This window comes from Flavobacterium aquatile LMG 4008 = ATCC 11947 (genome assembly GCF_000757385.1).
Classification (GTDB): Bacteria; Bacteroidota; Bacteroidia; order Flavobacteriales; family Flavobacteriaceae; genus Flavobacterium; species Flavobacterium aquatile.
Genome location: NZ_JRHH01000005.1, coordinates 403,700 through 519,042 on the forward strand (window position 1 = coordinate 403,700; position 115,343 = coordinate 519,042).

The window sequence follows — 115,343 nt, forward strand, 5'->3', positions numbered from 1 at the left end:
ATGAAACCCTTGACAATCAAATAATTCAAGATGTTGAATTAGGAAATCAAAATCTTATTGCTCTAAATGCAACTGCCGACGGATTACAATTCACTGCAGACAAACGTAAAGATACACGTCATTTTTCAAATGTTTTATTCAACATTATGCGTGGTGGAATTTTTGACAATAACTATACGATTGAGAAAAATGATTTTGTAAATTACATAGCTAAAGCAAACAAGACTTTATTTAAAGAAGAAAGTAAATTTCTAAATGATTTACCAGAAACTTTTGATTATTCTCACCTTCAACAATTAATTTCAAATAGTGAAAATGCCGATTTAAGTCGTCTTTGTACCGAATATCTTCCGCTTAAATTTAGTAGAAGACACGGTGATCCAAGTCGTCCATGGAACAAATTTTCGATTAATACTAGAAGCGAAATAGATGGTTCTAAAATATTAGATTACGAAGGAAATTGGCGTGATATTTTTCAAAATTGGGAATCTTTAGCCAACGCTTATCCTGAGTTTATCGACGGAATGATTCACAAGTTTTTGAATGCCTCAACTTTTGATGGATACAATCCTTATCGCGTTACTAAAGATGGTTTTGATTGGGAAACCATTGAACCAGATAATCCTTGGTCTTACATCGGTTATTGGGGTGACCATCAAATTATCTATTTATTAAAGTTTTTAGAATTTATAGAGAATTACCAACCAGGAAAACTAAACGCATATTTTGATAAAGAGTGTTTTGTTTATGCTGCGGTTCCTTACACAATAAAATCTTATCAAGATATTCTTAAAAACCCAAAAGATACTATAGAATTCAATCACGAATGGGATGCCAAAATTAATAAACGACGCAAGGAAAATGGTGCTGATGGTGCTTTATTAAGAGATAATAATGATGAAATTTATCATGTAAATCTAATCGAGAAATTATTAGCAACAGTTTTGGCAAAAATGTCCAATTTTATTCCAGAAGCAGGTATTTGGATGAATACCCAACGACCAGAATGGAATGACGCTAATAATGCCTTGGTAGGTAACGGTGTTTCAATGGTTACTCTTTATTATTTGAGAAGATTTTTAAAGTTTTTCCAACAATTATTAGATAATTCTAATCAAGAAACCATTAAGATTTCTAATGAAATGGTAGAGTTTTATCATGCCATAAGACAAATTTTATTAGATAATCAACATTTGTTATCAGGTTCAATCTCTGATGAAGAAAGACAAAAGATACTTAATGCTTTAGGTCAAGTCGCTTCCGAATATCGTTTTCAAATTTATAACAGCGGTTTTTGGGGTAAAAAGAGAACGCATTCAATGCAAGGATTGAAGAATTTTGCACAAGTTAGTATTGATTTTATCGAACATTCTATAAAAGCCAACCAAAGAGAAGATAAGTTGTATCACGCTTATAATTTAATGTCTATTGAAAATAAGGGTGTTTCTATTTCCTATTTACCAGAAATGCTTGAAGGTCAAGTAGCTATTTTAAGTTCAGGATTTTTATCAGGTAAACAATCTTTAGAAGTATTAGATGCTTTAAGAAAAAGTGCCTTGTACAGAAAAGATCAAAACAGCTATATTTTATATCCAAATAAAGAACTTCCTAAGTTTTTAGAAAAGAATACGATTCCTAAAGAGAAAATTGAAAAGTCAGTTTTGTTGAATAAACTTTTAGCAAATAACAACTTCCAACTAGTCAATAAAGACATTAAAGGAAACTATCATTTTAATGGTAATTTTCATAATGCTAACGATTTAAAGAATGCTTTAGATCAATTGGCTTCTAATAATGATTATAAAGAATTAGTTTTAAAAGATTCAGATGCTGTACTTCAAATATTTGAAGACGTATTCAATCACAAAGCTTTTACAGGTCGTTCAGGAACTTTTTATGGCTATGAAGGTTTAGGTTCCATTTATTGGCATATGGTTTCCAAGTTGTATTTAGCAGTAATGGAAGTTATCAATAAAGCTATCGAAAATAAAGAAGATGAAGCTGTAATTGATGCTTTAGTAAATCATTTTGATGAAGTTGGAGCCGGAATAGGAATTCATAAATCACCAGAAGTTTATGGTGCATTTCCAACTGATCCTTATTCTCATACTCCTTTTGGTAAAGGCGCACAACAACCAGGAATGACAGGTCAAGTAAAAGAAGATATCCTAACTAGAATTGGAGAATTAGGCGTTAAAATGAAGGACGGAAAATTACAATTCCAACCAAGCTTCCTCAAAAAAGATGAGTTTTTATCAAAAGATACCGAAGTAACTTTTGTGATGCTTGACGGTTCAAAAAAAGTAATGAATCTTGAAAAAGACTCTTTAGCATTTACAACATGTCAAGTACCAGTTATTTATAAAATTAATACAACAAGTAAAATTGTTTTACACTATAAAAATGAGTCAACTAAAACTTTTGAAACATTAGAGTTAAGCGAAGAAGAAAGCAAGAAAATATTTGATAGAACCGATGAAATTTCATGGGTAGAAGTGTATTTAAATGCATCTATTTTAAGATAATGAAAAATCTGATTTACATCATATTACTAATGTTTATATCATGTAAACCAACTAATACAAGAAATTTAGTTTCAAAAGAAATGACGGCAGAAAAATTATTAGGAAATACAAATTATCAAGCGATTTGTTACGGTGGATACAGAGCAAATTCTAGAGAAATTCAACCAACAATATCAGAAATAAAAGAAGATTTAAGAATTCTTTCTGCATTGAATATTAAAGTATTACGAACTTATAATGTGCATTATGAAGAAGTAGTAAATTTATTAAAAGCCATAACAGAACTAAAAAAAGAAGATGAAAATTTTGAAATGTATTTAATGCTAGGTGCTTGGATTGATTGTAAAAATGCATGGACAAATTTGCAACCAATTCATAATGAAGAAAGTAAAAGAAATGCAATTGAGATTGAAGAAGCGGTAAGATTAACAAACAAATATCCTGAAATAATCAAAATTATAGCCGTTGGAAATGAAGCGATGGTGAAATGGGCAACTAGTTATTATGTCACGCCAAACATCATTTTGAAATGGGTAAACCATTTACAGAATTTAAAGAAAGAGAATAAATTACCTAAACAGGTTTGGATAACAAGTTCCGATAATTTTGCTTCTTGGGGCGGACATACTGCCGATTATCATGTGGAAGATTTGAATCAATTGATTAAAGCAGTAGATTATATTTCGATGCATACTTATCCAATGCACGACACACATTATCACCCAATTTTTTGGGGAATAAAAGAGAATGAATTGCAATTCCCTGAAAAAGAGAAAGTAGATGCTGCAATGTTGAGAGCCAGAAATTATGCCATTAATCAATACGAAAGTGTTGTAAGTTATATGAAGTCAATTGGCGTAAATAAACCAGTTCATATTGGTGAAACTGGTTGGGCAACAAAGTCAAATGAACATTATGGAAATGATGGTTCAAAGGCAACAGATGAATACAAATCAGCTTTGTATTATGATTTAATGAGAGAATGGAGCAACAAAAATAATATTTCGTGTTTCTATTTTGAAGCTTTTGATGAAAATTGGAAAGATGCTGCCAATCCGTTAGGTTCAGAAAATCATTTTGGATTAATTAATTTGCAATCACAAGCCAAATATGTGCTTTGGAAAAATGTAGATAGTGGAACTTTTAAGGGTTTAACTAGAGATGGAAAACCAATAACAAAAACCTATAACGGCGATGAAAAAGCTTTATGGTTGGATGTAAAAACGCCAAATTCTATTTTAAAGAATTAAAATAAATGGTAAATAACAAGGGTAAAATAGTAGAGAGTAAATTTTTGACAATAGCTTGTATTATGGCATTCTCATTGCATAGTTGTAAAGTTGCTGATAAATTAAACGTTCAAGTTTATGAAACTTCCGAACGTGGAAATTCATTGACAAAAATTACCCAATTTTCAAACGAAGGAACTCCAATTGTTGTTTCCATTAATCCTGATGAAAAATTTCAAACTATTACTGGTTTCGGAGGTTCTTTCACCGAATCTTCGGCTTATTTACTCAATCGATTGAGTAAAGAAAATCGTAAGAAAATTTTAGATGCTTACTTCAGTGAGTCAGGCGCCAATTATTCGCTTACCAGAACTCACATAGCTTCTTGCGATTTTTCGTTAAGCAATTACACCTATGCCAAGGTAGAAAATGACATGACTTTGGAACATTTTACCATAGAAGACGATAAATCCGATTTAATTCCGATGATATTAGAAGCAAAAGCAATTTCTAAAGAAGGTTTTAAAATCATTTCTTCACCTTGGTCATGTCCGCCATGGATGAAAGACAATAAAAAATACGTAGGTGGAAAATTACTACCAGAATTCAATGATGCATTCGCTTTGTATTTTTCAAAATATCTAAACGCTTACAAAAAAGAAGGCATTGATATTTGGGGTGTTACCGTGATAAACGAACCACACGGAAATGGAAACAATTGGGAAAGCACTCTTTTTTCGCCAAAAGAAATGACCGATTTTGTAATGAATCACATGGGACCAAAATTAGAAAAAGACGGTTGGGGAAATGTGAAGATTTTTGGATATGACCAAAACCGTGCAGGTATCAAAGAATGGGCAAACGAAATGTATAAAGATGAAAACACATCTAAATATTTTGACGGAATGGCAATTCATTGGTATGAAAGTACCTATGAAGTTTTTCCAGAAGATTTACAATACGCACACCAAAAAGCACCCAACAAATATTTAATTGAAACAGAAGGTTGTGTAGATTCTGAAATTCCGCATTGGCAAGATGACGCTTGGTATTGGAAAAAAGAAGCCACCGATTGGGGTTGGGATTGGGCAAGTGAAAAAGAAAAATATTTGCATCCAAAATACGCTCCAGTAAACCGTTATGCAAATGATATAATAGGATGTTTAAACAATAGAGTAGATGGATGGATTGATTGGAACATGGTTCTTGACAGACAAGGCGGACCAAATTGGTTCAAAAATTGGTGCGTAGCTCCAGTTATTGTAGATGATAAAAATGATGAAGTTTATCTTACACCTTTATATTATGTGATGGCTCATTTCAGTAAGTTCATGCGACCTGGTGCTGTTAAAATTGGTTGTGAGATAAATTCTAAAGAATTGGTTTCAACTGCTGTCCAAAATCAAGATGGCTCTATCGCAATTGCAATTTTTAATCCAACAGAATCTAAACAAACAATTGATATCAAATTAAATAATAAAAATACTTTAATCTCAATTGATTCAAAAGCATTACAAACTATAATAATCAAACCAAACTAAGCAAATAATTTAATAACAATACCTAAATTATGTCAAATACTAATTCAACATCTTCAGGAAAAGTTCCATTCGGGCAAAAAATAGCTTTCGGATTAGGAATGTTGGCAAACCAAATGTTCCCTGCTGCTTTAGGAATTTTTACAGTTGTATTAGTTGAACAATTGGGCTTTAGCGGATTGTTGTTAGGTTTAACGTATTTTATTCCAAAATTTTATGATGCTTTATTTGATTTGATAATGGGTTATGTGAGTGATAATACAAAATCAAAATGGGGAAGAAGAAGACAATATGTATTAGCTGGAGCAATAATTCTAGGAATTTCATTTGCATTAATGTGGCAATTGTATGCTGAAAACGGTGTAACATACAATTTTTGGTACTTTTTAGTGATTTCATTGGTTTTTTATTCAGGTTTGACCATATTCAGTATTCCTTATGTTGCAATGGGTTACGAAATGAGTGATGATTTTCACGAACGAACCAATATTATGGCTACTTCGCAACTTATAGGTCAGTTGGCTTGGGTTGTTGCACCATGGTTTTGGGTTATAATGGCAGATAAATCATTGTTTCCATCAGGTGATGTGGCTGTAAGAACCTTAGCTGTATATGTTGCAATAGGTTGCGCCATTTTAGCAGCAATTCCTGCATTTTTTATTCCAAGTAAATCTACACTCAACGAAGATTACAGCCCGATTGATTTAAAAGGAATCCTCGGAAGTTTTGGCGAAATCAAAGAAGGATTGAAAGCTTCAATCGAAATTAAACCATTCAGAAAAATTTGTATTGCTACTTTTTTAATTTTTAATGCTTTTCAAACTACAGCAGCATTTTCGTATTTTATCATCAAGTATTATTTGTTTAAAGGAAATGAAGACGGTTTCGGATTATGGCCTACTTTATTTGGAAGTGTAGGTGCAATTATCACAACGGTTGCGGTGATTCCTATTGTAGCAAGAATGTCAAAAACAATGGGAAAAAAGAAAGCGTTTTTGGTATCTCAAGGCATTTCTGTAATCGGTTACATTTTGCTTTATGTTTTATTTGTTCCAGGAAAACCGTATCTTTTTTTGTTTGCATTGCCATTTTTCTCCTTCGGAATTGGAAGTTTGTTTACCTTAATGATGTCAATGACTTCGGATGTTATCGATATTGATGAACTCAACACAGGCAAAAGAAGAGAAGGAAGTTTAGGCGCTATTTATTGGTGGATGGTAAAATTTGGAACAGCTGTTGCAGGATTGTTAAGTGGATTAATTCTTTCATTAGTTGCATTTCAGTCCAATGCTGCTACACAAACCGATGAAACCATGTTTTGGCTTCGAATATTCTTTGTAGGAGTTCCAATTATTGGTACTTTAAGTGCAATTTGGGTAATGAGAAATTATGATATTGACGAAGCCAAAGCCAGAGAAGTGAGAGATCTTTTAGATAAACGAAAAGGGAAAACAAAAAATCAATCATCCGCTTATCTTTCTGGAAAATTGGTATCATTATTAAAAAATGGTTCTATAAATACTACTATTGATAGCGAATTGAATACTAAAAGCGAGACTGAATTAAAAACTATTTATTCTGAAATACTAAATAATGGATTACACGGATTATGTTTCAGTCCTTATGTAGAAAACCAAAAAGCTGGCGATATTCTTTCTGCAGATCAAATTAGAAGAAGATTAGATATTATTACACCTCATACGAGTTGGATTAGGTCTTTCTCATGTACCGAAGGTAACGAGTTAATACCAGAAATTGCTCATCAAAAAGGACTTAAAACAGTAGTAGGAGCATGGATTAGCAATGATAAAGTTAGAAACGAAAAAGAAATTGAAACGCTTATAAAGTTAGCAAAATCAGGTTTAGTTGATATTGCCGCAGTAGGAAACGAAGTATTACACCGTAACGAAATCTCTGAACAAGAACTTATTACATATATTAAACGAGTGAAAGAGGCATTGCCAAATATTCAAGTAGGATATGTTGATACTTATTATCAATTTTTAGAAAGACCAAATTTAGTTTCGAGTTGCGATTTACTACTAGTTAATTTCTATCCATTTTGGGAAGGTGCAAATATTGATTATACAACATCCTATTTGCAAAACATGATGGAAGTAACTAGAAATGTAGCTCAAGGAAAGAAAATTATAATTTCTGAAACTGGTTGGCCAAGTAAAGGAGAAACGGTTGAAGAAGCAATTCCATCAGAAATTAATGCTATGAAATATTTTGTTTCTTCTCAAACATGGGCAAAAAATAATACTATTGAGCTATTCCATTTTTCTTCTTTTGACGAATCTTGGAAAGCCTTGCAAGAAGGAACTGTAGGAACAGCATGGGGAATTTGGGATAAAAATGAGAAGCTTAAATTTTAAAAATTACGAATCATGTCATTTAGAGAAGGTCACTATTTTTCATTAGAAGATAATTATAATAACAGCAAGAATAATACGAACAAAAGCGATTATCAAAGTTTTGATTTTTCTGAAATTTCAGCAAAGAAATTAGCAGAACTTTGGAGAGAAACTTTGGATAATGGTATGCATGGAATTTGCTTCAGTTTATACGAAGACGGACAAAAACCCGGTGATATTATTACTGCTGAACAAGTTAATCGACGTATTCAAATTCTTAAGCCATATGCTAAATGGGTTCGTTCTTTTTCATGTATTGAAGGTAACGAACATATTCCAAGAATTGCTCATGAAAACGGAATGCAAACACTAGTCGGAGCTTGGCTTGGAGACGATTTAGAACTAAACGAAAATGAAATAGAGAGTTTAATCACATTAGCTAAAGAAGGGTGTGTAGATATAGCAGCAGTTGGAAACGAAGTAATGTACCGAGGTGATTTAACCGAAGATCAATTGTTGGAATATATTAAACGAGTTAAAGAAGCTTTGCCAAATATTCCAGTAGGTTATGTTGATGCTTATTATGAATTTTCACACCGACCAAGAATTACTGAGATTTGTGATGTGATTTTGACAAATTGTTATCCTTATTGGGAAGGCTGTCCAATTGAATATTCGTTACCTCACATGCAAAGTATGTTTGGCTCTGCTAAAGATGCTGGAAAAGGAAAACGAGTTATAATTACAGAAACAGGTTGGCCAAGCGAAGGCGGATCACTAAAAGGTGCCATCGCAACCAACGAGAATGCCATGAGATACTTTATTGAAACTCAAAATTGGTGTAAAAACAATGACATTGAAACATTTTATTTTTCTTCTTTTGACGAATCATGGAAAGTTGGGCCAGAAGGTGCTGTAGGAGCTTATTGGGGTTTATGGGATAAAAATGAAATATTAAAATTCTAAAAGAAATTAGATTTATATAATTTAAAAGAGTTGAAACGAGTTTAGCTTTTTAAATTCAAAGAATAATAAAAAAAATGCTCGCTATGAAATCGAAGATTCACGAATACCTGAAAAGCAATAATCAACACTTGATTAAAAAAAATACTTTTTTAAAAATTTGCTTAACACTTTTGTTATCCTGTCAATTTGGATTTTCTCAAGTTGATGTCGTTTACAGTAACTTAGTTTGGTCGGATGAATTTGAAACTAATGGTGCTGTAAATGCTTCTAAATGGCATCATCAAACACAATTACCTTCTGGTGGAAGTTGGTTTAATGGAGAAGTGCAACATTACACAAATCAGCTTACAAATTCATCGGTTAATGCAGGGTTTCTAAATATTGTTGCCAAAAAAGAGCCTTACACCGATCAAGGAATTACAAAGCAATATACTTCGGCTAGATTAAATTCTAAATTTGCTTTTCTTTATGGTCGCGTAGATATTCGAGCTAAAGTTCCCACAGATCAAGGAACATGGCCAGCTTTATGGTTATTGGGTAAAAACGTAAATGAAGATGGCGGATATTTCGATACAACTTATGGTACAACTGATTGGCCAGCCTGCGGAGAAATTGATATTATGGAACACGGAATCACTCCATCACAACCTACAAACTATGTGCAAAGCGCACTTCACACACCTTCATCATTCGGAAATACTACAAATATTGGTGGAACAATTGCCAACAATTTAGGAACCGATTATCACGTGTATTCTATGAACTGGTCGCCTTATCAAATAACTTTTCTGCTTGATGGTGTAGCTTATTATACTTACAATCCTGCTGTAAAAACTCCAAGTAATTGGCCTTTTACTTCAGAACAATATTTGTTGTTAAACATCGCAATGGGCGGAATTGCTGGAACAATACCTGCAAGTTTTACACAAACAGCAATGGATGTTGATTACGTTAGAGTTTATCAAAATACTTTGGTAGATACTCAAGCGCCAACCAATTTCACAGCAACAATTGGAACGGTTACAAGTTCTACGATTGAGTTACTATTAAACGCAAACGACAATTCAGGAAATGTAGCTTACAACATTGTCTATAGTGGTGGAACAATTTCGGTTGCTAATCCTGCAGGAGTTCAGAAATCGGTTGTTGTACCTAATTTGACGTCTAATACTAATTATAGTTTCACCGTTTCTGCAAGTGATTTGGCAGGAAATAATTTCGTTTCCAATCCACTAGTTGTAAGTGCTACTACAACAGGAGTTATTGGATGTTCAGGAACAAGTTCGGCCGCACAAACAGGCTCATTTTCTACAGGATACAACTACACTTTTGAAACTTTAGGAACGGATGTAAAAATCACTTTTGAAATGTTAGACACAGACAAAGTTGGAGTAGTAGCCTTTCTTTGGAAACAAAGTCCATTTTCTGAATCTCAAATGACCAATGTTTCCGGAAATACTTTTACTCAAACAATTACTGGCCAAACAATTGGTTCTACTATAAGCTACGCAGTCAAATTTGCTTATGCTGGAGGATTATCGGTTACTAATTATTACACTTATGTGGTTGGAAATAATTGTGCTTTAAATGTCATATCAAATAATGAATTAGAAAATCTTACTTTCATAAATCCTGTTGAAAATTATTTAAATATCAATTCTCAATCTACTATCGATAAAGTTGAAATTTTCGACTTACTTGGCAAGTTGGTGCTATCAACTTCAATTAACACTAATAACGTCGATGTTCGTAACTTAAATAAAGGTTTTTATTTACTAGCCGTTTATTCTGGAGATAAAAAAAGCGTAAAGAAAATTATAGTAAAATAGATTTTATAAAATTCCATTTTTATTATTTCTTCATCATTAACAAATAAAAACGACAGAAATAGCACAAAATTGAGCTCTTTTCTGTCGTTTTTATTCTACTTTTTAGTTTTTATTGCATTTAATATGTTAAAATTTCACGCATTATTTGTTTTTTAAGAAAAGTTTATGTTACATTTGGCTATAAATTAATTCAAATTTAACAGTCGCCTATCGCAAAAAATTACTTTTAGAAAAAACATTACGATTTTTTAACCCAAAACTAAAAGGTAATTTTATGGCTACTATTCAAATCCCAGATGCATTATTGGTAAAGAATTATATAGCCGGCGACGAGAACGCTTTGGCCGTATTAATTAAAAGACATCAGTCTAAAATTTATGGATTTATATATTCCAAAATGCCAGACCGTGATGTTGCTGACGACGTTTTTCAAGATACTTTTATCAAAGTAATTAAAACCTTAAAATCAAACTCATACAACGAAGAAGGTAAATTTTTACCATGGGTAATGCGTATTGCGCACAACCTAATCGTAGATCATTATAGAAAAAATAAAAAAATGCCAATGCTTCGTGAAACCGAAGAATTTTCAATATTTTCTATTCTAACCGATACCTCGTTAAATGCCGAATCTAGAATTATTACTGATGTAATAGAAAAAGATTTGCAAAAAATTGTTCAAGAACTTCCGCCAGATCAAAGAGACGTTTTAATGATGCGCATTTATCAAGACCTAAGTTTTAATGAAATTGCAGATTTAACAGGTGTTAGCATCAATACTGCCTTAGGTAGAATGCGTTACGCTTTAATGAACTTAAGAAAAGTGATAGATAAAAATCAAATTATTTTAACCAATTAAACAATATTTAAAAAAGTTTTGCGTTTAAGAATTATAACCAAATTAATTCTATGGCAAAACTTTACTCTAAAAGAACTTTAGCAACTACAAAAATGTTACCAAAACGCGAAACAATTAATTTCATACTTAATTTTTCTAAAGCTTTAAAAGTCGTTAAAGCAAGTAACATGAACTTCGAAATCATTGCTAATTAAGGAATATCCCGATAAGTTATCGGGATATTTTTTTTTCAAATTCCTTCAAAATATCTTTTCTACCAATAGTTTTGGTAATAATATCTTTTTCCAAATCCCAACCTCGCGCTGGCGAATATTCTCTTCCATACCAAATAATCTGTAAGTGCAAATCGTTCCAAATATCCTTCGGAAAAATCTTTTTCGCATCCTTTTCGGTTTCCACAACATTCTTACCCGAAGTTAAATTCCATCGATACATCAATCTGTGAATATGCGTGTCAACAGGAAATGCCGGAACACCAAATGCCTGACTCATAACAACACTAGCCGTTTTATGACCAACAGCAGGAAGCGATTCCAAAGCCTCAAAACTCTGCGGAACTTCACCATTATACTTATCAATCAAAATATGTGACAAGCCATGAATTCCCTTAGATTTCATCGGAGAAAGCCCGCACGGACGAATAATTTCTTTAATTTCTTCCACACTCATTTTAATCATATCATATGGATTATCAGCCTTCGCAAATAACAACGGCGTAATCTGATTCACGCGCACATCGGTACATTGAGCCGACAACAAAACCGCAATCAACAAAGTATAAGGATCTTTATGGTCCAACGGAATCGGTATGGTTGGATACAATTCTTTTAACGTATTTATAACAAACGTTACACGCTCTTTCTGGGTCATTTTTGTAATTTTATAGATGTAAATTTATAACAATTATCATTATGTGCCTAATCCAGCTTTCCGTTGCAAGTTTTATTTCACAAAGCTGTTTTTGTAAAGAATAAAAAGAGCTTCCGTTGGTCGCTTTTTTATCCTAACAAAAACTAGCTTTCTTCAATAAAAGCTTTCCACTACAATCTGGGGCAAAACACAAACTACAAACAACAATAACTATGACTACACTAAAAAAAGGTGACAAAGCACCTAATTTCGCAGCCAACGATCAAGACGGAAATACCCATTCACTAACAGATTACAAAGGAAAAAAACTAGTAGTTTTCTTTTATCCAAAAGCAAATACGCCAGGTTGCACATCAGAAGCTTGCGATTTAAGAGATAATTTCGAACGATTTCAAGCTAACAATTACGCACTTCTTGGCGTAAGCGCAGACAACGCCAAGGCGCAAGGAAATTTCAAAAATAAATACGATTTTCCATTTCCATTACTAGCCGACGAAGACAAAGCGGTAATAGATGCCTTCGGAGTTTGGGGTCCAAAAAAATTCATGGGACGCGAATACGACGGAATTCACAGAACCACATTTGTAATCGACGAAAACGGAATTATCGAAGACGTAATTTCTGATGTAAAAACCAAAGCACACGCCAGTCAAATTTTAAAGTAAACCAGTTTTTCATTTTACTATAAAAAGTAATTTTATAAAATAATTGGCTATTTCAAAAGTTCAATTTTAATGGTAATCCATATTATTATATTAAATTTGCACTTTAAAAATATAAATTCAAGAAAATGGAAAACGGAATATACGCTAAATTTAACACTACAAAAGGTGCTATTTTAGTAAAATTAACACACGATTTAACACCAGGAACTGTTGGAAACTTCGTAGCATTAGCCGAAGGAAATCTAGAAAACAAAGCACGTCCGCAAGGAAAACCATATTACGACGGATTAAAATTTCATAGAGTAATTCCAGATTTCATGATTCAAGGTGGTTGCCCACAAGGAATTGGAACTGGTGGTCCAGGTTACAGCTTTGACGACGAATTTCATCCATCATTAAAGCACGATAAACCTGGAGTTTTATCAATGGCAAACTCTGGTCCTGCTTCTAACGGTTCACAATTTTTTATCACGCACGTTCCAACAAATTGGTTAGATAACAAACATACTGTTTTTGGAAATGTAGTTGAAGGTCAAGAAATTGTTGATGCTGTTGCGCAAGGTGATGTTCTAGAAACTCTAGAAATTGTAAGAGTAGGAGAAGAGGCAGAAAAATGGAATGCTGTTGAGGCTTTCAGAACATTTGAAGGAAATCGTCAAAAAAAAATCGAAGACGCTAAAAAAGCAGCCGAAGCTAAAATGGAAGAATTAGCAGCTGGTTTTGATAAAACAGAAAGCGGTTTACGTTATAAAATGATTCAAAAAGGATCAGGAAAACAAGCAGAAAACGGTAAAACGGTTTCTGTTCACTACGAAGGTTCATTAGAAACTGGTAAAGTATTTGATTCATCTTATCCAAGAAAAAAACCAATCGAATTTAGACTTGGTCAAGGTCAAGTTATTGAAGGTTGGGACGAAGGTATTGCACTTTTACAAGTTGGAGACAAAGCTCGTTTTGTTATTCCATCTTATTTAGGTTACGGACCATCTGGCGCTGGCGGAGTGATTCCACCAAATGCAACTTTAATTTTCGACGTAGAATTAATGGACGTGAAATAATATTAAATTTTAGATATTAGATTTAAATATCCCAAAAGCAAGAGTTTTTGGGATATTTTTTTATATTTACTTCACTAATCAAGAAAATATGAAAGTAAAAGTAACATTGATTGCGGTTTTAGGAATAGTTTTATACTCATGTTCACCCAAAATTGTACCGCAAGAACAACCAGAAAAAGTTGTTGCTATTGAAGAAGTTGCCGTTGAAGTTATAAAAGAAGAACCACCACAAGAAGTAGCGTCTTATTTAATGCTTTCTCCAGAATTAGCTGAAGGAAAAGATTTATATGAAAACAATTGTGCTAAATGTCATGAACTTTATAATCCAAAAAAATTTACGGCAGAACAATGGACACCCATTTTAATCGACATGCAGAAAAACACCGATTTAACTGATGAGCAAAGAATGAAAGTGTACAATTATGTAACTATGAAATAATAATTATCCGTCTTACGGCAGATTTTTATTGGAATAATTTTTGACTTCGTATCTTTGAAAAATACTCGTCATTATGAAATTTTGTATTCTATTCTTTTTTTCTTTTTTATCTATTCACGCACAAGATTTAAGTCAGGCGCAACATTGTGGTTATGACTTTACTTCGTATCTCGTTTTGAATGTTCATGAAGAAGGAGCAACTACTAATATTAAAAATCTCAAACTTACTTTAGTAGATTTGGATGGAAAGGAATTAGTAAACACTAACAATAAATACAGTTGGAGTGACGATAAAAAGCCACTAACTTTTTTATTTAATTATAGAATTGACGAAGATGCAACTACAACTAATAATATAGAAATTAAGAAAGAACGTTGGTTTTTTCCTTATGCTAAAGACAATTATTATTTATCAGTAATCAATTCATTTCCAGCAGATCAAGTGAAAGTAAAAATTGAAGACATCGATGGTAAAGAAAACGGAGGTTTATTTGAAACGCAAATCGTCGATTTAGGATATTTTGATTTGTTTGTTTTGTGCTCCAATCAGGCTCGAGATTATGCCGTCCAATTTGGTAGAAAAGCCAATAAACCTCTTGAAGTTATTTTAAAAAAGAAATAGCAAAATCATAATTTGATTTAAATTACAAAATTGCTATCTCCAATATTTTTGAAATTTATAATGTAAATCCGTCAGGTAAAATTGCACCTTTTTTCACTACAATAATTCCGTCTTTAATAGTATATAAATTGGTATTTGTGTCTTCAAGATGACTGCCGCCATTTAGTCGAACATCGTTTCCAATTCTACAATTTTTATCTACAATGGTGTGATTTATAAAACATCTGTCGCCAATTCCGATATTGATAATTCCATTCTCGGAATTGTGTCTAATTTCCTCTAGATTTTGATAATAATCGTTACCCATTAAATACGAATTTGTAACGGTCGAACCATAACCAACACGGCTTCTAATTCCGATTACAGAATGTTCGATTTGTGCGCCGTTTATGATGCAACCTTCTGCAACAACCGATTTGTCAATTGTTGTTGCACCAGTAATTTTTGATGGAGGCAAAACCCTTGCACGTGTATAAATTTTACTAGAATTATCAAATAAATTGAACTTCGGAATATCATCTGTTAATCCTAGATTGGCTTCGAAAAACGAGTCTATGTTTCCGATATCCGTCCAATAACCTTCGTATTGATAACTCAAAATCTTCTGTTTTCCAATGGCTTGCGGAATAATTTCTTTCCCAAAATCTTTAGTGTCAGGATTAGACATTAACTCAATTAAAAGCTCACGATTGAAAATATAAATACCCATCGAAGCGAGATAATGTTTTCCTTCGGCTTTAGATTCGTCACTTACTTCCGATGTCCATTCGGGTAATAAACTAGCATTTGGTTTTTCTATAAATGAAGTAATTAAATTCTCAGAATCGGTTTTTAAAATTCCAAATTCAGAGGCTTCTTTAGCAGTAACTGGTAATGTAGCAATAGAAATTGTTGCACCACTTTTTTCGTGAGCATCAATCATTTTATTGAAATTCATATGATACAATTGATCGCCCGAAAGTATTAAAGCATAGTCAAATTCGTGATTTAAAAAATGGTTCATACATTGACGTACAGCATCGGCAGTTCCTTGAAACCAAGTTGGATTATCTGGTGTTTGTTCGGCTGCAAGAATATCAACAAAAGCAGTACTAAAATGACTAAAGTGATAGGTATTTTTAATGTGTTGGTTTAGCGAAGCCGAATTGAATTGGGTTAAAACAAACATCCTTTTGATATCAGAATTAATACAATTGGAGATTGGAATATCAACCAAACGGTATTTTCCTGCAATTGGAACTGCTGGTTTAGAACGACTTTCGGTTAATGGGTATAATCTAGAACCTTGTCCGCCACCTAAAATTATGGCTAATGCACTTTTTTTCATCTGAATCAATTTTAAATTGGATTGTGGTTTTTATTGATTTATGCTTTTTCTTTTTCAAATTTTGAAATTACATTTTCATAATATTTGTAGGTTGTTTTTGCAATAGATTCCCAACTAAAAATGTCTAAAACTCTTTCTCTTCCAGCTTTTCCCATTTGAGTTGCCAAGTTTTCATCGTCTAATAAAAGATTGATTTTTTTGGCAAAATTCTTCTGAAATTCTTCCGGATTTTTAGGATTAAAATCGGTTCTGGAAATGCTTTCCAATTCAATTAAATATCCTGTTTTGCCTTCAATAATGATTTCTGGAATTCCTCCAACGGCACTTCCTACAACAGGAGTTTCACAAGACATGGCTTCAAGATTTATAATTCCAAATGGTTCATAAAGCGATGGACATGCAAAAACGCGTGCATGACTGTAAAGTACTTTGATTTTTTCTCGAGGAAGCATTTCCGAAATTAGAATAATTCCGTCTCGTTGCGATTGTAATTCTTGAATTAACTTTTCAGTTTCTTTCGCAATTTCTTCGGTATCTGGCGCACCAGCACAAAGAACCACTTGACAATTTTTATTAAAATATTTTGCTGCCGATATTAATTGGGAAATTCCTTTTTGACGCGTAATTCTGCCTACAAAAAGCACGAAAGGAATATCTAGATTGATGCCATATTCTAGCAATAAATCGGTATCAAAAGTTGGTTTGTAAAATTCTGGATCGATACCATTATGAATTACAGTTACTTTTTCGGGAGCAACTCCATAAGCTTCAATAACATCGGATTTCATTTGTTGGCTAACGGCAATAATTCCATCGGCTGTATTGTAGGCATGATTTTCTATCCATCTTGAAAGAAAATAACCATTTCCTAGTTGTTCTACTTTCCAAGGACGATGTGTTTCTAAGCTGTGTGTTGTTAAAATAAGTGGCACTTGAAGTAATTCTCTAGAAAAAATTCCGGCCAAATGTGTGTACCAAGTATGGCAATGAATCACATCGGCATCAAGGGTGTTTTGAGACATTTCCACATTTCTACTCAGATTATGAAACATCTTAATGTGCTGATTTTTATCGTCTTTCATCTTGTTGAGTGAAGATTGAATTCCGATAACATTCATAGAATTAGTATTTTCTAATTGATTTCCGAAACATCGCACTTCAACTTGACCTAGTTTGGCCAATTCCTGACTTAAAAAATCGATATGAACACCAGCGCCACCGTAAATATTTGGAGGAAACTCATTGGAAAAAAGTGCTATTTTCATAAAATACAGTCTATAATTTTATATAAAACTTAAAAGTAGGAAATAAATTTAACAATTTAATTTTTTTGAACTAAAATATCTGAGTGTTAAGTACTAGGTAAAAAAAATACATCATAAATTTAAATAAATAATTTATGATGTATTGTATGAAAATTTTATTTTTTCGTAAAGTTTACGAATTCAAAAACTCAATAAGGTCTTTATTTAATCGATCTCTTTCGGTGTAAAAAAGTCCGTGAGGTGCTTCTTCGTAAACAATAAATTTATTATTCGGAATTAATTCACTGGCTTTTTCTGAAGAAATTTCTATCGGTACAATATCATCTTCATCGCCATGAATAATCAATGTTGGAACATTTATCAATTTCATTTCATCACGAAAATCGGTTGTAGAAAATGACTTCGCACATTCTAATGTAGCATGTGGCGATGCAGCAGAACAAAGCATTCTGTAGTATTCTAATAATGGCGTGCTCAATGGTTTATTGATTAAACTTACTCCAAAAAAGCTTTTCCCAAAATTATCAATAAAGTCAATTCTGTCATTTTTAATAGTATTTGTTCTTTCTTCGTTATCATCAGGATTTCTTCCTTCTGGATTGTCTGTTGTACGTAATAAAAAAGGAGTTATTGATGCAATTAAAACGGCTTTAATTACATTTTTCCCACCATGACGACTAAAGTAGCGAACCACTTCACCGCCACCCATAGAAAATCCAACAAGAGTAACATCTGTTAGTTCTAATTGGTCAATTATCTCTTTTAAATCATCAGTTAAAGAGTCATAGGAGTAACCATTCCAAGGTTGAGAAGATTTTCCAAAACCTCTTCTATCATAGGTAATTACTCTAAAGTTATTTTCTACTAAAGTTTCTACTTGATATTCCCACATTTCGTTAGAAAGCGGCCAACCATGAATTAATATCACTGGTTTTCCCGATCCATAATCTTTAACATACAACTTTGTATTAGGAGCAGTTTGAATATATTTATCTGAAGATCGCTCTTGAATTTGTTTATAATCGCTCATTTCTTTATGTTTTTTATTATTCTTTGTGTAGTATAAAATTACTATCTAGTCCTAATAAAAAAGTTACATAAAAACTTTTAATACTTACAAATTTCATAGCTTTGGCTATAAATAATACAATTTATTTTATATTTATGGAACTTACTTGGAGTGAATTTGAAAAAGTAGAAATGCGAATAGGAACTATCTTAGAAGCAAATGATTTTCCCGAAGCTAGAATCCCAGCTTATCAATTGGTAATTGATTTTGGTGTTGAAGTTGGAATTAGAAAATCATCTGCACAAATTACAAAGCGTTATTTGAAAGACGATTTAATAGGAAAACAAATTGTAGCAGTAGTTAATTTTCCGAAGAAACAAATAGGGAAGTTTATGAGCGAATGTCTAGTTCTAGGCTCAGTAAATAATTATGATATTGTATTGTTATCATCTGATTTAAAAGTAGAAAATGGACTGAGAATTGGTTAGTCTTTTTTCTTTTTATTTACGGCAACATAAATATTGAACAAGCAAAGTACAATAAAAAGCGCAGGAATAATAAAAGATTTCATATCTCTGTTATTCGCATAATTAGTATAAATCATATACAACCAAAATGCAATAAAAAAAGCGTTAAATGGAATAGCATATTTGTTTAAAAATAGAAGAAATTTTTGCATAATTTGATGTTTTAAAAAAAGTCCGAAATCATTAAATCTCGGACTTTTCTATGTTTATTATTAAATATCGTCAAAATTTAAATCGGTAAAACTAGTAGTTTTTGGTTCTTCTTCACCTTCGTTTTTATCTGAAAAATATTCTTTCTTGAAATCTTTCTGATGTCTTTCAGAAATCACTTCTTCACCTTTATTATTCAACACAAAAGCTGTCATTTCATCCATAATTTCTTTGAAAGCGGTAAAATCTTCTTTGTATAAATAGATTTTGTGTTTTTTAAAGTGAAAAGACCCGTCTTCTTCTGTAAATTTTTTACTTTCGGTAATGGTAATATAGTAGTCTTCTGCTTTAGTTGCTCTTACATCAAAGAAATAAGTTCTTCTTCCAGCTCTTAGTACTTTAGAAAAAATTTCATCTTTTTCTAACATATCATTTTCTCTCATATTCGTTCTATCAATTAGTAGTTTTTGTTCTACGAAAATGGTAAAAAAAATGTTTGTATGCAAGAATTATTGTACTTCTTTTTCAGAAAGTTGTTTGTAATAAAGTTCTTTGTAATAGCCTTCTTGGTTTACTAATTGATTATGAGAACCTTGTTGGATAATTTTTCCTTCATCGAGAATAATAATCACATCAGCATTTTTTGCAGATGAAACGCGGTGACTTACAATTATAGTTGTTTTGTTTTTAGAAATTTCAAGTAAGTTATTCAAAATTTGCTCTTCGGTTTCGGTATCAACTGCCGATAAACAATCGTCTAAAAGAAGTATTTCAGGATCTTTTATAATAGCTCTTGCGATAGAAACACGTTGCTTTTGTCCACCAGAAAGTGTGATGCCTCGTTCGCCCAAAACAGTTTCATATTGTTGATTGAAATTGATAATATTATCATGAACTACCGCTTTTTTGGCCGCTTCAAATACTTCTTCATCCGAAGCATTTTCTTTTCCAAACTTAATGTTATTCTTTATTGAATCGGAGAACAAAAAAGCATCTTGTGGAACAATTCCGATACTATTTCTTAAATCGTACAAATTTAAATCGGCTAATGGAATTCCGTCCATTAAAATTGAACCTTCCTTAATATCATACATTCTGGTTATCAAAGTTAGAATACTTGATTTACCAGAACCTGTTTTTCCTAAAATTGCTAAAGTTTCTCCTTTATTCACTTTGAACGACACATTTTTTAAAGCATCAATATTGGTGTCTTCATAAGTAAAACTTACATTTCTAAACTCAATTTCTCCTTTAATAATCGAATGATTTGGATTGGTGTTCTTGATTTCTGGTTCAATTTTTAGAAATTCATTGATGCGTTTTTGCGATGCTTCGGCTTCTTGAACTAGCGATGAAACCCATCCAATAGTAGCAACTGGCCAAGTTAACATGTTTACGTATAGAATAAATTCAGCAATGGTTCCGATGCTTTTTATCGTTCCGTCGATGTACATCATTCCTCCAAAATAAATTACAACCAAATTACTAACACCAATTAAGGTTACCATTAGTGGACCAAAAAAGGATTGCACATTAGCCAAACTCATGCTTTTGCTTTTACTTTCCTCAGCAAGATTGATGATGTTTTTTTGATGATGTTCTTCAAGACTATACGCTTTTACAACTCTAATTCCCGAAAAAATCTCTTGTGTATAACTCGATATTTTTGATAAATATTGCTGAAAAATAGTACTACGTTTATTGATAATAACACTTATCTTAAAGATAATAAATGATAAAATAGGTAACGGAAGCAATGTGTATAAGGTCAATATTTTCGATTCATTATACATGTAAATAATTACAATTGTGAAAGTTATCAATGTATTTATAGTATACATTACAGCTGGACCAACATACATTCTTACCTTTCCAACATCTTCACTAATTCTGCTCATTAAATCTCCAGTTCTATTTTTTTTGTAAAAATTTTGATCTAAAACTTCATAATGTTTAAAAACCTCATTTTTTAAATCAAACTCAATGTGGCGTGACATCACAATTAAGGTTTGACGCATTAAGAAGGTCAAAATACCAGCAATAATGGTAGTTCCAACAACCAACAATATATTCTGAATTAATTCGCTTTTAATTAATTCGTTGCTCAAATTTTGATCGTGATAATCTTCAATGGCTTTAAAAGACTTACTTATTAGTTTTGGTGTAAAAAGTCTAAAGATTTGTGCGACAATAGTTATTAAAATACCCAATAAAAATCGGTATTTGTATTTAGCAAAATATTTATTTAAATATTGTAGTTCTTTCATTTTTTTTATAAAAAGGCGCGTAGTATTAATTCTACATGTGTTAATTATATGAAAATAATATAATTTAAAAATAATCGATTTAAATTAATTTTATTAACAATATGCTAATTAAAACTAAATTTCATGAATTATTTTGAATAAAAAGTTAAATTTGCGCTGACTTGTTGATAAAGTCGCAACACAAATATATTTTTTATGACTACAGAAATCACAACCCCACAAGAGCTTCAAAAAATGGATCCTGTCTTCGGTCAATTATCATTTGATAATCATGAACAAATTGTTTTTTGCAACGACAAAGATACTGGATTAAAAGCAATTATTGGTATTCATAACTCAGTTTTAGGACCAGCTTTAGGCGGAACTAGAATGTGGAATTACGCTAACGAATGGGAAGCATTAAACGATGTTTTACGTCTTTCGCGAGGAATGACTTATAAATCTGCAATCACTGGATTAGATCTTGGTGGAGGAAAAGCGGTTATCATTGGTGATGCTAAAACTCAAAAAACACCAGAATTAATGCGCAAGTTTGGTGAATTTGTTCACTCTCTTTCAGGAAGATATATCACTGCCGAAGATGTTGGTATGGTAACAGCCGATATGGATACTGTTCGCGATGTAACTCCTTATGTAACTGGAATTTCAGAATCTCGTGGAGGTTCGGGAAATCCTTCTCCTGTAACAGCTTATGGTGTTTACATGGGAATGAAAGCTGCGGCTAAATACCAATTTGGTTCAGATAAATTGGATGGTAAAAAAGTACTAGTTCAAGGTATTGGTCATGTTGGTGAAACGTTGGTTGATTATTTAACTAAAGAAGGTGCGTTGGTTCAAATTACCGATATTAATGAAGGTAGATTGGATGAAGTTTCTAAAAAATACGGTGCTTCAATTTTTACTGGAGCTGATTTATACACTGCAGAAGTTGATATTTATGCGCCTTGTGCACTTGGAGCAACAATTAATGACGATACGGTTTATAAAATTCAAGCGAAAGTTATTGCTGGAGCAGCAAATAATCAATTGGCAAATGAAAACATTCACGGACCAATTTTGCAAGAAAGAGGTATTTTATATGCGCCAGATTTCTTAATCAACGCAGGTGGAATTATTAACGTATATGCTGAAATTGCTCATTATGATAAAGCAGAATCAATGCGTAGAACAGAAAATATCTACAATACTACTTTAGAAATTTTTGATTATGCAAAGACCAACAATTTGACGCCACAAAAAGCGGCTATGGCAATTGCAGACAACAGAATTGCACAAAGAAAAAAAGAAAACGCTAAATAGTAAAGTGTTTAAAAAAATAGTTTTATTTTTGCAAAGCGAAAGAGCACTTCTTTCGCTTTGTTAATTTTTAAAAGTTCTTATCCGTGTTAAACAGAAGACATATTCGAGTAAAAGTGATGCAAACAATTTATGCAATGCATCAAAGTGGTTCAGATAATCTTGAAAAACAAGAGAAATTTTTGTCAGCTAGTTTAGAAAATATTCAAGATTTATATCTTATTATGGTTTCTACTCTTACTGAATTAAGAAAAAAAGAAATCGAATATATTGAAATTGCAAGCAAAAAACACCTTGCTACTCCAGAAGAACGCAATCCTAATTTAAAATTTATCAATAACAGCATTTTACTTGCTCTAGAAGAAAGTAATTCGTTAAGTGTTGCTCTTGAAAAAAGAAAAATTAACAATTGGCAAGCCAACGACGATACTATTTTATTGTTGTTACAAGATGTAAAGCAAAGCGAATTGTATCAAAACTACATGGCAAAGAAAGAAGCTACTTTTGAAGAAGAACGTTTCTTTATTGCCGATTTATTTTCGGAGGTTATTGCGCCAAACGAAAAATTGTATTCCTATTTAGAGGATTTTAAATTGACTTGGGTTGATGATATTCCGGTTGTAAATACACAAATTCTAAAACAGTTGAAGCAATTTTCTAAAACAGAAGATTTTAGAGTTTCTCCATTATACAAAGATGTTGAAGATAAAGATTTCGCTTCGATATTGTATAGAAAAACAGTTTTAAACGAAGAAAAATTAGCTAAAGAATTTATTGATAAAACACCAAATTGGGATATGGAACGTATTGCCGAATTGGATACCATAATTTTGAAAATGGCAATCTGTGAATTTTTAAATTTTCCGTCAATTCCTGTGAAGGTAACAATTAACGAATATTTAGAACTTGCAAAAGAATATTCTACACCAAAAAGCAGTATTTTTATCAACGGAATTTTAGATAATTTAGTCAAAGATTTTCAAGCTAATGACCGAATTAAAAAAGTAGGAAGAGGTTTAATATAAATTTTAAAACAGAATGAAAAAGTTATTTATTCTTTCTTTGTCGATTGTTTTATTTACATCTTGCAAAAAAGAAAAAGAAGATCAAAATCAAATTAAAGAAACATCAATCAGTAAAAGTGTTCCAAAAACAGAATCGGATGTTCCAAAAGGCAAGGTAACATTAATGACTTTTGATAAAAAAATCCATGATTTTGGTGTTATCAAAGCAGATTCTAAAGTAAGCTATACTTTTAAATTTACAAACTCTGGTACAAATGATTTACTAATTACGGATGCGAAAGGATCTTGTGGATGCACAATTCCAGAGTATTCTAAAGAGCCAATCAAGCCAGGAGCAACTGGAGAAATTAAAGTAGTATTTGATTCAACCAATAAAAAAGGTGAGCACAAAAAAACAGTTACAGTTCACGCCAACACGCCAACTGGAGTTGAAAAATTAACAATTAGAGCATCAATTTCTGAAGGTAACAAAGACCAAGATGCTCCTAAAACAATAACATCTAAATAAATTTTAAAACAATTATGGAACAAATTAGTCAGTTTTTACCATTCATCTTAATGTTTGTGGTATTATATTTTTTTATGATTTTGCCACAACAAAAAAGAGCAAAGAAAGAAAAAGCATTTGAAAGCAGTTTAAAAGTAGGTGATAAAATCATTACAAAAAGTGGATTCCACGGGAAAATTGCCGAAATCTCTGAAACATCAGTTGTAATTGAAACAATGTCAGGTAAATTAAAAATTGAGCGTTCTGCAATTTCTATGGAAATGAGTGCGGCATTAGCTACCAAAAAAGCTTAATTCAATATATTCTAAATAAATGAAAATCCTAAATTCAATAATGAGTTTAGGATTTTTTTATTCCTTTAAGTCAAGGAGTTTATTTCTAATAATTTCATAATGCGACCATGGTATAAAATGATCGGCGTCTTTTATAGAAATTTCTTCAACCGATTTCGCATTTACAAATTCTTTTTTCATAAAATCTACATTGCTATATGGAACTAATCGGTCTTTTGTTCCATGAATAATCACAACATTTGTAGTTATTTTTTTAAGATTGGGCTTCATTCTAAATAAATCTTTTTTTAGCCACCACAATTCATCGTTCGCTGGCCGCAATGCACCCGGAATTAAATACCGCAATGGCTTAGACATAAAAATTGGTCGCCAAGTTTCGGGATTTTCTGCCTTTGGATCAATTGCTCCAGCTAGAATAATTAACTCTTTGTAGTCGTTTGGCTTGTCAATTGCCATTTTCACAATTGTTGGTCCGCCATACGAATGACCTATTAAATAAATATTTTTACCGTTCTTGATTTTTTCTACAAATTGTTCAATTACACCAGCTTGCTCGTATAAATCTTGCGCTTCACCAAAATTACTATAACCAAATCCTGGTCTATCAATTGAAATCATTCGGTATTTTTTAAGGAGCAAAGTATCCTTTAAATAATCTTGATAACTGTTCCAACTTCCTGGTGAACCGTGAACAAAAAATAGGGTAGGAAAGTCGCCTTTACCAGTTTGTATGTAATGAATTTTAGTTTCATTGATAGCAATTGTGCTATCGATATAAGTTGTTTTAGCCGTTTCAAAAAACTTTTTTGCTTTAGATGAACTCGTTCGCATAGTCATACACGACTGACAAATTAGGATATAAAAAACCAGTAAACTAAGTAGAATAACTTTTACTTTATTTCGTTTGAAGTAATTCATTTTTAATGATTTATTATCTGTATTTGTCATTTAAACCAATCTTGTTGAGAATCATAGGTTTGATTTTTTCTAATCGCGTAATTTTGGTTTTTTCTTGCTTCGCGGTATCAATATATTCTAAAAACTCTTTTTGTTTGTAGGGTGAAAAGTTAAAGAACGCTTCCGCAAATGATGTATCGTTGTCTAAATGACCTTGAAAAAACTCAGATATTTCGATTTCTTTTTTGGTTGGCTTTATTGATTTTCCTTCTTTTTCGTTCGAAATTGCCTCTTTGATGTAAGTCAAAATCAACTTTTCATTTAGTTCATTTTTGGATGTAAATCGCCATTGTCGAAGTCCTTTTGTTACACCATCATTGGCGTTGACTAAAAGGTTTTGTTCGTCTTTGAGGAAAACACCATTAAAAAACCAAATGGTAAAAAAGTTCTTAAAACCTCCAATACCAATTACATTTTTGTTGTTTATGGTATATACGATTCCTCCCCATTTAGTGGTTTCGACTAATTCGGTTTTATTGATTATGGATTTTAAAGTTTCTAGTTCTTCTGCCCATAATTCGTTGCTGTGCCAACTTTTTTTTTCTTCCATAAAGCTCTTGACATCTATTCAATACATTTACTAACTAGCCCTGATTACTTCACATAGTGTTTATTTTCATCGGAGTTCAGTGAACTTCGTTTGCAGTGGAAATCTCCCGATTTTTCATCGGGAATTGCAACGAAAAGCAGGAATACGGAAACCAAGAAATCACCAAGCCATTAGCTCCAAATAAATTTATTTCTTTTTCTTACTTTCTTTAGAAAAATCGGTAGTTGCTGTTAGTTCGGCGATTTTTACAATTACGTCAACGGCTTTTTGCATACTTTCTACTGGAACGTATTCGTATTTTCCGTGAAAATTGTGTCCGCCAGCAAAAATATTCGGACACGGTAAACCCATGTACGATAAACGAGAACCGTCTGTTCCACCACGAATTGGTTTTATTAATGGCTTGATTCCGAGTTGTTTCATTGCTTTTTCAGCAAGATCAACGATGAACATCATTGGCTCAACCTTTTCGCGCATGTTGTAATATTGGTCTTTTATCTCGGCGATGCAAATGTCTTCTCCAAATTGTTTTGCGAATTTTTTATTGATGTCATTGACAATTTTTTGAACTCTTTTTTTACGTTTTTTGAACTTTTTAGCATCGTGATCGCGAATGATAAGTTCTAATTTGGTTTCTTCAAGACTTCCTGTTAAACCAGTTACATGAAAGAAACCTTCGTAACCTTTGGTCTCTTGCGGAATTTCATTTTTTGGTAATTTATTGATAAAATGATTGGCAATAAGCATTGAATTAATCATTTTTCCTTTGGCATAACCAGGGTGAACGCTTTTTCCTTTAAAGATAATTTTTGCTCCAGCAGCATTAAAATTTTCATATTCTAATTCGCCAATTTGACTTCCATCCATCGTGTAAGCCCATTGCGCGCCAAATTTTTCTACATCAAAAATATCGGCACCACGACCAATTTCTTCATCAGGAGTAAATCCGACTCTAATTTTTCCGTGTTTAATTTCTGGATGTTGGACTAAATATTCCATAGCCGTAACAATTTCGGTTAAACCGGCTTTGTCATCAGCACCAAGAAGTGTTAATCCGTTGGTTGTAATTAATGTTTGACCTTTATATAGTAACAAATCTTTGAAATAACTCGGCGAAAGAACGATGTTTTGCTCTTTGTTTAGTACGATATCTTTACCATCATAGTTTGGAATAATTTGCGGTTGCACATCTTTTCCAGTAAAATCTGGTGAAGTATCGTAGTGAGAAACGAATCCAATTGTTGGAACTTCATGGTCTACATTACTTGGTAAAGTTCCCATTACGTAACCGTTTTTGTCGATTGTAACCTCGGTTAAACCGATGTCTTTTAATTCTTTAACTAATAATTTAGCGAGAACTAATTGTTTTTTTGTGCTTGGAGTTGTTGGTGAATTGGCATCCGATTCGGTATCAATAGTAACGTAGCTTACAAAGCGGTCAATAATATGTTGCATAATGTTGGTTTAAGTAAAAGACAAATGTAGCGAATATTTTGTTTTTGAGTTAGTGGTTTTAAGTTAGGAAATGTTAATTCTGATTTTAATTTATTTGGTAGAAAACGTTCCAAAATGCCACAAGATTCCCGATGGATCAATAAGAAAACATTCTTTTCCCCAATCGTATGATTTTATAGGAAGTAACTTAGCAGAAGGATATTTTGCAGTTAAATTTAAACCTACAAGATTATTCCAGAATTCGGCAACATCTTCAACTTCCATGAAAACCATAGTATTGTCTATCCAATCTTTAACGAAGGCATCTTGAAGATAAAAACCAATTGTATCGTTTTGAAATAGAGACATATTGTGTGCTAATACTACTTCTTGAAAACCCAAATCGGTGTAAAAATTGCGTGAAGTTTCAAAATTTTCACTTCCGATAAAAGGACGAATAGATTTGGCTTTGTGTTGCATGATTTTTTCAATTTATTCAGTTGATTGTTCTTCCAAATATAGTAAAAAAAATTAAGCGATTTCTTTAAGTCCATCAGGTAAAGGTCGATAGGCATAGTAATGCAAGACTTCTTCTAATGCAAGTTTTAATGCGATATTAATTGGAATCAAAGTGGTTCCTTGTTGCAAATTTATTTGTGAAAGATTCATGTAATAATCGGAAATTATAGGAACATAAAGTCCATTATTGATTAATTCTGAAGTTTTATCGAAATTTTCTTGTTGATTTTCTTTAATGAATTTACAAGTTGCCATTCGATTTTTACCATATTGATCTTTACTTGCGGCATAACCGAAAAGTCTACAGATTAAACCGCGATATTTATAGCTTGAACATTTGCCGTTAATGGTATCAACTAATGATAGCGGACGATAAATGTGACAGATTGCTGATGATTTATTTTTTAGCTCCTCAAGTAATTCTTCGGCATTGCCTTCAAGGAAAGAATGGAAAGCCCATGGTAAAAATTCTAATGATGTTGCAACTATATTGGGTGTTGAACAACATTTTCCACAACTAGAAAGACAATGTAAGTTTGCTTTCAAATTAAAACTCGCAATTTCATGTTCTAATTTTTTAAACAAAATTTCTACTTTTTCTACTTTACTTTCTAAAGTCATTTTTTTTGTAAGGTAGGCTATTGAAAATGGTTGAAATTACATCTTAACTATTATAATTGTAGATTTATAAATTTGAAGACATAAAAAAAAACCTCAAAGTTTTAATTTATGAGGTTTAAGTTTTTTTTATGGATTTGTTGACCACAACGAAGCCGATTTCAACATTGCTCTTCGTGGTAATTTAAGTCCTAAAATAATAAGTTCAGCAAAATCTTCTGGCTGTAATACTTTCTCAATATTTCCATCAGTTATTCCTAATTCTAATGACATATCAGATGCAATTGTGCTTGGCGTTAAAGTACAAACTCGAATATTATTTTTTCTAACTTCTTTCATCAATGCTTCCGACATTCCAATTACAGCAAATTTTGATGCTGAATATGCCGAAGTATTTGCATTTCCAGTAATTCCAGCAGTTGAGGAAACGTTTATGATATCACCTTCATTTTTAGTGATTAAATAAGGTAAAACTTCCTTAGTTACATAATACATTCCCATTACATTGGTTTGAATAATGGCGTTCCATTTCTCTGGACTCATGTCTAAAAAACTTCCAAAAGCTGCAATTCCGGCATTGTTTACTAAAATATCTACCGACTTAAATTGGTGTAAAATACGTTCAATGCCAACTTTCACCTCTACATGATTTCCTACATCAAATAGTTCATAAATGGCATTTACACCATACGATTTCAGTTCTGCTACAGTATTAAGCAGATTTTGTTCGTTTCTTCCAGTAATTGCAACATCAATTCCTTCTTTTGCGAAAGCAATAGCAGTGGCTTTTCCTAAACCTTTTCCGCCACCAGTAACAATTGCTTTTTTACCTTTTAAATTTTCCATGAGTTTATTTTTATACAAATTTACTATTCTGAAATCTATTGATTAGTAATTCAAACTTAAATTTAACGGATTATTAGCGTAATAGTAATCTCAATTTTTTGAAAGATTATCTATGAGATAAAACAACTTAAACAACAAAAACCTATTTTTGATTTTTCAAACAACAAATCTAATGGCATTCAGTAAAGATAAAGTACAACATTTTTTTAGGTTAGTAAAACAATCTATCAAAGGAGAAGAGCACGATTACACACAAGGAAACGTAAAAGTTGCTATTGTTTTATTGGCTATTCCAATGATCTTAGAATTGAGTTTGGAGTCTATTTTTGCAGTAGTTGACATTTATTTTGTGGGTCATTTGCCCAATGCCGATGTTGCTGTTGCAACTGTTGGTTTAACAGAAGCCGTAATTTCATTAGTTTACACAATCGGAATTGGTTTAAGTGTTGGTGCAACAGCAATAGTTTCTCGTCGAATTGGTGAAAAAGATGTTATTGGAGCTTCAAAATCTGGTGCGCAAGCCATTATTGTTTCATTATTTGTATCCATAATTGTGGCTATTTTAGGCTATATTTTTGCGCCAAATATTCTAGGACTAATGGGAGCAAGGCAAGAAGTGATTGATGAAGGCGCGATGTTTTCTAGAATTATTTTCGCAAGTAGTCCAGCAATTATTTTATTGTTTTTAATTAACGGAATTTTTCGTGGTGCTGGCGATGCTGCAATGGCAATGCGAAGTCTATGGATCGCTAGTATTATCAATATTTTTCTGTGTCCGTTTCTCATCTATGGTGTCGGACCTTTTCCAGAACTTGGACTAACAGGTGCTGCAATTGCAACTGCTATTGGACGAACTACTGGCGTATTTTATCAATGTTACCATTTATTTTTAAAAGATAGAACCATTAAAATTCTTCAACAGTATTTTAAACCCAATTTTGAAATCATAAAATCATTATTAAGTATTGCAACTCCTGCGATGTTGCAGTTTTTTATCCAAAGCGGCAGTTGGATTGTACTAACTTATATAGTATCAATTACAGGAAGCACTGATGCGAGCGCTGGTTATCAAATAGCTATTAGAAATGTGGTATTTTTTATTCTTCCAGCTTGGGGATTTAGTAATGCTGCAGCAACATTAGTTGGTCAAAATCTAGGTGCAAAGCAAACCGATAGAGCAGAACAAAGTGTTTTTCTTACCACAAGATATACAGTGATTTTTATGGGATTTGTTTCTCTATTATTTGTTTTTCTTCCAGAAACAATTATTAGTTTTTATACTTCAAATAAAATAATTGCCGATTACGGAGTTCAAGCATTGAGAATAATGGGATTCGGATTTATTTTCTACGGAATCGGAATGGTAATGATCCAATCGCTAAATGGAGCAGGCGATACCAAAACCCCAACTTGGATTAATATTTTTTGCTTTTGGATGATACAAATTCCATTGGCTTGGTTGCTTGCAGTTCATTTTAAAATGGGACCACTTGGTGCCTTTATTGCAATTCCTACAGCAGAAACAGTTTTAGCATTTCTAGCTTTTTATTTCTTTAAAAAAGGAAAATGGAAAGCTGTTGAGGTATAGCTTTTCAGCAAATTACGAGCAGATTATTTCAAGAAATTTTAATTTTTTTCCACTCTGAGAGCTTTTCTTCAAATGTTTTGCCTGCATTTGCCGGACTTGTAGATGGTAAAATAGTAGTTGGGTAGTCCTTTTCTAAGGAAACATATTTCTTAAAGAAACTAGCCGCTTTTTGTCCGTTGAAGAATATATGATTGATTTTGGGATGGTTTTTTAGAAAATATTCAAAGTCATTAATGACCTCATTTTTTATAGCACTATCAAGGCTTCCTTGTCTTTCGCAAACTTGCAAAACATCCCATAATGCAATATTATTGTTTAAAATTAGCGCTTTTCTATTTTCATAATCTTCAGAAAATGGCGTCTCAAAAATAGTAAATAGTAACTTCCAGAAATTGTTGCGCGAATGTCCATAGTATTGATCTAATAAAATAGATTGTTCACCTGGCATTGTACCCAAAATTAAAATAGTAGCATCTTTATTTGAAATAGGTTTAAATGAATATTTTATCATGAAAAAGTTATTATTTTTCAAATAGTTTATGTTTCAAATGTAGGAAATATGCTTTTAAAAACATCTTTTATTTATTTTTTATTTAATGCTCAATTGTTGATTTTACCAGAATTTTAAAAAATATTTAAAAATATTTGTTAATTCTGGAACGACTGTTTCAATATATTTATATCTTTGTCCCATAATTTAAAAAAGCAATGGCACGTACTGTCGAATTTAACGAGTGTGAAATCATAGATAAAGCAATGAACGTCTTTTGGGAAAAAGGCTATCAGGCAACTTCTATGCAAGATCTTGTTGATGCCATGCAAATTAACAGAAGCAGTATTTACAACACTATTGGCGATAAACATCAACTTTTTATGAAATGTATCAGCAGTTATTTCGATAATGCGATGCTTGAAATAAAAGAAAAAGTTGCCAAAGAAACATCTGCAAAACAAGCACTTATCAATATCATTACCGATAAAGCAAGTTGGATTGTTGATTGCGAAAAAGGTTGTTTAGGAATAAAAACCGTTTTTGAAATTGCTCCTGAAGATAATGAAGTAAGAAAACTAATGAGCCAAAATAATGAAATCTTTCTTCAATTTTTGGCAGAAGTAGTTCAAAAAGCCATCGATGATAAAGAGTTAGATGGTTCTGAAGATGCAATTTTGATGGCAGAATACATTATGACATCATTTACTGGTTGGAAACAATCCTATATTTTAGATAGAAATCCAATTCGTATTAAAAAAATGTCCGAATACCTTATTAAACAAATTACACGTTAGCTCCTTTTTTTTAACACTAATTCTGGAACGATTAGTTCAGAATTTTAAATCTAGTTTGCTACAAATCAATATATTATCTGGAACGTTTGTTTCAATATAAATAATTTCAATAAGCATTAAATTACCAATAAACACGTATAATTCTGGAACGATTGTTTCAGAATAATAACCAAAACTTAACATTAATTTAAATCCAATCCAATCATGAAAACAATTATTTCTTTAAGCATAATCGCTTTACTTTTAGTAGGTTGTGCTAATAAAAACGAAGGTGCACCAGCAAGCGCGCCAGCAACATTACCTGTTTTAAACATCGCGTATGAAACTGCTGCAACAGAAACAGAATTTCCAGTAGCCATTCAAGGTAAAAACGATGTAGAAATTCGTCCGCAAGTAAACGGAACTTTAGACAAGATTTATGTAGATGAAGGCGTTTTTGTAAATCAAGGTCAGCCTTTATTCAAAATCAACGACAATCCGTATCGTCAACAATTGAATAATGCTTCTGCTAGTTTGAATGCTGCTCAAGCTGCTTTAATCAACGCCCAACTTGAGGTTGAAAAACTAACGCCTTTGGTTCAAAACAAAGTAGTTTCTGACTATCAATTGAAAACGGCTAAAGCAAATGTTAGTATCGCCAAAGCAAATGTTGCCCAAAATAGAGCAGCAGTTGAAGCAGCACAAATCAATGTAAACTATACTTTGATAAAAGCGCCAGTAAGCGGTTACATTGGCAGATTGCCAAAAAAACAAGGAAGTTTAATTAGTCAAAACGATCCGGAAGCATTAACCAGACTTTCAGATACTAAAGAAGTATATGCTTATTTCTCTTTGGGTGAAAATGATTTTATCAACTTTAAATCTAATTATCAAGGAACAACTATCAATGACAAGTTGAAAAATTTGCCACCAGTTTCTTTGGTTTTATCGGATAATTCTATCTATTCTCAAACAGGAAAAGTGGATATGGTCGATGGACAATTTGACAAAACAACAGGAGCAATTACGCTGAGGGCAAAGTTTCCAAATGCTAATGGACTGCTACGATCGGGAAATACAGGTAAGGTTAAAATTAGTATTCAACACGATAATTCAATTGTAATTCCGCAAGAAGCAACTATTGAAATTCAAGACAAGTTGTATGTAGTTCTTGTTGATAAAAAGAACACTATTGCAAGACAACCCATTCAAGTTTCAGGAAAAAGTGGTACAAATTATTTAGTAAAAGAAGGTATCAAAACAGGTGACCGAATTGTACTAAAAGGTTTTGAAAATCTACCTGATGGCGCGACTATTATTCCAGAAAATACTAAGAAAGTAGTAGCCAAATTATAATTCAATAACTAACAAACAATCAATATGTTACAAAAATTTATTGACAGACCAGTACTGTCAACGGTCATCGCTATACTTACTGTTATCCTCGGAGTTATAGGATTAACATCACTTCCGTTACAACAATTTCCAGATATTGCGCCACCAGCAGTTCAAGTTGTGGCACTTTATCCTGGAGCCAATGCTGAAACAGTTTTACGTTCGGTTGCACCATCTTTGGAAGAAGCAATTAATGGTGTTGAAAATATGAGTTACATGAGTTCAACAGCCAGTAACGATGGTTCATTGGTTATTACAGTTAACTTTAAATTGGGTACCAATCCCGATCAAGCAGCAGTAAATGTTCAGAATAGAGTTTCACAAGCTACAAGTCAATTGCCACAAGAAGTGGTTCAAGCTGGAATTTCTACCACGAAACAACAAAATAGTTTGTTGATGGTAGTCGATTTATTATCCGAAAATGAAAAGCAATACGATCAAACGTTTCTTGCCAATTATGCTCAGATAAATATTATTCCCGATTTAAAGAGAATTCCAGGAGTTGGTCAAGCATTAATTTTTGGAGGAAGTAAAGATTACTCACTTCGCGTGTGGTTGAATCCTGCAAAAATGGCTAATTATAACCTTACTCCAAAAGAAGTTATGGGCGCCATTCAAGATAAAAACTTAGAAGCTGCACCAGGAAGATTCGGAGAAAGTAGTAATGAAGCATTCGAATATGTATTAAAATATAAAGGAAAACTAAACAAGCCAGAACAATATGAAAACATTGTAATTCGTTCAAATTCTGATGGTTCTGTGTTGCGATTGAAAGACGTTGCTCGAATCGAATTGGGTTCGTACACGTATTCAAGTAGCACACGAATTGATGGAAAAGCAGGTTTGAATATCGCAATTTATCAATTACCAGGTTCCAATTCTAGTGATGTTCAAATTGCCATTAAAGAAATGATGAACAAGGCATCGAAGGATTTTCCAAAAGATGTAAAACATTTAATTTTGTATAATACGAAAGATTCTTTAGACTTATCTATTGCACAAGTAAAGTCTACTTTGATTGAAGCTTTTATCTTGGTATTTATAGTTGTTTTCTTATTCTTGCAAGATTTTAGAGCGACATTAATTCCGGCCATTGCAGTTCCAGTTTCTATTTTAGGAACGTTCTTTTTCATGCAAGTATTCGGATTTTCAATCAATCTTTTAACGTTATTCGCATTAGTTCTCGCCATCGGAATTGTAGTCGATGATGCTATCGTCGTCGTCGAGGCAGTTCATGAGAAAATGCACAGCAAAAAGTTGTCTGCCAAAGCCGCTACAACATCTGCCATGAGTGAAATCACAGGAGCGATTATTTCGATAACATTAGTAATGTCGGCGGTATTTCTTCCTGTAGGATTTATGGAAGGTTCGACAGGTGTTTTTTATAGACAATTTGCTTTTACATTAGCCATTGCCATCGTGATTTCTGCTGTAAATGCTTTAACATTGAGTCCAGCTTTGGCAGCGTTATTCTTAAAAGATGTTCCTCACGATAATGTACATGGTGAACCAGAAAAGCCTAAAAACTTTAAAGAAAAATTCTTCATTGGTTTCAACACTGGATTTGATAAATTAACGACCAAATATGTTAAAAGTCTTCAGTTTTTAATCAAAAATAAGTGGATTAGTCTTGGCGGCTTGGCTGTAGTAGTTTTAGGTACATTCTATTTGGTGAAAACCACGCCAACAGGTTTTATTCCGTCAGAAGATCAAGGTTTTATTGCTATTTCTATGTCGATGCCAGCTGGAGCTTCTTTAGAAAGAACTAAAACTACAATGACCGAAGTTGAAAAAACATTAGGAACATTGCCTTCGCAAAAAACATTGAATGTACTTTCAGGATTTAATTTGCTTACACAATCAAGCAGTCCATCGGCTGGTGTAATTTTTATCTTGCTGAAACCTGCCAAAGAGCGCGGTGAATTGACCGATATTAATGATATTATGAACGATGTTAGAGGTAGATTGAGCAACATTAAAGGCGCAAATTTCTTTGTATTTACTTTCCCAACCGTTCCCGGATTCAATAATGTTGATGGTTTGGATATTGTACTGAAAGATAAAACAGGAGGAAGCATTAGCAAATTCAGTGGTATTAGCACACAGTTTATTGGTGAATTGATGAAACGAAAGGAAATTGCTGTTGCATTTACGAGTTTCAAAGCCGATTATCCGCAGTTAGAAATGGAAGTTGATGATGTAAAAGCCGAACAACTTGGTGTAAATGTTAGCGATATTCTTCAAACGATGCAAGCCTATTTTGGTAGTTCGCAAGCATCTGATTTTAATCGATTTGGAAAATATTACAGAGTTGTAGTTCAAGCCGAAGCCGAAGCGAGAAACAAACCCGAATCATTAAACGGTGTGTTTGTAAAAAACCGTCAAGGCGAAATGGTTCCAGTTGCTACATTAGTAAAATTAAAACCAATTTTAGGTTCGGAAACAGCGTCGCGATACAATCTTTTTAATTCGATTAGTGTCAATGCCATTGCTAAACCTGGGTTTAGTTCTGGCGCTGCAATTAAAGCGGTTCAAGAAGTGGCTGAAACCCAATTACCAAAAGGATATACCATAGAATTTTCGGGTTTAACTAAAGAAGAAATTACTTCGTCTGGACAGTCAGCAGTTATTTTTGGATTGAGTTTGTTGTTTGTATTCTTCTTATTAGCAGCGCAATATGAAAGTTATATTCTTCCAGCAGCGGTAATATTATCGATTCCAACAGGAATATTTGGAGTATTTGTAGCGATTGGTTTTGCAGGAATTGAAAACAATATTTACGTTCAAGTTGCTTTAATAATGCTTATTGGATTACTCGCCAAAAATGCCATACTTATTGTAGAATATGCCATTCAACGACGACGCGCTGGAAAATCACTTTTGGCATCTTCCTTGGAAGCAGCAAAATTACGTTTGCGTCCAATTATCATGACCTCATTTGCCTTTGTTGTTGGATTAATTCCGATGATGCGTGCTACTGGACCATCGGCTTTAGGTAACCATTCTATTAGTATTGGTGCAGCAGGAGGAATGGTATCTGGAGTTCTTTTGGGAATATTTATTATTCCGGTATTGTTCATTGTATTCCAATATTTACAAGAAAAAGTAACTGGAAAACCATTGGCAGTTTTGAATAACGAAAAACATTCTAAAGAATAATCTATCATAAGTAAAAATTCCCATTTTGTTATTTCGACGAAGGAGAGATTGCATAACAGAAATTCTGTAAAATAGTAGAATTTCTCCTTCCCGAAATATAAAAATGATATTTAAAACAAATTAAAATCATCAAAATGAATCATATAAATAAATATATAAAGAAGTCTGCTGTATTCGTGCTACTGATAACGGGATTAACGGCTTTTTCTCAAGATAATTCTAAAATAGAACTTCCTGAAAATTTCAGAAATTCTTCAGAAAGTGATACAACGAATATAGCCGATATCAAATGGAAATCGTTTTTCTCAGAAACCGATTTGGTAGAATTAATAGATGTCGCTTTGGCAAAAAATAACAATCTGCAAATAGCTGAAAAGAATATTACGATAGCCAATTTGCAATACAAGCAAGCCAAATGGGGTAATGTTCCGCAAGTAAATGCTTATGCAAATGCGACTACTACTAGACTTTCTGAAAACAGTCTTAACGGATTAAGTACCAGTCAATTTCTTGGAAAAAATCACCTTGAAGATTTTTCTGCAGGATTGAATTTGTCTTGGGAAGCTGATATTTGGGGTAAAATTAAAAACCAAAAGAAAAGTGCTTTAGCCACTTATATGCAAACAACCGAAGCCAAAAAAGCATTGCAAACTTCTATAGTTGCAACTGTTTCTAACGGATTTTATGATTTGCTGATGCTTGATGCGCAACTTGAAATTGCTAAGAAAACTTTGGTTTTAAACGACAGTACATTATTTGTTGTAAACCTTCAGTATGAAGCTGGACAAGTAAATTTATTGGCAAAGCAACAAACCGAAGCACAACGATTAATTTCTGCACAACTTATTCCAGAACTGGAGAAGAATATTCAAATTCAGGAGAATGCGTTGAGTGTTTTAACTGGTACTTTTCCCGAAGCGCAGAAGAGACAAAGTTTACTGAATAACTTGATTGTAAAAGACAATCTTTCTGCTGGAATTCCGTCGCAATTGCTTAGTAAAAGACCTGATGTGAAAAGTGCTGAATTGGAATTAAAAATCGCCAATGCACAAGTCGGAATTGCCAAAGCGAGTTTATATCCATCACTAAATATCACCGCTTTTACTGGCGTAAATTCATTTGAATTCAATAATTGGTTCAATATTCCTGCATCATTATTTGGTTCGGTTACAGGCGGATTGGTTGCGCCACTTTTAAATGGTAAAAAACTAAAAACACGCTACGAAATTGCTAAAGTTGCAAGAGAACAATCGGTTTTGCGATTCAAGCAGACGGTTTTAGTTGCTGTTGGAGAAGTTTCGAATGCGTTAGTTAAAATTGATAAACAAGAAAAAGAATATGCAATTGCCAATGAGCGTGTTGAAACTTTAAAAAAATCAATTATAAACGCTAACATGCTTTTCAAAAACGGAATGGCAAATTATCTAGAAGTAATTATTGCACAAAGTAATCTTTTGCAAGCCGAACTAGAATTGGCTTCAATTAAAAAAGACCGACTTGTTGCCAATGTAGAATTGTACCGTGCTTTAGGCGGCGGATGGGAATAATTTAAAATATAACTAATCTTATTTATATGATGTTACAAAAATCATGTAACATCATATAAATTAAAATAATCAAAAAAATGAAAAACGAAAACTGCTCTAATAACTTCTCTTTTTTTGGAAAAAGAAAATGTACAACTAATGATCTTTTCAAAACTGAAATTTCAGAAGAAACTCAAAAAGAAACAATTCCAAATCAAAACACAGAATTTGATTTGAATCATAAACTAAATTTTCAATTGATTGATATCGACAAAGTATTTGCGAATTAATTAGTAAAGATTAACAAATTACATAAAAATGATAACCTTTTTATTATATCCAATTTCGCTAATTCCGTTGCAGATTTTATATCTTTTGTCTGATTTTTGCGCCTATTTATTGTATCATGTTTTTAAATACAGACGTAAAGTTGTAAGCGAAAACATAGAAAAATCATTCCCTAATTTGGATAAAAAGGAGCGGATTTCCATTGAAAAACAATTTTATAAAAACTTCTGTGATAATTTTATAGAAACAGTAAAACTACTATCGATATCCGAAAAAGAATTGCAATCACACATAACTGCCGATTATTCTGAACTAGAGAAAATTTTAGCAGAAAATCAGAATTGTCATATTTATCTCGGACATCAATTTAATTGGGAATGGGCAAATGCGCATGTTGGTTCGACTTTTAAAAATACTAATATTGCTGTAGCATATAAACCATTGAGGAACAATTCGTTTAATAATTTGATGCTTAAAATAAGAAGTCGTTTTGGATCTAAAATGGTTTCTTCAAAGAAAATGAAGCATGAAATGGAGGCATATAAAGATAAACAGCATGTTTTAATATTAGTAGCCGATCAAAATCCTAATAAACCAATAAGAAGTTTTTGGACTTCCTTTTTATCACAACCAACCGCTTTTATTAGTGGTTCAGAATTATATACGGCTTCTCACAAAACGCCAACTCTTTTCGCAAAAATCATTCGAGAAAAAAGAGGACATTATAAATTTGTATTAACACCAATTTTCGATTTTTCAGAAGAATATAGTATTGGAAGGGTTACGAGTATTTTTACCAAGAAACTTGAAAATGCTATAAAAGCCAATCCCGAAAATTACCTTTGGAGCCATAAACGTTGGAAACATAAATATAAAATCGAATATAAAAGACGTTGGATTGATAAATCATTAGAGTTGCAATTATATTCAAATCACAAATTATAGTACACTTATTGTTCTGTTAAAGTTAGTGCTTTTAGAATTTCAAGTCGTCTTAATAAATTAATTTTACATAAAAGATTCAAAATAAAAATGTCAAAAAATATTCCAATATCAATACTCGAATTGGCTATCGTTTCAAAAGGAAGCAATACTAGTCAAACACTTCAAAAAACCAAAGAAATTGCTCAAGCTGCCGATGCTTTAGGTTATAACCGATTTTGGCTTGCGGAACATCACAATATGGCACATGTTGCAAGTACAGCAACAGTGGTTTTAATCGGATTTATTGCTGGTGAAACCAAAAATATCCGCGTTGGTTCGGGCGGAATTATGTTGCCCAATCATTCGCCTTTAATAATCGCTGAACAATTTGGAACTTTAGAAACACTTTATCCTAATAGAATAGATTTAGGATTAGGACGAGCGCCAGGAACAGACGGATTAACTGCACAAGCCATCAGAAAAGATTTTTATGAAGAATCACAGCAGTTTCCAAAAAATGTATCTGCATTACAAACTTATTTTTCTGAAAAAAACAGCACTTCGCCTGTTAGAGCATTTCCAGCCGAAGGTTTAAAAGTTCCCATTTGGATTTTAGGTTCAAGCATGGATAGTGCCGCTTTGGCTGCAGCTTATGGTTTGCCGTATGCTTTTGCAGGACATTTTGCGCCTAAACAAATGGTTCAAGCATTTGAATTTTATAGAGAAAATTTTGAGCCTTCGGAGTATCTTTCTGAACCCAAAACTATAGCATGTGTGAATTTAATTGCAGCTGATACCAACGAAGAAGCAGAGGTTTTATCAACGAGTTTGTATCGAATGTTTTTAAATTTAATCCAAAATAACAGACAACCTCTTCAACCACCAGTAGCATCTTTGAATGGTCTTATGAATGAAACTGAGCGTTTTCATGTAGATCAAATGACAGCATGCTCTTTTATTGGCGACAAACAGCATTTAGTTAAAGAACTAAAAAGATTTATTGATTTCACTCAAATCGATGAGCTTATGATAACAAGTCCGATTTACAATCACTCAGATAAATTGAAAAGTATAAAAATAGGGAAGGAAGTTATGGATGAAATTAATGCTATCTAATTTTAGATATAATGGATAAAATTTAAAAGGCTTAATGTTGTTAAAGTACTAGAATTCCATGTTCAATATTAACTATCTTTGGCCTCAAAAAAAAATTAAAAAATTGAAAGAGCCAATTTTCTATAAATTTATTTATTTACTGGGATTTATATTTTTTTTCACAAGTTCTTCAGCACAAGATTCTATTGTTTGTAATGAAAAAATTAGGCGTGGTGTTGATGGTATGAAGAATTTAAAATATGCTTATGCCATCGAAAATCTTACTTCAGCCAAAGCTATTGCTGAGAAAGAAAAATTACCAAATCAACTTTTTTTATCATCTAATAATTTAGGTCTTACCCATTATAAGATGATGGATTATGGTAATGCATTGATTCATTTATTGGATGCGTACGAAACTGCTATTATCAATAAAAGTCCTGTAAATGAGATGACTGTTCTCAATAATATTGCAATTGTTTATATTAAAGATGGTAAAAAAGACAAAGCTGAAGAGTATTTTATTAAATCGTTTGAAACGGCCAAAAGAAATAATATTACTACAAGAATTGGTCTTTATGCTACCAATTTGGCTCAATTAAAATTGGATGCTAAAGAATATGCTGAAGCTCAAGAATACATCACTATAGCAATTCCAGAACTTAAAAATGAGCCTCAAGTATTATTAAATGCAAGAACTATTGAGAATTATCTTAAATTAGAAAAAGGAAAAATTTCTGAGGTAATTACGAGTAGTATTTTACTTTTGAAAGAGGCTTCTACAAAAGATTATCATGAAGAAAAATCAGAACTACACTATTTATTATCAAAAGCTTTTTATATAGGTAAATTATGGAATAAGTCAATGATTTATATTGAAAACGGTATAAAAGGAACTGATAATAAGGAAACTAAAATTCGATTTTATGAGTTAAAATCTCAAGTTGCTCTTAGTTTAAACCAACCCGATAAAGCTATTGCATCTAAAGATTCTATTATTGTTTTAACAAAAATCATTAACGAATCTAACAATAAAGAATTATTAGAAAATACTTCATTGAGATTTGAATTGTCTAAATCACAAAACGAACTAAATTTTAGTAAAACTAATACAGCAAATCATAAAAGAATGTATTTGTTATTTATAGTCATTTTATTGCTTTCACTATTGAGTTTGTTTGGATTTTATTTTAAACGAAATCAATTACTTAATCAAAAAAAAATAATATCTGATAATCTTTTGAAGATTAAAAATTTACAATTAGATCAAGAAAAGAAAAACAGTCAGTTGCTTAAAAGTGAGTTAGAGCAAAAGGAACTTTTAGCATTATTGGAGTCAGAAAAACAAAAAGAAAATGAGATTTTGTTAAAGAAAGAAATTGAGGATAAGAACAAATTATTATCTGATAAAATTTTATTTCAATCTACCAGAAATGAATTAATTGAAGAAGTAATCGAAAAAATTACTACGGATACCAAAATTGAAGTTACCGATAACTTGCTCAAAACGGTTAGAGATTTAAAATCGCATTTAAAAGAAGATTCTAAATGGGACGATTTTATGTCACACTTTGAAAATGTCAATAATGATTTTATCGTTGCTTTAAAAAACAAACACGATTGGTTAAATGCAAATGATATTAGATTTTTATCCTTCATATATTTAAACTTGAATACCAAAGAGATTGCTTCACTTTTAAATATCTCGCCTGTTAGCTGTAGAAAACGCAAAGAACGACTAATTAAAAAACTACAATTAGATCAAAACGTAACGTTATTCAGCTATTTGTCTCAAATAAAATAAATTAACTTTCTAAACCGTCACACAATGTCACACGTCTTGTCACAAGATGTATCACTATTTTGTGGTGGTTTACTTTATTTTGGTATTTACTTTACAATAAAAAAATATTAATTTAAAATTTATTGTCATGAAAAAGAAATTACTAAAGTTATTACTATTATTTGTTAGCTTAAATGCTTTTGCTCAAGCGCCAGTTATCGAAGGTGAATTAATGCTGTGTCCGTGGACCGATGGAACAGCATCTGTAACAAATCAAACTTATGATAGTTATCAATGGTATTCTAAATTTTGGTTTACTGAAGATGAATTTGTTGCAATCGATGGTGCTACGTCATCAACTTTTACTTATGATTGGTACACTTATGATCAGTCACTTTTTAAAGTTGTTGCGGTAATTGATGGTACAAGTTATGAATCGAATACCATCCAAATTGATAGCTGGAATTGGACATCATTATTCACACAATTTGAGTTAAATGATTATGCCTCTTTTGATCCTAACTCATCTTCTATTTTATTATGTCAAGGAGGTTCTTTTGATATTTCTATTAATAATCCACCTTTTAGTGTAAATATTCAATGGTATAAAGATGGAGTTGCAATTACTGATGCAACAAATCCAATTTATACAATAACTGAACCTGGACTTTATGAAGTAATTGCTGCACCATCTTTTTGCCCTAATAATTCAAGCAACACATTTGGAGTTGATGTGATTGCAAATTATGATTGTAATTTAGGAATAGATAATCCAAATCAGCAAAGCGCAGTTGTTTATCCTAATCCTGCTACAACAATGATTAACATAAATTCTAATTTAGGTGTTTTTGACAATTACAACATTGTTGATATGATGGGCAAATCTATTTTAAAAGGTAGAATTACTGATGTACAAACTATTATTTCTATTGAATCGCTTGCGAACGGAGTTTATGTTCTTGAGCTTGTTGGTGAAAACCAAAAAACAACACACAAACTAGTTAAACAGTAAAAAATGAAGTGAGTTAATTATTTTCTGTTTACGCCCAAAAGAGTACTTTCTTTTGGGTTTTTTTTTGCCATAACTTTTTACTTTATATTATTTAGAAGTTTATAATTTAAAAAAAATATTTTTTAAAATTGTTGCCATTAAAAAAAATATAAATGCTGAAGATGGTAACAATTTCAAAGCTTTACAAAGTATTTTCTCTCATTTATTCTTCATTTAATTATAAATTTTCTTTGATTAATAATGGTTGTTTTTTGGTTTTTACATTTCATTTCCATTCAACTTTTTGATTTACAGATAACTAAGAATATACTTATATTTTTAACATTTGTTTAACAACGAATTAAAGCAACCAAATTGGTTTTATTTACTCTTTAGTATAAATAATTTAAATATTTAATTGCTATGAAAAAGCTAAAATTGCATGTTGTTGCTCTAGTATTGTTTACCGCAACAGCATTTGTGTCATGCTCTGATGATGACAATGGAAACTCAACTGTTTCAAAAACAGAATTTGTAACTGAAGTTGCCGGACCTGAAACAGGTGAAGTCAACAAAGATGTTTTACTTAATGTTACATTCGCAGTAGAAGGCGAGTGTGGAGAGTTTGAAAAAACTATTGAAACTACTACAGGAAACACAAAAACAATTGAGGTTCAAGTTAAGTATGATAGTTCTAAAATTTGTACGCAACCAACTACAAGAAGTATGGTTTACAAATTTAAAGCAACAGCTGCTGGAACTTACATTCTTAAATTTAAAAAATCAGCTACCGAGTTTATTACACAAACTATTGTAATTAGCTAAACGTAAATGCTTTTTAATAAAAACACCGACATAAGTCGGTGTTTTTTGTTTTTATAGAAAGGTAAAAAACTATTTTTTTATTTCAAATTCTTCGCAATCAATTCTTATGTTGTCGTTTTTTAGGTTCTGATTTAATAAACTGCAAAAAGATTCTTTATTGTTTTCTGAATAAAATTTGCATTTGACACAAGTTCGTTGAATACTTATTATTTTTAATTCATTTAATTGTTGAATGATAGTTGTGATGTTTTGCCATAAAACTAATTTATCATTTTGATCCGTATTTGAAATGATTTCTGTTAACGGATTTACAAAATTTTCAGTTTCTAAAACGATTTGTTTGCCACTTTCTGTTAATTCAATAGTGTAACTTCGAGTATCTTTTTGGTCAATATGTTTCTTGATGTATTTTTTTTGTTCAAGCGTTTTAATGGTGTCGCTTATGGTAGGTTTGGTCAAATTAAATTCATTCGACAAGTAACTAACCGTAGTCTTCTCGATACTATGATAGGCAATAAAAATTAAAACTTGAATTTGAATAGGACTCAAATTGTAGCTTTTGGATTTATCCAAAAGCAATGTTTTAAAAACTTGAGAGATACGATCTAAACCTGCAACAATTTTATAGTCGAGATTTGAATTTTGATTTTTTAAATTATAAACACTTTCCATAATTTTATAAAAGAATAAACCGAAAGTAAAGTACTCTCGGTTTGCAAAGTTAGTAATCCTAATTAAAAATTAATAACAATTTTCCATTTCAATAATGGCATAGCCATTGTTTACTATTTTTTGCTCAATTTCTTCTGGTACTTTATCTATATGACAAAAAGTGCATTCTTTTGAAGTTAAATTTTGTCCTTCTTGTAAAATACTTTTTAAATACTTTTTTCCATATTCGAAAATTTGGTTTTCATCTTTCAAATTTTCATCTACTAGAATATCAAAATGCATTAGTTTTCCGTCTTTGCGAGTTACATAAGTATCCCAAACTGCTACTTTCATATTATTTATTTTTTTTATATTTTTTATTTTTAATGTAAAAATCCCTGTTAAAATGTTTTAAAAGGGATTTTTTAGTATTCTTAACCGATAACTTCTTCCATAGAAGCACCAAAGTTGATGTGTAAAACGGTTCCTTTTGGAGTTACCAATGCTGGAACCGATTTTAAACCTGCTTTTACAGCTTCTTCAATTCTTGATTTGTCGTTTCCGAGATGAACGATTTCAACATTTGAACGTCCAATTAAGTCAATAACGTCGTGTTCTGCACTTATGCAAACTGGACAACCTGCGTGATAGAAAATTGATTTACTCATAATAGTTTTTTTTAAATGTATTAATTATTTGATTTTGTGTTTGTAAACACATTGCAAATATAGTTAGTTATCCTAACTAAATAATATTTTTTTTTGTTTTTAATTCTTTTTTAACATTTTAATTAATTTAAAAGTTTTGAATAATCATTTATCTCATAAGAATTAAATATGATCAGAGCTCAAATACTTTTTGGCTAACAAATTTTTAAATAGAATAAATGTCCACTTCAACTTGAAATTAGGATGGTTAACCTTTTTTGTCTTTTCAGAGGCACTTCACTCATCTACCTTTGATGAAAATAAAGCAGATTATTTAAAACTAGCTTTAATATTTAAAGACAATAATTATGAATAAGAATGAAAAAAAAGCATTGCTAATTTTACTACTAATTGTGGGCTTTTCTTGTTATTACTATTTTTTTCCCAATAGAGATTGGTTAGGGAAACCCTATTTGAATCAAGCACAAACTGATGGCTTTGCGGTAGTAGAATTATTTACTTCAGAAGGTTGCTCAAGTTGTCCTCCAGCAGATGAACTTTTATCTAAAATGCAAAAAGAAGCTCAAGGGAAAAATATCTATTTATTGGCTTTTCATATTGACTACTGGGATAACGAGCAATGGAAAGATTCTTTTAGTGATGAAAAATATACCAAACGTCAAGAGCAATACTCACAATGGATGAACAGAAGTTTAATTTATACCCCTCAATTTGTTATAAATGGTTCGACTGAATTTGGAGGTGATGATGGTAGAAAACTTTACAGTTTAGTTGCCGAAGGTCTCAAAAGTGAGCCAAGCAATGATTTACAATTTATATTAAATGAAACAAAAGACTCCTTAATAGTAAATTATAAAACTAAAGAGAATAAAAACTCCAATTTGATTATTGCTGTTGTTCAAAAAGTTGCATCATCAATAGTTACAGGAGGAGAAAATAATCGTGCTTTTTTAAATCATGTGCAAGTTGTTCGTCAAATAAAAGGCATCGCATTGAATAAAAAGTCAGGAAAAGTGGTCGTAGAAAAACCTCAAAACTATACTGAAAAAGAATGGGAAGTAATTTCATTTATACAAGACAATAAAAACGGAAAAATTACTGCTGCAGCAAAATCCAATTAATATTAATAACATTTTATCACAATTATTATGAAAAAAATTATTTTAGTAGTAACAGGTTTACTAGTGGTAGTTGCCTGTATTTTAGAAATGGCTTTACCTATCAAAGCACTATTTGATCCGGGTAATCTTAAAGAACTAACCTATTATTTTAATAGTAAAGACAGAACAGTATCGGTACTTTATGGCAACGATAAAGCTTTCTCAATTTTAAATGACAAAAAACACGTTGCACAATCTGGGGCCATTTTTAAATTGGTTACTTCTATTGACGATCAAAGCGCTTTAGGACTTGATTTAGTGAGTAAAAGTAAGCTTCACGATATTGAAACTATAACTATGGAAGCATCGATAAATAGTAAATTAATTGTCAAATATCAATCTACTAAAAAAATTGCCGAAGAAGTTTCTAAAAAAGAATTTATCACTAAACGAATTGCATTTATTACTTCTTTAAAATCAAATTTAAATCAGTAATAAAATTTAGTAGTTATAATCGGATGCTGTTTACAGTAAGTTTTTTTTATTATCTGTTTTCTAACCAATGTAAAAAAGCAGTAACTTTTTCTTTTCCAACCAGTAATTTTTCTTCAGTTGGTACCGATAATTTTAGCAATAGTTTGCGTGAAAAATAATGTTCGGCTTCTTTAATTGCAGAAAAATTCACAAGATATTGTCTGTTGACTCTAAAGAAAAGACTAGAGGATACTAGTTTACTAACTTCATCTAGCGATTGGGTAATCGGATATTCTATTTTGTCAAAAGTCATTATTGTTGGAGTATCATATTTTATAAAAAAATACGCAATATTATCTGTTGGGATAGTAGAATATTTATTGTTTTTAAATACAAGAAAACTTCTTTTTCCGGTATGTTCTCCGTTTCGCGTTAACAGAAAGTCAAAGTCGGGTAGGTTTTTCTTATTGCGTTGAAAGAAATTTTTTAATTCTCCAGCTTTCTTGATTGCATTAGCAATATCTTCTCTAGAAAATGGTTTAAGGATATAATCAATTCCGTTAGATTTGAACGCTTCAATAGCATAATCATCGAAAGCAGTGCAGAAAATTACAGGAGAAACTACCTCAACATTTTTAAAAATTTCGAAGCAAAGTCCATCAGCAAGTTGAATATCCATAAAAATAAGATCGGGCTGATCGTTTTCTGTCAAATAATTTACCGCGCCATCAATACTTTGAATGTACGACAAAATTTGAGCATCTGGTCTAATACTTAGAATGAGTTGTCCGAGTGCTTTTGCTGTTTTTATTTCATCTTCAATTAGTACTATTGTCATAAATTAAGGGTATTTTTACTTTAAAAATAGTTTCCGTTTTCTCTATATTAATTTCATTATCAAGAAGATGTAGAAATCTTCGATTAATATTATCAAGTCCCACACCTGTTGATAATGTACCTTTTTTAAGTTGGATTGGATTTTCTACTATTACAAAATTATTTTGTGTATATAATTTTATTAGAAGTGGTTTATCTAAAGAAACAACATTGTGTTTGATGCTATTTTCTATTAGCAGTTGTAATGTAAATGGCGGAATTTTAGCATTATAATCCTTTTTGTTTATTTCGTTAGTAACTACAAAACCTTCTTCAAAACGTGCTTTTAACAGATAAATATACGAATCTAAAATTTGTAATTCCTCTTGTAAAGAAATCAAATCCATTTTCCGGCTTTCTAATGTAAAACGATAAAAATCGGATAATTTTAGAATAAAATCGGCACTATTAGGATCTTGCATTTCAACCATTGACTTTAAAGTGTTGAGACTATTGAACAAAAAATGCGGATTTACTTGTTGTTTTAAAAGTTCGTATTGTGCACCTAAATTAACCGATATCGTTCGTTCCAATTCAATTGAAATCTTTTGAGCGCGATAGTTTTGAAACAATAAATGTAAAAACATGTAAATAATCAAGTTGATTAAAACACCACGTAATTCAAACATGATGGGCGCATCCATTTGTGAAGCGAGAAATAGTTCCTGATGTGCAATTACTAGGATAATCATAACTGCCATTCCCATAAAAACGCTTAAAAGTAGTTTTGTATTTAGAAAACTTTTATCATTTTTATTAGTTGTAAATTTAGGTAAAGCATAAATATTATAGTACCAGATAAAAAGTGAAAATAATATTGTAATAGACGAATTTACTAGTACATCTTTAATTGTATAATTTAAATCAAATAATTTTGGAATTGACGCAAGAATCCCTAGTACAATTGAGCTACCCCAAATAATACGCCAAGAAACTATAAATCCTTTTTCATTTTCTTTCATTTGTTTAAATATTGTCTATCAAAGATAAGTTTATATGTATGAAAATCCAATTATTTCAATTTCAAATTCGCTAGTATGGACATCAAAATGATGCTCTAAATATTTATTAAGTAACAATTATCTCATAAATTAGTATGGCAAAAAAAGCCTGGCACGTAATTCTCATATCACAATGCCAGGCAACCACCAACTTAAACCTAACTATAATACTTTCTTTTTATCGCTATTCTATTAATAATTAGTTATATAAAATGCTACTGTAATTGAATTCCTCTATGATTTAACATAGAATTCAATTATGTATTACAATTTTATTTTAATGATTAAAAAATTATTTTAGAGACAGCTTCGATGGCTCCAGTGTTTGTATTTTGCACAAAACCTATTACCTCAAAATCTTTGGTATTGAAATTATCTGGAAGTGAAATCGTAGTTTTGTCTGTAGCATTTTTTACTAATTTGATAGTATGAAGATGACGAACAATTTGAAAATGAGATAAAATTTTATTAGCGTTTTCTCCTCGTTTCACAGCATTTTTTGCATTTTTTTGAATTACAGTCAAAATTAAATTACTGTTTTTCTGATTACTATTTACCGTATAATTCACCGTTAGTTTTTTACTACTCACCGTTGCATTCAAATCTAAATTCGCTACCGATGGTTTAAGTAGTATTTTCTTAATAGCATTTCTAACAACAGTTTCATTAGATGCTACAAACTCTTGTTTTCCATTTATAATTACTTGTGGTGTGTAAACATTTGGCAGGCTAAACCAATTGGCATAATCATATTGCCTTTTAGTATATTCGGCTTTACTAAATATATCTTTCCAACCTTGATGATCCCAATAATCTACATGGTATGCAATAACATAAACTTCTTGATCTTTATATTCCATTTGAATTTTACCCATAAGTTCATCGGCTGGAGGACAACTGTTGCAACCCTCTGAAGTAAAAAGTTCTAAAACTGCAAAACCTTTGTTGGTTTCAGTTTTTGTCGATTTTTGTCCAAATACTGCAACACTAAAAAATAGATGTATCATGGCAATTATAGCATTAGATTTTATTGATTTCATTAGTTTAAGATTTAATAGTTTTGTTTTTTAATTTACTTTTAATTATTTCTTTTGCCTTTAAATTTGGGATATCAAATTCAAAATAGCTTTTCTGAGGAATACAAACTTCTTTACAGATTTGATAAGATAATTCGACAGCAATTGAGGTGTTCAATTTATTATTGACTTTAATAACTTGAGTTATGGTGAAATTGTTTGTAAAATAAGTTTCGTTTACTTCAAACAATGTGTTGAATGTTGTAGTTGTAGCACTTTCTTTTGCTTTTCCAACTGTTTCATATTTACCTTTACTATTTAAAAATGTGAATTCTAAAGGTAATGGACCGCCTTCTGGTGTTGCTAGTGAATAAAGGTGCCAATCTTTTTCTAGTTTGCCAGCGAAAGTCAGTATATATTCTGAACTTGATTTTTTTTGAATCTTTGCTTTCCACTTAACTGGATTTGAAATTTGGGCTTTCACAGAAAAGAAAGAAAAGAAAGTGAGCATCAATAGTGCTTTAATAATTTTCATTACCTTCATTAGAATTATAATAAGTTAATTTCTACAGCAATATTACCTCTTGTAGCTTTAGAATAAGGACAAGTTTGGTGTGCAGCATCTGTAATTAATCGAGCTGTATCTTTATCTATTCCAGGAAGGCTAACATTTAGTCTTGCTTGTAAAAAATAAGCATCTCCATCACGACATAAATCTACTTCGGCATCAACAGAAGTGTCAATTGGAAGTTTTATACTCATTTTACTTGCTGCAATTCCCATCGCACCAATAAAACAAGCAGACCAACCACCAGCAAACATTTGCTCAGGATTTGTACCTGTTCCGTGTGATCCTGGATTACTAAGTTTAACATTTAGTTTACTATCTGAACTTTTTGAAGCGCCATCACGTCCACCAATTGTGTGTGTTTTTGCAGTGTAAATTGCTTTTTCTGATTGTGGGATATTTGAATTTTCCATGATTTTCATTTTTTTAATTATAGGTCAAAATTATAGTTGAAAACGTTGAAGTACAATTGATAAATTGCTTAAGTGGACAAAATTGAACTTAAAACCGACATTTGTAAACCTTGATTTTTTCAAAGTTTTAAAAATTTTATTTTTTGGCTAAACCATCTGCTTCAATTATTGCAGCAGCAAATGCTTTTGGATCTTCTTGCGGAACATCATGCCCAATTCCGTTAAGAACATGATGTGCATATTTTCCTGTAAATTTTGTAGCATATGCTTTTCCGTTGGCGTTTGCTCCATCAAAATCGCTTCCAATCGTTACAGCTGGAATAGTAATGTTTGGACGAGCATCAAGACGTTTCTCTAGTTCGTCATACTTTTTTTCACCTTCAGCTAGTTTTAATCTCCATCGGTAATTGTGAATAACAATCGCTACATGATCTGGATTATCGAATGATGTCGCTGTTTTTTCAAAAGCTTCGTTGTCAAAAATCCATTTTGGTGATGCTAGTTTCCAAATTAGCTTGTTGAATTCGTAACGATTTTTTTCGTAACCCATTTGACCACGATCTGTAGAAAAATAATATTGATACCACCAAGCATGTTCTGCAATTGGACTTAAAGGTTGTTGATTCCCTGTAAGATTTACTACAATGTAACCACTAACGGATACAATTGCTTTACAACGTTCTGGCCAAAGTGCTCCCATAATTATGGCTGTTCGTGCACCCCAATCGAAACCACCAACTATTGCTTTATCAATTTTTAAAGCATCCATAAATGCAATCATATCTGATGCAATGGCTGATTGTTGTCCGTTTCTTGGAGTATCTTTCGATAGAAAATGCGTTGTTCCAAATCCTCTCAAATATGGAATATAAACGTGATAACCTTGGGCAACTAAAATGGGAGTAACTTTTTCAAAACTATGAATGTCGTATGGCCAACCATGAATCAATAGTACTGGTGTACCTGCTTTTGGTCCTGCTTCAACATAGCCAATATCTAGATCACCAGCTTTAACTTGTTTGATATTTCCGAATGTTGATGTAACGACTTCTTTAGAGATAGATGATTTTGACTGAGCATTTATTTTCATACTAATTATCAATATTATACCGAAGAATAATGAGGCTATATTTGAAAAATGCACTTTATTTTTTGTGAACATAATTTTTTAATTTTAATTATTATAAATTTCTGACACAAAGGTATTTTGAGAGTGCAAACGGTACAATGAGAATATGGGTTAAGCAGACAAATATGGCGGTCAAACTGACGATTTCCAACTTGAATGTTTTAAGTTAGATAAATTAAAATTGAAAAAATAGAATTAGTATTGAAAAAGAAGAATCAAATTTTAAAACATAAAGATTTTTAATTTAAAAAAGAGTATCCAAATTAAATTTCTTTGAATTTTTTGGTTGGCGAGTATCGTTTTCTGTGGTTGGTAAAAACTTCAATAGCAGAAAATTTTAAATTATAGTTAGAAGGTTTGATTAAAAATGGTAAGATTTTCGAAGCTTACAAGATGAGCTTTTAAAAAAGATATTACTTCAAATTAAATTATAAATGGATTTTTATTGAAATTTGTAGGTTTAAAATTTTGGCTTAATTATTTAATTTTTCTGTCAATGATTTTCTGAATTCTTGGCCCAATAATTAAGATGGCTGGTATTACAATTATATAAGCTAGTGCCCATGATTTAGTCCATATATTCAAAAAATTATCGCTAAAACCAATGTTAATTGTAATTAAACTAAAAGAGATAATTCCGGTAGTGATTAGGCCCATAATGAGTGCAAATGCGATTTTCTTTTTCATTATTATTTGATTTTATATTAAGCACCATATTTTGTTTATGGTGCTTTTTTTTGAATTATATTTTGTTGATTATTATTTTAATGTTATCTCACTAAGGTCAATAGATACTAGTAAAGGCTCGGGAAATAAAGGAGTATTATCCTCTTGTCTTATGTAAACATTTCTTTTAGTAGCAATCATAATTCCTTCTACTTCAATGTACTCTGATAAATAATGTGCAGCAGTTGATCCGCCAGCAATATCAACACTGTAATCATGTCTTTTAATAAGACCATTTTTGTCAATGTAAAAAGTTTGAACTGCCGAATGACTTGCAACATCATCTGGAAAAGTTACTTCAAGTCTTCTAAAAACTTCACCGTCTTCTTTCCAAGTTTCTAATTCTCTAACACTGTAACCTTCGCTAGCAAAGTTGAAAGGTGCGTTAAAATAAGTCCACATTGCATATCCTGCAAAATAGGCAAGTTGAAGCTGAGACCAAGGAGTTTCTGTTGTATAACCTGCGAATGAAGCACGAGGATTTGATAGTTCTTCAACAGTTTCGCCATTACTATTTACAATAGCTACATGATTTGCAGTAAATTGAGTATGCCAGTCTTTGTTAATAAAAGGTTGGTGAGAAGTTGCTTGTTTATTTATATTTGAAGTAACATAAATATCATCTACTGATCCAGGATGGCCTACCATTGGCCATAAAATTCCATCGCAAATAAGTCTTGCCGATATCGTTTCGAATTTTCTAAAATTTTTCATGCCACCATGAGCATTGATTGTGAAGTCTAATAAATTACTCACTTCTTGTTGTTTAATTGTTTCCATTTTTTTAATATTTAAGTTTTTAATTAATTTCCGTGTGCTTTTTCAGATACATCAGCCCATTCTTCCCATAAAGAAATGCGTTGTTCGTAATGATGTTTTACTGCTGGTAATCCAACTTTTCCTAAAAACATTCGTAGTGGCGGATTAGTTGTGTGGACTAATTTTAATAGTGCTTCTGCAGTAGCTTCAACGTTTCCAAAAGATCCTTTTGAATCACTTTCTGAGTACGATTTTTTAAATCCATCATAAACAGAAATGCTATTGGAATTAAAATCACCTTTCCAAATATCTGATTCGTAACCATTTGGTTCTAATAAAGTTACGTGAATTCCAAATGCTTTTACTTCAGATGCTAAAGTTTCGCTTAAACCTTCAATTGCAAATTTCGAAGCGTTGTAAATACTTTGGAAAGGCAAAGTAATTAATCCTAAAATGCTAGAAGTTTGAATGATATGTCCGCTATTTTGCTTTCTCATTATTGGTAAAACCGCTTGAGTCATCCATAAAGCACCAAAAAAGTTGGTATCAAATTGGTTTCTTGCTTCTTGTTCACTTGCTTCTTCAACAGCACCAAATAGAGAATATCCTGCGTTATTGATTAACACATCTATTTTACCAAAATGATTGTGTACTTTTTTTACCGCTTCAAATGCTGCTTCGCGGTTATTTACATCTAATGAAAAAGTGAATAACAAATCACCATATTTTGATACTAAATCGTTAAGTGGTTCGATATTTCTTGCTGATGCAGCCACTTGATAACCTTGTTTTAAAAAGGCTTCTGTCCATACTTTACCAAAACCTTTTGATGCTCCTGTAATTAAAATTGTTTTTGACATTTTTTATTTTTTAAATTAATATCTGATTTTTATTTTTAAATGACCAATCGGTCATTTTTTTTATTAAAAAAAAACTACAGTGTTTGTGCTGTAATCATTTTTTTTAGATTTGCGTTTATAATTCTCATCTTATCTTTAGATCCAGATACTCTAGAAATCAGAATTCCACCTTCCATCATAGCAAACATTATCGTTGCAAATTCTTCATTATCCCAATCAGATTTAAATTCTTTATTTTCTATTCCTTGTTTTATTATATCTGAAAGAAACTTTTGACTTTTTGTAATAAGTTTATTTACTTTATTCTTGATTATTTCGTTTGTATCATCTGCTTCTGTACCAAAGTTTAGCATTGGGCATCCACCAATAACTAAGGACTCATTAGGATCGACAAACAAATCTATGTAAGCAAAAAGTTTTTCCTTTGATGTTTGATATTGACTTAATCTTTTATTCAATATATTTGTAAGTAGCTCCATGTTATAATCCACAGCACTTGCTGCTAAAATATCTTTGTTTTCAAAGTGAACATACAGACTTCCTTTAGAAAGTTTTGTGGCTTCCATAATATCGCTCATGGCTGTACCAACTATTCCTTTTGTATTGAATAGCGGTGCTGCTTTTTCAATTATAAAGCGTTTTGTTTCTTCTCCTTTAGACATTATGTAAATATTTATTTTGCAAATATATGACCTTTCGGTCATTTGAAAAATAATAATCAAATTATTTTTACTATTAATGTTTGATTACATTGATTTTAAAGAGATTTAGAAAGAAAATTGAAATGATTTATAAAGGTATTTTATTATAAAAATGAGGTATACTTTTACAGTTTATACTATTTATTTAAAAAAACCATCTACTATTAAGTTGTAAAACAGTAGATAGTTTTATTTAATTTCTAGTGTTTCATCACTAAAACAGGCTTACCTTTTTCGACTATGTAGGTTGCTAATTCTACACCAGTACTTTTACCATTGTTTCTAGCAGCATGTACCGTACCAGCAGGAATGAAAAGTACATCGCCAGCATTTAATGTAACTGGTGGTTTACCTTCAACTATGTATTCTAAAGAACCTTCTAGAACATAAATAAGTTCTTCTCCAGGATGAGAATGTTCTCCAAATGCTGCGCCAGGTTCAAAATCTATTCGAACTTGAATAGTTTCGCGACCTTTAGCGCTAATGTCATAACGTTGAAGTTCGGTTCGTTTTATACCCGACTGTTGCGCAAAGGCTGAACTTGAAGCCATAATTGAGAACATTACGATTGTTAATGTCGTCAATAAAATGTTTTTAATATTTTCCATTTTTATTAAATTTTATAATTAACGAAGCGTTTTGAAGGCTGCTCTCAATTCACTAACAAAAATTTGAGGTTGTTCCCAGGCTGCAAAGTGACCACCTTTTTCTACTTCATTAAAATAGATTAGATTTTTAAAAGCACGTCGTGCCCAACTTTCTGGCGAAGCATATACGTCTTGAGGAAATGTTGTCACTGCAACAGGAATTGTAATTTTATCTGATTTCATTGAACCAGCACTAATAAGATTTATGTTTCGGTTTTCCCAATAAATTCTAGAAGCAGAAGCAGCAGAACCTGTAAGCCAATAAAGCGAAATGTCATCTAATACATCGTCTTTTGTTGGTAATTGTGTTGAATCATTTCCGTAAGACCAATTTTCAAAACCTGGATGTAAGAAAATCCACGAAGCAAGACCTGCTGGTGAATCCGTCAATCCGTAACTTACTCCTTGTGGACGTGCTTCCATTGTTGATTTATAGATAAATCCGCCGCTTGTAATTGCTTTTCTTAATTGTTCAAATGCTGCACGTTCTTTGGCAGTAAATGTTTCTGGAATTACTCCAGTTCCTAAAGCCATTCCTGCTTCATTTGGTAAAGTTGCTGGTAAATTACTGTGAATTCCTAACAGTCCTTGTGGAGCAGTTAGTGCCATAGAATGAACAATTCCCGCACCCCAATCGCCACCTTGAGCAACATATTTTTTGTATCCTAAACGGTTCATAAGGACAACCCAAGCTTTTGCAATTCTATCATTATTCCAACCTTCTTCAGTTGGTTTCCCTGAAAATCCAAAACCAGGTAATGAAGGGATAATAACATCAAAAGCATCTTCTGCCATTCCACCATGGGCTGTCGGATTAGTTAAAGGATCTATAGTTCTTGTAAATTCAAATACTGAACCTGGCCAACCATGACTTAATAGTAATGGCATTGCATTTTTGTTTTTTGACTTAACGTGAATAAAATGAATATCAACGCCATCTATTTTAGTTATAAATTGAGGATACTTATTTAATTTAGCTTCGGCTTTTCTCCAGTCATAATTAGTACCCCAATACTTCACCAATCCTTGCAATTTAGAAAGTTGTGCACCTTGAGATGCATCGATAACTGTTTCTTTATTAGGCCAATTTGTATTCAAAATGCGTTCACGGAAATCTTTCAAATCTTCATTTGAAATAGCCACACGATAGGATCGAATAGTTTCATCATTTTTCATTTCTGTTTTTTGTGCTTTGCTTTGTGCAGATGCCACTGTTAACTGTAAAGCTAACAATCCAGTCCAGAATATGGACATTACTTTTAATGAGTTTTTCATTTTTGTTATTTTTTAATTTTTGTTTAAATTACTTTTTTAATGTTATTTACTTTGAATTCTTTTGTTTATTCAAAGCTTAAAAAGAAGTCTACATGTGTGGCTATGAGATCACACATGTAGTGGTCTTTAATTTCTTACAATAAATTGTAAACAGTTTTTACGTTACCTTTTGTAGCTTTAGAATAAGGACAAGTTAGTTGAGCAATTTCGATAATACTTTTCGAAATGTTAGAATCTAATCCTGGCAGGCTTATATTTAATCTAGCTTCTAAAGAATAACCAGACTCACTTACTACTAAGTCAACTTCGGTATTTACGTAATGATCTGCTGGTAATTTTACATTTAAACTCTCTGCTGCTTTTCCCATTGCTCCAATAAAGCATGCTGACCATCCTGCTGCAAATAATTGTTCTGGATTAGTTCCTTCTCTATTACTTCCTGGAGTAGTAAGAATAATATCTAAATTTCCATCAGAGCTTTTAGATTTCCCTGTTCTTCCACCTGTTGTGTGCGTTATAGCTGTATAAAGCACTTTTTCATTTTTTGTTTCCATTTTTATTTTTATTAAAATTTATGGTACAAAGGTATTTGTAGTGGACAAGTGGTACAATGAGAATATAGGTTAAACAGACGAAATTGAGTGTAAAACAGACAATTCCTAACTTGAAATGTTTTAGGTTTTAAAATTTTTCTTTGTGTAGATAAAATTATTTTTGAACAAGAAGAATCGAATTTGAAAACGAATTGTAAAGATTTTTTAAAGAAAGTGTTTAACAATTTTTGGAGGATAATTTTTAATAGCGAATTGCCCTAAATTATTGTTTTTCATTCACAAAAGTTAGTTGATAAAAGAGGCTCATAAAAAAAAGCCTGTTAATAAATCAGGCTTTTTTATGATTTTATTGATTGTATTTACTTTTTCAAATTATCGTAATAGAAGTTTGTTTCTTCGATCAAAGAGTACATTAATTCTTTAGCTTTATGGTGTTTTAAAATAGGTGCTATTTGTCCACCCCAGAACAATACCATATCCCATTTTTCTTGCTCAATAGCCGATTTTCTTAGTGATGACATTAAAGTTGTTTGTAAAGGAAAAGGAAGGATGTTATATTTATTTCCAGAAATTTCCTCAGCAATTCTACTTGTAATTCCTCTACCCAAACGTCCAGTATAGGCACGTGATAAAGTGGTGTATTTAGAAGCATCAGAAAAAAGCATTTGTCTATGTATTGGTAATGCATTTGATTCATCACAAGCCAAGAATGCTGTTCCTATTTGCGCTGCACTTGCTCCTAAAGCTAAAGCAGCGGCAATTCCATTACCATTGGCGATTCCGCCAGCAGCAATAATTGGTATTTTCACCTTTTCTTTAATCAATTGCAACAAAACAAATGAACCTGTAATAGATGATTCGGCACTTTTCAAAAATGAAGGTCGATGTCCACCAGCTTCAAAACCCGAAGCAATAATCATATCAACACCAGAATGCTCTAGAAAAATTGCCTCATCAAGTGTTGTTGCAGCGCCAATAGTAATTATGCCTCGCTTTCGGCAGGCATCTAAAATATATTCGTTAGGAACACCAAACATGAAACTGAATACTTTAGGTTTTATATCGAGTATAACTTCAACTTGATTTTCAAAACGGGTTTGAAATGGAGCAGGTTTTTCTGGAAATGGTAAACCTAACTCATCAAAATAAACCTGAAATATTTTTTTTGTTTTTTCAAATGCTACATCGCTTACGCCTTCAATTGGTGCATCGGTATCAGATACCCAAAGATTGATGTTATATGGTTTGTCTGTTTTTGCAATTATTTGTTTATTGACATCAAATATTTCTTGTGGACTCATTGTATAAGCACCATATCCTCCTAAACCTCCAGCATTAGAAACTGTTGCAACTAATTCAACTGTGGATAAATTACCTCCAAATGGTCCTTGTAAAATGGGATAATCAATGCCTAATACTTCTGTTGCTTTTGTTTGATACCACATAACTTTATAATTTATTGGTTAGTGTCAGTTAACATTTTATTTACAATAAGCCATTTATCATTAATTTTATGAAATGATAAGATATCGTGATAAATAAAGTCATACATGGTAACTTTAACTTCAGCTACAGCAATAGAGTTTATTATATGTAAAGATAAAATTTCTCCTTTAAATGGCCTACCAGAATCCTTAGGATTTTGACGATTTTTAACACCATCTAAATATTGATCAAGTGTTTTAGCATATGGAACACCTTTAATATCGCCAAAAAGCAAAGTGTCGTGATGGAATATAGTTGCTAATAAATCTATATTTCCCTCATAAAGTCCTTTAAAATAATTATTTTCTAAGGCAGTTCTAATCATTAAAATATCATTTTTATTTTCCATTTTTTCTAAATTTTGTGCCTTCATACCTTGTAAATTAGAGAGCATGAAAACGGTTACTAATATTATTTTTTGTACTAACTCGTTAAAAATTTGTGGTTTCATTTTATTTTCTTTTATAATCACACTACAAATTTCACAAGAAATAGTTAAGAATCTATGTGACCTAAATCACATTTGAAATGGAAGGTTTATTTAGATTTAAACCTTGGGTCAAATTGTTTGTCGAGATAGTCTAAACCAAGCGGACCAATAGCATAAACTTGAGTTACATATTCACCAGATTTAGCCAAGTGGAAATGTGGTGTGTTTCCTGGTAAAATTATTACAGATCCTGGAGCATACACTTTCAATTTAGTTTCATCAAATTCAGTCCCGATTCCTATATAAAACACACCTGAGATTACAGTATATATTCTATCTTCAGGATGGGAGTGAGGCATTATTTTTTCACCATTTGGAACTTTTACGCGAACAATAAATGGTTCTGTTTTTGATGGGTTTCCAACCAAGATAGCCAGTTTTACTTTTTCAGGAAAAGCAGGAAAAGAATTCCATACTATATTTTCAGAATTGATAGAATTAAAGGTTTTTGGACTTAGACCTTGTGCTGAACTTCTATCAGTGAAACTAAAAATAAGGAATACGATTAGTAAGTTATTAAATACTATTTTTGATTTCATAATAAATGAATTTTGTTTGTTAAAAAAAAGATTTGGTATAGTTTTTTTTCAAACCATACCAAATCTTTTAATTGAATTATGGTTTAATTAATTTAGATTATGTCCAGATCCTTTACCGCCATCAACATTAATAATTGACCCAGTAATAAAATTACTTTTTGCAACAGTATAAACCATTTCGGCAACATCTTCTATTTCACCAACTCTATTTAATAAATGCAAACCAGCACTTAAATCTGCTTTGTCTCCATGCATTGGAGTACGAATTACTCCAGGTGCAACAGTATTTACACGAATGTTTTGTTTTCCAAATTCGGCAGCTAATTGAATAGTTAAAGCATGAATTGCGCCTTTACTTGATATTGCAGCACTTGCTGGCCATCCGCCTAATCCATGACTTACTAATGGAGTTCCAATATTTATAACTACACCACCTTTTTGATTTAGCATTTGCGGAATAACTGTTTGCGTAGTGAAATAAGTACCTTTTAAATTAGTAGTTAAAAACTTATCAAGATAAGCCTCGTCAACCTCTAAAAATGGTCTGCTATCAAATATACCAGCATTGTTTACAAGCACATCTACCGAACCAAATTTTTCAATTGCTGTAGCAACTAATTGTTCACCAGTACTTTTTTTACTCACATCTCCAACTACCATAGCCAAGTTGCTACCTGCACCAAACTCATTATAAGTATTCTCTAGTGATTCGGCAGTAAATGAATTCATTACTACATTATCACCTCTGTCTAAAAAGTATTTTGCTATTCCTTTTCCAATTCCCGATGCTGCACCGGTAACGATTATTGTTTGTTTTTTCATAATTACTTATTTTTTATTGGCTGTAATGCCTTTTTCTCTTAATACTGAAACTTGTTCTCCTCCGTGACCCCAATCGTCTAGATTAATTTCTTGTATAACAATGTGAGTTAGTTGCGGATCTTTATTTAATACTTCTGTAATCAGGTTGGTAACTCCACTGATTAATTGCTGTTTTTGCTCGCGAGTAACGCCTTCACGAGTCAGTTCTATTTTTACAAATGGCATAACTTTAGTTTTTAAGGTTTGCAATTACATTTACATTAAGTTCAAAATCGTTATAGATTAGCGTATCTCCTAAATCTTTAAAGAAATTGCCTGAACGAAATTTAATGTCATACTTAGTACGGTCAACAATTAGTTTTCCTACTAAATTTAAAGAATCGTTACTGGTAGTTATTGTTGCATCAAAACTAGCAGCATGGGTAATACCTTTAATGGTTAAGTTTCCATTAATACGGTATTGATTACCTGATTGTAATTCTACAGACACGAAATCAAATGCAGCAGTTGGGTATTTTTCAATTGAGAAAAAATCATCTGAAGCAAGATGACCTGCAAATTGAGTGTTTGTAGCCGAATCGGTTACATCTAATATAACAAGTGAAGCCATATCAATGATAACTTGACCACTTGTTATTTGTCCATCATTTAGAAGGAAATTACCTTCTTTTACATCAATAGTTCCGTTATGAGCTCCGGTAACTTTTCTTCCAATCCAATCGATGTTACTTAATTTACTATCGATTTTAAATTTTTTTGTTTCCATTTTTTTATTTTATTAAAAATTATGGTACAAAGGAAAGATAGAAATTAAAGTTGCTTACGTGACCTACATCACATTCTAAAAAACAGCTTAATGTGAAGAATAAAGTCTGCTTAATGTTTCTCTTGAAACTCCTAGATATGCGGCGATTAAATGTTTAGGAACAAGATTATATAATTGAGGATATAAGGCTAATAATTCTTCATACCGTTTTTTAGCATCATTATTCATAAAGGAAAGTAATCTTTTTTGAGAAGCAACATAGCCTTTATTTGTTCTCCATCTAAAAAAATGCTCAATTTGATGTATTTCACTACATATTTTTTCTCGATCTTTATTAGAAATGCAAAGAACTTCTGCATCTGTAATACAATCTACATTTATGGTTGCTTTAGTATCATTATAAAGCGCATTATAATCTGAAGTCCACCAAGTAGGCATCGAAAATTGAAGAATATACATCTTAATTTCGTCGTTTATAAAAAAGGTTTTCAAGCATCCTGACACAACAAAATACTCACAATCAACTTGATCTCCTTCTGAGATTATTACTTGTCCTTTTTTAAAAGTTAAGGGTTTGAAATGCGAAAAAACATATTCAAACTGTTCATCTGATAATAAAACGATTTTAGAGATATATTGTCGTAATATTTCTTTGGCTTCCATTATATAATAAGTTAAGTTTAGTAGCCAACATAATCTTCAAAATACTAAAATCTTGATTGGTATGGAAAGATATAGACTATTGACTTGGTATAGTAAAATTACAAAATTTAATAAAAGATATTAGAAATGGACACTAAAAAGGTGAAAATTAGATAAATAAAAAATCGCAACTATCTGATTTATTGATAATTGCGATTTTATTTAGTGACCTCGACTGGATTCAAACCAGTAACCTTCTGAGCCGTAATCAGATGCGCTATTCAGTTGCGCCACGAGGCCTTTTTTGTGGGTGCAAATATAAGTATAAATGTGTAACTTGCAAATCTAATCGACTATAAAATTTAAAAAATATGCCACTTAAAAAGTACATCCGTGATATTCAGGATTTTCCAAAACCAGGAATTGGTTTTAAAGACATCACTCCGCTACTATTAAACCCAATTGCAAGGAAAGAAACGTTGCATTTACTGATTTCAAACTTAAAAGACAAACAAATTAATAAAGTGATTGGAGTGGAAAGTCGTGGCTTTTTCTTCGGAATTTTAATTGCTGAAGAATTGAATGCCGGATTTATTCCAGTTCGTAAACCTAAAAAACTTCCTTTTGATACTATTTCTGCTTCATATGATTTAGAATACGGAACTGATACTCTAGAAATTCACATTGATGCAATTCAAAAAGGAGATAAAGTCTTAATTCACGATGATGTTTTGGCAACTGGTGGAACAGCAAAAGCGGTCTGCGAATTGGTAGAACGTCTAGGTGGCGAAATTGTGCAGTGTAATTTTTTAATGGAATTGTCGTTTTTAAACGGACGCGAAAAAATTGCAGGAAAACCGATTTTTTCAGCAATTACCTATTAATCTAAAGCGCGAGTTGTTACATAATAGCGATATCCAATTAGCGCTATTTGCCATTTTTTTGCTTTAGCCAAATCCAATCGTTGCTTGGTGAAGCTAGGTAAAATGAGTTTGTTTATTTTAGCTAAAATTTTATACATAAAATAATTATTTCTACAAAAGTAAAAAAGACCACTCAATTAGAATGGTCTTTTTATTTTAATTATATCTGATTTTTAAGCTTTTCTAGTTTTAACAGAAGATTTAGCTTTTTCCAAATCTTTTTTGGCTTGTTCAAGTTCTTCTTTGGCTTTGTTCATTTCGTCTTTGGCTTTCAACATTTCTTCTTTTGTTCTATCAAAATCGGATTTGTTTTCGTCAAACTCTGATTTGTTTGAGAATTTCTTTTCCATCTCAATTTTCATTTCATCCATTTTCTTTTTGAAGTTGTCTAAACCATCTTGGTTTCTGAAATCAAATTCTTTATTGTTGAAATTATCTCCATTAAAACCAAAACTTTCTACTTTGTTTTCACTTTTTATTTTTTCAATTTCTTCTGGAGTATAATCTTCTCCACCTTCAATAACTTCTCCATTTTCAATAACTAATGGCTTTTTACCGTCTTTTTGAATTTGAATTCGAGTTACTGAAGAATCTCCAAAATTTAGTTTATCAGGAAAGCTGAAACTGTACGATTGAGAATTATCATCATCATTCCCAAAATTAAACTGCTTCATAAAATCCTGTCCGCCAGGCATACCTTGAAAAAACTGATTTCCAGCAAACATATCATTAGACGAATTAGATGGTTCGCCAAAACCAATTTCATCATTTAATTTAAAAAATTTGATGGTTGTAATTGGTTTTTGATTGTTCAATTCCAATGTTCCTTTGTTGCCTTGACGATCAGAATATTCTACCTTTATTGCTGTAATTTCTTTATTAGAATTGCGTTTTACATTAGAATATTTTATAGTAATTCCTTTTTCAGCTAAGGCTTTACTATCGTCTTTCATTTCATTTTCTGGAGTATTTTTATTCCATGTCATTACAATGTCATCATCATTGTTAATGGCAGAAAGTGATTTTTTACTTTGCGCAAAAGAATTGATTTGCAACAACATAACAAGCGTTAAAGCAATAAAATTTTTAAGTGACATAACAGAAAAATTAAGTTTATTTAAATTGATTTTCAAATTGTTAAACCAAAATTATAATTAATAAGTTTTCTATAAAAACAGATTTGCAAATTTTTAACTTTTGAAGTTTAGTTTCTGCTTTTTGCTTCATTTTTTTCTCTTGCAGCTTCCAATTTTTCTTGATAGACTTCCATTTCTTTTTCAAAAACTTCCATCTTTTTTTCAAAGACTTCCATTTCTTTTTCAAACGGTTTCATTTGTTCGTCAACATTAGCCATTTTTTTTGCGTAAGCTTCAATTTCTGGCTCAATAGCTTGCATTTTCTTCTCAAATTCTTCCATTTTTTTCTCAAATTTCTTCCATTCTTTTTCGTTGTTTAATGGAGTTCCACTTGGTGCAACTGGAGCTTTTGGCATGTTCGGAAATTTTGCAACTTCAAAGTTGATTGTTGGCGCAACTGGTGGAGTTGGAGGCGTTGGTGGGGCAGGCATATCTGAAAAATTCATTGAGGAAATTTCAGCAATTTCATCTACTTCTATATCCGATATTGGAGCAATTTCATCTTCAGAATTGACAGTGATAGCATTACGACGACTATTTCCTGATTCATCAGATTTTATTCCAACAGAATTTTTAGTTTTGAAAATAGTAATGGTGTTAATTGGCTCGTCTCCGTACACTACCGATGTTCCCTTATTTCCTTTTTTGTCTTTGTAATCTATCTTTATAGCAGTTATTTCGCCGTTTGAATTTCTTTTAATTTTTGAGAATTTTACTTCAATGCCGCTTTGTTTTTTTAAGTTTTCAGCATTTTCTTTCATTTCTGCGTCTGAAGAATTTTTATCTACTGAAAATGAAATTAATTCGTCATAAATTGTTCTATTTTCTGTAATTTCTACTTCTTTTTCTTGTGCAATTACTTTCACTTGGAACAGAATTACAAAGGCTACTAATGCAGGAATAATCACTGCGTACTTCCAAGAATTTCTCTTGTTGGATTGATTTTTGTTTAACATAACGATTCGTTTTTTGATTAATGATTGATAAAAATGATTGGTAATTGGTAAGCAGTTTTGATGAGAAACTACCTTTAAAAGCGCCATTTGATAGGACTTTTTATCGTCTATTTGCGCAATAGCTTCGCTGTCGGCAATGTATTCTAAATTTTGTGTAACTGCTTTTTTATACAAATACATGAACGGATTAAACCAAAATAATACCGAGAACAAATTGGTTACTAAAACGTCAAATGAATGTTTTTGAGCACTGTGAATTTTTTCGTGCAACAAAATACTTTGCAATTCTGATTCGGAATATAAACTCGAATTGTAAACAATGTAATTGAAGAACGAAAATGGTGAAAGATTTTCATTTACATCGATAAATTGAAATTTTTCTTTTTTGATAACCTGTCTGTTGTCCAAAACTTTAAACAACGAAATCAGATTAAAAAAAACTTTAAATAATAGGAGTAAAGCAATGATTCCGTAAACGTAAATTCCTATTTGAAACCAATCTATTTCAATTGATTTTTCGATGATTTCAGTCGTTGGAAGAGAATTAGGAATTGTATTAATAATTGGATTTGAAACAAATTTTGGAGTTTCAACAACAACAATTTTTTCTAGAAAAAATAGTGGTAAACTTACAGAAGTAATTAATCCAGTTAATAAAAACCATCGATTGCTAGTAAAAAAAGTTTCTTTACGCAATAAAAAATGATAAGCAAGATAGAAAGCCGCAATCAATCCGCTCGATTTTAAAAGATAAATTATTAGTTCCTGCATCTTTGCTCTTTTTACTATTCTCTATTTTCTTTATTCTATTCTCTATTTTCTCTTCTCAATAATATCCAAAATCTCACGTAATTCATCGGCAGAAATTTTGTCTTCTTCCGCAAAAAACGACACCATATTTTTATAAGAACTGTTGAAATAATTATCAATTGCCGTACTCATAAACGTTTTTCTGTAATCTTCTAATGCAATAACTGGAAAATATTGATGTGTATTTCCATAAGCATTATGACCAACATAACCTTTCTCTTCCAAGTTTCTAATTATAGTTGAAAGTGTATTGTAATGAGGTTGATCCTCAGTTATTTCTGCCATTACATCTTTTACAAAAGCTTTTTTAAGCTTCCATAAAATGTGCATGATTTCTTCTTCTTTATTTGTTAATTTTTGCATGATTGTTATTTTACAGAACAAACGTATAACTATATTTTTAGTTACGCAACTATTTTTATAGTTATTTAACTAAAATTAACGTTTGGATTGATTTTATTTGGTAAAAGAGGTTTAATATCTAGATTATTTAGAATATCGTATTTCTTCATAAAGTTCTTCAATACCAAAATCACAGTTGGGATTATTTCTTTTGTCGACGTAAATTTTTATCGCTTTTATAGGTTTTAATCTATTTATATTCAGTTTTGTAGTTCTGCCATCTCTGGATTCCATGACAATATCAATTGCAATAATTTTATTAGTTCGGTCTCTTTTTATATTGGATATTTCAATAGATATATTTTGATTTTTAAAAGCATCTTTCATTGCAATTAGACCTTCATCTGGATCATTCGAATCAAAAATAATTTCCTCAGCTAGAACAGCATCATAAGAAATAGAGTCATTTTCAATGGTCTGATTTTGTGAAAAACTTATAAAACTCGACAAAAGAAATACAATAATGATTAAAAGATTAGTCTTTTTCATATTCAAAATCAGATTGAATTAAACATAAATGTACTAAATATTAGAATATAAAATTATATTTGAAAATTAAAATTCAACCACTTTGAAATCCTACAACAAACTCAATTTTCACAAACACACTTTTTGTATTTTTAAAGAAGTCGCTTTTGAATCTATTTCAGATTTGAAATTAAATTATAAAAGCAAATCGGGTAGTAGTTATTATTTTGTTGAAAATGGTGTTTATCGTTTGTCTAATCATTGGAGTAGAGTGGCCAATTGCCGATGGAGATTAGAAATTAATTCCAATAATCAAATTCCAAATTCCAACCGAACTAAATTAGGTTTTGCAGAATGGAAGGATTTTTATCCCGACAACGATTTTGAAAAACTCTATTTTATCGAAATTAATTCAGATAATGAGGTTAATTATTTCCACAAAAATGGTTCTAATTATTCCAATCAAATTTTAAGAACAACATCAGAAACAACAAAAGTTATAAAGCAAATAAGAATTTTACTGGAAGAAACCGCTTGGGCAAAATATTTAAAAGAAGAAAATATTGAAGTTTTAAGAAAGCAAATTATTGAGCAATTAATTAATTCCAATCAATCATTTCAAGAAATAAGAAGGAACTATTTTTAAAATTCCAAATATTAGAGAACCCCGAAACTTTTAACTCGAAACTTGCTCTTTCGCCACCAATCGCATTACCCAAAATCCAGCGTAAGTTCCAATCAATCCTAGAATTCCCATAAACAGCCAGTTCATTTGATAGCCATAAGCTGCAACAATTCCCATTCCGATTTTGGCACTCAAAATGTGAGCAGCACTAAAACTCATCGTAAAAATCGCCATATAGCGACCTTCATGACCTTTTGGCGCGCGACTCAAAGCAAACGAATTTGAAAACGGAAAAGCAAACATTTCGGCAAAGGTCATAAACAACATCATGATGATTAGAATTCCTGCCCAAAAATTAATTAACATCAAAAACAAACTCACCGCCATAAAGAAACATCCAATGGAAACAATTTTCACTTTATCCAGTTTATTGCGTTCAATATAGCTCACAATTGGCATTTCCATAAAGAAAACCAAAACACCGTTTAAAGTTAAAAGCAACCCAGTTTGAAGCTCAGTAAGATTAAATTGTTCTTTATGATACAACGGAATTGTTGTGAATAATTGAAAAAATAAAACGCCTGTAACCACGCACATAAATAAGAAAATCCAAAAAGGTTTGTCCTTAAAAACCGATTCTCTATTCGATTCTAAAAGTGCTTTTTCTTCCTTCGATTCGGCTGGTTTTTTCTTTTCTTTTACCAACAACCAAAAAATCGAAATCGCAAGAATACAAGTTGCACCATCGGCCCAAAACAATCCTTTGTAGCCAATAGACATAATTATTAATCCGCCTAAAGCTGGTCCAGCAGCAAATCCGAGATTAATGGCAAGTCGCACTAAAGTCAGCGCTCGTGTTCTGTTTTCGGGTTTAGCATACGCGCCAAGTGACACAAACATGGCAGGTCGAAACATATCGGCAACCACCATAATTACGAAAACGGCAATAGAAATTCCAACATAACTTGTTATAAATTGAAGCCCAAAAAACATCAAACCGCTAACAAACAAGCTAAAAATCATGATTTTATAAAACCCAATTTTGTCAGATAATTTTCCACCAAGCCACGAGCCAACCATCGAACCTAGTCCAAACCAGAACAAAATATTACCAATTTGCAGGTACGAAAAACCCAGATCTTCTTTCAAATATTTAGACAAAAAAGGCAACACCATCGTACCGGCACGGTTGATGAAGGTTACCAAAGTCAGTATCCAAATTTCTCTAGAAAATCCCTTAAAATTGTTGATGTATTTGCGAAAAGCGTTCTTTAACATTAGCCAAATTACTTAATTGCAAAGGTACATTTTTATCATTAATCTGCTTTGTTTTTTGAAGCTATTTCCAGCTATTCGTTGCAATTCCCGATGAAAAATCGGGAGATTTCCACTGCTATCTGGGCTAAACTCATCAGAAATCGTAAAAGATTATTTAAAATTCTGTGAAAATTTGTAAAATCTGTCTCTAATGAATTATTTTTGTAAAAAAAACATGAAAAAGTACTTTTCGTTACTATTAATTTTCAGTTTTATCACACTTCAAGCACAAGATAAAACTACCGAAACTTCGCAAGAATTTCAAGACAATCTAAATCTTGAATACGCCGATAAAGAGAAAAGTCCGTTAACAGATGAAGATTTTAAAACCTTCAAATCATTAGATTTTTATCCGATTAACCAAAAATTCATTGTTGAAGCTAAATTTATTAGAACTAAAAAAGAGAAAGTTTTTAAAATGAAAACGTCAACTTCTCGACTGCCAGAATATAAGAAATATGGCGAATTGCATTTTACTATTGATGGAGTTGATTGCAAATTAAACGCGTATCAAAACATCGATTTAATTAAAAAACCAGGATTTGATGATTATTTATTTCTACCATTTTCAGATCTAACTAGCGGAAAAGAAACCTACATTGGTGGTCGTTATGTAGATTTAAGAATACAAAAAGGCACCACTTGGAAAATCGATTTCAACAAAGCATACAATCCTTATTGTGCCTATAATCATGAATATTCTTGTCCGATTGTTCCTCTGGAAAATGATTTGAATATAGAAGTTTTAGCTGGCGTAAAAAAGTTTCACGATTAATGAAATTCTTCAATTTACATACTCACAAATTCACCAATAATTCAGATGTTTTAGAATTAGTAAATCAATATCCATGGGAATTTGATACAACAATTCCAAACTATTCCATCGGAATTCATCCGTGGTATATCGAGAGATTGCCGCGTGAACTCGCAATGACACGATTAGAATCTGACTTAAAAATAATCGACGAAAAATTACAATTAAAAGAATGTTTAGCTCTAGGAGAATGCGGTTTAGATAAGCGAATTGAAGTTCCAATGCAATTACAAATTGAAGTTTTCGAAAAACAAATTGCCTTAGCAGAAAAACATCAAAAACCATTAGTTTTGCATTTGGTTGCCGCTTTTCAAGAATTGATAGAAATTAAAAACCGATTGCAAATTTCCGTTCCAATAATCATTCACGGATTTTCAAAGAACCAACAAGTTGCAAACGAATTACTAAAAAACGGATTTTATCTTTCGTTTGGGAAATATTTATTGAGAAATCCCGAGTTAGAATCGGTTTTTAAATCCGTTCCAAATGATAAATTTTTTCTAGAAACCGATACGATTGACGAAAGTCTTGAAGAAGTTTATCAACTTGCAGCAAAATATAAAAATATTGATAAAAATCAATTAACAGAGATAATTACAAATAATTACAATACGGTTTTTGGAAGTTCTAAAAATCCAATAATCTAATAATCTAAGAAGTCTAAATTATGGCAAAGTGGCAAGAAAGAGCTGAATTATTATTCAAACCAGAAGGACTAAATAATTTAAGAAACGCAAATGTATTGGTAGTTGGAGTTGGAGGAGTTGGATCATTTGCTGCCGAATTTTTAGCTCGTGCTGGCGTTGGAAATCTTACAATTGTTGACGGCGATGTAGTTGATATTACCAATATTAATCGTCAATTACCAGCATTACATTCTACTGTTGGTTTATCAAAAATAGATGTTGTAGGCAATCGATTAATGGATATAAACCCAGAGTTAAATTTGACGAAAGTCCAAGAATTTTTATCGCCAGAACGCGCTTTTGAAATTGTAGAAGAAAAATACGACTACGTTTTAGATTGTATTGATAGTGTTACACCAAAATTGAATTTGATAATCGGAGCCAAACGCAAACGCGTAAAAATCATCTCAAGTATGGGCGCAGGCGGAAAAATGGAAGCTGCAAAAGTGAAAGTTGCCGACATTACCAATACGGTAAATTGTATGTTTGCCAAAACCATCAGAAGACGATTGAAAGAACACAAAATCGATAAATTAAAAGTGGTTTTTTCCTCAGAAATTCAGGATGAAAGCAGTTTGAAAATGACCGATGGATCTAATTATAAAAAATCATTTTACGGCACAAATAGTTATATGCCAGGACTTTTTGGATTGTATATGGCAGAAACTGTAATTCGATTTTTGATTAAAAAAGTAAACAATTAGTATTTTTCTAAAAAAAAATAATCTAAAAAGACTTCGTGTCTTAGCGCCTTTGTGGCAAAATAAAAAATGATACAAACCGTAATTTTCGATATGGATGGCGTAATTGTTGACACTGAACCAGTTCACAGATATGCCTATTTTCATCATTTTAACGAATTGAATGTTGATGTAACCGATGAAATGTTTTCCACTTTCACAGGAAATTCTACTCGAAATGTTTTTCAGAAATTGAAGGCTATTTTTAATTTAGAGCACGAAGTTGAGGATTTAATTCAGCGAAAAAGAAACATTTTTAACGACGCTTTTGATACAAAAGCCGATTTGCATTTACTAGAAGGTGTTGAAGATTTAATTAAAGATTTGCATCAAAATGGTATTCAATTAATTGTAGCTTCATCGGCTTCAAAGGTTACTATTGATAGGGTTTTTAAGCGTTTTCATTTGCATCAATATTTTTCTGATATTGTGAGTGGCGAAGATTTTCCTAAGTCAAAACCACATCCAGCAATTTTTGAACATGCGGTTTCCTTGTCTATGGCTCCAAAAAATCAGTGCATTGTGATAGAAGATTCTTCTAACGGAATTGAAGCTTCGGTTGCTGCAGGAATTTTTTGCATAGGTTACAACAGCGAACATTCTAAACTGCAAGATTTATCTAAAGCCAATTTGATTATCAATCATTTCAACGAGTTATCTGCAGAGAAAGTTAAGAATTTAAAATAAAATTTTTCATGATTAAAACTATAATTTTCGATATGGATGGCGTGCTTGTTAATAGCGAACCATTGCATCACGAAGTAAGTTTGGTTCAGTTTAAAGAATTAAATATTGAAGTTACCAACGAAATATTTGCCACATTTACGGGTAATTCTAATAAAATGATTTACCAAAAAATCAAGGATAGATTCCAGCTGGAGCATGAAATAGAAGACTTGATTGCCGCTAAAAATAAACTTTTTATAGAAGCATTCGATAAAAAAGAAGATTTACATTTAATGCAAGGCGTGAAGGAATTGATTGAAGATTTATACAATAATGGTATGCAATTGGTTGTAGCATCATCATCTGAAATGGAAATTATTGATAAAGTTTTTGAACGGTTTGATTTGAATCGCTATTTCACTCACAAAGTTAGCGGTAATGATTTCCCTGAATCTAAACCCAATCCAGCAATTTTCTTAAAAGCTGCTGAATTGGCGCAAACTCCAGTTGAAAATTGTATCGTTATTGAAGATAGTACAAACGGAATTAAAGCAGCAAAATCAGCCGGAATTTATTGTATAGCGTACAAAAGTGAAGGTGTTGACAGTCAGGATCAATCGTTGGCCGATAGCGTTATCAACGATTATAAAGAATTGAATTATCATATAATAAAAAACATAAATTAGACATGAAAAAACTACTTTTTTATCTTTCCGTATTTTTATTTTCTTTAATTATTAGCGCCCAAGAAAATCAATTTATTAATGAAATTAAAGCCTTTAGAAAACAAGATAGTATTCAAAAACCACAAGACGGAATGCTACTATTTATAGGCAGTTCTTCCTTTAGATTGTGGAAAGATGTAAAGTCAGATTTCAATAATTCGAATATCTTGAACCGCGCATTTGGTGGTGCTACATTGTTGGATTTGATTTATTTTCAAAACGATGTCGTACTAAACTACAAGCCCAAAAAGATATTTATTTATTGTGGAGAAAACGATGTTGCAAGTTCTGAAAAAGTTACACCGAAAATGGTTTTTAAGCGATACAAAACCTTCTATAAAACGTTGAGAAAACAATTTCCAGATACGCCAATACTATTTGTTTCGTTGAAACCAGCCATTTCAAGATGGCACATGAAAGACCGAATGATCGCAACTAATAAATTGATTCACGGTTTTATGAAAAATAAAAAAAATGCTGTATTTGTTGATGTTTGGGATGCAATGCTAGATAATGGCGAGCCTAAAAAAGATATTTTCAGAGAAGATAATTTGCATATGAATTCCAAAGGTTATGATATTTGGGTTGAAAAAATGAATACTTTAGTTAATGATTAATAATCTTAAACTAAAAAAAGCCACTAGTAATTAGTGGCTTTTTAATTTATTTGGTAAGAAGTTATTTTTTTACTTCTACATCAACGTCTTTACTTTTTACTTCAACACCATCGCCGCTAACTTTCACTGAAGTTCCATCTTTTTCTTCTGGAGTTGCAGTAACAGTATCTTTTACAATTACAGTTTCTTTTTCAACTGTAGTAGTTTCAATAGTTTCTGTTGTTTTTTCTTCTTCTTTTTTACAAGCTGCGAATGCAGTAATAGCTAAAAGTAAAACACATAATTTTGTAAATTTCATAATTAAATAATTTAGATTTATTTGTAAATTTACATTAAATCTTCCAATTAAATGAATATTTTTCAATGTTTAGAGTAAAATTATTCGAATAAATTATTTTATTTCATTTTTTTTTTGCTTTAACCAACAGCTTCCTTGTAAACTTTTAAGCATTTTTCACGTGCTTCTTTATGATCTACAATTGGTTTTGGATAATGTAAAGTTTCTAATTCTGGAACCCATTTTTTGATATATTTCAACTCTTTATCAAATTTTTTCACTTGTTCGGTCGGATTGAAAATTCTAAAATAAGGCGCTGCATCGACGCCACTTCCAGCAGCCCATTGCCAATTTCCAACGTTACTTGCTTGTTCGTAATCTAACAATTTTGTAGCAAAATAGGTTTCACCCCAACGCCAATCAATTAGTAAATGCTTGCATAAAAAACTTGCGGTAATCATTCGCACGCGATTGTGCATGTGACCTGTTGCGTTTAATTCGCGCATTCCTGCATCTACAAACGGATAACCGGTTTTTCCAGCACACCATTTTTTGAAGAAATCTTCATTATTATCCCAAACAATGGCATCGTATTTTGGTCGGAAACTCGATTTGTTCGTATGCGGAAAATGCCATAAAATCTGCATAAAAAATTCTCTCCAAATCAATTCCTTAAAAAAGGTTTCATTCTTGCTTTCAATCGCTTTTGCAATCATTTTTCTGATAGAAACTGCACCAAATCTTAAGTAAATTCCAAGATAAGAAGTTTTATTCAGCGCAGGAAAATTTCGGGTTGCTTCGTAATTGTCTATTAAATTATTTGATACATCAAAAGGTGTAACTTTTATAGAAGAAGTTTCAAATCCGATATCCGATAAACTTAGAAAAGGATAGGAGTGAAGTGCTATTTTACTAATGTAATCTTCTGATTTATAATTAACTAATTTGATTTTCTTAAAATTTTCTTTCCATTTATTCGAATATGGAGTATAAACTACATATGGCGTTCCATCGTCCTTTACAACTTCGCTTTTTTCGAAAATAACTTGGTCTTTGCTAGTTTTGAATTCGATATTGTTTTCCTTAAACAAATGGTATAAATCTAAATCGCGTTTGCGAGCATAAGGTTCGTAATCGTGATTGGTGTAAACCGATTTTATAATATTTTCGGAAATTAACTTCTGATAAACATCAAATGGCTTTCCGTGAAAAACAGCTAATGATTTTCCAATTTCTTGAAGTTGTTTTTGGATTTTCTCAAGTTGATTGTGAATGAAAGTGACACGCGCATCGTCTTTTGGCAATTGTGAAAGAATCGAATCATCGAAAATAAATATTGGAAGCACTTCTTCATCAGCATTTAATGCATGAAATAGTCCGACATTATCGTCTAATCGTAAATCGCGTCGAAACCAGAATATGTTCATTCTTATGTTTGTTAATTATTGTTATCCGTTAACCAATAATGTTGACATTCCGCCATCAACATGGAAAATTTGTCCCGATATCCAACTGCTTTTTTCAGATAATAAAAAGCTTGCCATTTGCGCCATATCATCAGAAGTTCCAACTCTTTTTAATGGATGGCGTTGTGCTGATTTTTCTTTCTTGTCTTCATTGCTTAAAAACTTTTCAGCCAAAGGTGTGTCAGTTAATGATGGTGCAATTACATTTACTCTAATTTTTGGAGCATATTCTGCAGCCAATGCTTTTGCAAATCCTTCGATGGCACCTTTTGCAGCTGCAACTGAGGTATGAAAAGGCATTCCCATACTTGCCGCAACCGAACTAAATAGCACAATACTAGATTGATTAGAAGCATTTAAATTAGGTAAAACAGATTGAATTACTTTCACCAAACTTATGAAATTTATTTGTAAATCTTGTTCAAATGCTTCAGGTTTTAAGCCACGAAACGGTCGCAAATTTATACTTCCTGGGCAATACACTAATCCATCAATAACTTCCGGTAAAAGTGAAGTATCTAAAGTGTCTGTCGTTGCATCAAATGTAATGTGGATCACATTCATTTCTGCAATTTCTTCGTTAGTTCTTGAAGCTACATAAACTTTATTTTCGTACTGTAATTCTTTTGCAATGGCCAATCCAATTCCATATGAACCGCCAATAAGTAGAATGTTTTTCATGATTTATTTTTAGATTTTGGAAATTATTTTTTGAAAGTTTGACTATCAAATTCTCCGAACATTTGGATTAATTTTTTTCTTCGGTATTCAAATATTTCATTCAATTTTGGTTTCACTAGAAACGGATGCACAAGTTGACCTAAAATTCCCATTGGAACTTTATAATCTACAATATCTTCCATTTCAACACCTCCAGGAATTTCTTTTATAAAATGTTTATGGTGCCACAAGGCATATGGACCAAAGCGTTGTTCATCTACAAAATATTTTTTGTCTACAACATGCGTAATTTCGGTGACCCATTTTGCAGGAATTCCTAAAACCGGAGTTACAATATACTGGATAATTTGTCCGGGAAACATTGGTCTATCTGCACCAGAAAGAATTTTGAATCCCATATATTCTGGAGTTATCTTCTGCAAATTCTTTGGATCTGATAATAAATCCCAAGCTTGGTCAATTGTTATTGGTAAATTTTGTTTGGTATGCAATCTGTATATTTTCATTTATTATTTGAATTTAATTCGATGTAAAAATAGTAAATGTTTAACTATTATTTGAATTTGTTAAACAAAAATAATTTGATTTAAGTTTAAATTAACATTTGAAGAGAATACAATTTGTAATTTTGACATTCTAAACTTAAAATATATGAAAAAAATTATTTTTGTATTAGCAATGATTCTTGCTAATTATGCTATTGAAGCACAAGTAAAAACTCCGCAGTCAAGTCCGAAATCGGTTGTTAGTCAGGTTGTTGGATTGACAGATGTTACTCTTGATTACTCACGTCCAAGTGCCAAAGGAAGAACAGTTTTTGGTGATTTAGTTCCTTTCGGAAAATTATGGAGAACTGGTGCCAACCAAAATTCGATGATTACTTTTAGCGAAGATGTGGTTATTAATGGAACAACATTAAAAAAAGGAAAGTATGCTATTTTTACAACTCCAAAAGCAGATATGTGGGAAGTTATTTTTTACACAACAACTGACAATTGGGGAACACCAGAAAATTGGGATGTTAATAAAGTTGCTTTAAGTACAAATGTTGATCCGGTTATGTTAGGAAATAATGTTGAAACTTTTACATTAGCAATCAATAACATCACTAATGACAGTGCGACTTTAGATATTTCTTGGGAGAAAACTATGGTTTCTTTAAAATTTGAAGTTCCTACTCAAAAGATGGCTATTGCAAGTATTAACAAGGCATTAGCTGGTCCAACTGCAAATGATTATTTTGCTGCTGGTCAATATTACTATCAATCTAATGGAGATTTAAACAAAGCATTAGAATATGTGAATAAATCTTTTTCTATGCTAAAAGCTGGTGAAGAAGCTCCATATTGGCAATTACGATTAAAATCATTGGTTCAAGCGAAAATGGGTGATAAAGCTGGTGCAATTGCAACCGCAAAATTATCTTTAGCTGGAGCTGAAAAAGATGGTAATCAAGATTACGTTAAAATGAATAACGATAGTTTAAAAGAATGGAGTAAAAAATAATTCTCTCTTATTTTAATGAAAAACGTCCCGATAAATCGGGACGTTTTTTTATGCTTTTATTTCAGATGATTTTGTTTTTCCTAAAAAGAATTGTGATAGAATTGATAAAATTACTGTCAACATCGCACCAATAAAATTCAACCAAAGGAAACTCACAACATCTAAATAATAAATGTAAAAAATGGTTAGCTGACTTACAACAGCACTCCAGAAAATGGCTTGCGCTTTTACATATTTGATATAAAATCCGACAAGGAAAATACCTAAAACTGTTCCGTAGAAAATTGATCCAACGATGTTTACTAATTGGATTAAATTTTCAAATAAAGTTCCAACGCAGGCAAATAATATGGCAATAATTCCCCAAAGCAAAGTGAAAAATTTCGTTGCATTTACATAATGTTTTTCTGATTCTTGCTTTTTTCTGTTTCGTTTGTAGATATCAATAGTAGTGGTTGACGCTAAGGCATTTAGCCCAGAAGCAGAAGATGACATTGCTGCCGAAAGTATTACAGCTAGTAATAATCCGATTAAACCTTTTGGAAGATAATTTAGAATAAAATATAAGAAAACATAATCTTTGTCGTTGGTTTCGGCTTTAGGATCGGCTTTAGAAATTAATTCTTTGGCTTGATCGCGAAGATCTTTTTCCTTCCCAGAAATGGCAACTAATCTACTTCTCAATATTGGATTATCATAATTCTGATTTAAATGATCCATATACAATAAATTGTACTCCTTTTTCTCTTCGGTTAAATCTTGTAATTGTTTTTCGAGTCCGTGATATTTATCTGCATAAACCGATTTTTCAATAGCTTCTTTATTTACTGGATTGAAATTTAATGGTACATCGTTGAATTGAAAAAACACAAAAACCATTACACCAATCAGTAAAATAAAAAACTGCATCGGAACTTTCAAAAATCCGTTCATGATTAATCCTTTCTGGCTTTCTCTATCAGATTTTCCAGATAAATAACGACCAACTTGTGATTGATCGGTTCCAAAATAGGCTAAACTTAAGAAAAAACCACCGGCAATTCCACTCCAAAAAGTATATCGAGTTTCTGGATTAAACGAAAAATCTACAATATTCATTTTGTCATTTGCACCAGCTATATGCATAGCATTACTCAGAGTCATTTCGTTGGGTAACATGTGTAAAATAAGGTAAAATGTGATGAACATTCCACTCATAATTACAAACATTTGTTGTTTTTGAGTTACGTTTACAGCTTTTGTACCACCAGAAAAAGTGTAGATAATTACTAATATTCCGATTATAATATTGAGTAAAGTTAAATTCCAACCCAATAATGTCGATAAAATTATTGATGGAGCATAAATGGTTAATCCAGTTCCTAATCCGCGTTGGAACAGAAATAGAATTGAGGCTAATGAACGCGTTTTTAAGTCAAATCGTTGTTCGAGGTATTCATACGCCGTGAAAACCTTTAATCGATTGTATATTGGTATAAATGTGAAGCATATTACGACCATTGCAATTGGTAAACCAAAGTAGAATTGCACAAAACCCATTCCGTCGTGATATGCTTGTCCTGGTGTAGATAAAAATGTAATTGCGCTGGCTTGAGTTGCCATAACAGATAAACCTACAGTCCACCAATTGGTTTCTTTATTTCCTAAAATATAATCTTCTACGTTTTTACTTCCTTTGGTTTTATAAACACCATAAACTACTATGAATAGTAAGGTTACCGTAAGAATGATCCAGTCTATTTGTTGCATATTACGAGAAGATTTGCATTAATGCGAAAAAAATCACAATGTAAATGGCGTTCATAATTAACAACCAAGTATAGTTGGTGCTCCATCTGTTTTGTTTGTTTTTTTCCATGTTATTTTCCAATTGCAATCATGTTAGATAGTAGTCTAAAAGCTCCAGCAACACCTTCGGGCAATTCTCTAAAAAAGCTAATTCCTGTGTAAATATAATGTCCTTTTCCATGTTTTGCTACTAAAATAGCTCCATCTTTTGGTTTTTCACCTTTATCATTGGATGAAATTATTGGTGTAAAATTTTTGTCCCATTCGCTCGGATAATACAATCCTTGTTCTTGTTTCCAACCTTTAAAATCCTCTTGAGTTATTTTATTTGGATAATTTAAAATAGCATGATTTGGCGCTAAAAACCGAACTTCAGCATTTTCTTCAGTAACTCTATCTCTAGAAATTTTAATTGGAAACGGTGCAATATCTTTGGTTACAAATTCGTCCAAAGTATTGTATTGCACAATCATCGTTTTTCCGTTTTTGACAAAATCTAAAAGAATGTTTTGTTTAAAACCAAGGGTTGTAACAACATTATAAGCTCGAATTCCGGTCATAACAACATCAAAATTTTGAAGTCTCTCTGTAGAAATATCTTCAGGTTTTAGAATTGTAACTTCATATCCCATTTGCGTTAAACTCTTCGGTACTTCATCGCCTGCACCCATGATGTAAGCGATTTTTTCACCTTTGGTTTTTATATTTAACTTGATGGCTTTTGCTTCGGCAGATTTCAAAACCATTTGCTTGAAAATATGCGGATAATTGATGTCGATTTTTTCTTTATCAAATGTTTTTCCGTCTACTGAAATAACGCTTTTTACAACAATTTCTGATGCTTCTTTTGATGGCGTAACATTAAAAATAGCCAATTGTTCTTCGCCTTTTTTAGACAATGAAAACGGAATAGAAGTAGGAGAAACGGTCCAGTTTTGTGGAACTTCCAATTGAATTGTACCAGAAACAGCATCTTTTCCGGCTTTGATTTTTACAGTAATTGCTTTCTCTTTATTATTCGGAAAAATATATACTTTTTCTTGTATTGAAGAGGTTACAACTGGCACAACGTCAAGCGGTTGATAGACTTCACCTTTTACATCGTCGTTGTATTTGTAAACAACATTTCGTTCAAACGGAATTGTAATACCATTAATTTCAATTAAAAATGTCACTTTTATTTGACGAATAACATCTGGTTTTCCTATATTTTCTTGATTGTTCACAACATACATTCCATCAGTTCCAGATTCTTTCAAATAATACGGATTGGTATAATCGTTTTCGTCAGTTATCTGTAATTCAATGGTTTGGTTCACTAACTTATTATTTGGTAATTCAGTAATACTTAAGGTAGTAAATGAATTCGGAACTGTATTAATTGCATTCCAATTCATTTTTTGATTACTTCGGTTAATGGCTTCCAATTTTACTTTAATAGTACTTCCTGAAGCAACTTCTTGGTTATCGGCAACAGCTTCAAGATACAAACCTGCACAACCTGCAATAATTTTCTTTATTTCTTCTGATTTTATTGTTTTCCAATGTTTATCGTCTAGATTCTGAATTAAATCATATGCTTTTACTAATTCTGAAATACTTGCTGATGGGTTTTTGAAATCAAAATTCTTTTGAACATTTTCTAAAATATCACCAATTGCTTTTCCGTTTTTTACTCGATTCCATGAAGTGTCGATGCCTTCAAATAAATTGGTTTTGTCTTTTAAAGATTCACCTTTTAAAAATTCTAAATATTCGTCTTCTTCGCCACGAGTTCCAGTATTTCCAAAACCTTGCGATTGATGACAACTTCTACTTAGAGCGGCAATTTCTTGATTGGATTTTCCAAATTGTTCATAATAAACTCCAGTTTGCAGTTTGCTTAAATTGGTTTTATCGGCTGCATCAAATTTTTCTTTGCTTCCATAAAACCACCATGAAGTATTGAAAAAAACACGTTTGGGTTGCCAAGTTGTGGCATATTTTAATTGATTTGGAAAAACCGAAGCATCATTAGTTTTATCGAATGCTTCTAAACTTAACATAGCCGATGATGTGTGATGACCGTGTGTTGTTCCTGGCGAACGATGATCAAATCGGTTGATAATTACATCGGGTTGGAATTTTCTAATGGCCCAAATTACATCGCTTAGCACTTGATTTTTATCCCAAATTTGTAATGTTTCATCAGGATTCTTAGAGAAACCAAAATCGTTAGCACGAGTAAAAAGTTGTTCGCCACCATCAATTTTTCGAGCTTCAATTAGTTCTTGAGTTCTAATAACACCAAGTAATTCCCGAAGTTCTAGTCCGATTAAATTTTGACCGCCATCGCCACGAGTAAGCGATAGGTAACCAGTTCTAGCATTTTTTTCATTTGATAAATAGGATATTAGTCTGGTATTTTCGTCGTCTGGATGTGCTGCAATGTAAAGTACAGAACCTAAAAAATTGAGTTTTTCAATTTGATGATACAACTCTACTGCATTGGGCTTTTGCGGTTTTTGTGCTAAAATTGTACATCCGATAAGAAGCGTTAAAAAAGTAAAAATCTTCTGCATTTGCTGTTTTTTTTCAATAGCTTCAAATGTAGTAATAATTCTAACGAGAAGTTTTACTTTCTAAAATTTTGGAATTTCTTTAACAAAAAACAACCTCAAAACAACCTATTGATAAATTAGCATTATTGTAATTTTATTTTTTAGATTTAAAAAACTTAATCATAAAGAATACAAATCCTATCATTGTAACTACTATTACTATTTGCCATACAATTAAAATCGAACTAAATTCATTAACTAAATTTTTCATAATACTTATTTTTAATAGGTTACTAATTTAAAATATTAATTATTAGAGTATTGATTGAGAACTAAATTATTTTCAAAAGATTACTATTTTCATTTTTTTTTGAAATAAAATAAATAAAAAAAGAGTAAAGTTAGCAAAACTTTACTCTTGAGATAATTTCGAATTGACTACTTATTAGTCTCTTCTTCCTTTTCCATTTCCTTTTCCGCGACCTTTCCCATTATTTTCTTTATATTTTCGCTCTTTTACAACGTAAATTTTGGCGTTTTTTCTATATTTTACTTTGTGATTTTTGTGATAGACATAAGGTGCATTTCCTCTATAATCAGTCAAGTAAACAACATTTGCGCCTCTTAAATTATAACCTCTATATCTTGCAGGAAGTGCTGCCGAGCGATACCAACCACCATTTCTAACATAAATAAAACGTTCTGCTGGAACATCATAGTAAGCATCAATTTCTGGTAAATAATAGTATTGCACTGCGACTCTATCGGCTGGTGCCCAAACTGGCGGAGTACCTAAATTTACATTTACATTAACTTGTGCTTGCATATTAAAACTACTTATTAGTAATCCTAATACTAGATATTTTATTGCTTTCATAATCTTTACTTTTTTAATTATTATTGTTTTGTTTAAACGGTTAAACAAAGATTGTGCTAAAGCGTAAAAATGATGTTATGAAATTATATCAATTCGTTACATAATTTCAATATGAAAACTTTAATAGTAATTAAATCAGTGCTTTATGAGGGTTTTGTATTGAAGATTTAAAATGTAATTTTGATAGTTTTAGTAGGATTTAACCATTAAAACTTCAAAAATTAAATTTATTTTTTAGCATCTTTTGCTGCTTTCTCAGCTGCTTTTTCGGCTTCTTTTTTCTTTTTTTCTTCGGCTCTTTTTTTCTTATTGAAGTATCCTTTTAGTAGAAAATTACTTTTGGCGGCTTCCATGTTTTCATCTAATTTTTTAGAGCCATTTTTAAGGTTCACTAATGTTTTATCGATATTGTTTGCCATCGATTCATCATTCATTAATCTACCTAAAGTTCCTTCGCCATTGTTTATTTTTATTAAAATTTCACCAATTTCTCCTGATGCAATTGCCACATTTCCTGCTGTAGTTTCTAGACTTCGCATGATAGCATCGGTTTCAATTGGTTCGATTGCATTTATAAATTGACCATTTTTAACAAGTTTTGATGTTGGATTTCCTTGAGAAATTACTATCAGTTTGTCGCCAATTAATCCTTCAGATCCAATTCCTGCTTTAGAATCGGCACGAATAAATTTTTGAACATCTTGTTTTAAAATCATGTCTACTTTCACAGTTGAATCATTTATCAGTTCAATGTTATCAACAGTTCCAACATTTATCCCAGAAAATCGAATGCTACTTCCAACTTGCAATCCGCTTACGTTTTTAAATTTAGTAGATATGTTAAAGACTGGATCAAACATATTTTTTTGTTTTCCAATGATGAAAATTGCTAATAAAAAGAGTGATAAACCAGCTATGATGAATATTCCCAATCTTATTTTAAATCCTTGTTTAGTGGTTTCCATAGTTATTGTATTTTTTTAGTTTTAAAAAAAGAGCTTACGTAAGAATCGGTAGAATTTTCAAATTCTAATAGCGAACCTTCTTTATACACGTCTCCGTCTTTTAGCATTATAATTCGGTCTGCAACTGTTCGAACGCATTCCATATCATGAGTAATAATTATGGATGCTGTTTTGTATTTTTTTTGAATATCGTTGATTAATTCGCTTATTTCTTCTGCTGTAATTGGATCTAAACCAGTTGTAGGTTCGTCATAAAGCATAATTTCTGGATCTACAATTATGGTTCTAGCAAGGCTGATTCTTTTTCGCATTCCTCCAGAAAGTTCGGATGGCATTTTGTTTAATACATCTTCAAGACCAACATTTGCAAGAGTTTCTGTAACTTTAGCATCAATTTCTGATTGTGTCAAGTCTTTTTTTATTCTTCGTAATGGAAATTCTAAATTCTCTTTTACGGTCATCGAATCATACAAAGCGCCACTTTGAAAAAGAAAACCAATTTTCTTTCTAATTTCGTTCAAATCCTCAGTTTTTAAAGCATTTACTTCTTCACCAAGAACTGTAATTGTTCCTTGATCGGCTTTTAATAATCTTGCAATGCATTTTATTAATACCGATTTTCCTGTTCCCGATTTTCCTAAAACTACAAGATTTTCTTGACTTTTAAGTTGTAAGGAAACATCATTCAATACATTCAAACTCCCAAAACTTATTTTTAAATTTTGGATGTCAATTACTGGTTTTATAGTAGTGTTTTCTATCATTGTAAAATTAAATCGGTTATTTGAACTGCTATTAAATCTACAAGAATTACTAAGAACGATGCGGTGACAACGGCTGTATTTGCTGCAATTCCAACACTTTCGGTTCCTCTTCCAGCATTGTAACCTTTGTAGCAACCAACTAATCCTATTACTGCTCCAAAGAAGAACGTTTTAGTAATTGCTGGAATTAAATCCATAAACTCTACTTTACCAAATGCTTGAGAAATGTATAGTACAAAATTTAAATCACCTTTAATATTGGCACCAATCCATCCGCCTAAAATTCCCATCGTGATAGCAAAAATGCTTAACAACGGAATCATTAAAGTTGCTGCAAGAACTCTTGGAACAATTAAGTATTTTATTGGATTTGCCGATGAAACTTCGAGTGCGTCAATTTGTTCTGTAACACGCATCGAACCAAGTTCGGCGCCCATACTAGAACCTATTTTACCTGCACAAATTAAAGCTGTAATTACTGGTCCCATTTCTCTAATTAAAGAAATAGCCACCATATTAGGTAGCATATTTAAAGCGCCAAATTTTATTAAAATTGGACGCGATTGAATGGTTAAAACCAAACCGATAATAGTTCCTGTAATTGATATTAACGCAAAAGATTTGTTCCCTATTTGAAAACAATGCTTTAAGAATTCTTTAAATTCAAATCCTCTTGAAAATGTATTTTTAAAAACACGTGTTAAAAATAAAAATACGTTTGCCGTATCAACTAAAAAAGCAGAAATTTTTGAAGTTTTTTCTATCGATTTTTCACTAACTTTTATAGTTTTATCAATAGCATATTTTTTCAAGTTTTTGATAGGTACAATTTTTTTCATACACGAAGACTATTAAAGTTTTTGAAAATTGTTAGTTATTGAATTACTATTTTATTTTTAATTTCTGAAGTGAATTTGATAAAAATGAAATACTTTTTTCTTTAACTTCTTCAGTATTTACAGATGATAATGAGCTAACTTTATTTTGAACAAATGAAGCAAGCATTCTTTTTAAAGGATTGGTAGATGATCCAACAAGTAAACTATTTGTAAAATATCCTGATGCAAGTGAAAATGCTGTACCTAAAATTTTTCCTTTTAAATCGGGTGAATTAATAGTTTCATTGAATTTTTCTTTCACCATATTTATTGGATTCAAACTATGAACTGTAAACTCAAAATGTTTTCTTAAAAGAATGCCTTCACATTTTTTTGCATTTTCAAGTTCAGCTATTGCAGCAGCCAACGATTTATTATCTTTAATTACTTGCATCTTTTTTTTCTTTAAAAATTTGATTAATTAAATAGTTATTAAAGCTTTCCTCTAATGATTTCTTTGCTAACAAGTAAAGTAGAATTATAACCAAATAAATTCCGGCAACGGCAAAAAAACCATAGTAATTTTTTCCTAATATATCGCCTAAATAAAGTGATAAACCGATGGTTAATAAAAAGAAAAATAAAGCAATTAAGCTGAACAATACTACTCGAGAAGTTATTGAAGCAAATACGTCGGTTGACTTATCTATTGCTTGTAACTTGTACAACTCAAAATTGGTCTTGCCATATTGCTCTAGTTTTTCTACTAGCATTTCAACTAAAATTACTTTATCTTTCATCTTTATAGGTTTTTATTTTTTAGCATTTTCAACCAATTCTTTTCCTTCTTCATACATTTCTAAACCATTGTTTTTGGCTCTGTCTAATTTAGAAGTAAGTTGATCGATAGCATTGTTGTATTTGTTTTTTAAATCATCTAAGGAATCTTTTCCTTTATTAGCGATTTTTTTTCTTGTATCTGAACCTTTTTCAGGTGCAAATAAAACTCCTAAAGCTGCACCAGCTGCTAGTCCTACTAACAATCCGGCAATTGTGTTTCCTTTTGACATAATATTTTATTTTAATTTGTTAAAATTGGGTTTCAAAAATTATTCTGAAACCCAATTGTTTTATTTGTTAGAATCTGTAACCTAATGTTAATTGAATAACTTGGTTTTTGTATCTTGGATCAGTATCATTTCCATCAGAATCTGATTTAGAAATATCCCATCCTGCACGACCAGAGATTACAAAATCTTGAAGATTTACATCGGCACCAACTACAAAACCAAAAATGTTTTTCTTGTAGTTTTCATCGTTGATTGCATCTTCTTCTGTTGTAGTAGAATTTCCGTTAAACTTATTTTTAGTGTCTAATAAATAAGAAAATTGTGGACCTACCAATAAGGTTAACTGCTCAATTGGTTTGATTTGCAATTGTAAAGGAATATCAATAAAACTTGATGTTCTTTCAAATTCATAATCTGCACCTAAAACTGAACCTGTTGCTTTAAAACCCTTTTGTGAATACATAAACTCTGGTTGGAAACCTATGTATTTACCAAGCGGAATAGAAACAAATCCACCAGCAGCAAATCCTACTTTTCCTTCAGCTACATAATCTTGATTTTCTTCATCATAAACGTTTGCGAAATTAACACCGGCCTTAACACCAAATTTTAATTCTTCACGTGAATCTGTTGATGAACCTTCTTGAGAAAAACCTGCTGCACTTACAAAAAGAGCAAACATTAATGCGAATTTTTTTGAAACTGTTTTCATAATTTTCTTTTTTATTATTTGTTTTAAATTATATTACAAAGTTGCAACCAAGTAGGTAATTTCGTGTTATATAAATTTTCTTTAGTTTTATATCATTCACACTTTTACTTTTTTTATATTAAAAAAGTTCATTAATAACTAATAAAATAGCTAAAAATGAACCTTAAGTACTGTTTTTACTAATGATTATTCTTTTTCGTCAGTATTTTCGTTTTCTGGAGCTTTTACAATTTCAAAGTTTATTTCAACTTTGTTTGGTGTTGTATCGGAGTAATTATCGAAATCAAATAGTGGTAATCTTATTTTATTCCATTCGTAGGTTTTTGGTAAATCGTCACCTATTAAATAACCCCAAGGTTCTAAAGAATCGATTCTATCAAAAATAACTTTTAGAATCGCTATAATTGGAATTGCCAAAAACATTCCAGAAATACCTGCAATTGCTCCGCCAATTATAATTCCGATGATGGAGACTAATGCATTAATTTTGACTTTTGAACTAACAATTAAAGGAACTAATATATTATTGTCTATTAATTGAACAATCACATTTACTATAATTACACCAAGAATTATTGATAAATCGGCTGATCCTGTAAGTGAAGCAATAATGGTTAATAATCCTGCAAATAATATACCTATGTAAGGTATAATGTTTAGCAATCCAGTTATTACTCCTAACAAAATAGCATATTCAACTCCAATAATCATCAAACCGATTGAGGTTAAGACGGAGATAAAAATCATTTCTAAGATTAATCCAACCAAGTAACTTTTTACCACTACTTTTATTTGATCAAGAATATCATATAATTTAGTATGATATTCTTCTTTAAATAATTTAGCAAAGAATTTTACAAATAATGATTTATACAATAGTATTAAAAAGATGTAAATAGGAATTAAAATTAAATTCAAAAGTGTATCTGAAAAAGATAGTAGAGTTGAACCTAAAAGTTCTTTTCCTTTTTCTAACGAATCATTGGTAGCTTCATCTATAAATACTTTTTGTTCTTTAGAACTTAAGTTAAAATTCTCTCTAATTAAGTTTTGGCAATTTTGAATATGAATGTTTAAGTTTCTTTCAATTTTATCAAAATCGCTTACCATATCAGTAATTTGAAAAGAAAGAGCAGTAAATATTCCTAGTATAATTATTACAAATAGTGTAACAGCAAGCATCGCCGCAATGACGTTAGGAAAACGTAATTTTTTATTTAAAAAGGTAACTATTGGTCTTAAAATAATTGCAATTAAAAACGCCATTAAAATAGGCACAATAATGCCTTGACCAACGTAAAAAATGAATGCTATTGCTATGAGCGATAATAAAACATAAGTAAGTTTTGCGTAAAAAGGAAGCTTAATGGTTTCGTACATAGTCTTTTAGTTTTAGGTAAAACAAAAATACTAGTATTAAATTTCCAAAAATTATATAATTTTTCTTTTAATTTATATAATTCAATTAATCTGTAAACTCATTTTCTGTATTCGAGTGCGGCTTAGAAATAATAGAAATTCCTTTTTGAAGTAATAAGTTGTTCGGATATGTAATTCGTTCGCCATCAATTGTTTTTAAATTGACATGAAACGCGCTAATGTCTTCAATTTCGGCTTGAATCGGGAAGTCTTTGTCATGAATTTTGATAGTATCTCCAATTTTAAACGGAAAGAAAAAGAACAAAATTACGCCTGCAGTTACATTGCTTAAAATAGACCATTGCGCAAACATAGCCACACCTACAACTGTTGTGATTGAAGAAACAGTAAGTAAAATTTGATCTTTATCAACACCCCAAATTACAATTAAAGCAATTGTTGCGATGATATTGATTAGTAGGTGAATGTATTTGATAACAAGATTGGTGCGATGTTCAATGATTTCACTCGATTTTGCATAACGACGAACGAGTTTAGCAACAATAAATCGGAGTATAAAAACGGATACTAAAACAATTACTGTTGCAATAAATTCGATTGTAAAATTTGCGAAAAAGTCCATTAAAGAAGATTAAAGATGTCCGGTTCCAGTTCTTTGATTGATGTAATTTAATTGGTGTTCTGCAACATAATTTCTGAACAATGCCACCAAAGTATCGTAGTATTTTTGAAGATTTTTTACATTTATTTCCGGATTACTGTCAATAGGAATTGTGATTGGCATTTCATTCAAATACTTCGATAATTCGGGATAATTCTCTTGAATAACCATGGTAACTTTCATGATTTTTGCATTGATTTCTTCTTCAGTTTCCATAATTCTAATAAGTATTTAGAACGCCTAAATTACAACTAATTTGATAACAAATTTGTTAAATAATTATAAACTTTTTCGGTAGGAAGTCCAACTACATTTGTATAAGAACCTTCAATTTTTGTAATACCAATTAATCCAATCCATTCCTGAATTCCGTATGCGCCAGCTTTGTCAAATGGTTTGTAATTGTCTAAATAATAACGAATTGCATCATCAGATAATTCTGAAAAGGTCACTTTTGTAACATCAAATATAGTTTCCGATTTTTCTGTCGTAGTAAAACAAACCGACGTAATTACCTCGTGCGTGTCGTTCGATAATGATTTTAAAATTGCAAAAGCATCATCGTAATCTTTTGGTTTCCCTAAGGCTTTTCCGTTTAGCCAAACCAATGTATCGCTGGTTATAAGAACTTCATTTTGAGCAAGTTCACCATCAAATGCTTTTGCTTTTAATTCGGCTAAAAAATTTGTGATTTCCTCGGCTTTTAAATGATTTGGATAAATTTCATCGACTTCTTTTAATCGAACTTCAAACTCCAAATCAAAGTCTTTAAAAAACTGTTGACGTCTTGGTGAGCCTGATGCGAGAACTATTTTATACTTCTTATCCATTGAATTTAATATTTAATGTAATGACAGCAATAGATAGAATTCCGAAGAAAATAATCCATTTTAAGAATGAACTAATTTTGGTATAATCATTTTTTTCTTTGGCATTCCAAATTTTAATCAAACAAATAACCATTGGTGCAATGACTAAGGCAATCATATAAAATACTGCGTAAAATAAATTACTGTCAAACAGATTACTTTTTACATAATAGAATAAATATAAAACGGGTAAAAGCAATAAAACAAATGCTACTTTATTAGTTTTTGGAACGCCAATAATAATTGGCAATGTTTTCATTTCCTGTAAAGTATCGCCTTTTATGTCTTCAATATCTTTGATGATTTCACGTACTAGATTGATGATAAAAGCAAATTTAGCATAATCAAAAAGTATCGAAAAAGCCAACATCATTTGCTTCTGATTGAAGTCGAAAGTATTCGGAACAATGTCAAAAATTCCTATGATAATCACGCTAAATGCTAGTAAAGTTGCAACAATTATGTTTCCAACTACGGCAATTTGTTTTAAAGTACTTGCATAAAAATAAAGCAAGGTTGCTATTAGAACAAAAATTACAGCAAAATTCGAACGGTCAACCGAATTAGCCAAAATAAATCCGCACAGAACTCCAGTAATTGTTAGCGATGCATAAATAATATAGGCTTTAGATTCGGATATTGAATTTCCAATTATAGTTTTATTGGTATTATTTTCTAGATCGGTTTCTTGGTCAAAAATATCGTTGATTACATATCCGCCAGCGGCAATTAAAACCGTAGCAGCAATTAATAATGCGTATTGCCAATAAAATAAAGATAATGGAATGTTGATAAGTTCTAAATATCCAAATCTAAAAATAAGTTGCATTAAGGCAAGTAGAAGTAGGTTTTGGTATCGTATTAGTTTTAGAAAAGTCATGTTTTTTATTTCTGAATATGGATGTATTTTTTTTAAAATTGGATGCGATTCCTTCGGAATGACAAACTGTGTGTGAAATCTACTGTTTAAAAACTAATCGTGTTGTCCGTTATAGTAAACATGCCATTTTCCTTGTACTTTCATCACTTGTTCAATTACATCGCGAACGGCGCCTTTTCCTCCGTTTTTATGCGAAATGTATTTAGAAATTGCTTTAATCTCGGGAACTGAATCTTGCGGACATGTTGGCAAACCTACCAATTGCATCACATGAAAATCTGGAATATCGTCGCCCATGTATAAAACATTCTCGGGTTTGATGTTGTACAATTCGATGTATTCTTTAAATGTTTCTACTTTATTTGGACTTGCCAAATGAATGTCGTGGATTCCTAAATTTCTCAATCTAATGCGAACACCTTCATTGCTTCCGCCCGAAATAATGCACACGTTGTAACCACTTTCTAATGCGGCTTTCATGGCAAAACCATCGCGAATGTGCATTTCACGAAGCATTTCTCCAGTTGGACTCACATGCACCGTTCCGTCGGTTAAAACGCCATCAACATCTAGAATAAAAGTGGTGATGTCGTTCATTAGTTCTTTATAACTTTTTGCCATTATCAATAATCGATTTGGTTAGTAATTTGTAGATTTCTTTCTGATTTTCGTCAGACAGAAGTGCTAAATGTTTGTTGATTGTTGTAGTATCTTTTCGTTTCGCCGGACCAGTCTGCGCGTCTTGTGGCGAAAGCGTTTCTATTTTATGAGCCGTTTCTATAATTAATGGTTTCAAAATGTCAAACGGAACGTTGTGTTCGTTACAAATTTCGTTTCCAATGTGATACAAATGATTGACAAAATTACTCACAAAAACTGCAGAAACGTGTAATGATTTTCGTTGCTCCGAATTGATTTCAAAAACCTTATCTGAAATAGCATTAGCCACTTTTTTTAGTAGTTCTAAATCAGATTCATTTTCGGCTTCCAAGCACAATGGAACTTCTTTAAAATTGATGTCTTTATTTTTAGACAATGTTTGCAACGGATAAAAAACGGCTTTTCTGTTTTCGTTAGATAAATCAGCCATGGCAACACTTCCAGAAGTATGAGCCACCAATTTATTTTGAAACGGAAGCATTGCAGCAACTGATGGAATGGCGTCATCTGCAACCGAAATAATGTACAAATCGGCGTCTTTAAATTGGGATGCATCCGATATAATTTTTTCTTGCGCTGCCAAATGTGCCACCGAATCTTTATTTCTAGCAAATACTTGAACCAACTCTAAAGTATCACATTTAGAAATTGCATTTATCAAGTGTTGCGCCACATTGCCCGAGCCGATAATGGTTATTGAAATCATTTGGTAAAAATATTGAAAATATATTTTACAGCAGTAGTAAAAATAAAGTTTTGTGTTTTTATGGAATCGTAAAGTGGAATATTGGATTGGTTGTAGTTTTTTGTTAGATTTGTTTTTAAGATGATTGTGGGCACGGATTGCAAATCCGCGCTATCGGGGACACGTGGCACAAAATCTATGGAAGAGTTGTAAAAACTGGAAATACTTATGGCTGGACCGATTGTGCTCCAAATGAAAAATGGATTTATGGCACCATTGAGGATCCAGTAAGTGGCTCTGTAGATAGACTTTTTATTTTTAAAAGAATGATTAATGGTCAAGAAGCTATAAAAATATTTATTTTACATTCTATAGGGTATCGTCCAGCAGGATCGCCTGCTTCATCACCAATAAGTTATCCTCTTTCAGAAGAAATAATACTTCTTAAACAATAAACCTAGCTCCGCAAAGAGTTCTTATGAAAAACTCCGCAAATGTCTCCTGACTTTGCGGATTTTTTATTTAATAATGTGAAAGTCTTCAAAAATTTAAATTGTAGTTGTTTATTCATCTACAGCGCAGATTTGCAATCCGTGGACAAAGAAATACAATCATCCAACCTACAACATCAAATGTTGTAGGTTTTTTTATGCTTTTTCTTACGAAATTGTTGTCTGAAAGTACCTCAAAGCAATTTTGGTTTTCATATAACAATTTTAGGTTGTCAAATAGCAATTTTAGGTTGTCATATAACAATTTTAGATTGTCAGATAACAATTTTGAGTTGTCAGATAGCAATTATGGGTTGATAAATAACAATTTAGGGTTGTCATATAGCAATTTTAGGTTGTTAAATAACAATTATGGGTTGCTAAATGACAATTTTAGGTTGTTAAATAACAATTTTTACTTTTTTGTACTACTTAGTGACCTATTACACGATACTATTTATACTGGAAATTAATGAAAGGTTTGCTCAGCAGGTAGTACGAGCATCTTATTAATGCCTACAAATTGAGTTAACCAAGCGCAATTTTCTCTAAATTGTGCAGCATTTTTTAGAAAGTACAAAGTCTTTACTAAAATTATAGTTGTTTAGTACGTAAAGTCTAGCCCTGATAGCAACGAAAAGCCCGGAAGTAAAACAACTTATTTTTCTTACTGTAAAAAAGCGACCAACGGAAGCTCTTTTTATAGTGTAGAAAAATTGTTGTTTTACTGAGGACTTGTAGTGTAGAGCAGGAACTTGCTTCTAAAAAACAACTGGAATCAACGTGTCTTAAAAATCCCTTAAAAGCGACTTAAAATAATTAAGAAATCCACAATTTTAAATTACTTTTGTACCACTTTTAAAAAAATCATTCCAAATTATATCATGGATAAAATTAAATCTATTCTTTTCTCCACTCGTTTAATGGCTATTTTGTTCCTTGCTTATGCTGTTGCAATGGCTGTAGGAACTTTTATCGAAAACGATTACAATACTGATACGGCTCGAATTATTATCTACAACTCATGGTGGTTTGAAGCAATTCACATCTTCTTTTTAATAAATTTCTTGGGAAATATTAGTCGTTATCAGTTGCTTAAAAAAGAAAAATGGGCAACACTTTTATTACATTTATCGTTCATTTTTATCCTTATTGGTGCTGGAATTACGCGTTACATAAGCTACGAAGGTATGATGCCAATTCGCGAAGGTGAATCGGCTAACCAAGTATATTCGGATAGAAATTACCTTACTTTTTTTGTTGATGGTATGCATGAAGGCGAGATGAGACGTTTGCCTTTTGAAAAACCATTATTACTTTCTCAAGCTACTAATAATTCGTTTTCGTTCAAGGAAAAATTCTCGGAAGAAAAATTTGAAGTAGAATACAAAGACTTCATTATGGATGCCAAAGAAGTGGTGAAGGAAAATCCGAAAGGAAAATACCGTCTTAAAATGGTAGAATCGGGTGGAGGCGAACGCCACGAACATTACTTGAAAGAAGGCGAAGTTCAAAATATTCACAACGTATTATTTGCATTGAACGCTTACACTAAAGGAGCGATTAACATTACAATAAAAGATGGAGTTTCTACAATTGACGCACCATTTGATGGGAATTTTATGCGAATGATTGACAAAATGCAAGGAAAAGTACAACAAAATGTACCGCAACCAGTGATGTTTCGTTCGCTGTATAATTTAGGTGGCGCGCAATTTGTTTTTCCAGATCAACCTATAAAAGGTGAAGAACAATTTAAATCGAGTGGCGATTATAAAAATAAAAAAGGCGATGATGCTTTGGTTATAACAGTAAAATCGGGCGGACAAGAAAAAGAAGTAACGCTTGTTGGAGCTAAAGGAAAACAAGGTGTTCCGCAAAGTTTTAAACTTGGAAAACTAGAATTCACCATGTTCTACGGAAGTAAAATTTACACATTACCTTTCAATATAAAACTAAATGATTTCGTTGCCGAACGTTATGCCGGAACCGAAAAAAGATACTCAGCGTTTGAAAGTAAAGTGACCGTAATTGACGGAAAAGAAAAATTTGATTACCGAATTTTCATGAATAATATTTTAGACCATAAAGGATTTAGATTTTTCCAAGCCAATTTTGATCCAGACGAAAAAGGAACGGTACTATCTGTAAACCACGATTTTTGGGGAACTTTGATTACTTATATCGGATACTTTTTGTTATACTTTGCTATGATGGCAATTTTGTTTACAAAATATTCTCGTTTTGCCGATTTGAAACGCAAACTTGAAGTGATTAAAGAAAAGAAATCAAAACTGATTACTGCAATTGTTTTATTATTTTCATTAGCTGGTTTTTCTCAAAATCACGATGAGCATGACGGTCACAATCACGATGGGCACAATCATCAAGCGCAAGCTCCAGTTCAGAATGTAAAATTCAATTACATTGATTCTATTTTGAAATACAAAGTTTCAGAAAAACATGCTTCGCAATTTGGTAGATTAGTCATTCAAGATGACGGCGGACGAATGAAACCAATCAATACCTTTTCATCAGAATTACTTCGTAAAGTAAGTAAAAGTGATACTTATAAAGACATGAATTCTGATCAGGTTTTTGTATCGATGACACAATTTCCTATTGCTTGGTATGAAGTTCCGCTGGTTTATATTAATGTTGGAAACGATAGTATCCGCAAAATTATCGGAATTGAAAAAGGACAAAAATATGCTTCACTGAAATCGTTTTTTGACTCTAAAGGAAATTATAAATTATCACCTTATTTAGAAGAAGCGAGTAAATCGCAAGTTCAAAATAATTTTGAAAAAGACTTTGTAGAGACCGACAAAAAAGTAAGTTTATTGAATAAAGCATTAAGCGGACAAATTTTGAAGATTTTCCCAGTTCCAAATGATCCAAATAATAAATGGGCTTCCTATTTAGAAATAAATCATGCTACAGGAACTTCGTTGGATACTATTAAAAATGCACTTCCTATTTATTTGGATGAATTGATGAAATCGTCTCAAACCGATAATTACACCATGGCAAATACATTTTTGGTTGGTATGGAAAATTATCAGAAGAAAATGGGTGCAAAAGTTCGTCCATCAGACGATAAAATCGATTCGGAAGTTTTGTATAACAAATATGATATTTTTAAAAATCTATATTATTTATACATGTTGAGTGGTTTGATGATGTTAATGTTTACCATTATAAATATCTTTTTCGAAAAGAAATCCATTCGATACATCATCAATAGTTTTCATATTTTCATTGGATTTTTATTCGTTCTTCACACTTTAGGATTAGCTGCGCGATGGTATATTTCTGGTCACGCACCTTGGAGTGATGCTTACGAAAGTATGATTTATGTTGCTTGGGCAACAATGTTTTTTACACTAGCTTTCGATAGAAAATCTAAATTGACTGTTGCTTCAGGAACATTTGTAGCATCTATGATATTAATGATTGCACATTGGAATTGGATGGATCCAGCTATTGCCAATTTACAACCGGTATTAAATTCGTATTGGTTAATGATTCACGTTGCGGTAATTGTAGGAAGTTATGGTCCGCTTACATTAGCAATGGTTTTAGGATTGGTAGCTTTAATTTTGATGTTATTCAGAACAGAAAAGAACAAAGCCAAAATGGATTTGAACATTAAAGAAATCACTTACATCAACGAAATGGCACTTACCATAGGTTTGGTTATGCTTACTATTGGAAACTTTCTTGGTGGACAATGGGCAAACGAATCTTGGGGAAGGTATTGGGGATGGGATCCAAAAGAAACTTGGGCATTAATTAGTATTATGATTTATGCTTTTGTAATTCATGCACGATTTGTGCCAGCTTTACGTGGTGTTTGGATTTATAATTTGATGAGTGTTGCCGCTTTTTATTCAATCATGATGACCTATTTTGGAGTGAATTTCTACTTAACAGGATTGCATTCGTATGCTAGCGGAGATAAAGTTGTTACACCAGTTGAGTTCTATTATTCGTTAGTTTTTCTAACCATTTTGGCTACTGCAGCTTTTATAAGAAATAAACAATTGGCTGCTAAAAAGTAGTTCGAAAGCATAAATTAATATAAACGAAAAAGGTTCAACAATTAAGTTGAACCTTTTTTGGCATTATTGGGGTTTAAAAATATTATACTTTTCCTAAAGTGTACAATTGTTCCATTGTTGGCGATTTACTTCCGCCTGCTGGTTCAAGAGTAATTCCAAATGCTTCGGCATCGCTTGTTCCGCTTACAGCAAATAGTTTTTCGTTGTTGCCTTTAAAGTTATCCAATAAACCGATGCTTGTTGGGGTTAATGTTGGGCTCAATTTTAAAGACCATATTTGATACACTTTTCCTTCTGGTGGTTCTGGTAAACCAGTTGCATCTACATAAACCGTTTGCTTGTCTTTGTTCCAATAAATTTTAGCAAATGATGTTGGTGCTACTGCTTGACCAGCAAGAGCTACAACGGTATTTTTATCATCTCTAATTACGCTTAAAGCTGTTACCGTTTCTTTATTTTTCAATTCTAATTCTACTACCGATTTCTGTAAATTTGACTTCTCAGTTTCGATAGAATTGATTTTTGTTGTGCTGTCATTCAATTCGTTATATTGATATCCAACTCCTAATAATAGAGCAATAGATGCTGCCCATCCAAGATATTGAGACCAATTTGATTTGGATTTCATATCAATAACTTTTCCGTGTTTCATTTCGAGTTTGGCTTTAATTTTCTCAAAATTATCTGCTGATATTGTAGGAGAAAAACTACTTGATAGATTCAATATTGCCTTTTCGATTGATGTAATTTCACTTTTTATAGCCGGACTGTTTCGTTCTAGTTCGCTAATTTCCTTTGTTCTGGATTCATCTAATAAACCAAAAACATAGAGTTCTAAATCTCCTGATTCGATATATTCTTGTGTTGTCATTATACTTGTAAATAAGTTCTTAAATCATTAATGCAATTTCTGTTCTGTGTTTTGACAGTGCCAAGCGGAATTTCGAGTTCATCTGATGCTTCTTGTTGTGTGTATCCTTGAAAGAATAATAATTCTATTAATTGGATACATTTTGGTTTTAATTTATTCACAAATTCTCGAATTCCAATAGTATCGATCCTATTGATTAACTTGTTGCTGTCGTCCAATAGATGTACGAAATTATCAGATGATAGGTTTTTTTGACTGTTGTTATATCCTTTAGAACGTAACTTGTCAATGGCTGTGTTTCTTGCTATATTAAGCATCCAAGTATAAAGTCTACCTTTGGTTTCATTGTAGGTTTCAATGTTTTTCCAAATTTTTACAAATACTTCTTGAAGCACATCTTCGGCTTCTTCGGTTTCTTTAACCAAATTGGAAATTACAGAAAATAAACTTTTGGAATACATATCATACATGATAGTAAAACCGCGCTGATCCTTCTTGAGGATTAACGGAATTAATTCTTCTTGAGACATAATGTTTTTGTTTTTTTGTTTAGAACCATACTTACGAAATTTTTAAACCTTTGGTTTTTTATCCAATTATTTTTTTTAAAGATAAGTTCAAAATTTTACCCTAAAAAAAATTTAACACTTGTTCAACTTACTTTTTTTGATAAAAAAGAAAACCATAAAAAACTTTCCTGCGTATATCATGGTAACAAAAAACATTAAAACACATTAATTATGAAAAGAAAGTTAAAAATAATTGCTTTAAGTATAATTGGAACAGCATTTTTATTATTTGTTGTTTTGGTTATTCACATAGCAACAGCAAAGCCAGTAGAGTATGATAACGCTACAATGCAAATTAGTAGAATAGATTTTCAAGAACCGTTAGATTCTATGAAGATTAAAGAGATTCACAGAAATTTAAAAAGCATTCCGGGTTTTATAAATGACAATTATAATCTCAAAAATAATGTCGTAGTTTTTTTTCATGACAATAAAATAGCTGATTCAAAAAAAATGTATGATGAGCTAATGAAAAAAGGGAATTACAAAGCAACATTATTCACTCTACCTAAAGGAATGGAATCTAAAAAGGTATGTCCTGTAATCCAGGAAGGAAGTTTTAGTTACCATTTTTCAAGAGGTATACAACGTATTTTTAATTAATCTATAAATATTACAATCATGAAAAAAGTTTCAAAAATGGCATTATATGCCTTGCTAATTGGATCAACATTATTCGCTACCACATCTTGTAGTGATGATGATGATAATGACAACCCAACGCCGCCATCGCTTTACACTAGATTAGGCGGAACAACAATGGTTGCAGATCCTAAAAATCCAGGTCAAATGATCGAACAAGGTCGTTTAAGTTACCGTTCTGTAGTTGATTCAACAATTGTGTTAATTGTTGGGGATATTCTTACTAGTGCTCCAGGAAATTTAGGACAACATTTTGGACCAATCGTTGGAGAAGTTTCAGTAGGAAACACAACAAATGTAGCGGTTTTAAGTAAAAATTTAACTGATTTTTTCTCGGCTAATACAGGTGGAGGTTCTACAAACACTTACAGTGGTTTAGATATGGTAAGTGCTCACGACCCAGCTATTAACTCAAGAATGGGAGTTAAATCTACTAATGCAGATTACGACAAATTTATTGGATATGTTGGAGCTGCAGCTGGTTTAAATGGAGTTACAGATACTGCCCTTATCACAGATGTGGTTGCAGTTTTAGAATCTCTAAGAGATCCAATTGTTCAAGCGCCATAAATCGTTTTTTAAAAATTAGACATTTATTTTAATAATAATTTGTTTATGTTTTTTTGTTTGGAGCCCAACGATTTATTGTTGGGCTTCTTTTTTTTCCTTACTTTTATAAAAAAAATATTATGAAAAAAATACTTCTATTATTGAGTGTAATATCACTCTATAGTTGTCAAAATCAGGCACAAAATAAAGTTAGTAATCAAGTAACTTCAGTACAACCAATGGAAAAACAAACTATTTATCAGTTTAAAGTTAAAGATTTAGAAGGAAATGATTTTGATTTTGCTTCGCTAAAAGGAAAGAAAATCCTAGTGGTTAATACGGCATCAAAGTGCGGATTAACACCTCAATACAAACAACTTGAAGCAATTTATAATCAATACAAAAATCAAAACTTTGTTATTGTAGGTTTTCCAGCTAATAATTTCGGACAACAAGAACCTGGTTCTAATAAAGATATTGCCGAATTCTGCGAACGCAATTATGGAGTAACATTTCCTATGATGGAAAAAATTTCAGTTAAAGGAACTGATATGAATGCAGTATATCAATTTCTAACACAAAAAGCTAAAAACGGATTAAAAGACAGTGAAGTAGAATGGAATTTCCAAAAATACTTAATCAATGAAAAAGGTGAATTAGAAAAAGTAGTTGCACCTCAAGTTTTACCAACCGATGCAGAGATTGTCGACTGGATTAAAAGTTAATTTAGAGAATAGGACAAAGAAAAAAGAATATAGAGAATCAGAAAGCATATAAAATTGTTTTCTGATTTTTTTTATCTTCCAACTTCTACAACATCTTCTGCATAATAATACTATGCAACCAACGCTCAAATTTATATCCCGATTCTTTGATATTTCCAACAATTTCAAATCCATATTTTTTGTGAAAATCAATACTGCTTACATTTTCAGAATCAATTACTCCAATCATGGTATGCAATTTTTGAGCTTTCGCCAAATGAATTAACTCTTCTAAAATCATTTTGCCAATTCCTTTTCCAATATGATTTGGATGCGCATAAACCGAATGTTCAACAGTAAATTTATAAGCTTCTCTAAATCTAAATTCACTATAATATCCAAAACCAACAAGTGTTTCATTTTCAACAGCAACAATAATTGGAAAACCTTTCTTTAGTTTATCATCAAAAATTGCTATTTGATTTTCTAAAGTTCGAGGTTCATAATCATACAAAGCAGTAGAATTTAGAATATTATAATTGATTATTTCTAAAATTGCTTGTGTATCTTCAACTTGATAAGGTCTGATTTTAATTTCCATGGTTCAAAAATAGTATTTTTTTTAGCCACAAAGAAATTACTTAATTAACTTAACTTTCTCAGTGGTTTAATTTCTACTCAATAAATAACTTTGTAACTTTGTACTATATAAAGTAATAAATAATGAGGATGAGATTGCCTCGTGCCTCGCAAAGACAAATGAAATACCCAAAAATACCTTTAGCGCAATCTATCATTGAAATTTTTCGCGTTAAAGGAATCCAACATATCGTAATTTCTCCAGGTTCACGAAACGCACCACTTACAATTGGTTTCGTTAACAATCCAAATTTTACGTGTTATAGTATTGCAGACGAGCGTTGTGCAGCATTTTTTGCACTCGGAATTGCGCAGCAAATCAACAAACCAGTTGCCGTTGTTTGTACGTCCGGTTCAGCTTTGCTGAATTATTATCCAGCATTTGCCGAAGCATTTTACAGTGAGATTCCATTAATTGTGCTTTCTGCTGATAGACCTAAAAGTAAAATCGATATTGGTGACGGACAAACGATTCGTCAAGAAAATGTATTTGCAAATCATTCATTATTCAACGCCAATTTAGACGAATTTCCATCCGATGAAAATGATTTATTGATTAATGAAGCAATAAATACGGCTTTCGCCAAATGCGGTCCGGTGCACATTAACGCGCCATTTGAAGAACCATTGTATGAAACTGTTGAAGAACTTTCGGTAAAGCCAAAAATAGTTTCAGAAGAAATTGTGAATAATCAAATTGAAGATATTTCAAGTTTTGCAAATGATTGGAATACATCCAAAAAGAAATTAGTTTTAATTGGAGGATTAAATCCGAATGAAATCGAACAAAAATACTTGGATATTTTAGGAAATGATGCTTCAGTTGTAGTTATGACCGAAGTAACTTCGAATGTACATCATCCTAATTATGTAACCAATATTGACACCATAATTACACCTTTTACAGAGCAAGATTTCCTTGAATTTCAACCCGATATTTTGTTGACATTCGGCGGAATGATTGTGTCTAAAAGAATTAAAGCTTTTTTAAGAAAATATCAGCCTACACAACATTGGCACATTGATAAATTGCGAGCTTATGATACGTATGGTTGTTTGACAAAGCATTTTGAAGTTGCACCAAATAAATTCTTTGAAAGTTTCGTCTTGAAAACAACTTCAACTGAAAGCAATTATCAAGAAAAGTTATTAAAAATTAAAGGTTTACGTTCTACAAAACATGTAGAATATTTAAGTAAAATTCCGTTTACCGATTTAAAAGCGTTCGATATAGTTTTACCTAAATTGAAACCTAACAGTCAATTGCAAATTAGTAATAGTTCGCCAATTCGCTACGCACAATTAATTTCAATAAATTCTACAATTGAAGTATTTTGTAATCGTGGTACAAGCGGCATTGACGGAAGTACTTCAACAGCAATTGGTGCAGCATCAGCATCCAAAAAACCAACTGTTTTAATAGCAGGCGACATCGGATTTTTATATGATAGTAATGGATTATGGAACAATTATATTCCGAAAAATTTTAAAATTATCTTGATGAATAATGGCGGTGGCGGCATTTTTAGAATTCTTCCTGGTCATGATGAAAGTCCGGTTTTTAATACTTTTTTCGAAACTTCTCATTGTTTAACAGCCGAACATTTAGCTAAAATGTATGGATTCGAATATTTAACATCAAGCAAGGAAGCAACTTTAGAAAAAGGATTAGAAGCGATGTTTGCACAAAATGAGAAGCCAGTTTTACTAGAAGTTTTTACGCCAACATTAGAAAACGATAAGATATTGTTGCAGTATTTTAGAGAATTGGTTTAGCTATTTATGTTCTTTCCAATATCGTTTTCCATAATCACAGAAAATTTCTTCATCCGATTTTATTTTTCGAATCGCAATTAAACACACATTTTCATTTTCGTCGAGAGTGATTTTGGCATTATTTTTAAATTCTGATTTTGAAAAACCACTGGCATCATTGGCGTATTTTGCAAAACAATCGGTATTCCTACAATCTAAGATACTACCGTTTAAGAGGTTCATAAAATACTGATTTGCATTCTTTTTTGCTCGAATTTCAGCTTCAGCATCAGATAAAACTTCTCCTCTAAAAATTGATATTATTTCCTCTTTATAGATGTCAATTGCCGTAAATAATCCTTTACCTGAATTAGGAAGCTGTGATATTTTTATATATAAATAATCTTCTTCTTGAGCTTGAATTTTATTTTGGTCGGTTTTGGGCATTTGAATATATAATTACTCAAATATAATCAATTTCACCACAAACCATCAATTCGTAATTCTTAATTCTCAATTCGTAATTGCTATTTCGTACCTTTGCACAAATTCAAGAAAATGCTTAACATAGGTCAACACAATACGCTTACCATTTTGCGCGAAACAAAAGTGGGATTATTTTTAGGAAACGGAAACGAAGTAGATGATGTTCTTTTGCCCAATAAATACGTTCCAAAAGTATTCGAAATTGGTGAAGAAATTACCGTTTTTGTGTATTTAGATCATGAAGAACGTCCAGTTGCAACAACTTTAGTTCCGTATATTTTCTTGAATGAATTTGCACTTTTGCGTGTGAATTACATTAATCAAATTGGTGCTTTTATGGATTGGGGAATGGAAAAAGACATTCTAGTTCCGTTTAAAGAGCAAGCGCGACCAATGGAAAAAGGAAAACGTTACTTGGTTTACCTTTATATGGACGAAAAAACCAATAGGTTAGTAGCTTCTAGTAAAACCAATCAGTTTCTTGATAATGAAAATATTACGGTTGAAAAAGGTGAAGAAGTAGATTTAATTATTTCTCATATTACCGAAATCGGAATCAATGTGATCATCAACCAAAAGCACAAAGGTTTGGTTTATAAAGATGAGGTTTACGACGATTCTATCCGAACAGGAGATAAAATGAAAGGTTACATTAAATTGGTTCGTCCCGACGGAAAAATTGATGTTTCACTCAACAAACAAGGATTTGAAAACATCGAACCCAATTCAGAAATTATCATGAACGAATTGAGAGCAAGCCGTGGTTTCCTCAGATTAAACGATAATTCTAATCCAGAAGATATTAAAACGGTTTTGAAAATGAGTAAGAAGACATTCAAAAAAGCAATCGGACTTTTGTATAAAGAAAAGTTAATCGAAATTAAAGACGATGGAATTTATCTAGTTAAATAATACTTTTTTTTAATTTTTTTTGCCACAGATTCACAGATTTTAAACTATTTAAATCTGTGAATCTGTGGCAATTTTGTTAATTTTATCTTATCCTTTTTTTGTTTAAATATTTTACGTACATTTGTATATACAAATGTTATTAATTTGGAACGAAAATATTTTATAAAAACACTAATAGGAGGAATGGCCATGGCATCATTACAACCTTTTTACAATTGGACTCAAGAGTTAAGTGAAGAAGATCAAAAACTTCCAGTTTTATTTATTGGTCACGGTTCGCCAATGAACGGAATTGAAGACAACGAGTTTTCAAGGACATGGGCAAAATTTGGTAAAGAAATTCCAAAACCTAAAGCAGTTTTAGTAATTTCGGCACATTGGTTAACTAATGGAACGCACATTACTGCAATGAATAATCCAAAAACAATTCACGATTTTGGTGGTTTTCCTCAAGCGTTGTTCGATGTTCAATATCCTGCAAAAGGAGACCTAGAATTGGCAAAATTCACATCCAATTTGATAACTTCTACAAATGTTGGTTTAGACCACGATTGGGGTTTAGATCACGGGACTTGGACAGTTGTGCGACACATGTATCCAAATGCTGATATTCCTGTCTTGCAATTAAGTATCGATTATAATAAGCCTGCTCAATATCATTATGACTTGGCTAAACAATTGGCAACACTTCGCAAAAAAGGAGTTCTAATTATTGGAAGCGGAAATATGGTTCATAATTTAAGAATGGTTGCTTGGGATAAACTTAAAGAACCCGAATATGGCTATGATTGGGCAATTGAAATGAACTCTATTTTCAAAGAAAAAATTGGCAACAATGATTTTAAATCATTAATAGAATATGAAAAGTTGAATAAAGCGGCAAAACTCGCCATCCCAACTCCAGATCATTATTTTCCTCTTATTTATAGTATTGCTTTACAAGACAACAAAGATGAAATTACTTTCTTTAATGATAAACCAGTTGGCGGTTCATTGACAATGACTTCATTGAAAATTGGCTAATAAAAAAAGGTAAGCATTACACTTACCTTTTTCAATTAAATCACTTCAATCTTCGGATTTATTTTTCTAATTTCTTCAATAAATACTTCGCTTTTAATAGGAGAAATAAATAAGTCATCGAATTTATTATAGGTTATTATAAAACCTTTAGTATCTAACGCTGGCTTCAATGTTACTGGAACATATAAACCCGAATGGCGTTTTATCTTCTGGATTTTTTCAATGTCAATTCTACCTCTAAATGGTCCTGAACGGTACAATAAAAAATGAGTTTTTATAACATATCTTGTGTCTAATAAAACCCAAACAATAAATGCAATTACCAATGAAAGTATGATAATAGGCATTAATGGTAACTCATTTTCGGTAATCCCTAAATACAAGACAACGACCATAAATAGTACGATTGCCCATAAAAATAGGACGGTAAATGTGTTTTTTGTTGATAGAAATCGTTTCATTTTTATAATCCTAATTTAGATTTTGTATTTTTAGTTAATCCGTCTTTATGTAATAAAACCGAAATACTTTTTAACTTCATATACGAAACACTCATGTAAACAAAACCTTCTTTTCCCGATTTAGTTCCCCAAGAGTTTTTTACTTTGTAATATGTTTTACCCGTTTGATCTTTTACTTTTCCAACAATGTGCATCAAGTGATCGTCTGTTGTAGTCAAGTTTTCAAATTCTGCTTGACGGTATTCTGGCGAAATTACTTTTTCTGGTTTGATTTCTGTCAAAATTAATTTGGCATCAGCATCGTTTTCTGGAATTACAGCAACGCCATTTTTACCCGAGAAAGTTCCTTCAGAAACATCACAATCTAAAGCAATTGTATATCCATTATCTAATGCATTATCAATGTTTTGAACGTATTCGTCTAAAGGCAAATTATAAAAAGTTCCGTTCGAAAAATTATCTGGAATGTCTAATAAAAAAGTCTTGTAAAACGGCTCATTTGTAAAAGACGAAATGGTTACATAATCTGCCGTTTTCAATTTTGTCATTTCCAAGAAACTTTTTGGCGTATATTTTTTTCCTTCGTAAGTAAAGTCAGTTACATTTTTACCTAAATATACATCAAGTACTGCATTTACCGCTTCTTTCCATTGTGGAGAAAGTTTTTTACCAGGATTTGCCACATACGTTTTCAACATTGATTCTAAAACCGCAGTGAGTTCGGCATGGTTGTGAGCATTGTTATTTCCAGTTAATCCAGAGTAAACACTATTTGGAACCAATCCAAAATCTTCGGCAGAATTGATAACATCGTGAGCCAATGCGCCTTCGCCAAATTGCGCTTTTCCTTGACGCATTACATAATTCCAAGCTTTTTTTGGATAGGTATTTCGAACGTTATACATTTCAGATAAATCGATTTTTTTTCCCGTCAAGCGGATGATTTCTGCCTCAAGAAATGACGTTGTTGAAAAACTCCAACAAGTTCCTGTGTTGTCTTGCGAAATTACTGGATTGGCTTCAATGTCTTTAACCGTTTGAAATTCATAGGTTTGTGCGAAACTTCCAAAACTAATTGCTAATAATGCAATGCTTAAAATATTTTTTTTCATAATGAAATAAGAATGGTAATAGTGGTATTATCTAATTTTTGGTTTATTTTTACGCTAAATTAATACAAATTAGTATTCAAATACATTTTTAACAAAAATAGTTTTCAATGAGTGCAATCAATTGGGTAACCGCAAAAGAATTTGAAGATATAACTTATAAAAAATGCAATGGTGTTGCTAGAATTGCTTTCAATAGACCAGACGTTCGCAATGCATTTCGACCTAAAACTACAGCCGAATTATTACAAGCTTTTCACGATGCGCAAGAAGATACATCTATAGGTGTCGTTTTACTTTCTGCTGAAGGTCCAAGTTCTAAAGATGGAGTATATTCGTTTTGTTCTGGTGGTGATCAAAAAGCACGTGGACATCAAGGTTACGTTGGCGATGACGGTTATCACAGATTAAATATTTTAGATGTTCAACGACTAATTCGTTTTATGCCAAAAGCAGTAATTTGTGTTGTTCCAGGTTGGGCCGTTGGTGGTGGACATTCACTTCATGTAGTTTGCGATTTAACTTTGGCAAGTAAAGAACATGCCATTTTTAAACAAACTGATGCTGATGTTACAAGTTTTGATGGCGGATATGGATCAGCATATTTAGCTAAAATGGTTGGTCAGAAAAAAGCTAGAGAAATTTTCTTTTTAGGCCGAAATTATTCGGCTCAAGAAGCTTACGAAATGGGAATGGTGAATGCTGTAATTCCTCACGATGAATTGGAAGATACAGCTTACGAATGGGCACAAGAAATCTTGGCAAAATCGCCAACATCTATAAAAATGCTAAAATTTGCTATGAATTTAACCGACGATGGAATGGTTGGTCAACAAGTTTTTGCAGGCGAAGCAACTCGTTTAGCTTATATGACTGATGAAGCTAAAGAAGGAAGAGATGCTTTTCTTGAAAAACGCAAACCTAATTTTGATAAAAAGTGGTTACCATAATTTAGATTTCAGATAGCAAATTTCAGTTTTAACACACAGTTTGTCATTCCGTAGGAATCTCAATAGAGAATCAAATAATAATTTGAAACTTGTGGAACCAAAATGTATAACTAATAGTTTACCATGGAAGAATTCACCAACGAAACGATAGATACCAAGCAACTTCCTCGATTTGAAGAAGTTCAATTAACAGCTTTACATAAAAATTATTGGAAAGTACTATTGATTAATAATGCTATTATTTTTTCAATAATCGCTATTGTAATGATTTTCTTGTGGATAAATATTGAAGATTCACAAGAATTCAGTCCGTTTTGGGTATTTGGAGTTTTTCTTGTAATTGTAAATGTTTCCTTTTTTTTGTATAGAATTTCATTTAAGAAAAAGGCCTACGCTTTTAGAAATCACGACGTAATTTATAGAAGCGGACTTGTAGCAACAAATACAATGGTAATTCCATATAATAGAGTACAACACGTTGCTTTACATGAAGGGTTTTTATCTAGATATTTTGGTTTAGCCAAAGTCGAAATTTTTACAGCTGGTGGATCTGCAAGTGATATAGAAATTCCAGGTATTGCTAAAGAGGAAGCCGAAAATATCAAGCAATTGCTAATGGGTAAAATCCAAAAACAATTATAATGGAAACCAATTTCAATAAACCACAACGACAATCTTCCATCGGAGTTTTGGTCATGTTTGTTGATTCCTTGCAAAAATTTGGCAGGGCTTTCTTTCCTATCATTATTATTTACTTCTTTAAATCGGAATCGTTAAGTAAACTTTATCTCTATTTTGGATTAGTAGGAATTGTGCTTGTTATTGCAGTAATTGCTTACTTAAGTTTTATCAATTTTACCTTTTATATTGATGATGAAAACGACGAATTTATTGTCAATGAAGGAATTATCAATAAAACCAAAACAACAATTCAACTTAATAGAATTCAGCAAGTTAATATTCAGCAATCTTTACTGCAAAGGATTATTGGGGTTTACGCTCTCAACGTTGATACAGCTGGAAGCGATAATAAAGAAGGAAATATTAAAGCAATTTCTCATTCTGTAGCATTAGCATTAAAAGCAAAATTACTTAATAATGAAGCTCGAAAAGAGATAATTTCTTCTGATGAAGCTCCAATTGAAGAAGTAAAATCAAGTGATTATCCATTTTTAAAAATTGATTTTTTAAGTTTATTAAAAGTTGGAATCACATCCAATTATGTGCGAAGTTTTGGTTTAATTCTAACATTTTTCTTTACTATATTTGAAAATTTAAGAAACATAGGTAAAGAAGATTTAATTGATGAAAGAACAATCGATGGATTTGTGGAAAACAATTCGGCTTTTTATCTAGTTTCAGTATTTATTTTGGGGATGTTTTGCGTTGTTTTTGTGATTAATATCAGTCGAACTTTAATTAAATATTTCAACTACAATATAACTAAACAAAAGGGTTCTTTATTGTTATCTTACGGATTAATAAACACACAAAGCACCATTTTAAAGCCAGAGAAAGTTCAAATTGTAAACATTTCAAGAAATTTCTTTCAGAAAAAATTGAATGTTCTCGAAATCAAAATAAAGCAAGCCATTAGTGACGAAAGCAAACAAAAAAAATCATTAATTGAGATTCCGGGCTGTAACGAAAATGAACGTGATGAAATTTTGAAACTCATTTTCAAGCAATTACCCGAAAAAGGCATAATGATGAAACCTAATTTTCGTAAATTAGTTTTTTCGATTTTTCTAACTATTGTACTACCTTTAACAGGATTTTTTATCTTTGGTAAATATATAAATGCTGAAGCGTTTGAGTTTTTAAATTTGGCAGTTTTTTATACCTTATTCTTTTTGATAATTCATTATTTCGGATTTAGAAATTACCGATTATACATCAACAAAAATCATATTATAAAGCAAAGTGGCGCTTGGGATATTGACAATGAAATTATCGAAATAGGAAAAATTCAAGCCATTACAACATCGCAATTATTTTGGCATAAAAACCTTAATATTGGTTCGTTAACATTGCATACTGCTGGAGGAAATTTATCTTTTCAGTTAGGAAATTACGCTAAAATTAAAGAATACGTTAACCTTTGGCTGTACGAAATAGAAACATCAAATAGTAATTGGATGTGATTTTTTAGAAATATCTAAAATCTACCATCTAAAATTTAATATTAATTATGAGACACTGGATTGAAGCTGCACGAGTAAGAACATTACCATTATCAATTTCTGGAATTTTGGTAGGTAGTTTTTACGCTATGTCGCAAGGATTTTTCAATTGGAAAATCGTAGTTTTTGCACTTTCTACAACATTAGGTTTGCAAATACTTTCCAACTTTGCAAACGATTATGGTGATGGAGTGAAAGGCACAGACAATGAGGATAGAGTTGGTCCAAAACGCGCCATCCAAAGCGGATTAATTACGCCTGGAGCAATGCGTTATGCCATATTTATAACTGCATTTTTAACTTTCGTTTCAGCAATGTTATTGATTTATTTCTCTTTCAAAGGAAAATATTTATTGTATTCCATAATCTTTTTTGTTTTAGGAATACTTGCAATTGCATCGGCAATTCGCTACACCGTTGGTAAAAACCCTTATGGTTATCGTGGATTAGGCGACGTATTTGTCTTTACATTTTTCGGATTAGTAAGTACTTTCGGTATCTACTTTATGTTTTCTAAACAAATAGATTGGCTACTGTTTTTACCAGCAACAGCAATTGGTTTCTTGAGCGTAGGAGTTTTAAATCTCAACAACATGCGCGACGAAGAATCGGATAGAAAATCCAACAAGAATACAATTGTTGTAAAAAATGGTGGCGCTTGGGCAAAGAAATATCATTTTTTTCTAATCATTTCAGCAATGATTTTAGTTCTTGTATTCGCATTATTCTTCGATTTATATCGTGATCCAAACCCTGGATTCAATTTTGATATTTATCTTTTCTTAATTGCCTATTTACCATTATCATCCCATTTAATTAGAGTTTACAAAAATAGAGAACCTAAATTATTAGATCCAGAGTTAAAACGATTGGCTTTAAGCACCTTTTTATTATCAGTTTTACTATCATTATCATTGATCTATTTTCTTTCAGATATGCTAATTTATTACACAAACTAATATGAAATCGCCACTAACTAAAAGTTTGCGCAAGCAAACATCAATAAATAAAAAGGCGATACCATATGTTACCTCTAAAAAATAAAATCTAAACATATGAAAATAAAATTTTACGGTCATGCTTGCATCGGAATCGAAGTAAGTGGAAAACACATTTTAGTCGATCCATTCATCACCGGAAATCCAAAAGCGGCACATATCGACATCAATGCTATAAACGCCGATTATATTTTGCTAACGCACGCTCATCAAGACCATATTCTTGACGTAGAAGCAATTGCAACACGCACCAATGCAACCATTGTTTCTACTTACGAAGTGGCAACTTACTACGGAAATAAAGGATTTAATTACCATCCAATGAACCACGGAGGAAGCTGGAAATTTGATTTCGGTCGCGTAAAAGTTGTAAACGCAATCCATTCTAGCTCTTTTCCAGACGGAACTTACGGCGGAAATCCAGCCGGATTTGTAATAGAAGGCGAACACAAAAACATTTATATTTCTGGTGATACAGCGCTTACAATGGACATGAAACTCATTCCAATGCGTACCAAATTAGATTTGGCAATACTTTCAATCGGAAACAATTTCACTATGGACGTTGAAGATGCCATAATTGCTTCAGATTTTGTCGATTGTGATAAAATTCTAGGAGTACATTTCGATACTTTCGGATACATAGAAATCAACCACGACGAGGCCAAGAAAAAGTTTTTCGACGCAGGAAAAGACCTTATGTTGCTAGATATTGGGCAAAGTATCTCGTTATAATTTAATAATATAAATAGTTTTCTGGAGCGAATGGCACGCGAATTGTTGTAATCCTTTTTCCTGCTTTTCGTTGCAATTCCCGATGAAAAATCGGGATATTTCCACTTCAATCAGGGCTAGTTAGTAATTGTCTTACACAAAATCAAGATGTCAAAAAAACTTTATTTTATACTTTCACTATTCGTTTTTATAGGTTCAACCGCGCAGTCCAAAGACGGTTATTGGGATAATATCCGAACCACAAACGAAACCATAATTCTAAAAGCAGGCGAGAAGAAATTCATTAAATCGGCCAACTTCCCAGAAGGAACAACCGAAGTAGTTTACCGAATTACTATGCTTGATGATAATCAAAAAATATCCAGCAGTTTGGTATCAGTTTTAAAATCAATTCCAGATCCAACAGGTATTAGTCAGGGAACGGCTGGAGCTGTTTTTTTACTTTCAACAATCTCTGGAGATGACGAGTGTAAATATGCTATTTATCAAAATGTTACCGATGTAGAATACTACATTAAGACAGGTAAAAACACCAATGCTTGTTTCGTTCAAAAAAAACCAATTAACAAAGAAGCAAAACTACTTTCTACAAGTTCCAAGTGTCTTTTAGGCAATATCGAAAACCTCTATTTTACCTTCGAAAGCAACAATTGGATAATGAACCAAAAGATAATTTTAGAAATCGTTCCTTGGGTTGATATAAAATCAAGTCGCGGCTGGAATGCAGAAGCTAAAAAAGAATTATTAGTCATCGCACAAAAGCAAGAAGTGGTAAAATCGCTTTCAAAAAAAGATGAATTCTACGCTATTTTCATTGAAAACGTTGGTGCAAAATATAAATACAGTGAGTTCAAACAATTGATTTCAGTAGAAAAAAACAGAGCAATTGACCAATCAGTAGAGGAAAGTCTAAAGAAATCGGGTGAAGTAGAAAAATACTACGACGTAATAAGAAACAAATCGCTTAAACTGTTTAATTCTGGAAAAACTAACGAAGCAATAGATGTAATTTCAACAGAAATGATTACCAAAAAAAGAGCTAGCTACAAAGATTACGCCATTCTAGGTAATTATTATTTGCTTTTAAAACAATACACAAAGGCAGAAGAAATCTTCAATCAAGGTTTAAAACAAAACCCATCAGAGATTAATTTTCAGCTCAATTTGGCACACGTGTATCTATTTACTGATAGAGTTTCACAAGCAAAAGACATCCACGAAAAGTATTCAAATCAAACCTTATTCACAGGAAATACTTGGAAAGAACAAGTAAAACTTGACTTTAAAGAGTTCCAAAAATTTGGTTTACCGACAGATAATTTTAAAAAGATATTGCGAATTATTGAGTAATTTCAAAAGTCAAATTCAAAAATCAACTTCAAAAATCAACTTCAAAAAACAACTTCAAAATACTAGAACTCGCAACTGCAAATGAAAGCGACTTATCATAAATACTTACTCGATTTTAAACGACCATCTGGAACTTCTCGTGGTGTTTTAACGCAGAAAGAAACATGGTTTATTGTACTTGAAGAAAACGGTAAAAAGGGAATAGGTGAGTGCGGAATTCTTCGCGGATTGAGTGTTGATGATCGTGATGATTATGAAGGAAAATTGATTTGGACTTGTCAAAATATTCATCTTGGCGAAGAGAAATTATGGCACGAATTGATAGAATTTCCATCAATTCAGTTCGGAGTTGAGATGGCTTTTCAATCATTAAATAGCGAAAATCCGTTTATTTTATTTCCTTCAGATTTTACAAATTCATCAAAATCAATTGTAATAAACGGCTTGGTTTGGATGGGAGATGAGCAGTTCATGAAAGACCAAATTGAAGAAAAATTAGCGCAAGGTTTTACCTGTATCAAACTAAAAATTGGCGCTATAGATTTTCAAAAAGAACTGGATTTATTGCGCTTTATTCGTCAAAATTTTGATGCTAAAACCATTGAAATCAGAGTTGATGCTAACGGTGCTTTTAGTGAAAATTTAGCTTTAAGTAAATTAAATCAATTAGCTGGTTATGAATTGCATAGTATCGAACAACCAATCGCTAAAAATCATACTGACACAATGTCAGAGCTATGTGAAATCACTCCAATTCCAATTGCGTTGGATGAAGAACTAATTGGTGTGTTTTCATTGGAAGAAAAAGAGCAATTATTGCAAAAAATTAAACCACAATACATCATTTTGAAGCCAAGTTTCATAGGCGGATTTCGAGGAACAAAACAATGGATTGAGCTTGCTAAAAAATACAATATTGGCTGGTGGATTACTTCGGCTTTAGAAAGTAATGTTGGTCTAAATGCAATTGCACAATTTACTTTTTTGCAAAATAACAAAATGCCTCAAGGTTTAGGAACAGGAAGTTTATATACCAACAATTTTGATTGTCCACTTGAAGTTTCAAATGGGCAACTTTGGTACCAAAATAATTTGTCTTGGGATTTTAATTTAGAATAATTTTAACTTTCAAATCTTATCTTTTTGTCTCTTTCAAATAAACATTTTTCGTTACTTTAGCCAATCAAACTTTTTTATATGATTTCAGAAACGCAATTTCAAAACGAACTTCAGTTAATTATTCAAAACGCCATTCGGGAAGATGTTGGTGATGGCGATCATTCTTCTTTAGCTTGTATTCCAAAAGAAGCACAAGGAAAAGCCAAACTTTTAGTAAAAGACAACGGTGTTATTGCTGGAGTTGAATTTGCAAAAATGGTTTTCAATTATGTTGATGCCAATATGAAAGTCGAAACATTTATTGAAGATGGAAGTGTAGTAAAATATGGTGATGTCGTTTTTCATGTTTCTGGAAGTTCCCAGTCTATTTTAAAAGCCGAGCGATTGGTTTTAAATTCGATGCAACGAATGAGTGCGATTGCTACAAAAACTAGAAATTATGTCAAACTTCTAGAAGGGACAAAAACTAAAATTCTAGATACAAGAAAAACAACTCCAGGTTTTAGAGCTTGCGAAAAATGGGCGGTGAAAATTGGTGGTGGTGAAAATCATAGATTTGCTTTGTACGATATGATTATGCTTAAAGATAATCACAACGATTTTGCTGGCGGAATTACAAATGCCATCAATAAAACTAAAGACTATTTGAAAAATAATAATAAAGATTTGAAGATTATCGTTGAAGCAAGAAACCTTGATGAAATTAAAGAAATCTTAAAATCGGAAGGAATCTACCGAATTCTAATCGATAATTTTAACTTTGAAGATACAAAAGAAGCCGTTCGATTAATTGGAACGAAATGTTTAACAGAATCGTCTGGGAATATCAACGAAAAAACGATTAGAGAATATGCTGATTGTGGTGTGAATTATATTTCTTCAGGAGCATTAACGCATTCGGTTTACAACATGGATTTGAGTTTGAAAGCGATTGATTAAAGGTCATTAAGTCCAAAAAAAATGTCAATAGAAATAGAAGATAAGTTATTAAAAATTCCAGTATTAAAGCAACTCGTGTTGTTTGGTAAAACTATAAAGCTACCTTGGCTACATGGTTTATCGTTATACGATTTGCTTGAAATGTATTTTGTTGGAATTATTGAAGGTGCTATTTCCTATCGCGCTACGGCTATTGCTTTTAGTTTTTTTATGGCATTGTTTCCGTTTGCGCTTTTTATTTTGAATTTACTTCCGTTTATACCAATTGATGGTTTTCAGGAAGATTTTATGGGATTTGTACAGCAAAGTGTTCCACCAACAACTTATGATGCAATTTATAAAATTATTACCGACATTTTGCATAATAGTAACTCTGGGTTGATTTCTACAGGTTTTTTCATGGCAATTATACTTATGGCAAATGGTGTAAATGCAGTTCTAGGCGGATTTGAATCTTCACACCATGTCACCCTAAAAAGAAAGTATTTTAGACAGTATTTTGTTTCATTGGGAATGTCAATTTTGTTGTCATTTATTTTAATTATAACTGTTGCAACAATTGTAATATTTGAGGTTTTTATTCAGAAGACAAAAATTCAAGATGTACTTTCAGATAAAATTCCACTCATCCAAATGGGACGTTATATTTTCCTTATTGCGATGATTTTGGTGACAACTTCCATGTTGTTTAAATTTGGAACTAAACAAGAAATGAAACGTTCTTTTATTTCTATTGGTTCGGTTTTCACTACCATTTTAA

General features: G+C 31.6%; 126 protein-coding genes and 1 tRNA gene (2 of these 127 running past the window's edge). 56 read left to right on the forward strand and 71 right to left on the reverse strand.

What is annotated here, in order from left to right; genetic code table 11:
* From LG45_RS13655 to LG45_RS16500, 8 genes are all read left to right on the forward strand, one after another.
* Positions 1 to 2,525 carry the 3' portion of a hypothetical protein gene (locus LG45_RS13655; protein ID WP_035128081.1) on the forward strand. Its footprint begins 886 nt before the window's first position, so 2,525 of the gene's 3,411 nt are visible here — the last part of the coding sequence; its start codon lies beyond the left edge, outside the window; it ends in the stop codon at positions 2,523 to 2,525.
* Positions 2,526 to 2,554: 29 nt separating this feature from the next.
* Positions 2,555 to 3,775: a glycoside hydrolase family 17 protein gene (locus tag LG45_RS13660; RefSeq protein ID WP_052087599.1), complete on the forward strand. Its 1,221-nt coding sequence runs from the start codon at positions 2,555 to 2,557 to the stop codon at positions 3,773 to 3,775.
* Positions 3,776 to 3,837: 62 nt separating this feature from the next.
* The gene (locus tag LG45_RS13665) at positions 3,838 to 5,295 is read left to right on the forward strand and encodes a glycoside hydrolase family 30 protein (protein ID WP_035128083.1); all 1,458 of its coding nucleotides are present in this window, start codon (positions 3,838 to 3,840) and stop codon (positions 5,293 to 5,295) included.
* Positions 5,296 to 5,324: 29 nt separating this feature from the next.
* The gene (locus tag LG45_RS13670) at positions 5,325 to 7,670 is read left to right on the forward strand and encodes an MFS transporter (RefSeq protein WP_035128085.1); all 2,346 of its coding nucleotides are present in this window, start codon (positions 5,325 to 5,327) and stop codon (positions 7,668 to 7,670) included.
* Between the two features lie 12 nt (positions 7,671 to 7,682).
* Positions 7,683 to 8,615 carry a glycoside hydrolase family 17 protein gene (locus tag LG45_RS13675; protein ID WP_035128087.1) on the forward strand — a complete coding sequence of 311 codons (933 nt, stop codon included), beginning with the start codon at positions 7,683 to 7,685 and terminating at the stop codon, positions 8,613 to 8,615.
* Positions 8,616 to 8,698: 83 nt separating this feature from the next.
* A complete protein-coding gene (locus LG45_RS16495) occupies positions 8,699 to 10,444 on the forward strand; it encodes a family 16 glycosylhydrolase (protein WP_052087600.1) in 1,746 nt (581 codons plus the stop codon).
* Between the two features lie 274 nt (positions 10,445 to 10,718).
* Positions 10,719 to 11,303 (forward strand): RNA polymerase sigma factor, encoded by a 585-nt coding sequence (locus LG45_RS13685; protein ID WP_035128089.1) that lies wholly within the window; start codon positions 10,719 to 10,721, stop codon positions 11,301 to 11,303.
* 50 nt (positions 11,304 to 11,353) lie between these two features.
* Entirely contained in the window at positions 11,354 to 11,497 is a 144-nt protein-coding gene (locus tag LG45_RS16500; protein ID WP_165570809.1) for a hypothetical protein, read from the forward strand.
* Between the two features lie 16 nt (positions 11,498 to 11,513).
* Here LG45_RS16500 and LG45_RS13690 read toward each other — a convergent pair whose 3' ends face one another.
* Positions 11,514 to 12,173 carry an endonuclease III domain-containing protein gene (locus LG45_RS13690; RefSeq protein WP_035128091.1) on the reverse strand — a complete coding sequence of 220 codons (660 nt, stop codon included), beginning with the start codon at positions 12,171 to 12,173 and terminating at the stop codon, positions 11,514 to 11,516.
* A 212-nt stretch (positions 12,174 to 12,385) separates the two neighbouring features.
* Here LG45_RS13690 and bcp point away from each other — a divergent pair, with 212 nt between their 5' ends.
* The 4 genes from bcp (at position 12,386) to LG45_RS13710 (ending at position 14,957) form a co-directional block, all read left to right on the forward strand.
* Entirely contained in the window at positions 12,386 to 12,838 is a 453-nt protein-coding gene (gene bcp, locus LG45_RS13695) for a thioredoxin-dependent thiol peroxidase (protein ID WP_035128093.1), read from the forward strand.
* A gap of 125 nt (positions 12,839 to 12,963) precedes the next feature.
* Entirely contained in the window at positions 12,964 to 13,896 is a 933-nt protein-coding gene (locus LG45_RS13700; RefSeq protein WP_035128095.1) for a peptidylprolyl isomerase, read from the forward strand.
* A gap of 88 nt (positions 13,897 to 13,984) precedes the next feature.
* Positions 13,985 to 14,335, forward strand: a complete 351-nt coding sequence (locus tag LG45_RS16675; RefSeq protein ID WP_035128097.1) for a c-type cytochrome — start codon at positions 13,985 to 13,987, stop codon at positions 14,333 to 14,335.
* Positions 14,336 to 14,408: 73 nt separating this feature from the next.
* Entirely contained in the window at positions 14,409 to 14,957 is a 549-nt protein-coding gene (locus LG45_RS13710) for a hypothetical protein (RefSeq protein ID WP_035128099.1), read from the forward strand.
* A gap of 55 nt (positions 14,958 to 15,012) precedes the next feature.
* On the opposite strand, the gene LG45_RS13715 is transcribed toward LG45_RS13710, so the two are convergent.
* The 3 genes from LG45_RS13715 to LG45_RS13725 all read right to left on the reverse strand — a co-directional run bounded on the left by LG45_RS13715 (position 15,013) and on the right by LG45_RS13725 (position 18,579).
* Positions 15,013 to 16,284, reverse strand: a complete 1,272-nt coding sequence (locus tag LG45_RS13715; RefSeq protein WP_035128101.1) for a glucose-1-phosphate adenylyltransferase — start codon at positions 16,282 to 16,284, stop codon at positions 15,013 to 15,015.
* Between the two features lie 38 nt (positions 16,285 to 16,322).
* Positions 16,323 to 17,549 (reverse strand): glycogen synthase, encoded by a 1,227-nt coding sequence (glgA, locus tag LG45_RS13720; RefSeq protein WP_035128103.1) that lies wholly within the window; start codon positions 17,547 to 17,549, stop codon positions 16,323 to 16,325.
* A gap of 172 nt (positions 17,550 to 17,721) precedes the next feature.
* Positions 17,722 to 18,579 (reverse strand): alpha/beta fold hydrolase, encoded by an 858-nt coding sequence (locus tag LG45_RS13725; protein WP_052087601.1) that lies wholly within the window; start codon positions 18,577 to 18,579, stop codon positions 17,722 to 17,724.
* A gap of 134 nt (positions 18,580 to 18,713) precedes the next feature.
* Here LG45_RS13725 and LG45_RS13730 point away from each other — a divergent pair, with 134 nt between their 5' ends.
* Positions 18,714 to 19,046, forward strand: coding sequence for a tRNA-binding protein (locus LG45_RS13730; protein WP_035128105.1), 333 nt, complete (start codon positions 18,714 to 18,716; stop codon positions 19,044 to 19,046).
* Here LG45_RS13730 and LG45_RS13735 read toward each other — a convergent pair.
* The 3 genes from LG45_RS13735 to LG45_RS13745 all read right to left on the reverse strand — a co-directional run bounded on the left by LG45_RS13735 (position 19,043) and on the right by LG45_RS13745 (position 21,502).
* The gene (locus tag LG45_RS13735; protein WP_035128107.1) at positions 19,043 to 19,237 is read right to left on the reverse strand and encodes a hypothetical protein; all 195 of its coding nucleotides are present in this window, start codon (positions 19,235 to 19,237) and stop codon (positions 19,043 to 19,045) included. The two genes, LG45_RS13730 and LG45_RS13735, sit on opposite strands and share 4 nt — an antisense overlap.
* Before the next feature lie 60 nt (positions 19,238 to 19,297).
* A complete protein-coding gene (locus LG45_RS13740) occupies positions 19,298 to 19,678 on the reverse strand; it encodes a PUR family DNA/RNA-binding protein (protein WP_035128109.1) in 381 nt (126 codons plus the stop codon).
* 66 nt (positions 19,679 to 19,744) lie between these two features.
* Positions 19,745 to 21,502: an ABC transporter ATP-binding protein gene (locus LG45_RS13745; protein WP_035128111.1), complete on the reverse strand. Its 1,758-nt coding sequence runs from the start codon at positions 21,500 to 21,502 to the stop codon at positions 19,745 to 19,747.
* A gap of 195 nt (positions 21,503 to 21,697) precedes the next feature.
* Here LG45_RS13745 and LG45_RS13750 point away from each other — a divergent pair, with 195 nt between their 5' ends.
* The 4 genes from LG45_RS13750 to yajC all read left to right on the forward strand — a co-directional run bounded on the left by LG45_RS13750 (position 21,698) and on the right by yajC (position 24,624).
* The gene (locus LG45_RS13750) at positions 21,698 to 22,801 is read left to right on the forward strand and encodes a Glu/Leu/Phe/Val family dehydrogenase (protein ID WP_035128113.1); all 1,104 of its coding nucleotides are present in this window, start codon (positions 21,698 to 21,700) and stop codon (positions 22,799 to 22,801) included.
* 116 nt (positions 22,802 to 22,917) lie between these two features.
* Positions 22,918 to 23,823 carry a transcription antitermination factor NusB gene (nusB, locus tag LG45_RS13755; RefSeq protein WP_035128457.1) on the forward strand — a complete coding sequence of 302 codons (906 nt, stop codon included), beginning with the start codon at positions 22,918 to 22,920 and terminating at the stop codon, positions 23,821 to 23,823.
* 13 nt (positions 23,824 to 23,836) lie between these two features.
* A complete protein-coding gene (locus LG45_RS13760; protein WP_035128115.1) occupies positions 23,837 to 24,331 on the forward strand; it encodes a DUF1573 domain-containing protein in 495 nt (164 codons plus the stop codon).
* Between the two features lie 14 nt (positions 24,332 to 24,345).
* Positions 24,346 to 24,624 (forward strand): preprotein translocase subunit YajC, encoded by a 279-nt coding sequence (gene yajC / locus LG45_RS13765; protein WP_035128117.1) that lies wholly within the window; start codon positions 24,346 to 24,348, stop codon positions 24,622 to 24,624.
* 57 nt (positions 24,625 to 24,681) lie between these two features.
* Here yajC and LG45_RS13770 read toward each other — a convergent pair whose 3' ends face one another.
* From LG45_RS13770 to LG45_RS13795, 6 genes are all read right to left on the reverse strand, one after another.
* Positions 24,682 to 25,572, reverse strand: coding sequence for an alpha/beta fold hydrolase (locus tag LG45_RS13770; RefSeq protein WP_081932085.1), 891 nt, complete (start codon positions 25,570 to 25,572; stop codon positions 24,682 to 24,684).
* Positions 25,556 to 26,131 (reverse strand): YdeI/OmpD-associated family protein, encoded by a 576-nt coding sequence (locus LG45_RS13775; RefSeq protein WP_035128120.1) that lies wholly within the window; start codon positions 26,129 to 26,131, stop codon positions 25,556 to 25,558. Before LG45_RS13775 ends, LG45_RS13770 begins: the two co-directional genes overlap by 17 nt.
* Positions 26,132 to 26,317: 186 nt before the next feature.
* Entirely contained in the window at positions 26,318 to 27,586 is a 1,269-nt protein-coding gene (pepT, locus tag LG45_RS13780) for a peptidase T (RefSeq protein WP_035128123.1), read from the reverse strand.
* A gap of 90 nt (positions 27,587 to 27,676) precedes the next feature.
* Positions 27,677 to 28,045: a VOC family protein gene (locus tag LG45_RS13785; RefSeq protein WP_035128125.1), complete on the reverse strand. Its 369-nt coding sequence runs from the start codon at positions 28,043 to 28,045 to the stop codon at positions 27,677 to 27,679.
* Positions 28,046 to 28,096: 51 nt separating this feature from the next.
* Entirely contained in the window at positions 28,097 to 28,705 is a 609-nt protein-coding gene (locus LG45_RS13790) for a YkgJ family cysteine cluster protein (RefSeq protein ID WP_035128127.1), read from the reverse strand.
* Positions 28,706 to 28,831: 126 nt separating this feature from the next.
* Complete coding sequence (locus LG45_RS13795; protein WP_035128128.1) at positions 28,832 to 29,548, reverse strand: 3-ketoacyl-ACP reductase; 717 nt, start codon at positions 29,546 to 29,548, stop codon at positions 28,832 to 28,834.
* 172 nt (positions 29,549 to 29,720) lie between these two features.
* On the opposite strand from LG45_RS13795, the gene LG45_RS13800 reads away from it, so the two are divergent.
* Positions 29,721 to 31,136 carry an MATE family efflux transporter gene (locus tag LG45_RS13800; protein ID WP_052087602.1) on the forward strand — a complete coding sequence of 472 codons (1,416 nt, stop codon included), beginning with the start codon at positions 29,721 to 29,723 and terminating at the stop codon, positions 31,134 to 31,136.
* Between the two features lie 28 nt (positions 31,137 to 31,164).
* Here the strand turns inward: LG45_RS13800 and LG45_RS13805 are convergent, their stop codons facing one another.
* Positions 31,165 to 31,647, reverse strand: a complete 483-nt coding sequence (locus LG45_RS13805; protein WP_035128130.1) for a DNA-deoxyinosine glycosylase — start codon at positions 31,645 to 31,647, stop codon at positions 31,165 to 31,167.
* Between the two features lie 197 nt (positions 31,648 to 31,844).
* Between LG45_RS13805 and LG45_RS13810 the strand changes: the two genes are divergently transcribed.
* The 10 genes from LG45_RS13810 (at position 31,845) to LG45_RS13855 (ending at position 44,388) form a co-directional block, all read left to right on the forward strand.
* Positions 31,845 to 32,423 (forward strand): TetR/AcrR family transcriptional regulator, encoded by a 579-nt coding sequence (locus LG45_RS13810; protein WP_035128132.1) that lies wholly within the window; start codon positions 31,845 to 31,847, stop codon positions 32,421 to 32,423.
* A 204-nt stretch (positions 32,424 to 32,627) separates the two neighbouring features.
* Positions 32,628 to 33,758, forward strand: a complete 1,131-nt coding sequence (locus tag LG45_RS13815; RefSeq protein ID WP_035128134.1) for an efflux RND transporter periplasmic adaptor subunit — start codon at positions 32,628 to 32,630, stop codon at positions 33,756 to 33,758.
* 24 nt (positions 33,759 to 33,782) lie between these two features.
* Positions 33,783 to 36,956: an efflux RND transporter permease subunit gene (locus LG45_RS13820; RefSeq protein WP_035128136.1), complete on the forward strand. Its 3,174-nt coding sequence runs from the start codon at positions 33,783 to 33,785 to the stop codon at positions 36,954 to 36,956.
* A gap of 134 nt (positions 36,957 to 37,090) precedes the next feature.
* Positions 37,091 to 38,503, forward strand: a complete 1,413-nt coding sequence (locus tag LG45_RS13825; RefSeq protein WP_035128138.1) for an efflux transporter outer membrane subunit — start codon at positions 37,091 to 37,093, stop codon at positions 38,501 to 38,503.
* 77 nt (positions 38,504 to 38,580) lie between these two features.
* A complete protein-coding gene (locus tag LG45_RS13830; protein ID WP_035128140.1) occupies positions 38,581 to 38,772 on the forward strand; it encodes a hypothetical protein in 192 nt (63 codons plus the stop codon).
* Between the two features lie 28 nt (positions 38,773 to 38,800).
* The gene (locus tag LG45_RS13835; RefSeq protein WP_035128142.1) at positions 38,801 to 39,715 is read left to right on the forward strand and encodes a lysophospholipid acyltransferase family protein; all 915 of its coding nucleotides are present in this window, start codon (positions 38,801 to 38,803) and stop codon (positions 39,713 to 39,715) included.
* Between the two features lie 87 nt (positions 39,716 to 39,802).
* Entirely contained in the window at positions 39,803 to 40,810 is a 1,008-nt protein-coding gene (locus LG45_RS13840) for an LLM class flavin-dependent oxidoreductase (RefSeq protein ID WP_035128144.1), read from the forward strand.
* Between the two features lie 103 nt (positions 40,811 to 40,913).
* Positions 40,914 to 42,593 (forward strand): tetratricopeptide repeat protein, encoded by a 1,680-nt coding sequence (locus LG45_RS13845; protein ID WP_165570810.1) that lies wholly within the window; start codon positions 40,914 to 40,916, stop codon positions 42,591 to 42,593.
* Positions 42,594 to 42,720: 127 nt separating this feature from the next.
* Positions 42,721 to 43,584 carry a T9SS type A sorting domain-containing protein gene (locus tag LG45_RS13850; protein ID WP_035128148.1) on the forward strand — a complete coding sequence of 288 codons (864 nt, stop codon included), beginning with the start codon at positions 42,721 to 42,723 and terminating at the stop codon, positions 43,582 to 43,584.
* A 402-nt stretch (positions 43,585 to 43,986) separates the two neighbouring features.
* Positions 43,987 to 44,388 (forward strand): hypothetical protein, encoded by a 402-nt coding sequence (locus tag LG45_RS13855; protein WP_035128150.1) that lies wholly within the window; start codon positions 43,987 to 43,989, stop codon positions 44,386 to 44,388.
* 69 nt (positions 44,389 to 44,457) lie between these two features.
* On the opposite strand, the gene LG45_RS13860 is transcribed toward LG45_RS13855, so the two are convergent.
* The 3 genes from LG45_RS13860 to LG45_RS13870 form a co-directional block, all read right to left on the reverse strand.
* A complete protein-coding gene (locus LG45_RS13860; RefSeq protein ID WP_035128152.1) occupies positions 44,458 to 45,060 on the reverse strand; it encodes a MarR family winged helix-turn-helix transcriptional regulator in 603 nt (200 codons plus the stop codon).
* A 69-nt stretch (positions 45,061 to 45,129) separates the two neighbouring features.
* Positions 45,130 to 45,393 carry a DUF2024 family protein gene (locus LG45_RS13865; RefSeq protein ID WP_035128153.1) on the reverse strand — a complete coding sequence of 88 codons (264 nt, stop codon included), beginning with the start codon at positions 45,391 to 45,393 and terminating at the stop codon, positions 45,130 to 45,132.
* An 80-nt stretch (positions 45,394 to 45,473) separates the two neighbouring features.
* Positions 45,474 to 45,707, reverse strand: coding sequence for a hypothetical protein (locus LG45_RS13870; RefSeq protein ID WP_035128155.1), 234 nt, complete (start codon positions 45,705 to 45,707; stop codon positions 45,474 to 45,476).
* Between the two features lie 347 nt (positions 45,708 to 46,054).
* On the opposite strand from LG45_RS13870, the gene LG45_RS13875 reads away from it, so the two are divergent.
* Complete coding sequence (locus LG45_RS13875; RefSeq protein WP_052087603.1) at positions 46,055 to 46,828, forward strand: DUF1223 domain-containing protein; 774 nt, start codon at positions 46,055 to 46,057, stop codon at positions 46,826 to 46,828.
* A gap of 27 nt (positions 46,829 to 46,855) precedes the next feature.
* Positions 46,856 to 47,302 carry a hypothetical protein gene (locus tag LG45_RS13880; protein WP_035128156.1) on the forward strand — a complete coding sequence of 149 codons (447 nt, stop codon included), beginning with the start codon at positions 46,856 to 46,858 and terminating at the stop codon, positions 47,300 to 47,302.
* 49 nt (positions 47,303 to 47,351) lie between these two features.
* On the opposite strand, the gene LG45_RS13885 is transcribed toward LG45_RS13880, so the two are convergent.
* The 21 genes from LG45_RS13885 to LG45_RS13985 all read right to left on the reverse strand — a co-directional run bounded on the left by LG45_RS13885 (position 47,352) and on the right by LG45_RS13985 (position 62,850).
* A complete protein-coding gene (locus LG45_RS13885) occupies positions 47,352 to 48,119 on the reverse strand; it encodes a LytR/AlgR family response regulator transcription factor (RefSeq protein ID WP_035128158.1) in 768 nt (255 codons plus the stop codon).
* Positions 48,100 to 49,119 (reverse strand): sensor histidine kinase, encoded by a 1,020-nt coding sequence (locus LG45_RS13890; RefSeq protein ID WP_035128160.1) that lies wholly within the window; start codon positions 49,117 to 49,119, stop codon positions 48,100 to 48,102. The genes LG45_RS13885 and LG45_RS13890 overlap by 20 nt, the downstream gene beginning before the upstream one ends.
* Before the next feature lie 323 nt (positions 49,120 to 49,442).
* On the reverse strand, positions 49,443 to 50,198 hold the full coding sequence (locus tag LG45_RS13895) for a DUF1223 domain-containing protein (RefSeq protein ID WP_035128162.1): 756 nt from the start codon (positions 50,196 to 50,198) through the stop codon (positions 49,443 to 49,445).
* Between the two features lie 4 nt (positions 50,199 to 50,202).
* Entirely contained in the window at positions 50,203 to 50,709 is a 507-nt protein-coding gene (locus LG45_RS13900; RefSeq protein ID WP_165570811.1) for a protein-disulfide reductase DsbD domain-containing protein, read from the reverse strand.
* Between the two features lie 14 nt (positions 50,710 to 50,723).
* The gene (locus tag LG45_RS13905; protein ID WP_035128463.1) at positions 50,724 to 51,155 is read right to left on the reverse strand and encodes an organic hydroperoxide resistance protein; all 432 of its coding nucleotides are present in this window, start codon (positions 51,153 to 51,155) and stop codon (positions 50,724 to 50,726) included.
* Between the two features lie 136 nt (positions 51,156 to 51,291).
* A complete protein-coding gene (locus LG45_RS13910; protein WP_035128166.1) occupies positions 51,292 to 52,317 on the reverse strand; it encodes an alpha/beta fold hydrolase in 1,026 nt (341 codons plus the stop codon).
* Positions 52,318 to 52,761: 444 nt separating this feature from the next.
* The gene (locus tag LG45_RS13915) at positions 52,762 to 52,971 is read right to left on the reverse strand and encodes a DUF2798 domain-containing protein (RefSeq protein WP_035128168.1); all 210 of its coding nucleotides are present in this window, start codon (positions 52,969 to 52,971) and stop codon (positions 52,762 to 52,764) included.
* 72 nt (positions 52,972 to 53,043) lie between these two features.
* Positions 53,044 to 53,790, reverse strand: a complete 747-nt coding sequence (locus LG45_RS13920) for a hypothetical protein (RefSeq protein ID WP_240471883.1) — start codon at positions 53,788 to 53,790, stop codon at positions 53,044 to 53,046.
* A gap of 23 nt (positions 53,791 to 53,813) precedes the next feature.
* The gene (locus LG45_RS13925; RefSeq protein WP_035128169.1) at positions 53,814 to 54,629 is read right to left on the reverse strand and encodes an SDR family NAD(P)-dependent oxidoreductase; all 816 of its coding nucleotides are present in this window, start codon (positions 54,627 to 54,629) and stop codon (positions 53,814 to 53,816) included.
* Positions 54,630 to 54,703: 74 nt separating this feature from the next.
* Complete coding sequence (locus tag LG45_RS13930; RefSeq protein ID WP_035128171.1) at positions 54,704 to 55,291, reverse strand: TetR/AcrR family transcriptional regulator; 588 nt, start codon at positions 55,289 to 55,291, stop codon at positions 54,704 to 54,706.
* Between the two features lie 239 nt (positions 55,292 to 55,530).
* Positions 55,531 to 55,938 carry a cupin domain-containing protein gene (locus tag LG45_RS13935; RefSeq protein WP_035128173.1) on the reverse strand — a complete coding sequence of 136 codons (408 nt, stop codon included), beginning with the start codon at positions 55,936 to 55,938 and terminating at the stop codon, positions 55,531 to 55,533.
* 18 nt (positions 55,939 to 55,956) lie between these two features.
* Positions 55,957 to 57,252: an epoxide hydrolase family protein gene (locus LG45_RS13940; protein WP_205620520.1), complete on the reverse strand. Its 1,296-nt coding sequence runs from the start codon at positions 57,250 to 57,252 to the stop codon at positions 55,957 to 55,959.
* A 134-nt stretch (positions 57,253 to 57,386) separates the two neighbouring features.
* Complete coding sequence (locus LG45_RS13945) at positions 57,387 to 57,806, reverse strand: Ohr family peroxiredoxin (RefSeq protein WP_035128175.1); 420 nt, start codon at positions 57,804 to 57,806, stop codon at positions 57,387 to 57,389.
* Positions 57,807 to 58,165: 359 nt separating this feature from the next.
* On the reverse strand, positions 58,166 to 59,251 hold the full coding sequence (locus LG45_RS13950; protein WP_035128177.1) for an NAD(P)H-dependent flavin oxidoreductase: 1,086 nt from the start codon (positions 59,249 to 59,251) through the stop codon (positions 58,166 to 58,168).
* Between the two features lie 11 nt (positions 59,252 to 59,262).
* Positions 59,263 to 59,742, reverse strand: a complete 480-nt coding sequence (locus LG45_RS13955; protein ID WP_052087604.1) for a nuclear transport factor 2 family protein — start codon at positions 59,740 to 59,742, stop codon at positions 59,263 to 59,265.
* A gap of 86 nt (positions 59,743 to 59,828) precedes the next feature.
* Entirely contained in the window at positions 59,829 to 60,320 is a 492-nt protein-coding gene (locus LG45_RS13960) for a cupin domain-containing protein (RefSeq protein WP_131494668.1), read from the reverse strand.
* A gap of 87 nt (positions 60,321 to 60,407) precedes the next feature.
* Positions 60,408 to 61,142, reverse strand: coding sequence for an SDR family NAD(P)-dependent oxidoreductase (locus LG45_RS13965; RefSeq protein WP_035128179.1), 735 nt, complete (start codon positions 61,140 to 61,142; stop codon positions 60,408 to 60,410).
* A 6-nt stretch (positions 61,143 to 61,148) separates the two neighbouring features.
* Positions 61,149 to 61,391 carry a tautomerase family protein gene (locus LG45_RS13970; RefSeq protein WP_240471884.1) on the reverse strand — a complete coding sequence of 81 codons (243 nt, stop codon included), beginning with the start codon at positions 61,389 to 61,391 and terminating at the stop codon, positions 61,149 to 61,151.
* Positions 61,372 to 61,908: a YceI family protein gene (locus LG45_RS13975; RefSeq protein ID WP_035128181.1), complete on the reverse strand. Its 537-nt coding sequence runs from the start codon at positions 61,906 to 61,908 to the stop codon at positions 61,372 to 61,374. The genes LG45_RS13970 and LG45_RS13975 overlap by 20 nt, the downstream gene beginning before the upstream one ends.
* Positions 61,909 to 61,995: 87 nt before the next feature.
* A complete protein-coding gene (locus tag LG45_RS13980) occupies positions 61,996 to 62,571 on the reverse strand; it encodes a Crp/Fnr family transcriptional regulator (RefSeq protein ID WP_035128183.1) in 576 nt (191 codons plus the stop codon).
* A 205-nt stretch (positions 62,572 to 62,776) separates the two neighbouring features.
* A tRNA-Arg gene (locus tag LG45_RS13985) sits at positions 62,777 to 62,850 on the reverse strand.
* A 71-nt stretch (positions 62,851 to 62,921) separates the two neighbouring features.
* Between LG45_RS13985 and LG45_RS13990 the strand changes: the two genes are divergently transcribed.
* On the forward strand, positions 62,922 to 63,434 hold the full coding sequence (locus tag LG45_RS13990; protein WP_035128184.1) for an adenine phosphoribosyltransferase: 513 nt from the start codon (positions 62,922 to 62,924) through the stop codon (positions 63,432 to 63,434).
* On the opposite strand, the gene LG45_RS13995 is transcribed toward LG45_RS13990, so the two are convergent.
* The 5 genes from LG45_RS13995 to LG45_RS14015 all read right to left on the reverse strand — a co-directional run bounded on the left by LG45_RS13995 (position 63,431) and on the right by LG45_RS14015 (position 67,266).
* Positions 63,431 to 63,571, reverse strand: coding sequence for a hypothetical protein (locus tag LG45_RS13995; protein WP_035128186.1), 141 nt, complete (start codon positions 63,569 to 63,571; stop codon positions 63,431 to 63,433). The two genes, LG45_RS13990 and LG45_RS13995, sit on opposite strands and share 4 nt — an antisense overlap.
* A gap of 75 nt (positions 63,572 to 63,646) precedes the next feature.
* Positions 63,647 to 64,570 (reverse strand): hypothetical protein, encoded by a 924-nt coding sequence (locus tag LG45_RS14000; protein ID WP_035128187.1) that lies wholly within the window; start codon positions 64,568 to 64,570, stop codon positions 63,647 to 63,649.
* A gap of 107 nt (positions 64,571 to 64,677) precedes the next feature.
* Positions 64,678 to 66,336, reverse strand: a complete 1,659-nt coding sequence (locus LG45_RS14005) for a M56 family metallopeptidase (protein ID WP_035128189.1) — start codon at positions 66,334 to 66,336, stop codon at positions 64,678 to 64,680.
* 42 nt (positions 66,337 to 66,378) lie between these two features.
* Entirely contained in the window at positions 66,379 to 66,738 is a 360-nt protein-coding gene (locus tag LG45_RS14010; RefSeq protein WP_035128191.1) for a BlaI/MecI/CopY family transcriptional regulator, read from the reverse strand.
* A gap of 123 nt (positions 66,739 to 66,861) precedes the next feature.
* Complete coding sequence (locus tag LG45_RS14015) at positions 66,862 to 67,266, reverse strand: hypothetical protein (protein ID WP_035128193.1); 405 nt, start codon at positions 67,264 to 67,266, stop codon at positions 66,862 to 66,864.
* Positions 67,267 to 67,348: 82 nt separating this feature from the next.
* Here LG45_RS14015 and LG45_RS14020 point away from each other — a divergent pair, with 82 nt between their 5' ends.
* Positions 67,349 to 67,891 (forward strand): hypothetical protein, encoded by a 543-nt coding sequence (locus LG45_RS14020; RefSeq protein ID WP_035128195.1) that lies wholly within the window; start codon positions 67,349 to 67,351, stop codon positions 67,889 to 67,891.
* Positions 67,892 to 67,921: 30 nt separating this feature from the next.
* Here LG45_RS14020 and LG45_RS14025 read toward each other — a convergent pair whose 3' ends face one another.
* Positions 67,922 to 69,148 (reverse strand): MDR family MFS transporter, encoded by a 1,227-nt coding sequence (locus LG45_RS14025; RefSeq protein WP_035128197.1) that lies wholly within the window; start codon positions 69,146 to 69,148, stop codon positions 67,922 to 67,924.
* A 214-nt stretch (positions 69,149 to 69,362) separates the two neighbouring features.
* Here LG45_RS14025 and LG45_RS14030 point away from each other — a divergent pair, with 214 nt between their 5' ends.
* From LG45_RS14030 to LG45_RS14055, 6 genes are all read left to right on the forward strand, one after another.
* On the forward strand, positions 69,363 to 69,962 hold the full coding sequence (locus LG45_RS14030) for a DUF1684 domain-containing protein (protein WP_035128474.1): 600 nt from the start codon (positions 69,363 to 69,365) through the stop codon (positions 69,960 to 69,962).
* A complete protein-coding gene (locus tag LG45_RS14035; protein ID WP_035128199.1) occupies positions 69,962 to 70,648 on the forward strand; it encodes a TatD family hydrolase in 687 nt (228 codons plus the stop codon). The genes LG45_RS14030 and LG45_RS14035 overlap by 1 nt, the downstream gene beginning before the upstream one ends.
* Before the next feature lie 20 nt (positions 70,649 to 70,668).
* Complete coding sequence (locus tag LG45_RS14040; protein ID WP_035128201.1) at positions 70,669 to 71,391, forward strand: tRNA threonylcarbamoyladenosine dehydratase; 723 nt, start codon at positions 70,669 to 70,671, stop codon at positions 71,389 to 71,391.
* 66 nt (positions 71,392 to 71,457) lie between these two features.
* Positions 71,458 to 72,114 carry an HAD family hydrolase gene (locus tag LG45_RS14045; protein ID WP_035128203.1) on the forward strand — a complete coding sequence of 219 codons (657 nt, stop codon included), beginning with the start codon at positions 71,458 to 71,460 and terminating at the stop codon, positions 72,112 to 72,114.
* Between the two features lie 8 nt (positions 72,115 to 72,122).
* Positions 72,123 to 72,779 (forward strand): HAD family hydrolase, encoded by a 657-nt coding sequence (locus tag LG45_RS14050; RefSeq protein ID WP_035128205.1) that lies wholly within the window; start codon positions 72,123 to 72,125, stop codon positions 72,777 to 72,779.
* 2 nt (positions 72,780 to 72,781) lie between these two features.
* On the forward strand, positions 72,782 to 73,435 hold the full coding sequence (locus tag LG45_RS14055; RefSeq protein ID WP_035128207.1) for a GDSL-type esterase/lipase family protein: 654 nt from the start codon (positions 72,782 to 72,784) through the stop codon (positions 73,433 to 73,435).
* Positions 73,436 to 73,496: 61 nt separating this feature from the next.
* Here the strand turns inward: LG45_RS14055 and LG45_RS14060 are convergent, their stop codons facing one another.
* The 4 genes from LG45_RS14060 to LG45_RS14075 all read right to left on the reverse strand — a co-directional run bounded on the left by LG45_RS14060 (position 73,497) and on the right by LG45_RS14075 (position 76,365).
* On the reverse strand, positions 73,497 to 73,733 hold the full coding sequence (locus tag LG45_RS14060) for a hypothetical protein (RefSeq protein ID WP_035128209.1): 237 nt from the start codon (positions 73,731 to 73,733) through the stop codon (positions 73,497 to 73,499).
* A 119-nt stretch (positions 73,734 to 73,852) separates the two neighbouring features.
* Complete coding sequence (locus LG45_RS14065) at positions 73,853 to 75,139, reverse strand: cryptochrome/photolyase family protein (protein ID WP_035128211.1); 1,287 nt, start codon at positions 75,137 to 75,139, stop codon at positions 73,853 to 73,855.
* A 21-nt stretch (positions 75,140 to 75,160) separates the two neighbouring features.
* Positions 75,161 to 75,859 (reverse strand): SDR family NAD(P)-dependent oxidoreductase, encoded by a 699-nt coding sequence (locus LG45_RS14070; RefSeq protein ID WP_035128213.1) that lies wholly within the window; start codon positions 75,857 to 75,859, stop codon positions 75,161 to 75,163.
* A gap of 23 nt (positions 75,860 to 75,882) precedes the next feature.
* On the reverse strand, positions 75,883 to 76,365 hold the full coding sequence (locus tag LG45_RS14075) for an SRPBCC family protein (protein ID WP_035128215.1): 483 nt from the start codon (positions 76,363 to 76,365) through the stop codon (positions 75,883 to 75,885).
* A 145-nt stretch (positions 76,366 to 76,510) separates the two neighbouring features.
* Between LG45_RS14075 and LG45_RS14080 the strand changes: the two genes are divergently transcribed.
* The gene (locus tag LG45_RS14080; protein ID WP_035128216.1) at positions 76,511 to 77,365 is read left to right on the forward strand and encodes a DUF2911 domain-containing protein; all 855 of its coding nucleotides are present in this window, start codon (positions 76,511 to 76,513) and stop codon (positions 77,363 to 77,365) included.
* Between the two features lie 48 nt (positions 77,366 to 77,413).
* On the opposite strand, the gene LG45_RS14085 is transcribed toward LG45_RS14080, so the two are convergent.
* The 17 genes from LG45_RS14085 to LG45_RS14165 form a co-directional block, all read right to left on the reverse strand.
* Positions 77,414 to 79,114, reverse strand: a complete 1,701-nt coding sequence (locus tag LG45_RS14085) for a sodium:solute symporter family protein (RefSeq protein WP_035128218.1) — start codon at positions 79,112 to 79,114, stop codon at positions 77,414 to 77,416.
* A 110-nt stretch (positions 79,115 to 79,224) separates the two neighbouring features.
* Positions 79,225 to 81,714: a PIG-L family deacetylase gene (locus tag LG45_RS14090; protein WP_035128220.1), complete on the reverse strand. Its 2,490-nt coding sequence runs from the start codon at positions 81,712 to 81,714 to the stop codon at positions 79,225 to 79,227.
* A 424-nt stretch (positions 81,715 to 82,138) separates the two neighbouring features.
* Positions 82,139 to 82,570, reverse strand: coding sequence for a hypothetical protein (locus tag LG45_RS14095; RefSeq protein WP_035128222.1), 432 nt, complete (start codon positions 82,568 to 82,570; stop codon positions 82,139 to 82,141).
* A 227-nt stretch (positions 82,571 to 82,797) separates the two neighbouring features.
* Entirely contained in the window at positions 82,798 to 83,535 is a 738-nt protein-coding gene (locus LG45_RS14100; RefSeq protein ID WP_035128224.1) for an MlaD family protein, read from the reverse strand.
* Between the two features lie 2 nt (positions 83,536 to 83,537).
* Positions 83,538 to 84,299 carry an ABC transporter ATP-binding protein gene (locus LG45_RS14105; protein ID WP_035128226.1) on the reverse strand — a complete coding sequence of 254 codons (762 nt, stop codon included), beginning with the start codon at positions 84,297 to 84,299 and terminating at the stop codon, positions 83,538 to 83,540.
* A complete protein-coding gene (locus LG45_RS14110; RefSeq protein ID WP_081932086.1) occupies positions 84,296 to 85,138 on the reverse strand; it encodes an MlaE family ABC transporter permease in 843 nt (280 codons plus the stop codon). The genes LG45_RS14105 and LG45_RS14110 overlap by 4 nt, the downstream gene beginning before the upstream one ends.
* 46 nt (positions 85,139 to 85,184) lie before the next feature.
* On the reverse strand, positions 85,185 to 85,571 hold the full coding sequence (locus LG45_RS14115) for a hypothetical protein (RefSeq protein WP_035128228.1): 387 nt from the start codon (positions 85,569 to 85,571) through the stop codon (positions 85,185 to 85,187).
* Positions 85,558 to 85,917, reverse strand: a complete 360-nt coding sequence (locus LG45_RS14120; RefSeq protein ID WP_035128230.1) for a hypothetical protein — start codon at positions 85,915 to 85,917, stop codon at positions 85,558 to 85,560. Before LG45_RS14120 ends, LG45_RS14115 begins: the two co-directional genes overlap by 14 nt.
* A gap of 12 nt (positions 85,918 to 85,929) precedes the next feature.
* Complete coding sequence (locus tag LG45_RS14125) at positions 85,930 to 86,187, reverse strand: YtxH domain-containing protein (RefSeq protein ID WP_052087605.1); 258 nt, start codon at positions 86,185 to 86,187, stop codon at positions 85,930 to 85,932.
* A 67-nt stretch (positions 86,188 to 86,254) separates the two neighbouring features.
* A complete protein-coding gene (locus tag LG45_RS14130) occupies positions 86,255 to 86,899 on the reverse strand; it encodes a porin family protein (RefSeq protein WP_052087606.1) in 645 nt (214 codons plus the stop codon).
* Between the two features lie 186 nt (positions 86,900 to 87,085).
* Positions 87,086 to 88,279, reverse strand: a complete 1,194-nt coding sequence (locus tag LG45_RS14135) for an AI-2E family transporter (protein ID WP_081932087.1) — start codon at positions 88,277 to 88,279, stop codon at positions 87,086 to 87,088.
* A gap of 85 nt (positions 88,280 to 88,364) precedes the next feature.
* Complete coding sequence (locus LG45_RS14140) at positions 88,365 to 88,901, reverse strand: mechanosensitive ion channel domain-containing protein (protein ID WP_035128232.1); 537 nt, start codon at positions 88,899 to 88,901, stop codon at positions 88,365 to 88,367.
* A gap of 9 nt (positions 88,902 to 88,910) precedes the next feature.
* Positions 88,911 to 89,156 carry a hypothetical protein gene (locus tag LG45_RS14145; RefSeq protein ID WP_035128234.1) on the reverse strand — a complete coding sequence of 82 codons (246 nt, stop codon included), beginning with the start codon at positions 89,154 to 89,156 and terminating at the stop codon, positions 88,911 to 88,913.
* 35 nt (positions 89,157 to 89,191) lie between these two features.
* Positions 89,192 to 89,770, reverse strand: coding sequence for a Maf-like protein (locus LG45_RS14150; RefSeq protein ID WP_035128236.1), 579 nt, complete (start codon positions 89,768 to 89,770; stop codon positions 89,192 to 89,194).
* Positions 89,763 to 90,689 (reverse strand): geranylgeranylglycerol-phosphate geranylgeranyltransferase, encoded by a 927-nt coding sequence (locus LG45_RS14155; protein WP_052087607.1) that lies wholly within the window; start codon positions 90,687 to 90,689, stop codon positions 89,763 to 89,765. The genes LG45_RS14150 and LG45_RS14155 overlap by 8 nt, the downstream gene beginning before the upstream one ends.
* A gap of 93 nt (positions 90,690 to 90,782) precedes the next feature.
* Positions 90,783 to 91,310: a KdsC family phosphatase gene (locus LG45_RS14160; protein ID WP_035128238.1), complete on the reverse strand. Its 528-nt coding sequence runs from the start codon at positions 91,308 to 91,310 to the stop codon at positions 90,783 to 90,785.
* Positions 91,294 to 92,055 carry a Rossmann-like and DUF2520 domain-containing protein gene (locus LG45_RS14165; protein WP_035128240.1) on the reverse strand — a complete coding sequence of 254 codons (762 nt, stop codon included), beginning with the start codon at positions 92,053 to 92,055 and terminating at the stop codon, positions 91,294 to 91,296. The genes LG45_RS14160 and LG45_RS14165 overlap by 17 nt, the downstream gene beginning before the upstream one ends.
* 137 nt (positions 92,056 to 92,192) lie before the next feature.
* Here LG45_RS14165 and LG45_RS14170 point away from each other — a divergent pair, with 137 nt between their 5' ends.
* Positions 92,193 to 92,489, forward strand: coding sequence for a hypothetical protein (locus LG45_RS14170; protein WP_035128242.1), 297 nt, complete (start codon positions 92,193 to 92,195; stop codon positions 92,487 to 92,489).
* 920 nt (positions 92,490 to 93,409) lie between these two features.
* A complete protein-coding gene (locus LG45_RS14175) occupies positions 93,410 to 96,589 on the forward strand; it encodes a cytochrome c biogenesis protein CcsA (protein WP_035128244.1) in 3,180 nt (1,059 codons plus the stop codon).
* 82 nt (positions 96,590 to 96,671) lie between these two features.
* On the opposite strand, the gene LG45_RS14180 is transcribed toward LG45_RS14175, so the two are convergent.
* Together LG45_RS14180 and LG45_RS14185 are read right to left on the reverse strand one after the other, a co-directional pair.
* A complete protein-coding gene (locus LG45_RS14180) occupies positions 96,672 to 97,460 on the reverse strand; it encodes an anti-sigma factor (RefSeq protein ID WP_035128246.1) in 789 nt (262 codons plus the stop codon).
* Positions 97,460 to 97,990 (reverse strand): RNA polymerase sigma factor, encoded by a 531-nt coding sequence (locus LG45_RS14185; protein ID WP_035128248.1) that lies wholly within the window; start codon positions 97,988 to 97,990, stop codon positions 97,460 to 97,462. Before LG45_RS14185 ends, LG45_RS14180 begins: the two co-directional genes overlap by 1 nt.
* A 210-nt stretch (positions 97,991 to 98,200) precedes the next feature.
* Here LG45_RS14185 and LG45_RS14190 point away from each other — a divergent pair, with 210 nt between their 5' ends.
* The 3 genes from LG45_RS14190 to LG45_RS14200 all read left to right on the forward strand — a co-directional run bounded on the left by LG45_RS14190 (position 98,201) and on the right by LG45_RS14200 (position 99,945).
* Entirely contained in the window at positions 98,201 to 98,632 is a 432-nt protein-coding gene (locus LG45_RS14190; RefSeq protein ID WP_035128250.1) for a hypothetical protein, read from the forward strand.
* An 18-nt stretch (positions 98,633 to 98,650) separates the two neighbouring features.
* The gene (locus tag LG45_RS14195) at positions 98,651 to 99,241 is read left to right on the forward strand and encodes a globin family protein (RefSeq protein WP_035128252.1); all 591 of its coding nucleotides are present in this window, start codon (positions 98,651 to 98,653) and stop codon (positions 99,239 to 99,241) included.
* A 119-nt stretch (positions 99,242 to 99,360) separates the two neighbouring features.
* The gene (locus LG45_RS14200) at positions 99,361 to 99,945 is read left to right on the forward strand and encodes a glutathione peroxidase (protein WP_035128254.1); all 585 of its coding nucleotides are present in this window, start codon (positions 99,361 to 99,363) and stop codon (positions 99,943 to 99,945) included.
* A gap of 85 nt (positions 99,946 to 100,030) precedes the next feature.
* Here the strand turns inward: LG45_RS14200 and LG45_RS14205 are convergent, their stop codons facing one another.
* Complete coding sequence (locus LG45_RS14205) at positions 100,031 to 100,525, reverse strand: GNAT family N-acetyltransferase (protein ID WP_035128255.1); 495 nt, start codon at positions 100,523 to 100,525, stop codon at positions 100,031 to 100,033.
* Positions 100,526 to 100,683: 158 nt separating this feature from the next.
* Here LG45_RS14205 and menD point away from each other — a divergent pair, with 158 nt between their 5' ends.
* On the forward strand, positions 100,684 to 102,339 hold the full coding sequence (gene menD, locus LG45_RS14210; protein WP_035128482.1) for a 2-succinyl-5-enolpyruvyl-6-hydroxy-3-cyclohexene-1-carboxylic-acid synthase: 1,656 nt from the start codon (positions 100,684 to 100,686) through the stop codon (positions 102,337 to 102,339).
* On the opposite strand, the gene LG45_RS14215 is transcribed toward menD, so the two are convergent.
* The gene (locus LG45_RS14215; protein ID WP_035128257.1) at positions 102,340 to 102,765 is read right to left on the reverse strand and encodes an SET domain-containing protein-lysine N-methyltransferase; all 426 of its coding nucleotides are present in this window, start codon (positions 102,763 to 102,765) and stop codon (positions 102,340 to 102,342) included.
* 111 nt (positions 102,766 to 102,876) lie between these two features.
* On the opposite strand from LG45_RS14215, the gene LG45_RS14220 reads away from it, so the two are divergent.
* Both LG45_RS14220 and ygiD read left to right on the forward strand, forming a co-directional pair.
* Positions 102,877 to 103,716: a CvfB family protein gene (locus LG45_RS14220; protein ID WP_035128259.1), complete on the forward strand. Its 840-nt coding sequence runs from the start codon at positions 102,877 to 102,879 to the stop codon at positions 103,714 to 103,716.
* A 189-nt stretch (positions 103,717 to 103,905) separates the two neighbouring features.
* Positions 103,906 to 104,739, forward strand: coding sequence for a 4,5-DOPA-extradiol-dioxygenase (ygiD, locus tag LG45_RS14225; protein ID WP_052087618.1), 834 nt, complete (start codon positions 103,906 to 103,908; stop codon positions 104,737 to 104,739).
* A gap of 35 nt (positions 104,740 to 104,774) precedes the next feature.
* Here ygiD and LG45_RS14230 read toward each other — a convergent pair whose 3' ends face one another.
* Both LG45_RS14230 and LG45_RS14235 read right to left on the reverse strand, forming a co-directional pair.
* The gene (locus LG45_RS14230; RefSeq protein WP_081932088.1) at positions 104,775 to 105,200 is read right to left on the reverse strand and encodes a PH domain-containing protein; all 426 of its coding nucleotides are present in this window, start codon (positions 105,198 to 105,200) and stop codon (positions 104,775 to 104,777) included.
* A 2-nt stretch (positions 105,201 to 105,202) separates the two neighbouring features.
* Complete coding sequence (locus LG45_RS14235; protein WP_035128263.1) at positions 105,203 to 106,312, reverse strand: C1 family peptidase; 1,110 nt, start codon at positions 106,310 to 106,312, stop codon at positions 105,203 to 105,205.
* Positions 106,313 to 106,419: 107 nt separating this feature from the next.
* On the opposite strand from LG45_RS14235, the gene LG45_RS14240 reads away from it, so the two are divergent.
* The 9 genes from LG45_RS14240 to LG45_RS14280 form a co-directional block, all read left to right on the forward strand.
* Positions 106,420 to 107,259: a 1,4-dihydroxy-2-naphthoyl-CoA synthase gene (locus tag LG45_RS14240; RefSeq protein WP_035128264.1), complete on the forward strand. Its 840-nt coding sequence runs from the start codon at positions 106,420 to 106,422 to the stop codon at positions 107,257 to 107,259.
* A 123-nt stretch (positions 107,260 to 107,382) separates the two neighbouring features.
* A complete protein-coding gene (locus LG45_RS14245) occupies positions 107,383 to 107,901 on the forward strand; it encodes a PH domain-containing protein (protein ID WP_035128266.1) in 519 nt (172 codons plus the stop codon).
* Complete coding sequence (locus tag LG45_RS14250; RefSeq protein ID WP_035128268.1) at positions 107,901 to 109,403, forward strand: PH domain-containing protein; 1,503 nt, start codon at positions 107,901 to 107,903, stop codon at positions 109,401 to 109,403. Before LG45_RS14245 ends, LG45_RS14250 begins: the two co-directional genes overlap by 1 nt.
* A gap of 47 nt (positions 109,404 to 109,450) precedes the next feature.
* Positions 109,451 to 110,401 (forward strand): 1,4-dihydroxy-2-naphthoate octaprenyltransferase, encoded by a 951-nt coding sequence (menA, locus tag LG45_RS14255; RefSeq protein ID WP_035128270.1) that lies wholly within the window; start codon positions 109,451 to 109,453, stop codon positions 110,399 to 110,401.
* A gap of 96 nt (positions 110,402 to 110,497) precedes the next feature.
* Positions 110,498 to 111,175 carry a metal-dependent hydrolase gene (locus LG45_RS14260; RefSeq protein ID WP_035128272.1) on the forward strand — a complete coding sequence of 226 codons (678 nt, stop codon included), beginning with the start codon at positions 110,498 to 110,500 and terminating at the stop codon, positions 111,173 to 111,175.
* A gap of 147 nt (positions 111,176 to 111,322) precedes the next feature.
* Positions 111,323 to 112,525: a tetratricopeptide repeat protein gene (locus LG45_RS14265; RefSeq protein WP_035128274.1), complete on the forward strand. Its 1,203-nt coding sequence runs from the start codon at positions 111,323 to 111,325 to the stop codon at positions 112,523 to 112,525.
* Between the two features lie 81 nt (positions 112,526 to 112,606).
* A complete protein-coding gene (locus LG45_RS14270) occupies positions 112,607 to 113,644 on the forward strand; it encodes an o-succinylbenzoate synthase (RefSeq protein WP_035128276.1) in 1,038 nt (345 codons plus the stop codon).
* Between the two features lie 78 nt (positions 113,645 to 113,722).
* The gene (gene nadC, locus LG45_RS14275) at positions 113,723 to 114,583 is read left to right on the forward strand and encodes a carboxylating nicotinate-nucleotide diphosphorylase (RefSeq protein ID WP_035128278.1); all 861 of its coding nucleotides are present in this window, start codon (positions 113,723 to 113,725) and stop codon (positions 114,581 to 114,583) included.
* A gap of 21 nt (positions 114,584 to 114,604) precedes the next feature.
* On the forward strand, positions 114,605 to 115,343 hold the 5' portion of the coding sequence (locus LG45_RS14280; protein WP_035128280.1) for a YihY/virulence factor BrkB family protein. It continues 215 nt past the right edge of the window; 739 of the gene's 954 nt are visible here — the first part of the coding sequence; its start codon is at positions 114,605 to 114,607; its stop codon lies off the right edge, out of view.

Bases quoted from the DNA above. Each gene is read 5' to 3' on its own strand.
- LG45_RS13965 (WP_035128179.1), bottom strand. From the start codon at position 61,142: ATGAAAAAACAAACAATAATCGTTACCGGTGCAGCATCGGGAATTGGA.
- LG45_RS13830 (WP_035128140.1), top strand. From the start codon at position 38,581: ATGAAAAACGAAAACTGCTCTAATAACTTCTCTTTTTTTGGAAAAAGA.
- LG45_RS13735 (WP_035128107.1), bottom strand. From the start codon at position 19,237: ATGCAAAAATTTCTTCTATTTTTAAACAAATATGCTATTCCATTTAAC.
- LG45_RS14160 (WP_035128238.1), bottom strand. From the start codon at position 91,310: ATGGCAAAAAGTTATAAAGAACTAATGAACGACATCACCACTTTTATT.
- LG45_RS13955 (WP_052087604.1), bottom strand. From the start codon at position 59,742: ATGAAACCACAAATTTTTAACGAGTTAGTACAAAAAATAATATTAGTA.
- LG45_RS14080 (WP_035128216.1), top strand. From the start codon at position 76,511: ATGAAAAAAATTATTTTTGTATTAGCAATGATTCTTGCTAATTATGCT.
- LG45_RS14050 (WP_035128205.1), top strand. From the start codon at position 72,123: ATGATTAAAACTATAATTTTCGATATGGATGGCGTGCTTGTTAATAGC.
- LG45_RS13860 (WP_035128152.1), bottom strand. From the start codon at position 45,060: ATGGAAAGTGTTTATAATTTAAAAAATCAAAATTCAAATCTCGACTAT.
- LG45_RS13870 (WP_035128155.1), bottom strand. From the start codon at position 45,707: ATGAGTAAATCAATTTTCTATCACGCAGGTTGTCCAGTTTGCATAAGT.
- LG45_RS14090 (WP_035128220.1), bottom strand. From the start codon at position 81,714: ATGCAGAAGATTTTTACTTTTTTAACGCTTCTTATCGGATGTACAATT.
- LG45_RS13700 (WP_035128095.1), top strand. From the start codon at position 12,964: ATGGAAAACGGAATATACGCTAAATTTAACACTACAAAAGGTGCTATT.
- LG45_RS14250 (WP_035128268.1), top strand. From the start codon at position 107,901: ATGGAAACCAATTTCAATAAACCACAACGACAATCTTCCATCGGAGTT.
- LG45_RS13725 (WP_052087601.1), bottom strand. From the start codon at position 18,579: ATGAGCGATTATAAACAAATTCAAGAGCGATCTTCAGATAAATATATT.
- nadC (WP_035128278.1), top strand. From the start codon at position 113,723: ATGATTTCAGAAACGCAATTTCAAAACGAACTTCAGTTAATTATTCAA.
- LG45_RS13855 (WP_035128150.1), top strand. From the start codon at position 43,987: ATGAAAAAGCTAAAATTGCATGTTGTTGCTCTAGTATTGTTTACCGCA.
- LG45_RS14010 (WP_035128191.1), bottom strand. From the start codon at position 66,738: ATGCAAAAATTAACAAATAAAGAAGAAGAAATCATGCACATTTTATGG.
- LG45_RS14055 (WP_035128207.1), top strand. From the start codon at position 72,782: ATGAAAAAACTACTTTTTTATCTTTCCGTATTTTTATTTTCTTTAATT.
- LG45_RS14065 (WP_035128211.1), bottom strand. From the start codon at position 75,139: ATGAACATATTCTGGTTTCGACGCGATTTACGATTAGACGATAATGTC.
- LG45_RS13690 (WP_035128091.1), bottom strand. From the start codon at position 12,173: ATGACCCAGAAAGAGCGTGTAACGTTTGTTATAAATACGTTAAAAGAA.
- LG45_RS13960 (WP_131494668.1), bottom strand. From the start codon at position 60,320: ATGAAATCAAAAATAGTATTTAATAACTTACTAATCGTATTCCTTATT.
- LG45_RS13940 (WP_205620520.1), bottom strand. From the start codon at position 57,252: ATGAAAAACTCATTAAAAGTAATGTCCATATTCTGGACTGGATTGTTA.
- LG45_RS14200 (WP_035128254.1), top strand. From the start codon at position 99,361: ATGAAAAAAATACTTCTATTATTGAGTGTAATATCACTCTATAGTTGT.
- LG45_RS13895 (WP_035128162.1), bottom strand. From the start codon at position 50,198: ATGAAATCAATAAAATCTAATGCTATAATTGCCATGATACATCTATTT.
- LG45_RS13660 (WP_052087599.1), top strand. From the start codon at position 2,555: ATGTTTATATCATGTAAACCAACTAATACAAGAAATTTAGTTTCAAAA.
- LG45_RS13995 (WP_035128186.1), bottom strand. From the start codon at position 63,571: ATGTATAAAATTTTAGCTAAAATAAACAAACTCATTTTACCTAGCTTC.
- LG45_RS13840 (WP_035128144.1), top strand. From the start codon at position 39,803: ATGTCAAAAAATATTCCAATATCAATACTCGAATTGGCTATCGTTTCA.
- LG45_RS14230 (WP_081932088.1), bottom strand. From the start codon at position 105,200: ATGAAACGATTTCTATCAACAAAAAACACATTTACCGTCCTATTTTTA.
- LG45_RS14100 (WP_035128224.1), bottom strand. From the start codon at position 83,535: ATGGAAACCACTAAACAAGGATTTAAAATAAGATTGGGAATATTCATC.
- LG45_RS13740 (WP_035128109.1), bottom strand. From the start codon at position 19,678: ATGAGAGAAAATGATATGTTAGAAAAAGATGAAATTTTTTCTAAAGTA.
- LG45_RS14180 (WP_035128246.1), bottom strand. From the start codon at position 97,460: ATGACAACACAAGAATATATCGAATCAGGAGATTTAGAACTCTATGTT.
- bcp (WP_035128093.1), top strand. From the start codon at position 12,386: ATGACTACACTAAAAAAAGGTGACAAAGCACCTAATTTCGCAGCCAAC.
- LG45_RS14215 (WP_035128257.1), bottom strand. From the start codon at position 102,765: ATGCCCAAAACCGACCAAAATAAAATTCAAGCTCAAGAAGAAGATTAT.
- LG45_RS13730 (WP_035128105.1), top strand. From the start codon at position 18,714: ATGGAACTTACTTGGAGTGAATTTGAAAAAGTAGAAATGCGAATAGGA.
- LG45_RS13710 (WP_035128099.1), top strand. From the start codon at position 14,409: ATGAAATTTTGTATTCTATTCTTTTTTTCTTTTTTATCTATTCACGCA.
- LG45_RS13935 (WP_035128173.1), bottom strand. From the start codon at position 55,938: ATGGAAAATATTAAAAACATTTTATTGACGACATTAACAATCGTAATG.
- LG45_RS13890 (WP_035128160.1), bottom strand. From the start codon at position 49,119: ATGAAAGAAAATGAAAAAGGATTTATAGTTTCTTGGCGTATTATTTGG.
- LG45_RS14270 (WP_035128276.1), top strand. From the start codon at position 112,607: ATGAAAGCGACTTATCATAAATACTTACTCGATTTTAAACGACCATCT.
- LG45_RS13900 (WP_165570811.1), bottom strand. From the start codon at position 50,709: ATGAAAATTATTAAAGCACTATTGATGCTCACTTTCTTTTCTTTCTTT.
- LG45_RS13990 (WP_035128184.1), top strand. From the start codon at position 62,922: ATGCCACTTAAAAAGTACATCCGTGATATTCAGGATTTTCCAAAACCA.
- nusB (WP_035128457.1), top strand. From the start codon at position 22,918: ATGCAAACAATTTATGCAATGCATCAAAGTGGTTCAGATAATCTTGAA.
- LG45_RS13805 (WP_035128130.1), bottom strand. From the start codon at position 31,647: ATGATAAAATATTCATTTAAACCTATTTCAAATAAAGATGCTACTATT.
- LG45_RS14110 (WP_081932086.1), bottom strand. From the start codon at position 85,138: ATGAAAAAAATTGTACCTATCAAAAACTTGAAAAAATATGCTATTGAT.
- ygiD (WP_052087618.1), top strand. From the start codon at position 103,906: ATGGCATCATTACAACCTTTTTACAATTGGACTCAAGAGTTAAGTGAA.
- LG45_RS13670 (WP_035128085.1), top strand. From the start codon at position 5,325: ATGTCAAATACTAATTCAACATCTTCAGGAAAAGTTCCATTCGGGCAA.
- LG45_RS14040 (WP_035128201.1), top strand. From the start codon at position 70,669: ATGGCAAAGTGGCAAGAAAGAGCTGAATTATTATTCAAACCAGAAGGA.
- LG45_RS14015 (WP_035128193.1), bottom strand. From the start codon at position 67,266: ATGAAAAAGACTAATCTTTTAATCATTATTGTATTTCTTTTGTCGAGT.
- LG45_RS13825 (WP_035128138.1), top strand. From the start codon at position 37,091: ATGAATCATATAAATAAATATATAAAGAAGTCTGCTGTATTCGTGCTA.
- LG45_RS14095 (WP_035128222.1), bottom strand. From the start codon at position 82,570: ATGAAAGCAATAAAATATCTAGTATTAGGATTACTAATAAGTAGTTTT.
- LG45_RS14185 (WP_035128248.1), bottom strand. From the start codon at position 97,990: ATGTCTCAAGAAGAATTAATTCCGTTAATCCTCAAGAAGGATCAGCGC.
- LG45_RS14070 (WP_035128213.1), bottom strand. From the start codon at position 75,859: ATGAAAAACATTCTACTTATTGGCGGTTCATATGGAATTGGATTGGCC.
- LG45_RS13850 (WP_035128148.1), top strand. From the start codon at position 42,721: ATGAAAAAGAAATTACTAAAGTTATTACTATTATTTGTTAGCTTAAAT.
- LG45_RS13975 (WP_035128181.1), bottom strand. From the start codon at position 61,908: ATGGAAACAAAAAAATTTAAAATCGATAGTAAATTAAGTAACATCGAT.
- glgA (WP_035128103.1), bottom strand. From the start codon at position 17,549: ATGAAAATAGCACTTTTTTCCAATGAGTTTCCTCCAAATATTTACGGT.
- pepT (WP_035128123.1), bottom strand. From the start codon at position 27,586: ATGCAACATATTATTGACCGCTTTGTAAGCTACGTTACTATTGATACC.
- LG45_RS14205 (WP_035128255.1), bottom strand. From the start codon at position 100,525: ATGGAAATTAAAATCAGACCTTATCAAGTTGAAGATACACAAGCAATT.
- LG45_RS13885 (WP_035128158.1), bottom strand. From the start codon at position 48,119: ATGACAATAGTACTAATTGAAGATGAAATAAAAACAGCAAAAGCACTC.
- LG45_RS13750 (WP_035128113.1), top strand. From the start codon at position 21,698: ATGACTACAGAAATCACAACCCCACAAGAGCTTCAAAAAATGGATCCT.
- LG45_RS13775 (WP_035128120.1), bottom strand. From the start codon at position 26,131: ATGGAAGAAAAAAAAAGTTGGCACAGCAACGAATTATGGGCAGAAGAA.
- LG45_RS14115 (WP_035128228.1), bottom strand. From the start codon at position 85,571: ATGCAAGTAATTAAAGATAATAAATCGTTGGCTGCTGCAATAGCTGAA.
- LG45_RS13665 (WP_035128083.1), top strand. From the start codon at position 3,838: ATGGCATTCTCATTGCATAGTTGTAAAGTTGCTGATAAATTAAACGTT.
- LG45_RS14125 (WP_052087605.1), bottom strand. From the start codon at position 86,187: ATGTCAAAAGGAAACACAATTGCCGGATTGTTAGTAGGACTAGCAGCT.
- LG45_RS14190 (WP_035128250.1), top strand. From the start codon at position 98,201: ATGAAAAGAAAGTTAAAAATAATTGCTTTAAGTATAATTGGAACAGCA.
- menD (WP_035128482.1), top strand. From the start codon at position 100,684: ATGAAATACCCAAAAATACCTTTAGCGCAATCTATCATTGAAATTTTT.
- LG45_RS14150 (WP_035128236.1), bottom strand. From the start codon at position 89,770: ATGGATAAGAAGTATAAAATAGTTCTCGCATCAGGCTCACCAAGACGT.
- LG45_RS13820 (WP_035128136.1), top strand. From the start codon at position 33,783: ATGTTACAAAAATTTATTGACAGACCAGTACTGTCAACGGTCATCGCT.
- LG45_RS13915 (WP_035128168.1), bottom strand. From the start codon at position 52,971: ATGAAAAAGAAAATCGCATTTGCACTCATTATGGGCCTAATCACTACC.
- LG45_RS13685 (WP_035128089.1), top strand. From the start codon at position 10,719: ATGGCTACTATTCAAATCCCAGATGCATTATTGGTAAAGAATTATATA.
- LG45_RS14130 (WP_052087606.1), bottom strand. From the start codon at position 86,899: ATGAAAACAGTTTCAAAAAAATTCGCATTAATGTTTGCTCTTTTTGTA.
- LG45_RS13880 (WP_035128156.1), top strand. From the start codon at position 46,856: ATGAAAAAAATTATTTTAGTAGTAACAGGTTTACTAGTGGTAGTTGCC.
- LG45_RS14000 (WP_035128187.1), bottom strand. From the start codon at position 64,570: ATGTCACTTAAAAATTTTATTGCTTTAACGCTTGTTATGTTGTTGCAA.
- LG45_RS13950 (WP_035128177.1), bottom strand. From the start codon at position 59,251: ATGTGGTATCAAACAAAAGCAACAGAAGTATTAGGCATTGATTATCCC.
- LG45_RS13785 (WP_035128125.1), bottom strand. From the start codon at position 28,045: ATGCAACACAAAGCCAAATCTATTCGTCCTTTTATCGGAAGTGAAAAT.
- LG45_RS13810 (WP_035128132.1), top strand. From the start codon at position 31,845: ATGGCACGTACTGTCGAATTTAACGAGTGTGAAATCATAGATAAAGCA.
- LG45_RS13980 (WP_035128183.1), bottom strand. From the start codon at position 62,571: ATGGAAGCCAAAGAAATATTACGACAATATATCTCTAAAATCGTTTTA.
- LG45_RS13925 (WP_035128169.1), bottom strand. From the start codon at position 54,629: ATGTCAAAAACAATTTTAATTACAGGAGCATCAAAAGGTTTTGGTAAA.
- LG45_RS13745 (WP_035128111.1), bottom strand. From the start codon at position 21,502: ATGAAAGAACTACAATATTTAAATAAATATTTTGCTAAATACAAATAC.
- LG45_RS13910 (WP_035128166.1), bottom strand. From the start codon at position 52,317: ATGTTCACAAAAAATAAAGTGCATTTTTCAAATATAGCCTCATTATTC.
- LG45_RS13790 (WP_035128127.1), bottom strand. From the start codon at position 28,705: ATGACTTTAGAAAGTAAAGTAGAAAAAGTAGAAATTTTGTTTAAAAAA.
- LG45_RS14165 (WP_035128240.1), bottom strand. From the start codon at position 92,055: ATGATTTCAATAACCATTATCGGCTCGGGCAATGTGGCGCAACACTTG.
- LG45_RS14235 (WP_035128263.1), bottom strand. From the start codon at position 106,312: ATGAAAAAAAATATTTTAAGCATTGCATTATTAGCAATTAGTTTTGGA.
- yajC (WP_035128117.1), top strand. From the start codon at position 24,346: ATGGAACAAATTAGTCAGTTTTTACCATTCATCTTAATGTTTGTGGTA.
- LG45_RS14220 (WP_035128259.1), top strand. From the start codon at position 102,877: ATGCTTAACATAGGTCAACACAATACGCTTACCATTTTGCGCGAAACA.
- LG45_RS13760 (WP_035128115.1), top strand. From the start codon at position 23,837: ATGAAAAAGTTATTTATTCTTTCTTTGTCGATTGTTTTATTTACATCT.
- LG45_RS14155 (WP_052087607.1), bottom strand. From the start codon at position 90,689: ATGACTTTTCTAAAACTAATACGATACCAAAACCTACTTCTACTTGCC.
- LG45_RS14035 (WP_035128199.1), top strand. From the start codon at position 69,962: ATGAAATTCTTCAATTTACATACTCACAAATTCACCAATAATTCAGAT.
- LG45_RS13905 (WP_035128463.1), bottom strand. From the start codon at position 51,155: ATGGAAAATTCAAATATCCCACAATCAGAAAAAGCAATTTACACTGCA.
- LG45_RS13865 (WP_035128153.1), bottom strand. From the start codon at position 45,393: ATGAAAGTAGCAGTTTGGGATACTTATGTAACTCGCAAAGACGGAAAA.
- LG45_RS13770 (WP_081932085.1), bottom strand. From the start codon at position 25,572: ATGACAAATACAGATAATAAATCATTAAAAATGAATTACTTCAAACGA.
- LG45_RS13875 (WP_052087603.1), top strand. From the start codon at position 46,055: ATGAATAAGAATGAAAAAAAAGCATTGCTAATTTTACTACTAATTGTG.
- menA (WP_035128270.1), top strand. From the start codon at position 109,451: ATGAGACACTGGATTGAAGCTGCACGAGTAAGAACATTACCATTATCA.
- LG45_RS13835 (WP_035128142.1), top strand. From the start codon at position 38,801: ATGATAACCTTTTTATTATATCCAATTTCGCTAATTCCGTTGCAGATT.
- LG45_RS13675 (WP_035128087.1), top strand. From the start codon at position 7,683: ATGTCATTTAGAGAAGGTCACTATTTTTCATTAGAAGATAATTATAAT.
- LG45_RS14175 (WP_035128244.1), top strand. From the start codon at position 93,410: ATGGATAAAATTAAATCTATTCTTTTCTCCACTCGTTTAATGGCTATT.
- LG45_RS14105 (WP_035128226.1), bottom strand. From the start codon at position 84,299: ATGATAGAAAACACTACTATAAAACCAGTAATTGACATCCAAAATTTA.
- LG45_RS13930 (WP_035128171.1), bottom strand. From the start codon at position 55,291: ATGTCTAAAGGAGAAGAAACAAAACGCTTTATAATTGAAAAAGCAGCA.
- LG45_RS14045 (WP_035128203.1), top strand. From the start codon at position 71,458: ATGATACAAACCGTAATTTTCGATATGGATGGCGTAATTGTTGACACT.
- LG45_RS16675 (WP_035128097.1), top strand. From the start codon at position 13,985: ATGAAAGTAAAAGTAACATTGATTGCGGTTTTAGGAATAGTTTTATAC.
- LG45_RS14140 (WP_035128232.1), bottom strand. From the start codon at position 88,901: ATGGACTTTTTCGCAAATTTTACAATCGAATTTATTGCAACAGTAATT.
- LG45_RS14265 (WP_035128274.1), top strand. From the start codon at position 111,323: ATGTCAAAAAAACTTTATTTTATACTTTCACTATTCGTTTTTATAGGT.
- LG45_RS14005 (WP_035128189.1), bottom strand. From the start codon at position 66,336: ATGCAGGAACTAATAATTTATCTTTTAAAATCGAGCGGATTGATTGCG.
- LG45_RS16500 (WP_165570809.1), top strand. From the start codon at position 11,354: ATGGCAAAACTTTACTCTAAAAGAACTTTAGCAACTACAAAAATGTTA.
- LG45_RS14025 (WP_035128197.1), bottom strand. From the start codon at position 69,148: ATGTTAAAGAACGCTTTTCGCAAATACATCAACAATTTTAAGGGATTT.
- LG45_RS13920 (WP_240471883.1), bottom strand. From the start codon at position 53,790: ATGGAAACAATTAAACAACAAGAAGTGAGTAATTTATTAGACTTCACA.
- LG45_RS14085 (WP_035128218.1), bottom strand. From the start codon at position 79,114: ATGCAACAAATAGACTGGATCATTCTTACGGTAACCTTACTATTCATA.
- LG45_RS13945 (WP_035128175.1), bottom strand. From the start codon at position 57,806: ATGGAAACAAAAAATGAAAAAGTGCTTTATACAGCTATAACGCACACA.
- LG45_RS14245 (WP_035128266.1), top strand. From the start codon at position 107,383: ATGGAAGAATTCACCAACGAAACGATAGATACCAAGCAACTTCCTCGA.
- LG45_RS13715 (WP_035128101.1), bottom strand. From the start codon at position 16,284: ATGAAAAAAAGTGCATTAGCCATAATTTTAGGTGGCGGACAAGGTTCT.
- LG45_RS14120 (WP_035128230.1), bottom strand. From the start codon at position 85,917: ATGAAAGATAAAGTAATTTTAGTTGAAATGCTAGTAGAAAAACTAGAG.
- LG45_RS14260 (WP_035128272.1), top strand. From the start codon at position 110,498: ATGAAAATAAAATTTTACGGTCATGCTTGCATCGGAATCGAAGTAAGT.
- LG45_RS14030 (WP_035128474.1), top strand. From the start codon at position 69,363: ATGAAAAAGTACTTTTCGTTACTATTAATTTTCAGTTTTATCACACTT.
- LG45_RS14145 (WP_035128234.1), bottom strand. From the start codon at position 89,156: ATGGAAACTGAAGAAGAAATCAATGCAAAAATCATGAAAGTTACCATG.
- LG45_RS14075 (WP_035128215.1), bottom strand. From the start codon at position 76,365: ATGAAAATATACAGATTGCATACCAAACAAAATTTACCAATAACAATT.
- LG45_RS13800 (WP_052087602.1), top strand. From the start codon at position 29,721: ATGGCATTCAGTAAAGATAAAGTACAACATTTTTTTAGGTTAGTAAAA.
- LG45_RS14060 (WP_035128209.1), bottom strand. From the start codon at position 73,733: ATGAAATTTACAAAATTATGTGTTTTACTTTTAGCTATTACTGCATTC.
- LG45_RS14195 (WP_035128252.1), top strand. From the start codon at position 98,651: ATGAAAAAAGTTTCAAAAATGGCATTATATGCCTTGCTAATTGGATCA.
- LG45_RS16495 (WP_052087600.1), top strand. From the start codon at position 8,699: ATGAAATCGAAGATTCACGAATACCTGAAAAGCAATAATCAACACTTG.
- LG45_RS13815 (WP_035128134.1), top strand. From the start codon at position 32,628: ATGAAAACAATTATTTCTTTAAGCATAATCGCTTTACTTTTAGTAGGT.
- LG45_RS14135 (WP_081932087.1), bottom strand. From the start codon at position 88,279: ATGTACGAAACCATTAAGCTTCCTTTTTACGCAAAACTTACTTATGTT.
- LG45_RS14240 (WP_035128264.1), top strand. From the start codon at position 106,420: ATGAGTGCAATCAATTGGGTAACCGCAAAAGAATTTGAAGATATAACT.
- LG45_RS13795 (WP_035128128.1), bottom strand. From the start codon at position 29,548: ATGGAAAATTTAAAAGGTAAAAAAGCAATTGTTACTGGTGGCGGAAAA.